At 71.2% G+C, this 114029-nt stretch carries 100 protein-coding genes (2 of these 100 running past the window's edge); 50 read left to right on the top strand and 50 right to left on the bottom strand.

Going from position 1 to position 114029, the window contains the following annotated elements; all coding sequences use genetic code 11:
* The 4 genes from IH26_RS0115805 to IH26_RS0115815 form a co-directional block, all read right to left on the bottom strand.
* Positions 1-32 carry the 5' end (the start) of a hypothetical protein gene (locus IH26_RS0115805; RefSeq protein ID WP_169789756.1) on the bottom strand. 451 nt of this gene lie to the left of the window's left edge, so 32 of the gene's 483 nt are visible here — the first part of the coding sequence; its start codon is at positions 30-32; its stop codon lies beyond the left edge, outside the window.
* Positions 8-427, bottom strand: coding sequence for a hypothetical protein (locus IH26_RS61285; protein ID WP_169789757.1), 420 nt, complete (start codon positions 425-427; stop codon positions 8-10). The genes IH26_RS0115805 and IH26_RS61285 overlap by 25 nt, the downstream gene beginning before the upstream one ends.
* 274 nt (positions 428-701) lie before the next feature.
* Positions 702-1067 carry a VOC family protein gene (locus IH26_RS0115810; RefSeq protein WP_030436953.1) on the bottom strand — a complete coding sequence of 122 codons (366 nt, stop codon included), beginning with the start codon at positions 1065-1067 and terminating at the stop codon, positions 702-704.
* Positions 1068-1085: 18 nt separating this feature from the next.
* Positions 1086-1892 carry a hypothetical protein gene (locus IH26_RS0115815; protein ID WP_157437210.1) on the bottom strand — a complete coding sequence of 269 codons (807 nt, stop codon included), beginning with the start codon at positions 1890-1892 and terminating at the stop codon, positions 1086-1088.
* Positions 1893-1984: 92 nt separating this feature from the next.
* Here IH26_RS0115815 and IH26_RS62850 point away from each other — a divergent pair, with 92 nt between their 5' ends.
* From IH26_RS62850 to prfH, 3 genes are all read left to right on the top strand, one after another.
* Positions 1985-2752 carry a GNAT family N-acetyltransferase gene (locus tag IH26_RS62850; protein ID WP_245665218.1) on the top strand — a complete coding sequence of 256 codons (768 nt, stop codon included), beginning with the start codon at positions 1985-1987 and terminating at the stop codon, positions 2750-2752.
* Between the two features lie 66 nt (positions 2753-2818).
* The gene (locus tag IH26_RS0115825) at positions 2819-3883 is read left to right on the top strand and encodes an RNA ligase RtcB family protein (protein ID WP_030436956.1); all 1065 of its coding nucleotides are present in this window, start codon (positions 2819-2821) and stop codon (positions 3881-3883) included.
* Positions 3880-4497, top strand: coding sequence for a peptide chain release factor H (gene prfH, locus IH26_RS0115830; protein WP_030436957.1), 618 nt, complete (start codon positions 3880-3882; stop codon positions 4495-4497). Before IH26_RS0115825 ends, prfH begins: the two co-directional genes overlap by 4 nt.
* On the opposite strand, the gene IH26_RS0115835 is transcribed toward prfH, so the two are convergent.
* On the bottom strand, positions 4469-5257 hold the full coding sequence (locus IH26_RS0115835) for an alpha/beta fold hydrolase (protein WP_030436958.1): 789 nt from the start codon (positions 5255-5257) through the stop codon (positions 4469-4471). The genes prfH and IH26_RS0115835 overlap by 29 nt on opposite strands.
* Before the next feature lie 99 nt (positions 5258-5356).
* Here IH26_RS0115835 and IH26_RS0115840 point away from each other — a divergent pair, with 99 nt between their 5' ends.
* Positions 5357-6196 carry an NAD-dependent epimerase/dehydratase family protein gene (locus tag IH26_RS0115840; RefSeq protein WP_030436959.1) on the top strand — a complete coding sequence of 280 codons (840 nt, stop codon included), beginning with the start codon at positions 5357-5359 and terminating at the stop codon, positions 6194-6196.
* Between the two features lie 46 nt (positions 6197-6242).
* Here the strand turns inward: IH26_RS0115840 and IH26_RS53580 are convergent, their stop codons facing one another.
* The gene (locus tag IH26_RS53580; RefSeq protein ID WP_245665219.1) at positions 6243-7046 is read right to left on the bottom strand and encodes a phosphotransferase family protein; all 804 of its coding nucleotides are present in this window, start codon (positions 7044-7046) and stop codon (positions 6243-6245) included.
* Between the two features lie 226 nt (positions 7047-7272).
* Here IH26_RS53580 and IH26_RS0115850 point away from each other — a divergent pair, with 226 nt between their 5' ends.
* The 3 genes from IH26_RS0115850 to IH26_RS0115860 all read left to right on the top strand — a co-directional run bounded on the left by IH26_RS0115850 (position 7273) and on the right by IH26_RS0115860 (position 10171).
* Positions 7273-7866: an AbfB domain-containing protein gene (locus IH26_RS0115850; RefSeq protein WP_030436960.1), complete on the top strand. Its 594-nt coding sequence runs from the start codon at positions 7273-7275 to the stop codon at positions 7864-7866.
* Between the two features lie 289 nt (positions 7867-8155).
* Complete coding sequence (locus IH26_RS0115855) at positions 8156-9181, top strand: NAD(P)/FAD-dependent oxidoreductase (protein WP_051808182.1); 1026 nt, start codon at positions 8156-8158, stop codon at positions 9179-9181.
* A 21-nt stretch (positions 9182-9202) separates the two neighbouring features.
* Entirely contained in the window at positions 9203-10171 is a 969-nt protein-coding gene (locus tag IH26_RS0115860) for an MBL fold metallo-hydrolase (protein ID WP_030436962.1), read from the top strand.
* A gap of 29 nt (positions 10172-10200) precedes the next feature.
* Here the strand turns inward: IH26_RS0115860 and IH26_RS0115865 are convergent, their stop codons facing one another.
* Both IH26_RS0115865 and IH26_RS0115870 read right to left on the bottom strand, forming a co-directional pair.
* Positions 10201-11106, bottom strand: coding sequence for a hypothetical protein (locus IH26_RS0115865; protein WP_030436963.1), 906 nt, complete (start codon positions 11104-11106; stop codon positions 10201-10203).
* Positions 11107-11327: 221 nt separating this feature from the next.
* Positions 11328-12383, bottom strand: a complete 1056-nt coding sequence (locus tag IH26_RS0115870) for a hypothetical protein (RefSeq protein WP_051808183.1) — start codon at positions 12381-12383, stop codon at positions 11328-11330.
* A 209-nt stretch (positions 12384-12592) separates the two neighbouring features.
* On the opposite strand from IH26_RS0115870, the gene IH26_RS0115875 reads away from it, so the two are divergent.
* The 6 genes from IH26_RS0115875 to manD are packed head-to-tail and all read left to right on the top strand — an operon-like array spanning position 12593 to position 18773.
* Positions 12593-13579: a LacI family DNA-binding transcriptional regulator gene (locus IH26_RS0115875; protein ID WP_030436965.1), complete on the top strand. Its 987-nt coding sequence runs from the start codon at positions 12593-12595 to the stop codon at positions 13577-13579.
* Positions 13580-13593: 14 nt separating this feature from the next.
* Complete coding sequence (locus IH26_RS0115880) at positions 13594-14793, top strand: extracellular solute-binding protein (protein ID WP_030436966.1); 1200 nt, start codon at positions 13594-13596, stop codon at positions 14791-14793.
* A complete protein-coding gene (locus tag IH26_RS0115885) occupies positions 14790-15836 on the top strand; it encodes an ABC transporter ATP-binding protein (RefSeq protein ID WP_030436967.1) in 1047 nt (348 codons plus the stop codon). The genes IH26_RS0115880 and IH26_RS0115885 overlap by 4 nt, the downstream gene beginning before the upstream one ends.
* On the top strand, positions 15833-16705 hold the full coding sequence (locus IH26_RS0115890) for an ABC transporter permease (RefSeq protein ID WP_030436968.1): 873 nt from the start codon (positions 15833-15835) through the stop codon (positions 16703-16705). Before IH26_RS0115885 ends, IH26_RS0115890 begins: the two co-directional genes overlap by 4 nt.
* Positions 16702-17571: an ABC transporter permease gene (locus tag IH26_RS0115895; RefSeq protein ID WP_030436969.1), complete on the top strand. Its 870-nt coding sequence runs from the start codon at positions 16702-16704 to the stop codon at positions 17569-17571. Before IH26_RS0115890 ends, IH26_RS0115895 begins: the two co-directional genes overlap by 4 nt.
* The gene (gene manD, locus IH26_RS0115900; protein WP_030436970.1) at positions 17568-18773 is read left to right on the top strand and encodes a D-mannonate dehydratase ManD; all 1206 of its coding nucleotides are present in this window, start codon (positions 17568-17570) and stop codon (positions 18771-18773) included. The genes IH26_RS0115895 and manD overlap by 4 nt, the downstream gene beginning before the upstream one ends.
* 49 nt (positions 18774-18822) lie before the next feature.
* On the opposite strand, the gene IH26_RS0115905 is transcribed toward manD, so the two are convergent.
* The gene (locus tag IH26_RS0115905; RefSeq protein WP_245665220.1) at positions 18823-20481 is read right to left on the bottom strand and encodes a gamma-glutamyltransferase; all 1659 of its coding nucleotides are present in this window, start codon (positions 20479-20481) and stop codon (positions 18823-18825) included.
* A 109-nt stretch (positions 20482-20590) separates the two neighbouring features.
* Between IH26_RS0115905 and IH26_RS0115915 the strand changes: the two genes are divergently transcribed.
* Positions 20591-21151: a carboxymuconolactone decarboxylase family protein gene (locus IH26_RS0115915; protein ID WP_030436972.1), complete on the top strand. Its 561-nt coding sequence runs from the start codon at positions 20591-20593 to the stop codon at positions 21149-21151.
* Between the two features lie 47 nt (positions 21152-21198).
* Here the strand turns inward: IH26_RS0115915 and IH26_RS61290 are convergent, their stop codons facing one another.
* Positions 21199-21849, bottom strand: coding sequence for a hypothetical protein (locus IH26_RS61290; RefSeq protein ID WP_169789758.1), 651 nt, complete (start codon positions 21847-21849; stop codon positions 21199-21201).
* Here IH26_RS61290 and IH26_RS0115925 point away from each other — a divergent pair, their 5' ends adjacent.
* Positions 21850-22995: a glycosyltransferase gene (locus IH26_RS0115925; RefSeq protein ID WP_030436974.1), complete on the top strand. Its 1146-nt coding sequence runs from the start codon at positions 21850-21852 to the stop codon at positions 22993-22995. It begins immediately after the preceding gene.
* Here IH26_RS0115925 and IH26_RS0115930 read toward each other — a convergent pair.
* From IH26_RS0115930 to IH26_RS0115980, 11 genes are all read right to left on the bottom strand, one after another.
* Positions 22976-24226, bottom strand: coding sequence for an SAM-dependent methyltransferase (locus IH26_RS0115930; protein ID WP_030436975.1), 1251 nt, complete (start codon positions 24224-24226; stop codon positions 22976-22978). The genes IH26_RS0115925 and IH26_RS0115930 overlap by 20 nt on opposite strands.
* A gap of 58 nt (positions 24227-24284) precedes the next feature.
* A complete protein-coding gene (locus IH26_RS0115935; protein ID WP_157437212.1) occupies positions 24285-25916 on the bottom strand; it encodes an alpha/beta fold hydrolase in 1632 nt (543 codons plus the stop codon).
* Between the two features lie 107 nt (positions 25917-26023).
* On the bottom strand, positions 26024-27526 hold the full coding sequence (locus IH26_RS0115940) for a DUF1593 domain-containing protein (protein WP_030436977.1): 1503 nt from the start codon (positions 27524-27526) through the stop codon (positions 26024-26026).
* Positions 27523-28509 (bottom strand): sugar phosphate isomerase/epimerase family protein, encoded by a 987-nt coding sequence (locus IH26_RS0115945; protein ID WP_030436978.1) that lies wholly within the window; start codon positions 28507-28509, stop codon positions 27523-27525. Before IH26_RS0115945 ends, IH26_RS0115940 begins: the two co-directional genes overlap by 4 nt.
* A 1-nt stretch (position 28510) precedes the next feature.
* Positions 28511-29872, bottom strand: coding sequence for an FGGY family carbohydrate kinase (locus IH26_RS0115950; protein WP_030436979.1), 1362 nt, complete (start codon positions 29870-29872; stop codon positions 28511-28513).
* Positions 29872-30816 carry a transketolase family protein gene (locus tag IH26_RS0115955; protein WP_030436980.1) on the bottom strand — a complete coding sequence of 315 codons (945 nt, stop codon included), beginning with the start codon at positions 30814-30816 and terminating at the stop codon, positions 29872-29874. The genes IH26_RS0115950 and IH26_RS0115955 overlap by 1 nt, the downstream gene beginning before the upstream one ends.
* Positions 30813-31694 (bottom strand): transketolase, encoded by an 882-nt coding sequence (locus IH26_RS0115960; protein ID WP_030436981.1) that lies wholly within the window; start codon positions 31692-31694, stop codon positions 30813-30815. Before IH26_RS0115960 ends, IH26_RS0115955 begins: the two co-directional genes overlap by 4 nt.
* Before the next feature lie 31 nt (positions 31695-31725).
* Positions 31726-32694: a D-ribose ABC transporter substrate-binding protein gene (locus tag IH26_RS0115965; protein WP_030436982.1), complete on the bottom strand. Its 969-nt coding sequence runs from the start codon at positions 32692-32694 to the stop codon at positions 31726-31728.
* Positions 32695-32709: 15 nt separating this feature from the next.
* On the bottom strand, positions 32710-33792 hold the full coding sequence (locus IH26_RS0115970; RefSeq protein WP_030436983.1) for an ABC transporter permease: 1083 nt from the start codon (positions 33790-33792) through the stop codon (positions 32710-32712).
* Complete coding sequence (locus tag IH26_RS0115975) at positions 33789-35318, bottom strand: sugar ABC transporter ATP-binding protein (protein ID WP_030436984.1); 1530 nt, start codon at positions 35316-35318, stop codon at positions 33789-33791. The genes IH26_RS0115970 and IH26_RS0115975 overlap by 4 nt, the downstream gene beginning before the upstream one ends.
* Positions 35315-35956, bottom strand: coding sequence for a DUF2291 family protein (locus IH26_RS0115980; RefSeq protein ID WP_051808185.1), 642 nt, complete (start codon positions 35954-35956; stop codon positions 35315-35317). The genes IH26_RS0115975 and IH26_RS0115980 overlap by 4 nt, the downstream gene beginning before the upstream one ends.
* A 314-nt stretch (positions 35957-36270) precedes the next feature.
* On the opposite strand from IH26_RS0115980, the gene IH26_RS0115985 reads away from it, so the two are divergent.
* On the top strand, positions 36271-37248 hold the full coding sequence (locus IH26_RS0115985; RefSeq protein WP_030436986.1) for a sugar-binding transcriptional regulator: 978 nt from the start codon (positions 36271-36273) through the stop codon (positions 37246-37248).
* Positions 37249-37281: 33 nt separating this feature from the next.
* On the opposite strand, the gene IH26_RS53585 is transcribed toward IH26_RS0115985, so the two are convergent.
* The 5 genes from IH26_RS53585 to IH26_RS0116010 form a co-directional block, all read right to left on the bottom strand.
* A complete protein-coding gene (locus tag IH26_RS53585) occupies positions 37282-37905 on the bottom strand; it encodes a maleylpyruvate isomerase N-terminal domain-containing protein (protein ID WP_034215293.1) in 624 nt (207 codons plus the stop codon).
* A gap of 74 nt (positions 37906-37979) precedes the next feature.
* A complete protein-coding gene (locus IH26_RS0115995; protein ID WP_030436987.1) occupies positions 37980-39704 on the bottom strand; it encodes an ABC transporter ATP-binding protein in 1725 nt (574 codons plus the stop codon).
* Positions 39701-41284: an ABC transporter ATP-binding protein gene (locus IH26_RS0116000; protein ID WP_211268660.1), complete on the bottom strand. Its 1584-nt coding sequence runs from the start codon at positions 41282-41284 to the stop codon at positions 39701-39703. Before IH26_RS0116000 ends, IH26_RS0115995 begins: the two co-directional genes overlap by 4 nt.
* 152 nt (positions 41285-41436) lie before the next feature.
* Entirely contained in the window at positions 41437-43380 is a 1944-nt protein-coding gene (locus IH26_RS0116005; RefSeq protein ID WP_030436989.1) for a glycoside hydrolase family 5 protein, read from the bottom strand.
* Positions 43381-43745: 365 nt separating this feature from the next.
* Positions 43746-45140, bottom strand: coding sequence for a cation:dicarboxylate symporter family transporter (locus IH26_RS0116010; RefSeq protein WP_030436990.1), 1395 nt, complete (start codon positions 45138-45140; stop codon positions 43746-43748).
* 195 nt (positions 45141-45335) lie between these two features.
* Here IH26_RS0116010 and IH26_RS0116015 point away from each other — a divergent pair, with 195 nt between their 5' ends.
* From IH26_RS0116015 to IH26_RS0116025, 3 genes are read left to right on the top strand one after another with little or no spacing between them, the layout of a single operon-like run.
* The gene (locus IH26_RS0116015) at positions 45336-46877 is read left to right on the top strand and encodes a sensor histidine kinase (RefSeq protein WP_245665221.1); all 1542 of its coding nucleotides are present in this window, start codon (positions 45336-45338) and stop codon (positions 46875-46877) included.
* Complete coding sequence (locus IH26_RS0116020; protein WP_030436992.1) at positions 46874-47545, top strand: response regulator; 672 nt, start codon at positions 46874-46876, stop codon at positions 47543-47545. The genes IH26_RS0116015 and IH26_RS0116020 overlap by 4 nt, the downstream gene beginning before the upstream one ends.
* Positions 47542-48933 (top strand): dihydrolipoyl dehydrogenase family protein, encoded by a 1392-nt coding sequence (locus IH26_RS0116025; protein WP_245665223.1) that lies wholly within the window; start codon positions 47542-47544, stop codon positions 48931-48933. The genes IH26_RS0116020 and IH26_RS0116025 overlap by 4 nt, the downstream gene beginning before the upstream one ends.
* Before the next feature lie 45 nt (positions 48934-48978).
* Here IH26_RS0116025 and IH26_RS0116030 read toward each other — a convergent pair whose 3' ends face one another.
* Positions 48979-51606: a glycoside hydrolase family 48 protein gene (locus IH26_RS0116030; protein ID WP_030436994.1), complete on the bottom strand. Its 2628-nt coding sequence runs from the start codon at positions 51604-51606 to the stop codon at positions 48979-48981.
* A gap of 301 nt (positions 51607-51907) precedes the next feature.
* Positions 51908-52915: a lipid II:glycine glycyltransferase FemX gene (locus tag IH26_RS0116035; protein WP_030436995.1), complete on the bottom strand. Its 1008-nt coding sequence runs from the start codon at positions 52913-52915 to the stop codon at positions 51908-51910.
* A gap of 153 nt (positions 52916-53068) precedes the next feature.
* On the opposite strand from IH26_RS0116035, the gene IH26_RS0116040 reads away from it, so the two are divergent.
* The 9 genes from IH26_RS0116040 to IH26_RS0116080 are packed head-to-tail and all read left to right on the top strand — an operon-like array spanning position 53069 to position 63689.
* On the top strand, positions 53069-53839 hold the full coding sequence (locus IH26_RS0116040; protein WP_030436996.1) for a polysaccharide deacetylase family protein: 771 nt from the start codon (positions 53069-53071) through the stop codon (positions 53837-53839).
* Complete coding sequence (locus IH26_RS0116045; RefSeq protein ID WP_030436997.1) at positions 53832-54947, top strand: DegT/DnrJ/EryC1/StrS family aminotransferase; 1116 nt, start codon at positions 53832-53834, stop codon at positions 54945-54947. The genes IH26_RS0116040 and IH26_RS0116045 overlap by 8 nt, the downstream gene beginning before the upstream one ends.
* Positions 54948-54952: 5 nt before the next feature.
* Entirely contained in the window at positions 54953-56176 is a 1224-nt protein-coding gene (locus tag IH26_RS0116050) for a glycosyltransferase family 4 protein (RefSeq protein ID WP_030436998.1), read from the top strand.
* Entirely contained in the window at positions 56163-57791 is a 1629-nt protein-coding gene (locus IH26_RS0116055) for a tyrosine-protein kinase domain-containing protein (protein ID WP_245665225.1), read from the top strand. Before IH26_RS0116050 ends, IH26_RS0116055 begins: the two co-directional genes overlap by 14 nt.
* The gene (locus tag IH26_RS0116060) at positions 57784-59043 is read left to right on the top strand and encodes a lipopolysaccharide biosynthesis protein (RefSeq protein WP_030437000.1); all 1260 of its coding nucleotides are present in this window, start codon (positions 57784-57786) and stop codon (positions 59041-59043) included. The genes IH26_RS0116055 and IH26_RS0116060 overlap by 8 nt, the downstream gene beginning before the upstream one ends.
* Positions 59040-60260 (top strand): O-antigen ligase family protein, encoded by a 1221-nt coding sequence (locus IH26_RS0116065; protein ID WP_030437001.1) that lies wholly within the window; start codon positions 59040-59042, stop codon positions 60258-60260. Before IH26_RS0116060 ends, IH26_RS0116065 begins: the two co-directional genes overlap by 4 nt.
* Positions 60257-61369, top strand: a complete 1113-nt coding sequence (locus IH26_RS0116070; RefSeq protein WP_030437002.1) for a hypothetical protein — start codon at positions 60257-60259, stop codon at positions 61367-61369. Before IH26_RS0116065 ends, IH26_RS0116070 begins: the two co-directional genes overlap by 4 nt.
* Entirely contained in the window at positions 61366-62382 is a 1017-nt protein-coding gene (locus tag IH26_RS0116075; RefSeq protein ID WP_030437003.1) for a GNAT family N-acetyltransferase, read from the top strand. Before IH26_RS0116070 ends, IH26_RS0116075 begins: the two co-directional genes overlap by 4 nt.
* Positions 62383-62393: 11 nt before the next feature.
* Positions 62394-63689 (top strand): FAD-dependent monooxygenase, encoded by a 1296-nt coding sequence (locus IH26_RS0116080; RefSeq protein WP_030437004.1) that lies wholly within the window; start codon positions 62394-62396, stop codon positions 63687-63689.
* On the opposite strand, the gene IH26_RS0116085 is transcribed toward IH26_RS0116080, so the two are convergent.
* From IH26_RS0116085 to IH26_RS0116100, 4 genes are read right to left on the bottom strand one after another with little or no spacing between them, the layout of a single operon-like run.
* On the bottom strand, positions 63615-64700 hold the full coding sequence (locus IH26_RS0116085) for a hypothetical protein (RefSeq protein ID WP_245665227.1): 1086 nt from the start codon (positions 64698-64700) through the stop codon (positions 63615-63617). The two genes, IH26_RS0116080 and IH26_RS0116085, sit on opposite strands and share 75 nt — an antisense overlap.
* Positions 64678-65322, bottom strand: a complete 645-nt coding sequence (locus IH26_RS0116090) for a sugar transferase (RefSeq protein ID WP_030437006.1) — start codon at positions 65320-65322, stop codon at positions 64678-64680. The genes IH26_RS0116085 and IH26_RS0116090 overlap by 23 nt, the downstream gene beginning before the upstream one ends.
* On the bottom strand, positions 65319-66575 hold the full coding sequence (locus IH26_RS0116095; RefSeq protein WP_030437007.1) for a nucleotide sugar dehydrogenase: 1257 nt from the start codon (positions 66573-66575) through the stop codon (positions 65319-65321). The genes IH26_RS0116090 and IH26_RS0116095 overlap by 4 nt, the downstream gene beginning before the upstream one ends.
* Positions 66576-68441, bottom strand: a complete 1866-nt coding sequence (locus tag IH26_RS0116100) for a nucleoside-diphosphate sugar epimerase/dehydratase (protein WP_051808186.1) — start codon at positions 68439-68441, stop codon at positions 66576-66578.
* A 280-nt stretch (positions 68442-68721) separates the two neighbouring features.
* Here IH26_RS0116100 and IH26_RS0116105 point away from each other — a divergent pair, with 280 nt between their 5' ends.
* From IH26_RS0116105 to IH26_RS55860, 3 genes are all read left to right on the top strand, one after another.
* A complete protein-coding gene (locus IH26_RS0116105; protein ID WP_030437009.1) occupies positions 68722-69783 on the top strand; it encodes a glycosyltransferase in 1062 nt (353 codons plus the stop codon).
* Between the two features lie 260 nt (positions 69784-70043).
* The gene (locus IH26_RS0116110; protein ID WP_030437010.1) at positions 70044-70433 is read left to right on the top strand and encodes a hypothetical protein; all 390 of its coding nucleotides are present in this window, start codon (positions 70044-70046) and stop codon (positions 70431-70433) included.
* Positions 70430-73036: a caspase, EACC1-associated type gene (locus IH26_RS55860; RefSeq protein WP_051808187.1), complete on the top strand. Its 2607-nt coding sequence runs from the start codon at positions 70430-70432 to the stop codon at positions 73034-73036. The genes IH26_RS0116110 and IH26_RS55860 overlap by 4 nt, the downstream gene beginning before the upstream one ends.
* Before the next feature lie 263 nt (positions 73037-73299).
* On the opposite strand, the gene IH26_RS0116120 is transcribed toward IH26_RS55860, so the two are convergent.
* Complete coding sequence (locus IH26_RS0116120; protein WP_030437012.1) at positions 73300-74421, bottom strand: 5-methyltetrahydropteroyltriglutamate--homocysteine S-methyltransferase; 1122 nt, start codon at positions 74419-74421, stop codon at positions 73300-73302.
* A 271-nt stretch (positions 74422-74692) separates the two neighbouring features.
* Here IH26_RS0116120 and IH26_RS0116125 point away from each other — a divergent pair, with 271 nt between their 5' ends.
* Genes IH26_RS0116125 through IH26_RS0116135 form a run of 3 tightly spaced genes read left to right on the top strand, consistent with a single transcriptional unit; the run spans position 74693 to position 76163 of the window.
* The gene (locus tag IH26_RS0116125; RefSeq protein ID WP_030437013.1) at positions 74693-75298 is read left to right on the top strand and encodes a helix-turn-helix transcriptional regulator; all 606 of its coding nucleotides are present in this window, start codon (positions 74693-74695) and stop codon (positions 75296-75298) included.
* Positions 75299-75337: 39 nt separating this feature from the next.
* The gene (locus tag IH26_RS0116130) at positions 75338-75883 is read left to right on the top strand and encodes a VanZ family protein (RefSeq protein WP_030437014.1); all 546 of its coding nucleotides are present in this window, start codon (positions 75338-75340) and stop codon (positions 75881-75883) included.
* A 43-nt stretch (positions 75884-75926) separates the two neighbouring features.
* On the top strand, positions 75927-76163 hold the full coding sequence (locus tag IH26_RS0116135) for a hypothetical protein (RefSeq protein WP_030437015.1): 237 nt from the start codon (positions 75927-75929) through the stop codon (positions 76161-76163).
* Here the strand turns inward: IH26_RS0116135 and IH26_RS53590 are convergent.
* Positions 76150-77127 (bottom strand): redoxin domain-containing protein, encoded by a 978-nt coding sequence (locus IH26_RS53590; RefSeq protein WP_051808188.1) that lies wholly within the window; start codon positions 77125-77127, stop codon positions 76150-76152. The genes IH26_RS0116135 and IH26_RS53590 overlap by 14 nt on opposite strands.
* Positions 77128-77154: 27 nt before the next feature.
* Entirely contained in the window at positions 77155-78027 is an 873-nt protein-coding gene (locus IH26_RS55865) for an EamA family transporter (protein WP_245665229.1), read from the bottom strand.
* 68 nt (positions 78028-78095) lie between these two features.
* Here IH26_RS55865 and IH26_RS0116145 point away from each other — a divergent pair, with 68 nt between their 5' ends.
* On the top strand, positions 78096-78953 hold the full coding sequence (locus tag IH26_RS0116145) for a LysR family transcriptional regulator (RefSeq protein WP_030437016.1): 858 nt from the start codon (positions 78096-78098) through the stop codon (positions 78951-78953).
* A 156-nt stretch (positions 78954-79109) separates the two neighbouring features.
* Here IH26_RS0116145 and IH26_RS0116150 read toward each other — a convergent pair whose 3' ends face one another.
* Complete coding sequence (locus IH26_RS0116150; RefSeq protein ID WP_030437017.1) at positions 79110-80423, bottom strand: aspartate aminotransferase family protein; 1314 nt, start codon at positions 80421-80423, stop codon at positions 79110-79112.
* A 171-nt stretch (positions 80424-80594) separates the two neighbouring features.
* Here IH26_RS0116150 and IH26_RS0116155 point away from each other — a divergent pair, with 171 nt between their 5' ends.
* Complete coding sequence (locus IH26_RS0116155; RefSeq protein WP_030437018.1) at positions 80595-81488, top strand: LysR family transcriptional regulator; 894 nt, start codon at positions 80595-80597, stop codon at positions 81486-81488.
* Between the two features lie 156 nt (positions 81489-81644).
* On the opposite strand, the gene IH26_RS0116160 is transcribed toward IH26_RS0116155, so the two are convergent.
* A complete protein-coding gene (locus tag IH26_RS0116160) occupies positions 81645-83012 on the bottom strand; it encodes a TrpB-like pyridoxal phosphate-dependent enzyme (protein ID WP_030437019.1) in 1368 nt (455 codons plus the stop codon).
* 38 nt (positions 83013-83050) lie between these two features.
* Positions 83051-83626 carry a phosphatase PAP2 family protein gene (locus IH26_RS0116165; protein ID WP_030437020.1) on the bottom strand — a complete coding sequence of 192 codons (576 nt, stop codon included), beginning with the start codon at positions 83624-83626 and terminating at the stop codon, positions 83051-83053.
* Positions 83627-83674: 48 nt separating this feature from the next.
* Between IH26_RS0116165 and IH26_RS0116170 the strand changes: the two genes are divergently transcribed.
* From IH26_RS0116170 to IH26_RS0116185, 4 genes are all read left to right on the top strand, one after another.
* A complete protein-coding gene (locus IH26_RS0116170) occupies positions 83675-84421 on the top strand; it encodes a maleylpyruvate isomerase family mycothiol-dependent enzyme (protein WP_030437021.1) in 747 nt (248 codons plus the stop codon).
* Between the two features lie 387 nt (positions 84422-84808).
* Positions 84809-85483, top strand: a complete 675-nt coding sequence (locus IH26_RS0116175; protein ID WP_157437213.1) for a hypothetical protein — start codon at positions 84809-84811, stop codon at positions 85481-85483.
* A 151-nt stretch (positions 85484-85634) separates the two neighbouring features.
* On the top strand, positions 85635-87182 hold the full coding sequence (locus IH26_RS0116180) for an alpha-L-arabinofuranosidase B (RefSeq protein WP_030437023.1): 1548 nt from the start codon (positions 85635-85637) through the stop codon (positions 87180-87182).
* A 159-nt stretch (positions 87183-87341) separates the two neighbouring features.
* Entirely contained in the window at positions 87342-90224 is a 2883-nt protein-coding gene (locus IH26_RS0116185) for a M36 family metallopeptidase (RefSeq protein ID WP_030437024.1), read from the top strand.
* 35 nt (positions 90225-90259) lie between these two features.
* Here the strand turns inward: IH26_RS0116185 and IH26_RS0116190 are convergent, their stop codons facing one another.
* On the bottom strand, positions 90260-90934 hold the full coding sequence (locus IH26_RS0116190; RefSeq protein ID WP_030437025.1) for an aggregation-promoting factor C-terminal-like domain-containing protein: 675 nt from the start codon (positions 90932-90934) through the stop codon (positions 90260-90262).
* Positions 90935-91086: 152 nt separating this feature from the next.
* Here IH26_RS0116190 and IH26_RS0116195 point away from each other — a divergent pair, with 152 nt between their 5' ends.
* Complete coding sequence (locus tag IH26_RS0116195) at positions 91087-91515, top strand: ABC transporter permease (RefSeq protein ID WP_169789759.1); 429 nt, start codon at positions 91087-91089, stop codon at positions 91513-91515.
* 46 nt (positions 91516-91561) lie between these two features.
* Here the strand turns inward: IH26_RS0116195 and IH26_RS0116200 are convergent, their stop codons facing one another.
* On the bottom strand, positions 91562-92146 hold the full coding sequence (locus IH26_RS0116200) for an alpha/beta fold hydrolase (protein ID WP_030437027.1): 585 nt from the start codon (positions 92144-92146) through the stop codon (positions 91562-91564).
* 110 nt (positions 92147-92256) lie between these two features.
* Between IH26_RS0116200 and IH26_RS0116205 the strand changes: the two genes are divergently transcribed.
* Entirely contained in the window at positions 92257-93261 is a 1005-nt protein-coding gene (locus IH26_RS0116205; RefSeq protein WP_051808189.1) for a glycosyltransferase family 2 protein, read from the top strand.
* A gap of 52 nt (positions 93262-93313) precedes the next feature.
* Here IH26_RS0116205 and IH26_RS0116215 read toward each other — a convergent pair whose 3' ends face one another.
* A complete protein-coding gene (locus tag IH26_RS0116215) occupies positions 93314-94300 on the bottom strand; it encodes a uroporphyrinogen decarboxylase/cobalamine-independent methonine synthase family protein (protein ID WP_030437029.1) in 987 nt (328 codons plus the stop codon).
* Between the two features lie 217 nt (positions 94301-94517).
* Here IH26_RS0116215 and IH26_RS0116220 point away from each other — a divergent pair, with 217 nt between their 5' ends.
* Both IH26_RS0116220 and IH26_RS0116225 read left to right on the top strand, forming a co-directional pair.
* Positions 94518-95525 (top strand): glycosyltransferase family 2 protein, encoded by a 1008-nt coding sequence (locus tag IH26_RS0116220; protein WP_342668276.1) that lies wholly within the window; start codon positions 94518-94520, stop codon positions 95523-95525.
* Between the two features lie 104 nt (positions 95526-95629).
* Positions 95630-96721, top strand: coding sequence for a hypothetical protein (locus IH26_RS0116225; protein ID WP_030437031.1), 1092 nt, complete (start codon positions 95630-95632; stop codon positions 96719-96721).
* Here the strand turns inward: IH26_RS0116225 and IH26_RS0116230 are convergent.
* Positions 96648-97406, bottom strand: a complete 759-nt coding sequence (locus IH26_RS0116230) for a copper homeostasis protein CutC (protein WP_063763696.1) — start codon at positions 97404-97406, stop codon at positions 96648-96650. The genes IH26_RS0116225 and IH26_RS0116230 overlap by 74 nt on opposite strands.
* Before the next feature lie 114 nt (positions 97407-97520).
* Between IH26_RS0116230 and IH26_RS0116235 the strand changes: the two genes are divergently transcribed.
* Positions 97521-98384, top strand: coding sequence for an oxygenase MpaB family protein (locus IH26_RS0116235; protein WP_030437033.1), 864 nt, complete (start codon positions 97521-97523; stop codon positions 98382-98384).
* Here IH26_RS0116235 and IH26_RS0116240 read toward each other — a convergent pair.
* The 8 genes from IH26_RS0116240 to rfbB all read right to left on the bottom strand — a co-directional run bounded on the left by IH26_RS0116240 (position 98339) and on the right by rfbB (position 109047).
* Positions 98339-100165 carry an AMP-dependent synthetase/ligase gene (locus IH26_RS0116240; protein ID WP_034215301.1) on the bottom strand — a complete coding sequence of 609 codons (1827 nt, stop codon included), beginning with the start codon at positions 100163-100165 and terminating at the stop codon, positions 98339-98341. The two genes, IH26_RS0116235 and IH26_RS0116240, sit on opposite strands and share 46 nt — an antisense overlap.
* Complete coding sequence (locus IH26_RS0116245) at positions 100144-100953, bottom strand: oxygenase MpaB family protein (RefSeq protein ID WP_030437035.1); 810 nt, start codon at positions 100951-100953, stop codon at positions 100144-100146. Before IH26_RS0116245 ends, IH26_RS0116240 begins: the two co-directional genes overlap by 22 nt.
* Positions 100954-101390: 437 nt before the next feature.
* On the bottom strand, positions 101391-103571 hold the full coding sequence (locus IH26_RS0116250) for an elongation factor G (RefSeq protein WP_030437036.1): 2181 nt from the start codon (positions 103569-103571) through the stop codon (positions 101391-101393).
* Between the two features lie 253 nt (positions 103572-103824).
* Positions 103825-105399: a DHA2 family efflux MFS transporter permease subunit gene (locus tag IH26_RS0116255; protein ID WP_030437037.1), complete on the bottom strand. Its 1575-nt coding sequence runs from the start codon at positions 105397-105399 to the stop codon at positions 103825-103827.
* 127 nt (positions 105400-105526) lie between these two features.
* The gene (locus tag IH26_RS0116260) at positions 105527-105811 is read right to left on the bottom strand and encodes a hypothetical protein (protein WP_245665233.1); all 285 of its coding nucleotides are present in this window, start codon (positions 105809-105811) and stop codon (positions 105527-105529) included.
* A gap of 140 nt (positions 105812-105951) precedes the next feature.
* Positions 105952-106851 carry a dTDP-4-dehydrorhamnose reductase gene (gene rfbD / locus IH26_RS0116265; protein ID WP_051808191.1) on the bottom strand — a complete coding sequence of 300 codons (900 nt, stop codon included), beginning with the start codon at positions 106849-106851 and terminating at the stop codon, positions 105952-105954.
* Positions 106848-107708: an RNA-guided endonuclease InsQ/TnpB family protein gene (locus tag IH26_RS0116270; protein WP_030437040.1), complete on the bottom strand. Its 861-nt coding sequence runs from the start codon at positions 107706-107708 to the stop codon at positions 106848-106850. Before IH26_RS0116270 ends, rfbD begins: the two co-directional genes overlap by 4 nt.
* 361 nt (positions 107709-108069) lie before the next feature.
* On the bottom strand, positions 108070-109047 hold the full coding sequence (gene rfbB, locus IH26_RS0116280) for a dTDP-glucose 4,6-dehydratase (protein WP_030437041.1): 978 nt from the start codon (positions 109045-109047) through the stop codon (positions 108070-108072).
* Positions 109048-109093: 46 nt separating this feature from the next.
* Between rfbB and rfbA the strand changes: the two genes are divergently transcribed.
* The 5 genes from rfbA to IH26_RS0116305 form a co-directional block, all read left to right on the top strand.
* Positions 109094-109978: a glucose-1-phosphate thymidylyltransferase RfbA gene (gene rfbA, locus IH26_RS0116285; protein ID WP_030437042.1), complete on the top strand. Its 885-nt coding sequence runs from the start codon at positions 109094-109096 to the stop codon at positions 109976-109978.
* Entirely contained in the window at positions 109975-110574 is a 600-nt protein-coding gene (locus IH26_RS0116290; protein ID WP_030437043.1) for a dTDP-4-dehydrorhamnose 3,5-epimerase family protein, read from the top strand. Before rfbA ends, IH26_RS0116290 begins: the two co-directional genes overlap by 4 nt.
* Before the next feature lie 356 nt (positions 110575-110930).
* Positions 110931-112436 (top strand): sugar transferase, encoded by a 1506-nt coding sequence (locus IH26_RS0116295; RefSeq protein ID WP_030437044.1) that lies wholly within the window; start codon positions 110931-110933, stop codon positions 112434-112436.
* Between the two features lie 82 nt (positions 112437-112518).
* Positions 112519-113559: an NAD-dependent epimerase/dehydratase family protein gene (locus tag IH26_RS0116300; RefSeq protein ID WP_030437045.1), complete on the top strand. Its 1041-nt coding sequence runs from the start codon at positions 112519-112521 to the stop codon at positions 113557-113559.
* Positions 113556-114029 carry the beginning of a hypothetical protein gene (locus IH26_RS0116305; protein WP_245665235.1) on the top strand. 555 nt of this gene lie beyond the right edge of the window, so the window shows 474 of its 1029 coding nt (coding positions 1-474); the start codon lies at positions 113556-113558; the stop codon falls past the right edge of the window. Before IH26_RS0116300 ends, IH26_RS0116305 begins: the two co-directional genes overlap by 4 nt.

Genomic DNA, 114029 nt, shown 5'->3' on the forward strand with positions numbered 1-114029 from the left:
GGAATGTTCACGGCGTGGTAGTCGAGCCGCACCTGATCGCGTTCGAAACGGCCCGGATAGCCGTCACCTTCCGGCCAGAGGACCACCTGGTGGATGCGGTGGGTGGCGCGCCGGTACCGGGTTGCCAGGGACGCCCAGTAGGACACCATGCGTTCCTGGAAGTCTTCGGTGCGTTGACCTGGACCTCGATCTGGTAGACGTCGGTCGGGCTGCCGTCGTCGTGCCGGATCGCGAAGGCCGTGTCGCATTGCCGGCTGCGTTGCCGCGGCTGCTCGGTCGGCTCCGCGGTGACCACGTCACCGTCACGCAGGGTGGCGCCGCACAACACCTGCAGGGCGTCGCGGGGATGAGCATTCAACAGCGCCTTGAAAATGCCGTCGAAATCACGGGGCGGCGCCGGGCGGGCAGAGGCGACGTGGCCGCTCATGGCTGGGGACTCCTTCGGTGCTTGGCGGGAGGCACGAAGGACAGTGTCTATTGTCTAACGCCTACTGGTCAATAGACAACTTGATGCGGCGATCGGCGCACCGGGGCGCCGGCCCCGCGCCCGGCCGTCGCGGGCCCGGGGCAAAGGCCAACGGCGGCCGGGAGGGTTCCCACGCGGGACAGCCCGGCGGCCGCGCGCGGAGGGTGACCAGCGACGGCGCTGGGCGCCGCATCGGGGACTTGGGTCCGCCGTACGAAAGGGTGGTTCCTGGAAGTCAGTCGAGGCAGAACTCGTTGCCCTCGATGTCCTGCATCACCAGGCAGGACTCGTTCTCCTCGTCGGCGGTGAGCAGGTACAGCCGGGTGGCGCCGAGGGGGATCAGGCGGGCGCACTCGGCCTCCAGCGCGGCCAGCCGCTCCTCGCCGACCAGGCCGGTGCCGACCCGCACGTCGAGGTGCACCCGGTTCTTGACGACCTTGCCCTCGGGGACCCGCTGGAAGTACAGCCGGGGGCCCACGCCGTTCGGGTCGGCGCAGACCGTGCCCTCATGGACGTAGCCCAGCACCTCGCTCCAGAAGCGCGCGACCTTTTCCGGGTCCGCGCAGTCGAAGGTGACCTGGACCTGCCTTACCGTCGCCATCGGGACACCATACGGGGCTCAGCAGACGGTGGTGTACTGGGCGGTGACGGCGGTGCCGTCGTCGGAGGCGGCGACGATGACCGAGACGGCGCCCGCGCGGTAGACGACCCGGTTGGACTCGCCGGCGGTGAACCGGTGGGCGCCGGCGGGGACGATCCCGGTGAGCCGGCCGGCCAGGCCCGCGCTGTCGACCGGCTCGCTGACCGCGCCCACCGTGTCGACCTGGCCGCCGGCCGCGCAGCTGACCCGCTGGTCGGTGAGCGTCGCGGGCCGGGTGCCGAGGCGGCCGAGCAGGCCGGTCAGCGCCGTGGTGGCGGCCGTCGCGCCGGCCGGCGGGCTGGGCGCGGCGGCCCGGCCGAGGCTGCACGCGCTCCTCGCGACCACGGCCAGCCAGCCGGGGCTCACCCGGCTCACCGAGACCGTCACGCCATCGCCGAGGGCGCCCCGCAGCGTGCGCACGCCGGCGATCGAGGGGCCGAGGCCGGCGGCGTAGCGGGCCGGCAGCCGCTGGGCGATCGCGGCGATCAGCTCGTCCTCGCCGCCGGTGTCGGTGTAGAGGTCGGCCCGGGCGCTGAACAGTCCGCCCCGATGCAATCCCAGCCGGCACCGCGCCGACTCGACCACCGGGCTGACCGCCACCGCGGCGCCGTCGCCGGCGGCGACCACGACGTCGGCCACCGCCGCGTTCAGGTCGGCGACCACCTGGCCCACATGCGGCCGGCGGTCGGTGTCCCACCGCCACCACCCGGCGACCGCGCCGCCCAGCACGCCGATCGCCACGACCACCGTCCCCGCGGCGATCAGCCGCCTCGCCCCCAGCTTCACGACCTCATTGTGCCCGGGCGGGGTTGCCATCGGCGGCGGCGGTTTGACAATGTCGGGGGCACCTCGCCGAGACGTCAGGGGGTATCCCGCCGATGACCACCCGAGACCTCGCCCGGCGGACGGCCACCGACCTGTCCGCCCTGCTCGCCGCCGACAGCCGGGCCGGCTTCGCCTGGCAGCAGCGGATGTGGCAGATCGCCGTCTGCCTCTCCGCCGACGCGTCCGACGACGAGGCGCTGCGGGCGGCCCGCGCGCGCTTCCAGGGTCTGTATGCTCCCGGCCGCGACTTCGCCGACTTCCACCTGTGGCGCCCCGACCCGGGCGAGCGCGCCGCCGCCAACGCCCGGCTCGAGTCGCTCACCGCCCGGCTGCGCGAGCTGCTGCACATGCCGCCGGTGACGTTGCGGCGCGCCCGGCACGCGGACGCCGAGCGGGTCGCGGCGATCTGGCACGCGGGCTGGCACGACGGGCATCTCGGCCACGTGCCCGAGGAGCTGGTCGCCATCCGTACGGCGGAGAACTTCCGCACCCGCGCGGCGGCCCGCCTCACGGACACGACGGTGGCCGAGGTCGGCGGCGAGGTCGGCGGCTTCGTGATGGTGGTCGGCGACGAGGTCGAGCAGGTCTTCGTGGACGCGTCGTTCCGCGGCGGCGGGGTGGCCGACGCCCTGCTGGCCGAGGCGGAACGGCTGGTCGCGGCCGGCGGGCACGAGGTGGCGTGGCTCGCGGTGGTGACCGGCAACGCGCGGGCGCGGCGCTTCTACGAGCGGTCCGGGTGGGCCGACGACGGCGAGCTCGACTACGCGGCCGACGGGGTCGCCGTGCCGTGCCGGCGGTATGTGAAGCGGCTCGGGTCGTAATTCGGTTGGCCCGCCGCCGGGCGTACGCGATGCTCTGCCTGTCGTTTTGAGAAAGAGCGTTCGCCTTTGCCTGCTTCTGTCAAGATTTTCGCGTCCCCGTCCAGCTGGATCGAGTCCGCCGCCGTCGATCAGTGCCACCAGGTCGCCGCCTTCGACGGCATGCTGCACGTCGCCGGCATGCCCGACCTGCATCCCGGCAAGGGCGCCCCGATCGGCGCCGCGATGAGCTCCACAGTGCTCTATCCGTTCCTGGTCGGTTCCGACATCGGCTGCGGCATCGCGGTCTTCCCGATCCGGGTCAAACGGCCGGTGCCCGAGAAGCTCGCGGCCCGCTTCCCCGACCTCGACGAGCCGGTCTCGCCCTCGACGGACCCGCCGCTCGGTTACACCGACAGCTTCGGCACGGTCGGCCGCGGCAACCACTTCGTCGAGCTGGCCCGGGTCGACACCGTGCTCGACGCCTTTCACAGCGAGCGCCTCGGGCTGGCCAAGGGCGACCTCGTGCTGATCGTCCACAGCGGATCGCGCGGGCTCGGCGAGCGCATCCTGCGCGACCATACCGAGCTGCACGGCGCGGGCCCGGCCCCCGATCCCGCGCGCTACCTCGAAAACCATGATTCGGCCGTACGGTGGGGATCGTTGAACAGGCGCATGCTGGCCGTCCGCGTTTCTCGTGCCCTCGGGGCCGAGCTCGGTGAGCCGCTGGTCGACGAGTGTCACAACCTGGTGACCGTCGCCGACGGGGTCTATCTGCACCGCAAGGGCGCGGCTCGGGGCGACGGGCGGGACGTGCTGATCGCCGGCACCCGCGGCACCGCCTCCTACCTGGTGGCCGCGCACGCGGGGGCCGAGGCGAACTTCTCGGTGGCGCACGGCGCGGGCCGCAAGATGTCCCGGGCGGACGCGCTGCGCCGGGGCAAGGCGAAGCACACGGTCGAGGAGCTGCGCCGTACGCCGGTGGGCTCGCTGGTGGTCTGCGGCGATCGGCAGCTGCTGTTCGAGGAGGCGCCGACGGCGTACAAGCGGATCGAGCAGGTGATCGGCGACCTGACCGCGCACGAGCTGGCCACCCCGATCGTCACCACGCTGCCCCTGGTCACCTACAAGACCGCCGCCGTGGGTCGCCGATGACCACCCATCTGCTGCTCTCCGCCGGGCGTGGGCCGGCCGAGTGCTCGTGGGCGGTGGCCCGGCTGGTCGGGCGGCTCGAGAAGGACGCCGCCCGGCACGGTGTCGCGGTCGCCCGGGTCGACGCGGTCGACGGCGAGCGGGCGGGCACGTTCCGCTCGGTGCTGCTGCGGATCGGCGACGACGCCTTCGCCGCCGCCTGGACCGGGACGCTGTGCTGGCAGGCGCCCAGCCCGTACCGGCGCGGCCACGGGCGCAAGAACTGGTACGTGACCGCCCGGCCGTGCTCGCTCGACGCGCCGGCCACCCCGTTCGCCGAGTCCGATGTGGAGGTCGTGGCGGTGCGCACCGGCGGGCCGGGCGGTCAGCACCGCAACAAGGCCAGCACGGCGGCGCGGGCCACCCACCGGCCGTCCGGACTCGTGGTGGTGGCCGACACCGAGCGGCAGTTCTCGCTCAACCGTTCCCTCGCCCTGCGCCGGCTGCGCGAGCTGCTGGCCGCCGGTGACGCGGCGTCGGCCCGTGCCCTGGCCGACGCCCGCTGGCAGATCCACGACGACCTGGTCCGCGGCGACCCGGTCCGGACCTTCACTTCTCGGCCAGGAAGTCCAACGTGACGGCGGCCAGCAGCGGCGACGTGCCCATGCTGTAGTGGGTCACGCCGGGCAGGATCGCCAGCGCGTGCCCGCCCGCGGGCCGCCCCTCGGCCATCCAGCCGCCGTCCCGCAGACCGCCGTCGAGCAGCTTGAACACCTCGACGAAGTGGCTCGGCGGCCACATGTCGGCGTCGCCCGCGACGATCATCGTGGGCACGGTGAGGGCGCGGACCTCCTCGGTGAAGTCGAAGTCCACCGCCATCGACCGGCCGATCTTGTCGAGCAGCCGCGGGAAGTCCTCCGGGCGCGGCGCGACCCGCTGGTACAGCTCGTACATCGGGGTCTGCTTCATGAACTCGAGCGCGGCGGCGTTGACCTGGCCCTGCTGCTCGAGGATCTCCGGGTAGGTGGCGTCGCGCCGGATGCCGGCGGAGACCGAGACGAGCCGGCCGACCTTCTCCGGGTGCTGGAAGGCCAGCTGCATGCCGACGCCGCCGCCGAGCGAGTAGCCGACCACGTCCGGCCGGTCGAGACCGAGGTGGTCGATCAGCGCGGCGATGTCGCCGGCCATCAGGCGTACGTCGAGGGGACGGTCGATGTCGGCGGTGCGGCCGTGCCCCTGCAGATCGGGCAGGATCACCTGGCGCTCGGCGGCCAGAGCGGTCAGATTCGGTCCGAACATCTCCCCGTTGCCCAGGCCGCCGTGCAGCAGCACCAGCGGGCGGCCGGTGCCGTGGATCTCGTAGTAGAGGTTGATGCCGTTGACGTCCGCGTGGCTCATGGTCGCTCCTCACTCGATTCTTGCCGATACAGACCGGGCCGCGGCACCGAATTCATCGCTAGGCTCGGCACTGGGAGATGTTTTCGTTTTGGGGGAATCATGCGGATCGCGGTCACCGGTGGGACCGGGAAGCTCGGCCGGGCGGTGGTCGCGTCGCTGCGCGCGGCCGGCGACGAGGTGGTCAACCTGGACGCCGCGGCGGTCCGGCCGGACATCCGGATCGACCTGACCGACTACGGCCAGACGATCGAGGCGCTGACCGCGATCGACGACCGGTACGACCACATCGACGCGGTGGTGCACCTCGCCGCGATCCCGGCGCCGGGCATCACCGGCAACGCGGCCACCTTCCAGAACAACATCGTCGCCACGTACAACGTCTTCGCGGCCGCCAAGGCAGCGGGCATCACGAACGTGGTGTGGGCGTCGAGCGAGACGCTGCTGGGCATCCCGTTCGACACGCCGCCGCCGTACATCCCGCTCGACGAGGAGTACCCGGCCCGGCCCGAGTCCCGGTACGCGCTCGCCAAGCATCTCGAGGAGACGATGGCGGCGCAGTTCTGCCGGTGGAATCCGGAGCTCAAGATGATCGGGCTGCGCTTCTCGAACGTGATGGACCCCGAGGACTACCTGGAGTTCCCGTCGTTCGACGACGATCCCGCGCTGCGCAAGTGGAACCTGTGGGGCTACATCGACGCGCGGGACGGGGCGCAGGCGGTGCGCCGGGCGCTCGACTACCGGGCCACCGGGGTGGAGATCTTCATCATCGCGAACGCGGACACGGTGATGAGCCGGTCGTCGGCGAGCCTGGCGGCGGCCGTCTACCCGGGCGTCGAGGTGCGCAAGGAGCTGGGCGAGCGCGAGACGCTGCTCTCCATCGACAAGGCGCGGCGGCTGCTCGGCTACGAGCCGCGGCACAGCTGGCGCGATCACGTCTGAGCGGCCAGCGACAACGCCTCGGTGAGGTTGTGCTCGGCGATCGCGCTCATGAACGCCCGGTCGGGAAATCGCCGTCGAGCAGGCGCAGCGGGCCGGCGGTCAGCGAGAGGCGCTGGGCGAGCAGGTAGAAGGCCAGGCGCGCCTCGTCGAGGCCGGTGGTGGTCACCCGGTGGTATTCGTCGCGCAGCCGGATACGCAGGAAGACGTGTTCCCACTCGACGTCGAAGTACATGAGGTTCTCGATGTCGATCAGGACCGGATTGCGGTCGCGATCGATCAGGACGTGGTCCATGCCCAGCTCGCCGTGGATCAGGGAGTACTCCGCTCGCGGGCGCACGGCGTCGGCCAGGTCGTGGAGGCGGCGGTCGAGGCGATCACGGGCGGCGGCGATCCGGGGGTCCCGGGCGGCGGCCTCGGCCAGGCAGCGCTCGGCGAGGTCGAGGACCGTCCGCTCGCAGGTCGGCCGGCGGGCGGTGCCGCCGGCCTCGACCAGGGCGACCTTGCCAAAGGCGGGGGCCCGGTGCCGGCGCATCCGGTCCAGGTCGGCGGCCAGGCGCTCCATGGTGGGGGTCGCCGCGGCGGGGTCGCGCTCGAGGAGGCTCTCCAGGTTCCCGCCGGGGAAGTCCTCGAGGACGATCAGGTCGGCCGGGAGGTGGGTGTGGCCGCGGTCGCGCAGGTAGACCTCCGGCACGCGCAGGCCGAGGCGGTCGAGGCGGTGCCGGGCGGCCTCGTACGGGTCGAGGCCGGCGCTGGACGAGAACGGGTCGCGATCGTCGTCCTCCGCGGCGTCCGGCCAGTAGTTCTCGCCGGCGGCCCAGAGATACGCGATCGCGGTGGCGCCGTCGTCCATGGTCAGGCGGTAGACGCCCGTGCGGCTGCCGCCCGCCAGCCGGGCGACCCGATTCCAGGGCGCGGTGGCGGCCGAGCGCGGCCCGCGCCACGCCGGCCAGGTCGTCCCGGGCCACGGGTCGGGGTGCCATGCGGCGTGACTCTACCCACCCGTACCGGGAAAGGTTTTGACCTTCTTGCATGTCTTCATAGGCTTTCGTAGCATCGGGCGCGTCGAATGGGGCTGCATGGCTTTGGTCGGATCGATCCTGCGGGGCGTACGCGCGCATCCGATCGCGATCGCTCTCACCGCGGGGACGCTGGCGCTGGGGATCGGGCTGTGCGTGGCCGGGTGGACGGCGTCCAACCCGCGCGATCCGGTGCTGGCCGGGCGGCCCGCGCCGTACCGATCGATCGGGCCGCAGCGCATGTTCGGGCCGGTGTCGCTGGAGTCGGCGGATGTGACCGGGAGTTTCGTCGGCGCCGCGGGCGACGTCGGCGCGCTGATCGCGGTGGGGCCGAACAGTTCCGTCGAGGATCGCCGGGCGGCGACCTTCGTCGTCGTGTCCGGGCTCGCCGATCCGGCCTGCTTCTCGTTCCGGGCCGCGGACGGACGGTATCTGCGGCGCTCGGCGGAGCGGCTGCGACTGAGCAACGCCGACCGGAGCGATCGGTTCCGATCGGATGCGACCCTGTGCGCCCGGCGCGGCGCGGTTCCGCAGTCGATCGCGCTGGAGCTCTTCGGCCGGCCGGGATCGTTCGTGCGGCACGACGGCGATCTGATCCGGGTGGGCGCGCTCGACGCCAGCGGCGCGTTCATGGTCCGGCAGCCGCTCGCCTGACCTTGTTCTGCGCCGCTGCTGTTCGACACGCTGTTGCAGGCGAAGTCGGCGTACTGGGTGGGATGGTCGACCCGGCGAACGGCACTGCCTGCAGCGTCGTCTGAGTTCTCTCGCGCGGCGAGTATCTCGCTCAGGAAGATACTCACCGCGCGAGATACTCACCGCGCGAGATACTCACCGCGCGAGATACTCGCCCCGCGAGATACTCGCCCCGCGAGATACTCGCCCCGCGAGATACTCGCCCCGCGAGATACTCGCCCCGCGAGATACTGGCCTGATCGGGGCCGGGATGGCCGGCGTTTCGATCGCGTACGAGCTCTCCGACGCGGGCTCGGTCGTGGTGCTGGAGCAGGAGAGCCGCCCCGCGTACCACACCACCGGCCGGTCGGCGGCCATGTTCCTGGAGAGCTACGGCACCCCCGAGGTGCGGCGGCTGACCACCGAGTCACGGGCGGACTTCGACGCCGCCGGCGAGCTGCTCAAGCCGCGCCCGATCGTCTGGGTCGCCCCACCCGACCAGATTGCCGAACTGGAGGCCATGGCGGCAGCCCAGCCCACCCTCGAGCCCGCGCCACGGCCGGAGGAGTTCTGCCCGGTTCTGCGCGCGGGCTGGTGCGCCGCGGCGCTGCTCGAGCCGGGCGCCCAGGAGATCGACGTGATGGGCCTGCACCAGCACTATCTCGGCGGTGCGCGGCGACGCGGGGCCCGGATCGTGCTCGACGCCGCGGTCCGGTCCGGCCGGCCGAGGAACGGCCGCTGGCTGCTCGACACCGCGGCCGGCCCGGTCGAGGCGGCGATCGTGGTGAACGCGGCCGGGGCGTGGGCGGATCGGATCGCTTCCGCGCTCGGGGCGGAACCGATCGGCATGCGACCGATGCGGCGGACCGCGGCGGTGGTGCGCGCGTCCGGGGTCGATCGGAACTGGCCGATCGTGGGCGATGTCGGCGAGACGTTCTACTTCCGGCCCGAGGGGGTCGGCGTGCTCGTGTCGCCGGCCGACGAGACGCCGAGCGAGCCGTGCGACGCCCGCCCCGAGGACGTCGACGTGGCGCGCGCGATCGAACGGGTCAACGAGGCGACCGTTCTCGGCCTGCGCTCGGTGCAGACGGCGTGGGCGGGATTGCGCACGTTCGCTCCCGACCGGCAGCCGGTGGCCGGGGCCGATCCGGCCGCGCCGGGCCTGTTCTGGGTGGCCGGGCAGGGCGGTTACGGCATCCAGATCGCGCCCGCGCTGGCCCGGCTCGCCGCGGGCGCGGTGACCGGAAAAGGCTCCCCGGTGCCCGCCGCGCTGTCGGTGGCGCGTTTCCGGTCCTGAAGCGGGCGTACGCTCACGAACGTGCAGCAGATCAGCCTCGCGCCGGTCGACGGCGTGCACATCACGACCCTGATGGACAACTCGTCGGACGCGCTCCTGCCCGACGAGGGCCTCGTCCGCCGCTGGGGACTTGCCGGCTCGGCGAGCCCGCTCGCGGTGCTGCCGGCCGAGCTCGCCGAGGAGAAGCAGTCCTTCGACTTCCTCCGCGCCGAGCACGGGTTCTCGGCCATGGTGGAGGTCGGCGGCCGCCGCATCCTGTTCGACACCGGCATCTCGGCCGAGGGCGTGGTGAGCAATCTCGATCGGCTGGCGATCCGGCCGGAGACGTTCGAGACGATCGTGTTCAGCCACGGGCACTTCGACCACGTGATGGGGCTCAACGGGCTCGCCGCCCGGCTCGGCCCCACCCGTCTGCCGGTCTTCCTGCATCCCGACTTCTGGCTGCGGCGCCGGCTCGTGCTGCCGGACCGCACGCTCGACTTCCCGACGCCGAGCCGGTCGGCGATCGAGGGCGCCGGCTTCACCGTGGTCGAGGAGCGACAGCCGTCGTTCCTGCTCGACGACGCGATCCTGGTGACCGGCGAGGTCGACCGCACCACGCCGTTCGAGACCGGCATGCCGCCCGGTCACCAGGCGTTCCGCGACGGCGCCTGGGAGCCCGACCGGGCCGTGCACGACGACCAGGCGATCGTCCTGAACGTTCGCGATCGGGGCCTGGTCATCCTGACCGGTTGCGGGCATTCCGGGATCATCAACATCATCCGGTACGCCAAGCGGCTCACCGGCGTCGACCGGCTCTACGCGGTGCTCGGCGGCCTCCACCTGCAGTACGGCCAGATCGTCACCGACACGGTCGCCGCCATGGTCGAGGAGGCGCCGTCCGTGCTGGTCCCGGCGCACTGCACCTCGTGGAAGGCGCAGCAGGCTCTCGCGGCGGCCCTGCCCGACGCGTTCCGCCCGAACGGGGTCGGCAGCCGCTTCGAGCTGTGACGGCGCCCAGCCGATCACCACAAAACCGATCAGATGTGATCGGCGACCACCGAGCCCAGCGCGGCGGGGGCGCTCACGTCGTACCGCAGCTTGGCGGTTTGCCAACCGGTGGCCGTGAGCGTCGTGCGGAGCTTGACCTGCCGGTGGGTCCTGCCGTCGACGACGGCGCTCTGCGCTCCCCCGTCGAGCCGCAACCGGACCGGCACGACGCCGACGGTCGACACCTTGAGCGCTCGCTGCGGAGCGGAGACGGTCACCTTCCCGGTCGCCCGCGGGCGCGGCAGGGTCAGCTCGGTACGGGCCGACGCGCCGGTCAACTCGATCGCGGCCAGACCGCCGGCGCGCATGTCGACCGTCTGATCGGCGGAGGCCGCGGCCAGGCGTACGGTCCAGGAAACCTTCGCGCTCAGCCGGATCTCCACGCCGGTCCTGGCGAGCGCGAGCCGCGGTCCGCGCGGCGAGTCGGTGATCCGGGGCGCCTCGCTCACGCCGATCGGCACGATGCTGTAGAGCAGACCGCCGAGGTCGGCGCTCGCGACGTGCACCGCCGTGGCCTCCCCGGTCACCTCGAAGACCAGCGCCTTCGCGGCGCCCAGCGGCGCGGTCACCGGGACGGCCAGGGCGACCGGCGCCGGCACGTCCGACGGCACCACCGCGGCCTGCGCGGTCGCGCCCCGGGAGACCGGCTGGAACGCCTCCGCCTGCCCGAGCACCACGCCGATCGTGAGCGCGACCAGCACGGCCGTGAACGCCCACAACCGCCACGGCCGGCGGGGCGTCTGCTCATAAACGATCACAGCCCGGGCGGCAATCCGCTGCGGGACCGACGGCAGGATGACTTTCAGCTTCTGCGTCGGCTCGTCGATGACCGGCGGCGGCACCACGAGGTCGGGCGGAGCCTCGGGCCCGGTACGGGAGAGGAGTCTGTCGAGCATGGTGGGCACCCCTTTCCCGGGGTGATACGGCCCACGCAACCAAAAGGATCGATGGAACCCGCAGTGTCCGCACGGCAAAACCGGATGGTCGGCCAGGGCCCGATCATCTGCCCGGTGGAGGACCGTGCACGCGGCGCGGGGTTAGCGTCGCACGACGTGATTCCCCGGGCGGCGCCGCGTCCCGGGCGTGCGGGACCAGGACGCGACGCCGCCCACCACCTTCAGTGCCGCCACCAGCGCTTTTTCTTCTTCGGCGGAGCGGGCTCCTCGTCCTCGGCGGCGGCCAGCACCGATTCGGCCGCCGACCGATCGCCGGCCGTGCAGCCGGGCGTGATCAGCATCAGCCGGGCGAGCGATTCCCCGATCGTCACCAGCCGGGGCGCGGCCATCGCCGCGTCGAGCCGGGCCCGCACCAGCGCGCGCACCTCGGCCCGCTGTTCCGGCTCCCGGTGGGCGACCGTGACCAGGGCGAACAGCGCCGCGTCGGAGACCCAGTCCTCGACCCCGAAGGCCAGGTCCATCAGCACCTCGCGCCGGGTCGACACCAGCCACGGCTCGTCCGCCGCGTGGTGCAGGATCCCGAGGCACACCCACGGCTGGAGGAGCCGGTACCAGTAGGTCGGCGTGGTGGTGGCCAGTTGCTGCCAGCGGGCCGTCTCCGGCGGCCCGGGCAGGTGCGACAGCAGCCCGAGCAGGCCGTCCAGCGGCAGCTTGCCGAGCGGCTCCGCCTGCACGTACCCGGAGAGCAGCGAGGGCCACGGTTCATTGGCGACTTCGTGCAGCACACGTACGGCGTCCGGAGCCGGCGCCGGAACGGCCGGCACGGGCGTCTCCCCGTCGTAGCGCCACACCCGGTAGCGGACGTCGCGCACCGGCGTGCGGATGTCCGGCTGCGGGAAGTCGCCGATCTCGACCTCGACCGGGCCGGCCACCCGCTGGCAGGCCACCATCGCGCTGGGCGGCTCGGCGGCGGACACGAACAGGGCGCCGAGCTGCACCTGTTCGCCCTCGGCCCGGCTGCGGCCGACCTGGTTGGCGACGTTGGCGATCGCCTCGGCCGGCATCGGCACCCAGTTGAGCCACGGCCGGGTCGCGCCGGCCATCGCGAAGATCACGTCGGTCATCCCGCACGGATGCGCGTCGTCCACGATCGCGACCAGGTCGGCGACGTCGCCCTCGGCCCGGAACCGGGCAGCGCGGCGCGCCGCGTCGCGGTGCGGGAACTTGGGATCGTCGGCCAACCGGCTCAGGTCGGCGTCAACATCGTCCGAGAACACGCCGCGGAGCGTAGCCCAACGCGCTCCCGGCGAGGGGTCATCCGTGCGGCCGACTTCATCCGCTGGCGCACCCGGATGCTTCAAGATCGCCAACGTTTTCATCGAAAATCATCCACCTTGGTAAGGAAAATTAAAAGATCATGCTCGATGCCTTGACATCGGTCCGAAATGGATTTCAAACTGACCGGGAACTCCGGCGAGGGGGCGGCATGGCGGTGACCATCAAGGACGTGGCCCGGGCGGCGGGCGTCTCGGCGTCCACTGTCACCCGCGCGCTCACCATGCCGGAGCTGGTTCATCCGGAGACCCGCGATCGCGTCCGCCGGGCCGCGGCGACCCTCGGCTACCATCCCAACCGCGCCGCGCGCGGCCTGATCACCGGCCGCACCGGCAACATCGGCCTGCTCGTCCCCGACCTCGGCAACCCGTTCTTCCCGAGCGTCGTCAAGGGCGTGCAGGCCCGCGCGCACGAGGCCGACTACGCGGTCTTCCTCGCCGACACCGACGAGGACGAGGCCGCCGAGGCCGGCCTGGTGCGACGACTGTCGAAACAGGTCGACGGCATCGTGCTCTGCTCCCCCCGGATGCCCGACGAGGAACTGCGCACGCTGGTCGCCGACACCCCGGTCGTGCTGGTCAACCGGCGCATCGCCCGGGTGCCGTCGGTGACCGCCGAGTTCCCCGACGCGATGCGCCAAGCGGTCAGCCACCTGACCGCTCTGGGGCACCGCCGGATCGCGTACGTGGCCGGTCCGCGCTCCGCCTGGGCGAACCGGGAACGGGTCCGCGCGCTGCGCCTGGTCGCCGGCGAGATGAGCGTCGACCTGGTCGAGATCGGCAACGTGCTGCCGATGTTCGAGGGCGGCGTGGCCGCGGCCGATCAGGTGCTCGCCGCCCGGGTGACCGCCGTGATCGGGTTCAACGACCTGATCGCGCTCGGCCTGCTCAACCGTTTCACCGCCCGCGGTGTGGCCGTCCCGGCCGACATCAGCGTGCTCGGTTTCGACGACATCGCCCTAGCGGCGATGGTCAACCCCTCCCTCACCACCGTCGCCCTGCCCAAGGAGCAGTCCGGCCGGGCCGGCGTGGATCTGCTCCTGCAACTCCTTGCCGAGCCGGACCGCCAGACCGCGGCCCGGCGGGAACTGCCCACCCAGCTGATGGTGCGCGGCTCCACCGGTCCCGCCAACGCATGAAGGGATACTCCCAAATGTCCCGCAAAATCGCGATAGCTCTAGCCGCCGTCCTGGCGATCGCCGCGTGCGGTGCCCCGGACAAACCCGGCGGCTCCGCCAAGACCGACGGCCCGGTCCCCGACAAGCCGAGCAAAGCGGTCACCCTGAACATCCTCGACGTGGCCGGCGACCTCCAGCTGACCCAGGGCATGATCGACGAGTTCGTGTCCAAGAACAAGGATCAGATCGCCAAGGTCACCTACTCCAAGGCCACCGCCCCCGAGCTGGTCGGCAAGGTCAAGGCCCAGCAGAACGCCGGGCGCGTCGACATCGACCTGGTGCTCACCGGCGTCGACGGGCTCGCCGCCGGCATCGACCAGAGCCTGTGGGTGCCGGTGCTGCCCACGTACGCGAACCGGGTCCCCGGCATGAACGACTACCTGCCCGGCGCCGCGGCGATGCAGAAGCTGGCCGGCAACTTCGGCGTGACCGTCACCTACTACCCGTCCGGCCCGCTGATCGAGTACCTGCCGGCCAAGGTGCCGAACCCGCCGAAAACCGCCGAAGACCTTTTGGCGTACGCCAAGGCCAACCCGGGCGCGGTGCAATACGCGCGGCCGGCCAACTCGGGTCCCGGGCGTACCTTCCTGATGGGCCTGCCCTATCTGCTGGGCGACTCGAACCCGAAGGACCCGGTCAACGGCTGGAGCAAGACCTGGGCCTATCTGACCGAGCTGAACAAATATGTGACGCTCTATCCGTCGTCCACCAGCGAGACGATGAAGAACCTCGCGAACGGCTCGGCGAAAATCATCGCGAGCACGACCGGCTGGGACATCAACCCGCGCGTGCTCGGCACCGTGCCGAAGGAGGCCGCGGTCGGCACCCTGAAGGGCTTCCACTGGGTCACCGACGCGCATTACGCGGTCATCCCCAAGGGCGTCGACGTCGACAAGCAGGCCGCGATCCTGAACCTGCTCAAGGACATGCTCACCCCGCAACAACAGGCCAAGGCGTACGACAAGGGCTACTTCTACCCCGGCCCCGCGGTGAAGGACGTGACCCTTTCGATGGCCCCGCAGGAGAGCCAGCAGGCCATCGGCGAATACGGCCGTCCCGAGTACGACCAGCTCATCGCCGGCAACCCGCTCGAGGTCCCGCTGGACGCGAAGGCCCTGGTCACCGCGTTCGACACGTGGGACCGTCAGATCGGCGGCGCGAAGGTGAAGAAGTGACAACGTTCGAAAAGCTGCGCCTGGACGGTGTGACTCGTCGCTTCGGCGGCAAGGACGCGCTGTCCGGGCTCAGCCTGGAGATCCGCAAGGGCGAGTTCATCGCCCTGCTCGGCCCGTCCGGCTGCGGTAAATCGACCGCGCTGAATTGCCTCGCCGGCCTGCTGCCGCTCTCCGAGGGCAGCATCTGGCAGGACGACAAACGCCTCGACACCCTGCCGCCGGAGCGCCGCGGCTTCGGCATGGTGTTCCAGAGCTACGCCCTGTTCCCGCACCTTTCGGTGCGCAAGAACGTCGCGTTCGGACTGCAGATGCGGCGATTGCCGCGGACCGAGGTCCGGCGCCGCACCGACGAGGCGATCCGGCTCGTACGCCTGGAGGAGCACGCCACCAAGCTGCCCGGCCAATTGTCCGGCGGTCAGCAACAGCGGGTCGCCATCGCCCGCGCGGTGGTCCTCGAACCGTCACTGGTCCTGATGGACGAGCCATTGTCCAACCTGGATGCCAAACTGCGGCTGGAGATGCGTACCGAGATCCGCCGGCTGCATCAGTCGCTCGGCCTCACCACGGTCTACGTCACGCACGACCAGGAGGAGGCGCTGTCGATGGCCGACCGGCTGGTCGTGCTGCGTGACGGCCGGGTCCAGCAGGTCGGCGCCCCCGAGGAGCTGCACACGAGGCCGGCGAACCGGCACGTCGCCGACTTCATGGGCTACCGCAACCTGCTGCCGATGCGGGTCGTCTCGGCGTCCCCGGCGTTCGTGGAGGTCGAGGGCGGGGGCATGACGCTGCGTGGCACCGCGATCGGCGAGCTCACGGCCGGTGACGAGGCGATGGCCGGGGTCCGCCCGGAGGACCTGCGGCTGGGCGAGGGCGGGGTGCCGGCCACCGTCGAGGTGGTCGAGTACCAGGGGCGCGAACTCGCCGTCGAGGCCCGCACCGAGCAGGGCACGATGCTGCACCTGCGTGCGGCCGAGCGGCCGTCGCCCGGCGACAAGATCTCGGTGGTCGCCGACCCGGCCCGAGTGCTGGTGTTCCCGCTGTGACCGCGCTCCGTCACCGCCTGGCCGAACGCGGCGTGGACCGGCAGTTACTGCTGCTGGTCCCCGGGTTGCTCTGCGTGCTGACCCTGTTCGTCTACCCCTTCGCGTACGGGGTGGGCCTCTCCTTCCAGCCGACGCACGGTGGCGTGCTCGGCGCGTACAAGGACTTCTTCACCGACGCCTATCAACGAGACACGATTGGGACGACGCTGCAGCTGTCGTTGCCGGCGGCCTTCCTCAATGTGGCGGCGTCGGTGCCGATCGCCTACCGGATGCGCGGCCGCTTCCGCGGGAAACGGCTCCTCACCACCCTGCTGGTCGTCCCGATCACGCTGGGCACGGTGCTGACCGCCGAGGGCCTGCTCAATTTCCTCGGCCCCACCGGCTGGCTCAACCGGACGCTGATGTCGGCCGGGATCATCGACGCGCCGGTGCGCCTGACCAACAATTACTGGGGCGTGTTCTTCTCCCTGGTGATCACCGGGTTCCCGTTCGCGTTCCTGCTGATCCTGTCCTATCTCTCCGGCATCGACCCGACCCTGGAACGGGCGGCGGCGACCCTCGGCGCGGGCTGGTGGCCGCGCTTCCACCGGATCACCCTGCCGCTGCTCGCGCCCGGCCTGGCCACCACGTTCTGCCTCACCTTCGTGCTGGCGTTCAGCGTTTTCCCGTCCGCCATTCTGGTCGGCGATCCGGCCGGGACCACCCGGGTCATCTCCATCGCGGCCTATCACGCCGCCTACGAGTCCTACGACTATCCGCTCGCCAGCGCCATCGCGGTGGTGATGGGCGTGGTCGAGCTCGCGGTGGTGGCCGCCGTGCTCGGCGTGCGGTCGCTGTTCTACACCGGATCCACGGGAGGTAAGGGATGACCGCGATCGCCGTTCCCGCCCAGGAGACCCGCCGCCGTTTCCGGATCGCCGCGTCGCCGGGCGCGTGGCTGGTGTGGGGCTCGGTGACGTTCTTCTTCCTCATGCTGGCCGGCATCATCGGCTCGGTCGTGGTCAGTTCCTTCGGCCGGCGCTGGTTCGACACCTGGCTGCCGGAAAGCTGGACCACCCAGTGGTACGGGCAGGCCTGGCACGAATTCACGCTGCTCGACGTGCTGATCGTGACGGTCGAGGTGTCGCTGCTGGTGGTGGGCATCTCGGTGCTGGTCGGGGTGCCCGCGTCCTACGTGCTGGCGCGGCGCACCTTTCCCGGCCGGCGGGTGGTTTACCTGCTGTTCCTGCTGCCGATCCTGATGCCGCCGATCACGTACGGCATTCCGCTCGCGACGGTCCTCTACAAATACGGGCTGGCCGGGCACATGGCGGGCGTGGTGCTGGCCAACCTGGTGCCGTCCATCCCGTTCGTGATCCTGACGATGACGCCGTTCATCGAGCAGGTCGACCCGGCGATCGAGCGGGCGGCCCGGATGTGCGGCGCCCGGACGTGGCAGGTGTTCCTGCGGATTCTCGCGCCGCTGCTGGTGCCGGGCATTCTGGCGGCGTCGATCCTGGTGCTGGTGCGCACGGTCGGCATGTTCGAGCTGACCTTCCTCACCGCCGGGCCCGAGTCGCAGACGCTGGTGGTGGCGCTCTACTACACGATGTCGGCGGCCGGGATCCGGGCTCAGCAGTCGGTGGACGCGATGGCGGTCATCTATACCTCGATGATGCTGGTGCTGCTCGTCATCGCGTTGCGGTTCGTCAATCCGACGCAGTTGGTGGCGCGGGTCAAGGAGGAGCCGCAATGAACATCGTCGCGGCCCGGGTGATCGTCTGCTCGCCGGGCCGCAATTTCGTCACGCTCAAGATCGAGACCTCCGACGGTCTGACCGGGGTCGGGGACGCCACGCTGAACGGGCGGGAACTCGCCGTCGCCGCGTACCTCGATGAGCATGTTGTTCCGCTTCTGATCGGGCGGGATCCGGCGCGGATCGAGGACACCTGGCAATACCTCTACAAGGGGGCCTATTGGCGGCGGGGACCGGTCACGATGACGGCCATCGCGGCGGTCGATACGGCGTTGTGGGACATCAAGGGGAAGGTGGCCGGGCTTCCCGTTTACCAACTTCTGGGTGGGCGGTCGCGCTCCGGCGTCTCCGTGTACGGTCATGCGAACGGTGCCACCATCGACGAATTGCTATCGTCCGTCGCCTCTTTCGTGTCCCGCGGCTACACCGCCGTCCGCGTCCAGGCGGCTATTCCGGACATTTCCGAAATTTATGGTGTGTCGACGGCGACGGTCTACGAGCCGGCCTCGGCCGCTCTGCCGACGGAGGCGGTATGGTCCACGCCGCACTATTTGGCGCACCTACCGGCGGTCTTCGAGCGGGTCCGCGCCGAGTTCGGCCCCACCCTGCGGCTGCTGCACGACGCGCATCACCGGCTCACCCCGATCGAGGCGGCGCGGCTCGGCAAGGCGCTCGAGCCGTACGCGCTGACCTGGCTGGAGGACCCGGTGCCGGCCGAACTGCAGGACGGCTACCGGCTGATCCGGCAGCACACGACCACTCCCCTGGCGGTCGGCGAGGTCTTCAACTCGATCTGGGACTGCGAGCGGCTGATCCGTTCACAACTCATCGACTACGTCCGGGCCACGGTCGTGCACGCCGGCGGCATCACCCACCTGCGCCGGATCTTCGACCTCGCGGCGCTGCATCAGGTGCGAACAGGCTCGCACGGCGCGACCGATCTGTCGCCGGTCTGCATGTCCGCTGCGCTGCATCTCGACCTGGCGATCCCCAACTTCGGCCTGCAGGAATACATGCCGCACGCCCCGGAGACCGACGAGGTGTTCCCGCACGGCTACCGCTACGCGGACGGCTACCTGCACCCGTCGGAGGAGCCCGGGCTGGGCGTCGACATCGACGAAGCGCTCGCCGCGAAATACCCTTACCGCCCGGCCTCTTTGCCGGTGAACCGTCTGACGGACGGCACCCTGCACGACTGGTGACCCCGCTCCGCGACGGTCACGGCATGCCGCGACCGCGGCATTCAGCGCTCTACTCCCCCAGCACCGCACCCAGGCCGTCGGCGCGGGGGTCGCTCGCGGCGGCGAGTTGTCCGTGGCGGAGGCGGCTGACCTGAAGGTGGCCGGCGTCGTCGTCGAGCGCGTCGACGCCGGGCTCGGTGATCAGCTCGGCGCCCTCGAAGTACCAGCGCGGCCGGGTCAGCAGGCCGACCAGGTCGGCGGAGTCGAGCGCCTCGCTCGCGACCTGGGCCAGGATCCACGGCTGGTTGCGACCGCCCTGGCAGCCGAGCGCGAGCACGGCGGCGGCGGACAGCGCCATCGTCGGGCAGAGCGTGTGCGGCGGGCGGCTGCCCGGGGCGATCCGTCCCGGGTGATCCGGCTCGAGGCGGAACGACGCCCCGCGATTGTGCAGCACGAGACCGGTTCCCGGGTCGAGCAGACCCGATCCGAAACTCTCAAAAACGCTCTGGATCAGCGTGACCGCGTTCCCGTCGTCGTCCACCGCCGTGACCGCCACGGTGTCGCCGGTCGGTTTTGGCTCTTCCGGGAGCGAATCCGATCGTTCGGGATCGGGCGTGAGCATTGCGGCCAGCTCGATCGGGCCGGTGCGCGGGTCGCCGAGCAGCGCGTCGCGGGCCTGCCGGGCGCGCTGGGAGGCGGCCAGCAGATCGTCGGCGCCGACGACCGCCAGGAACGTCGGCCCCTGCACCGGCGGCGGCGCGGCATGCCAGGTGACGTCGCCGATCGTCCGGGTGAGCGGCGCGACCACCTCGGCCCGGTGGGCGGCCAGGTCGGCGGCCACCAGCGGGCTGCCCAGCTTGCGGAGGCCCTCGGCGAGTCGCCGGCCCAGCTCGCCCTCGTAGAAGGACCGCCAGTCGGCTCCGATCGCGGTGAGCGTTTCGGCGAGCACCGGCTGGACGAGACGGCCGTCGCCGCGCATCAGGAGAGCGGAAAGGCCCGGATCCGACCGAATCGCGCCGATCCGATAGGCGATCGCCCGCCGCAGCCCGGGGCTGAACGGAACCCCCTCGGCCGCGAGCCGGACCGCCGGCGCGAGCAGTTCGCTCAAAGTCAGTCGCGCACCGAACCCGGCGATCGCCGCCCAGCCGGCCACCACCCCGGGCACCGTGATCGTTTGCGGCCCGTCGAACGGCATCCGATCGCCGGCCGCCCGCAGCCCCGCGCCATCCACCGCCGCCGCGGCGGCCCCGATCGACAGCACCGCCCGCGGCATCCCGGCCACCTCCGGAGGCCAACCTCGCGCGCCCCAATCCGCCTCCGGGGCGCCCGGCACCCCGCCCGCCTTCGGTGCTCCCGCCGCCCCGCCCGCCTCCGAGCCTCGCGACACCCTGCCCGCCGCGCCTCGCGGTACCCCGCCCGCCGCGCCTCGCCATACCCCGCGCGCCGCGCCTCGTGGTGCCCCGCCCGCCTCCGGGGCTGGCGACGCCTCGGCCGCCCCCGAGGCCCAAGCTGGCGGCATCCCGGCCGCCGGGGGCGAAAGCGGCCCGCCGGCGCTGCCCACGCGGACGATCGCGACCAGATCACCCCCGGCCGAGCACTGATGCGGGTAGGCGACGGCGAGCGCCCCGGCCGCGGCAAGCGCCGCGTCGAAGGCGTTGCCGCCGCGGGCGACCACCTCCCGCGCGGCCTCGACCGCGGCCGGATGGGGTGCGGCAACCGCGACAGCCATCGTTCCTCCCGGGTGATCGGCGACTGAGTCGATCCTAGGGACGCCGTCCCGTTCCGGTCAGCGCGACGATGGGGTTTTCGAGTGCTCGCCGGACACCTATCCTGCTGCGATGGCGCACATCGACCTCGGCGTTGACGAGCAGGCGTTCCCGGGGATCCAGGGGCTGCTGCAATACCGGCCGGAGACGGGGCGGCCGCTGATGATGCTGGCCGAGGTGCTGCTGCGGGGGCCGAGCACGCTGTCGCCCGGGGAGCGGGAACTGATCGCCGCCTATGTTTCCGAGCTGAACGAATGTGCGTACTGCGCGGCATCACACGCGGCGTTCGCGGCGGCTCAGCTCCCGCAGGGCGTGCGGCTCGTGGACGAGGTACGGGCCGATCTGGAGACCGCGCCGATCACTTCCAAACTTCGGTCGCTGCTGCGGATCGCGGCCGCCGTGCGCGAGGACGGCCGCAGCGTGACCGCCTGGCTGGTGGCCGACGCGCACGCCGAGGGGGCCACCGACCGGGAGATTCATGACACGGTGCTGATCGCGGCGGCGTTCAGCATGTTCAACCGGTACGTGGACGGGCTGGCCACGCTCACCCCGGATGCGCCGGAGGCCTATCTGCACGGCGTGCATCGGATCGTGCGCGACGGCTACCTGGCGCCCCGGAACCCGCCGCCGTAGTCGGCCGGCGCCCCGCACCCGGCAGACCACGATCACGGCCGCCGTAGTCAGTCGGCGCCGCGCACCCGGCGGACCACGATCACCGCGGCCGCGAGCAGGGCGACCGGCACGGCGGCCAGGACCCCGATCAGGCCCGCTCCGGTCGGTGTCGTGCCGGCGTCGGAGGCCAGCAGGGCGGCGAAGGCGAGACCGCAAACGATCGCCGCACCGATCGCGGTCACGGCCCGGCGCGGCCGGTGCGGAGCGAGGATGACCCGGTTCAGCGCGAGCGCGAGCAGCGCGGCCAGGCCGGCGCAGAACGCGGTGACGAACGCCGCGTGATACCAACCGGCCGCGGTGAACCGGTGCGCGCGGGGCAGCGTCCAGTTGGTGCGCGGATGGTCGGCGGTCAGCCACAGGGCCTGCGAGGTCGCGCCGGCCGCCCCGGCGAGCACGGCCGAGGTGACCGCGAAGGCGCGATCGGCGCGGGCCGGCGGCAGGGCGCGGACCGCGTACGTCAGCAGGCCGGTCATCGCCGGAAGCGCGAGCGAATCGCCCCAGGTGACGCTGGCGAAGGCGAACGGCCCGGGCAGGCCGGGCACGCGGCGGCCGAACGTCCAGAAGAGACAGAGCGCGAGGAAATTCGCCGCGAGCACCAGCAGAGCGGCCGCGACCGGTACCGTCGAGGCACCAGGTCGAGGTGCGGGGGACGCGGCCACGTGGTCAGGATCGCACATTTCTCGGACGCCGCCGCGGACGGCGTGAACGGCATCGCCGCGTCGATCCGGCTGCTCACGTCGGAGATGGCGGCTCGCGGTCACTCGAGTCTGGTGGTGAGCACCGGGCGCGGCGACATCCGGGTGCCGGCGCTGCCGACCGGGATGGGTGACTTCCGGTTCTCGCTCTTCCCGCTGGTGATGCGCCGGAAGGTGCGCGACTGGCGGCCCGATGTGGCACACGTGCACACGCCGGGACCGCTCGGCGCGGCCGGGCTGACGGTCGCCCGCGAGCTGGGCATCCCGGCGGTCTACACGTACCACACCGACGTGCACGGCTATTCGGCGTTCTACTACTACCCCACGCTGGTCATCCGGGCCGGCACCGCGATCTACGCCCGCTCCCTGCCGCGCGGCCCCAAGGTCAAGGGCCTCGGCAGGTACGCGGCGGTGGCGGCCGCCAATGTGCGCGTCTTCGAGGCCGCCCGGGTCATCATCCTGCCCACCGCGACGGCCATGCGGCACTGCCGGACGGCGGCGCACTACGCGCACAAGACGCGGGTCATCGCCACGCCGCCGCCGCATCGGACGACCGTTTCCGATCGGCGGGACCCCACCGTTCTCTTTGTCGGCCGGGTCTCCGCGGAGAAGGGCATCCCGCTGCTGCTGGACGCGTTCGCCCGGCTCCGGCGGGAGCGGCCGGACGCTCGGCTGGTGCTGGCCGGGCCGGTCTCCCGGCGGCTCGGCCTGCCTCGGCGGCTCGCCCGCGCGGGCCTGACCGAAGACACGGCGGTGACCGGCGCGCTGCACGGCGACGAGGTGCTCGCGGTCTATCGCCACGCCGGCGTGTTCGCCTTTCCGTCCACCACCGACACCCAGGGCATCGTGCTGCACGAGGCGGCCCTGGCCGGGCTCCCGATCGTGCTGGTCGACCGGGAACTGGCGGCCGCGCACCCGCTCGGCGGGGCCGCCCGGCTGGCCGAGCCCACCCCGGAGTCGCTCGCCGCCGCCTTGCGGGCCGCGCTCGAGAACGATCCGGGCGACGCCGTCGAGCGGGCGCGGCGGATCGCGTACGCGGAAACGCCCTCGCTCTTCGCGGATCGGACGATGGACGCCTACCGCGACGCGCTCACGACCGATCGAGAATGAGCTGATGGACGTCGATCTCGCCGGAGACGAACCCCGCCTCGCAGTACGCCAGGTAGTACTCCCAGGTGCGCACGAAGATGTCGTCGAAGCCGAGCGATCGAACCCGATCGGCATTGGCCAGGAAGTTCCCCCGCCACGCCCGTAGCGTCTTCGCATAGCTCCAGCCGAACGCGCGCTTCTCGGCCAGCCGCAGCGAGGTGCCCGCGGCCAGCTGCCGCTCCACCTCCTCGGTCGACAGCAGCACGCCGCCGGGGAAGATGTATTTCTGCACCCACGTGTACGTGTCGGCGAACTCCAGCCGGTCGTCGGGCAGCGTGATCGCCTGGATGCCGGCCCGGCCGCCCGGCGCGAGCAGCCGATCGATCGCGCCGAAGTAGTCGGGCCAGTACTTGCGACCGACCGCCTCGATCATCTCGACGCTGACCACCACGTCGTAGCCCCGCTCGTCGGCGAGGTGCCGGTAGTCCCGCAGCTCGATGGTCACCCGGTCGGCGACACCCGCCTCGGCCACCCGCCGCTGGGCCAGCTGCTGCTGCTCGGTCGAGATGGTGATGGTGTGCACCTGGGCGCCGCGCCGGGCGGCCCGGATGGAGAGCTCGCCCCAGCCGGTGCCGATCTCCAGGACCCGGGTGCCGTCGCCGACGCCGGTCAGGTCGAGCAGCCGATCGATCTTCCGGCGCTGGGCGGCGGCGAGGTCCTCGTCCTCCGGCCCGGCGAACAGGCCCGACGAGTACGTCATCGTCTCGTCCAGGAAGAGCGCGAACATCTCGTTCGACAGGTCGTAGTGGCGCTGGATGTTGCGGCGGGCGCCGTCGACCGTGTTCTCCTCCTCGGCCGGCGATCGCGCGCCGTGCAGCGGCTGCAGCCAGGGCACGTGGCGCAGCTTGGCCAGCTTGCGGTAGCCGCCGAGCGAGCCGCTCATCGCCGCCGCGGCCGCGGTGAGCAGGCCGGTCAGGTCGTCGGCGTACCAGTCGCCGGCCTGGTAGGCCTCGCCGAGCCCGATCAGCCCGGTGGTGCCGATCCGGCGGTAGAACGCTTCGGGCCGGCGCAGCCGCAGCACCGGCGGGCCGGGGGGTTGCGGCGCGTCGCCGGTGACGACCCGGACCGGGATCCGGCCGGCGACGAACTTCAGCAGCGCCCTGGCGGCGGTCGCGCGCAGCGGGGCGCGGGGTACGCGCTCCACATCGGGCCAGCTGGTCGCGGGAGTGGTGGGGACGCCGGTCTCCGTCATAAGCAGCAGCCTCGGCGATCCACACCGCCCCCGCAAGAGCTCATCAGATAGTGATCATCTAACCGCAACCAGTACGGGCCGGCGTCCCGGCCAGGCGGTCCCGGCTCCACCGCATCAGGTCGGGCAGCAGCGGCGAGTCGCCGGCGAAGATGCCGACGTGGTCGCGGCCCGGATAGGTGCGGTAGTCGACCCGGGTGCCGGTCGCGCACAACTGCCGGACGTACGCGTCCTGCACGGTCGCCGGCACCGTGGTGTCGGCGGCGCCCTGACCGATCAGCACCGGCACGCCGATCGGGTGGGCCGGCACGTTCTGCCGCAGCCGGTCGCCGAAGGCGCCGGTGTCCGGCCCGGCCGACCAGATCGACCGGCCGCCCAGCAGCACCGACAGGCCGGAGAGGTACACCTTCGGATCGTCCAGGCAACGGCCGGCCAGCTCCCGGACCGGCGCCCGCGCGCCGGCCCGCACGTACGCGTCGAAGTGCACGTCGGGATAGATCTCGCTGTATGCCTGGATCAGGTACGCCGCGTAGATCCCGTCGCCCCACAGCCGGGCCAGCTGCGGCAGGCCGCTGCCGGGGGCGAGCGCGGCCACCCCGGCCAGCCGGGCCGCCGGTGCGTAGGACGGCGCGATGATCCCGCTCCACAGGGCCGCGTTCCCGCCCTGCGAATGCCCCCACACCAGGGCCGGGCCGCCGAGGGTGAGCCCGCCGACCCGGCCGGCCGCCGGCACCGCGTCGAGCAGCGAGCGGGCCGCGCCGATCCCGCTCAGGAACGGGTGCGGGCCGCTCGTGCCCAGCCCGGGGTAGTCGGGGGCGATCACCACCCAGCCGGCAGCGAGGACCGCCGCCACGTCCGGGATCGAGTCGACGCCGACCGGGTCGGACCCGAGCGACGGCGCGCAGCCGGGGACGATGCCGGTCGCGCCGTGCGCCCAGACGACCACCGGGCGCGGCCCGGCCGGCGCCGCGCTCGCCGCGACGACGACCGCGCTGGCCACGGTCGCGCTGCCATTCTCCCGCGTGGTCGTGTAGAGGATCCGCCAGGCGTGCGCGCCGGCCGGGACGTTCCGGGCCAGCGGTTCGCTGCGCAGGAGCGTGCCGTGGCCGGCCGGCGGATCCTTCGGGGCGGCGTAGAAGGCGCCCGGATGCGGGTCGATCCATTGCACGGCCAGGCCGGCGGCGAGCAGCACGGCGATGACCGCGGCGGCTCCCGCCCGCCACCAGCCCCGGGCCGCCACGAGCAGGCCGGCCACGGTGAGGAAGGCACCCGTGGCGTACCCGGTGGTCGACGGCCGGAACACGCCGACGAGGGCGACCACGACGCCGATCGCCGTCAGCAGCCAGGCCTGCGCGGGTGCGGCGGCGCCGCGTCGCCGGCCGAGCGCGGCCGCGACGTGGGTGGCCGGCGGGCCCACGATCAGGACGCCGGCGACCACCATGGCCACCTCGCGCATCGTCACGTCGGGCCGGGTGACCAGGACGGCGCCGGCCGCGGCGACGGCGACCGCGACCAGGCCGCCCCACGGCAGCGCGGTCAGCGCGAGCAGCGCCAGCCCGGCCGGCTGCAACACCGCCAGGGCCGCGGCCGAGGTCCAGTCGCCCAGCAGCACCACGGCCCCGGCCGCCGCGGCGAGCAGGCCGAACACGACCGCCGGCCACCGGCGCCCCCCGACCGGCGATAGCCAATTCACGCCCGCAGTCTGTCACGGCCGGCTGACGGAGCGTGCCGCCCGTTCAGGCGGTCCCGGCTCCGTTCGAGCCGCGCGGAATGGCCGAGTTCCCGGTTCCGGCGGTCGGCTCAGAACACTCGGATGAACACCCGGTCGTATCGGGTCAGCGGGAAGCTGCCGTCGTCCGTGCCCTCCAGGATCGCCGAGATGGTCTGGCCCGGTCGTGCGTCGGCGGGCACCGTGACCGTGCCGTGCGGATCGATCACCACCGCTCCCGGATAGGTGCCCTCCTCGCGGTACTGCCACCACTTGGTGGTCACCCGATCGCGATCGGGATCGGCGACCCGCGCGGAAAGGCGCACGGTCGACCCCGGTCGCGCGCGAACGACCGGACCCGACGCGATCCGGACCGAGGGCGCGTGGTTGCCCTCCGCGTAGTGCGGCGTGAGCGTCCACTGGATCCGGGCCGCGAAGTCGTTCTGCGCGGCCGCCGCCCAGCGCAGCGTCGTGTAGTTCGCGACCTCCGCGCCGGTCGGGTCCTTCTCGGTGGCGGCCGGCTTCCACAGGTTGGGCGAGGTGCTCACCTGGGTGACCCGGCCGCCCCAGCCGCCGAGCGAGAGCGACCGGATTCCGGTGTCCAGCAACGGGTTGAAGGCGACGTTGTCCCCCTCGGAGAGGAAGTCGTACGGGCCGAGCGGCGGGCACCAGCCGGTCTTCGCCGCGACCGGGTCACCGAAGATGTCCAGCGGATCCCCCGGCATCGACTGCCCGTCCAGCCACGAGCGGTACAGCGACCCGTACGGCCCGGTCTGGATGTTCCGCCTGATCCACGCGCCGCTGAAGTAGACCTGGTCGGCCGGCCGCCCGCGGATGTTGCCGGTATTGCCGAAATTGCAGTTGTAGCCCCAGGTCGCGTAGCCGGCCGACAGCTCCTCGACGCGGATCTGTGGCCAGTTCGGCGCGATGTAGTTCGCGTACGTCTCGTCCTGGAACCCGCTGGCCAGGATGACCGCCTTGGCCGAGACCGCCTGCTGGATCCGGTGCCACTGCGGCGTACCGGAATAGCGCTCTTCGATCGATTTGAACGCCCGGGCGATCGTGTTGGTCCCGCCCCACGCCTGCAAGTAGAGCGGCCGCGGGTCACGGTCGAGCAGAAGCGATCGGATCAGATCGGATCCGGGCGTGTCCTGCGCCATCTCGCCCTCGAAGACGATGTTGCCGGTCCGCACCTTCGAGAGCAGCCGGGCCGGCGTCGGATAGTCCGCGTCGTGCCGCTTCAAGTTCGGATAGACCTTCGCGTACGCCGGGAGCACCTTGTCCTGGATCGTTCGCGTGCCGGTCCAGCGCCACGAGGTTTGCGGCGTGGTGTACTCGCGCCCGGGCAGGAAGAACTTCGTCCCCTGGCCGTCGCCGGCCCAGTGGAAGCGGCTGCTGGTGTAGACGATCCCCTGGGTGTCGACATCGTCGGTGTAGAGCAGGTACCGGATCAGCGACGCGAGGTCGTCCTGCTCCATGTCGATGGTGACGACGGTCCGCGGTTTCGCCGTGGGGTAGGAGTGCGCGGACGCCGGCGCCGCCGAGGCCGCCAGCAAAGCGCCCGTCGCGAGCAGAGCCGTCGCGAGACGCCTCATTCCGGCGCCTCCCCGAAGAGCGCGGCCTGCACCAGCCGCTGGGCGGCCATCGCGTCCTGCCGCTCCTGCGCCTCGGCCAGCGCCGCCGTGTCGAGCCGGTCGAGCGCCCGGTGAATCCTTTTGAGCGTGGTGATGGCCGTGTTCGCGGCGTCGACCGAGTCCTCGCGGAACGGGAACTGGTCGAGCTGCCACACGCCCTCCCAGTTGTTCTTCCGCAGCGTGTGGAAGAACTCGAAGATCTCGGTGAGGTGCACGGTGCCGACCACCAGGTCGTCGTCCCAGCCGCGCAGGTTGTCGTTCACATCCATGCCGTAGAGCCGGCCGTGATCGATGATGAGCTGCGCGGCGTCGGCCGGCGACTCGCCACCGTAGAGGCTGTGCCCGAAGTCGAGCAGGATGCCGACGTTGTCCAAGCCGATCTGCTCGATGCCCAGAAGGGTGCGCGCGGCCGAGTCCCAGGTCATCTTCACCCGCGGCTCGCGCGGCTTGTACTCGATCGCGAAGCGCAGGTCGGGGTGCGCGCCGGCCAGTTCCCGCATGCCGTCCACGGCCAGCTTCCACAGCGTGCGGTGGTCGACCTGGAACGGATAGTCCCAGCCGTCCTGACCGGGCCAGATCTTCACATAGTCGGCCCCGAGGTCGCGCACGATCCCGGCCGCCTCGTGCATAAGATCAAGAGCAGCCTTGCGTACGCCCGGGTCCGGGTTGGTGAAACTCCCCCGGCTGAACCTGCGCAGATAGATCTCCGGCGTGATCCCGATCGCCTTGAGACCCTGCTCGGCGAGCGCGTCCTTGACCTCGCCGAGTCCCACGCCGGGGGTGAACGGGTAGTTGAGGTCGACCACGGACAGGTCGTCGACCCGGCCGGCCAGAGCGATCGCGTCGAGCGTGGTTCGGGCCGGGCCGTAGCCGTCGGAGGCGTAGCGGTCGACGTAGGTGGCGAAGTGCCAGAGGCCGGCGCCGAAGACGGGGTACTCGGACATGTCAGCTCCCTTCCAAGGGGGTGCGGGCCCGGCGCACCGCGTCCCGCCAGGCGAGGCGGGCGGCCGGGTCGCGGGGACCGGGTTCGAAGTCGTCGTAGTCGAGGGACCAGTCGGTGAGCCCGCCGGCCAGGAACGCGGCGCCGAGTGCGGAGAGGTTGGCCGCCCGGGCCCGGCGCACGGGCACGCCGGCCAGGTCGGCCTGGATCCGCATGAGCAGGTCGTTGGCGCTGGCCCCGCCGTCGGCCAGGATCCGATCGGCGCCGCCCATCGCGTCGATGACGTCGGTGACCTGATGGGCGATCGATTCGAGCGCGGCGCGGGCCAGTTGCGGCGCCTTGGTGCCCAGCGTGAGCCCGCTGATCAGACCGACCGCGGTGTCGTCCCACCAGGGCGCCGCCAGCCCGCCGAACGCCGGGACGAGATGAACACCATCGCTGGACGCGTTCAAAGCCATTTGTCCGACCTGTTCGGCTGACAAGCCCAGCAGATCGGCCAGCCAAGCGACGGTGGAGCCGGACGATCGGATGTTGCCTTCGGCGGCGAGCCGATCGTTCCAGGCAACCGTGAGACACACCGCGTCGCCGTCGACGGAGCCGAGCCGCATGACCGACGATCCGGTTCCGTAGGTGACCTTGACCCCCGGCACGCCATGCGCATACAACGCCGCGTGCGAGTCGCCGAGCACCGCGGTGATGGGCAATCCGGCGAGCACTCCCCCGCGTTCCGAAATCACCCCGAGGGCGCCGGCCGAGGGTGTGATCACCGGCAGCGCCGAGGAGGGAATCCCGAAGATATCGAGCAGCTCCGGGCTCCACGTACCCGCCCGCACATCGAGAAGCTGCGTGCGGGACGCGTTGCCCACCTCGATCTGATGGCTCCCGGTAAGCGCATACATCAGCCAGGAGTCGACCGTACCGACCACCGCGCCGGGCGACCGGTCGAGCAGCCACCGCAGCTTGGCCGCGCTGAACATCGGGTCGAGCGGCAGCCCGCTGATCTTCCGGATCCGGCCCGCGAAACCCCGCAACGAGTCGCAGTACGCCCGGGTGCGCTGGTCCTGCCAGCCGAGCACGGGACCGGCCGGGCGCCCGGTGGCCCGATCCCAGACCACCGCCGACTCGCGCTGGGTGCTGAGCCCGACCGCCGTGACGGCGCCCCGATCAAAACCGTTCATGCACGAGGCGGCCGCGGCGAGCACGCTGGCCAGGATCTCGTCGGCGTCCTGCTCGACCCAGCCCGGCCGCGGATAGCGGATCGGCACCGGCGCGCTCGCCTCGCGCACGATCGCTCCGGACCGGTCGACCAGCACGCACTTGGTCGAACTGGTCCCCTGATCGATCGCGAGAACGAAGTGGCCGGTCATCAGCGCGCCAGTTCCACGGCGGCGGCGCGGATGTCGGCGGCGGTCAGCTTGAAGTGCTCGAGCAGGAACGCCGTGCTGCCGGTCGGCGCGAACTCGCGGTGCACGCCGAGCATCCGCATCGGCACCGGGCTGGGTTCGGTGACCACCACCGCGGCGACCGCGGCACCCAGCCCGCCGGTGGTCGTCGCCTCCTCGGCGGTCACGATCGCTCTCGTCTCCCGCATGGCCGCTCGGATCGCCTCCTCGTCGAGCGGCGCGATCGTCGACATGTTCAGCACCCGCACCGACACGCCCCGATCGGCGGCCTCGGCGGCGGCCTCCAGGGCGCGGGAGACCATCGTTCCGGTGGCCACCACGGTCACGTCGTCGCCGTCGCGCAGCCGGGTCGCCGTGCCGAACGTGAACGGACGCGATCCGGTGACGGCCGGCACCTTGAAGCGGGCCACCCGCAGGAAGACCGGGGTGGCCGCGGCTGCTGCCCACCGTACGGCCGCCTTGGTCTCCTGGGGGTCCGCCGGAACGACGATGCCCAGCCCCGCGATCGCCCGCAGCCAGGACAGGTCCTCGATCGAGTGGTGGGTCGGGCCGAGTTCGCCGTAGGCCATGCCCGGGCTCATCCCGCACAGGACGACCGGCGATTGGGAGTACGCGACGTCCGCCTTGATCTGCTCCAGCGCGCGCCCGGTCAGGAACGGCGACGCGCCGCAGACGAACGGGATGTAGCCGCTGAGCGCCAGCCCCGCGCCGACCCCGACCATGTCCTGCTCGGCGATCCCGACATTGATCATGCGGGTCGGGAACTCCTTGGCGAACTGGACGAGATTGCTGGAGCCGACCGAGTCGTTGCAGACCGCCACGATCCGCTCGTCCTCGTGCGCTAGTTCGATCAGTTGCTCGGCAAAGGCGACCCGGCAGTCAAAGAGCTCATCGACGGGCGCGCTCACCGGGCCAGCTCCACGATCGCGCTGTCGATCTGCGCGGGAGACGGCACCTTGTGGTGCCATTCGACGCGATCCTCCATGAAGGAGACGCCCCTTCCCTTGGTCGTATGGGCAATGACGCAGGTCGGACGCTCGCTCCGGGGCGCCGTGAACGCGTCCAGGAGGGCAAGATGATCATGCCCGTCCACCACGTGCACGTCCCAGCCGAACGCGCGGAACTTGTCGTCGAGCGGGTCGAGCGCGTTGGTCTCCTCGGTCCGCGCGCCCTGCTGGAGCCGGTTGCGGTCGACCACCGCGGTGAGGTTGGCCAGGCGGCGGTGCCCGGCCGTCATCGCGGCCTCCCAGTTGCTGCCCTCCTGCAGCTCACCGTCCCCGAGCACCACGTAGACGTGCCGGGCCGAGCCGGCCAGCCGCCCGGCCACCGCCATGCCGACCGAGACCGGCAGGCCGTGGCCGAGCGGGCCGGTGTTCGTCTCCACGCCCGGCACCTTGACCCGGTTCGGGTGGCCGTTGAGCGCCGACAGCGGGGCGGCGAAGGTGTCCAGTTCCGCGGGCGCGAAGAATCCACAGGCGGCGAGCGTCGTGTAGAGGGCGCCGGCGGTGTGACCCTTGCTGAGCACGAACCGATCGCGATCGGTCCAGTCCGGCTTCTCCGGGTCGATCCGCAGCACGCCGAAGAAGAGCGTGGTGAGGATGTCGAGGACGGACAGGTCGCCGCCCACGTGACCCAGTCCGGCCCGGCCGATCATCCGCAGATCGGTGGCGCGGGACCGGTCGGCCCGCTCCCGCAGCAACTCGCGTCGTCGCTCGGGCGCGGCGTCGGCTATCTCCTGCCGGAGTCGGCGCCAGGCGGCGGCACTACGGGGGTCGGCGACCAGCATGGGGTGTCCCTCTCTGAGTTCGGAATCTGTTTCAGGAACCGGTGACCGAGAAGTTCGTGACCGACTTCGCGTTGTCCGGGTTCACCAGCACGCAGTCGACCGACTGCTTCTCCGGCTGGTCGGCCTTGCCGTTCTTGAGGTACGCGTCGGCCTGGTCGACGGCCATCTCGGAGATCTTGCTGGCCGGCTGGAGCACGGTCGCCTTGATGCCGTTCTTGAGGATCGACGAGACCACGTCCGGGCTGCCGTCGAAGCCGACCACGATGATGTTCTTCTTGGCGGCCTGCACCGCGGCGAACGCGCCGAGCGCCATGGTGTCGTTGCCGGCGATGATGCCCTTGATGGCCGGGTGCGCCTGCAGGATCGTCTGGGTCTTCTGCAGCGCCTCGGTCTGGTCCCAGTTCGCGCTCTGCTGAGCCACCATCTTGAGGTCCGGGTACTGGTCGAGCACGCCGTGGTAACCCTGCGAGCGGACGCCCGCGTTGGTGTCCGTCGGCTTGCCGGTGAGCTCGGCGTACTCGCCCTTGTTGCCCATCAGCTTGGCGAACTCGGTGCCGCCGAGGCCGGCGCCCTGGGCGTTGTTGGAGACGATCTGGGCGACCGCGACGCCGGTCTTGTTGATCTCCCGGTCGACCAGGAAGGTTGGAATCTTGGCGTCCTTGGCACGCTGGATCGCGGCCACTGAGGCGTCCGCCCCGGCGTTGTCCAGGACGATCGCGGCGGCCTTGCGGGAGATCGCGGTGTCGATCTCCTGGCTCTGCTTGGTCGGGTCGTCGTCGTGGCTGAGCACCAGGGTCTGGTAGCCGAGCTTCTTGGCCTCGGCGGAGGCGGCGTCCTGCTCGGCCTTGAAGAAGACGTTGTCCGGCGACGGCGTGATGATCACGATGAGCTGGGACGCAGGAGCACTTCCCGCTGACTTGTCTGATTTGTCGCTGGAGCCGCACGCGGCGAGCGCGAGGAGGGACGCAGTGCCGACCGCCAGGAAGATTTTTCGATACATGAGCGAGTTGTCCCTTCAGCTGGTGCGTTTGGTGAGGGAGGACTGGAGGCGCTGCTGGGCCTGCTCGGTGATGACCGCGAAGACGATGACGGCGCCCTTGACCACGGACTGCCAGAAGGTGGAGACCCCCACCAGGACCAGGCCGTCGCTGAGGAAGCCGATGACGAAGGCGCCCATCACGGTGCCGATGACGGTCCCGCGGCCGCCGCTGAGCGCGGTGCCGCCGAGGACCGCCGCGGCGATCGCGTTCAGCTCGTAGGTGGTGGCGGTGTCCGGGTACGCCGCGCCCAGCTCCGAGGTGAGCAGCAGGCCGGCCAGGGCGGCGCAGGCCCCGGAGATGACGTACACGGCGATCTTGATGCGGTTGACCCGGATGCCGGCCAGGATCGCGGCCCGCTCGTTGCCGCCGACCGCGAAGATCCGCCGCCCGAACGGGGTCTTCGTGGTCACGACGATCGCGGCGGCCGCGACCACGATCATGATCCAGACCGCCACCGGGATGCCCAGCAGGCTGTCCACCCCGATGAAGTGAAATCCCTCGTTGCCGCGCGCCGGCGTACCGGAGAGATCGGGGTAGGTGCCGCCGTTGCTGTGCAGCTGGGCCAGGCCGCGCGCGACATAGAGCATGCCCAGCGTGGCGATGAACGGTGCCACCTTGAACCGGGTGATCACCAGGCCGTTGACGGCGCCGACCAGCGCGCCCACCGCGATCCCGATCAGGATGACCACGGCCGCCGAGAAGAAGACCGTGCCGCCCGGCACGTTCAGCCCCTTGAACAGCAGCCCGCCGGCGACCATGCCGGCCAGCCCGGCGATCGATCCGACCGACAGATCGATCCCGCCGGTGAGGATGACGAACGTGACGCCGATCGCGAGGATCGCGTTGATGGCCACGTGCTTGGTCATCAGGATCAGGTTGCTCTGCGTCAGGTACTCCGACGAGATCGCGCTGAAGAAGACCACAAGCAGCACGAGTACGACGAGAGTCCGCCCCCGCAGCAGCAGGAGCGCCGCCTTGGCCGGCGCGGGGTGGCGGGCCGGGCCCGGCGGCGGAGCGGCCGCACCGGTCGCGGGCGCGTCGACGTGCGTTTCGGTCATGCGGAGGCCTCCAGGACGCTCTCGGACGCGGAGGCGGTGACCAGCGCCTCTTCGGTGACGGTCTCGGCGGTGAACTCGGCGGTGATCCGGCCGCGGGCCATCACCAGCACCCGGTCGGCCATCGCGATCACCTCGGCCAGTTCGCTCGAGATGAACAGCACTCCGCAGCCGCGCGCCGCGAACTCGGCCATCAGCGCGGCGATCTGCGCCTTGGCGCCCACGTCGATGCCCCGGGTCGGCTCGTCGAGCAGCAGCACCACCGGCTCGGTCAGCAGAGCCCGGGCGAGCACGACCTTCTGCTGGTTGCCGCCGGAGAGCGCGGTCACCGCCGCCGACAGGCCCGGGATCCGGATGGCCAGATCAAGGACCTTTTCCGAGGCCGTACGCTGCTCGGCACCGCCGGAGAGAAGCCCGCCCCGGGTCAGGCGGGCCACGGTGGCGAGCAGGATGTTGTCGCGGACGGACATGGTCGGCACCAGGCCGTCGCGCTGCCGGTCCTCGGGGACCAGCGCCAGGCCGGCCGCCATCCGGGCCTGGACGGTGCCCTCGGTCTCCGGCCTCCCCTTGACGGTCACCGTGCCGGTAACCGCTTTCCGGGAACCCATCAGGCACTCGACCAGTTCGGTGCGGCCGGCGCCCATCAGGCCGTAGACGCCGACCACCTCGCCGGCCCGCACGGTGAGCGAGACGTCGTGCACCGGCACGGCGCCGGGCACGCTCAGATCCCGTACGTCCAAAAGGATTTCGCCGGTTTTCGAGCTGTTGCGGACGTAGAGCGAATCGGGATCGCGGCCGACCATCTGGCGCACGATCCAGCCGGTGTCGGTGCGGCTCATCGACTCGTGCGCGACCAGATCGCCGTCGCGGAAAACGGTTACCCAGTCGCCGATCCGGCGGAACTCGTCGAGCTTGTGCGAGATGTAGATGACGGTGACGTCCTGCTCGCGCAGGTCGGCCATCACGTCGAACAGGACGTCGACCTCGTGGCTGGAGAGCGCCGAGGTGGGCTCGTCCATGATGAGGACGCGGACCTCCTCGAGGAGCGCCCGGCCGATCTCGACCAGTTGCTGCTGGCCGATCGGGAGGTCGCCGACGATCGCATTCGGATCGAGTTGGTCCTGGCCGAGCCGTTTCAGCACCTCGTGGGCCCGGCGACGCTGCGCGCGCCGGTCCACGAAGCGCCGGCCGCGGCGCAGTTCCCGGCCGGCGAACATGTTCTCGGCGATCGACAGGTTGGGGAAGAGGCTCAGCTCCTGATGGATGATCCCGATGCCGCGGGCCTGGGCGTCGCGCGGGCTCGCCAGCACCACCGCCTCGCCGTCGAGGAGGATCTCACCACCGGTCGGCTGCTCGGCGCCGGAGAGAATCTTCATGAGCGTGGACTTGCCGGCGCCGTTCTCGCCGACCAGGACATTGACCTTTCCGCGGTACGCCGTGAAGGTCACCTCCTTGAGCGCCCGCACGCCGCCGTAGTTCTTGCTGATGCCGCGCGCCTCGAGCAGTCCCTCCGGAGGTCCGGCGCTCATGACAGGCTCAACTCGGTCGGGACGACGACCATGGTGCCGGGGCTGAGCGACGAGAACGCGCCGTAGAAGGCGACCTTCTTCCCCTTCGCGGCCCGCACGTCGACCTTGGCGATCACATCCGTCTTCACCTTGGCGTTGATCTGATTGGCCACGCCGGCGTAGTCGATCTGATTGGTGAAGTCGCCGAACGCGATGAATCCGACCGCGTCCCGGATCGCGGTGCCGGCGATGACCGGGCCGGTCGCGATGGTGACCTTCGTGTCGCCCACGATCACCGTCATCGGGCCGGTGGGCACCGACGTGTCGATCGCCGTGACCGTTCCCGATCCCTTGACCAGATACGCGTACGGGCTGCCGGTGCCGGACTGATGGCCGTACCGCTTGCCGGCCGCCGCGGGATCGTTCGCGATCGCTTCGGCCACCGTCGCGATGTCGACCGCCTTGTCGTGCACGGTCGGCACGATCCGCGCCGACCAGTTCTCCGCGACGTACGACCTCGGGTCGGCGCCGCCGCCCGCCTTGGCCACGGCGGCCTGGCCGTCCTTCTCGTAGACATAGACGCCCGGCACTTTCGAGCAGCCGGCCGTGAGCGCCGCCACGAGGGCGAGGACGGCGGTCCGGCGAACGGGAATGCGCATGCTGAATATCCATTCACTGGCGACTGGCCATGCACCTACTGTGTACGCTCGATGTCACGCTTGTCAACGGGGTGCGCCCGGGACTGTCGGCATCCGAAAGGGCGGCCGCGAGCTGTACCACGACGCACAGCCCGGAAGCGCCTCGCGGGCTTGCGTTGCAGCAAGCTCGCTGTGCTCGGCGGGGCGGCGGTTTGTGCGGTTGGGGAGCCGTCGTCGCGTACGGGAAAATTGCTGGAACCGAATCCCCTGGCCGCGGCATACCGGGGTGAATGGATATTCTTCCTAGTCGCACGCGACGCACGGGAGGATCACGGGTGGACGGCTACACCGCGGAGATCGCAACTGATCAGATCCGGCTGCTCACGAAGGTCGCGCGGATGTACCACGAGCGCGGGATGCGGCAGCCGCAGATCGCGCAGCAGCTGCACATCTCCCAGCCGCGCGTGTCGCGGCTGCTCAAGCGGGCGGTCGAGCTCGGCATCGTGCGCACCACGGTGATCGCGCCGCGCGGCGTGTATGCGGAGCTCGAGGAGCAGATCGAGCAGGCGTACGGGCTGACCGAGGTGATCGTCGCGGACACCGACGACCACGCCGACGAGGCGCAGGTGATCCGGGCACTCGGTGCGGCGGCGGCGGTCTATCTGGAGACCACGCTGATGGGCGCCGAGCGGATCGGGGTGTCGTCGTGGAGCTCGACGATCCTGGCCACGGTCGAGGCGATGCACCCGCGGCCGACGCCGGTCGCCGAGCAGGTGGTGCAGATGATCGGCGGGGTCGGCAACGTGACCGCGCAGACCCAGGCGACCCGGATCACCGGCCGGCTGGCCGCGCTGACCGGCGCGCAGGCGGTGTACCTGCAGGCGCCCGGCCTGCTCGCGTCCGGCGACATGCGGCAGATGTTCATTTCCGATCCGAACATCGAGCCGGTCCTGCGCGCCTGTGACGACCTGACGATGGCGCTGGTCGGGATCGGCAGCATCGAGCCGTCGCCGCTGCTGCGCGAGAGCGGCAACGCGGTGGCCGAAAATGAGCTGCCGGCGCTGCGCGCGGCCGGAGCGGTCGGGGATGTGTGCATCCGGTTCTTCGACTCGGACGGGCGGCACATCGATTCGGAGCTGGACGACCGGGTGCTCGGCATCGCGGCGGACACTTTGCGATCGATTCCGCGGCGGGTGGCGGTGGCCGGGGGCGCGCGGAAGAGCACGGCGATCCGGGCCGCTCTCCGGGGCGGCTGGGTGAACGTGCTGATCACCGACCTGCAGGTGGCCCGCGGGTTGATGGACCGGAGTTGACCGGCCGGCGATCGGTCGTTGATTTCGCGAGCGTCAGGACAGCACGGGGAACAGATCGGTGGAGGCGCGGCCGGTCGACGCCTCGATGAAGTCGATCGGGGGCGCGATGCGGGCGAGCACCTCGGCGGTGTGATCGAGCCCGCTCGCCGGGACCTCCGGGGTCTGGCCGAGGGCGTGCTGCACGTCGAGCAGGTGGATGGTCGCCTCGAGGATGCCGATGCTGACCGCCTCGGCGAGCGGCAGGACCGCGCGGCCGAAGTAGTCGACGGTGACCTCGCCGAGGCCGCGAGCGGTCGCGATCGCATTCGGCCCGGTCGTGGCGAACTGGTCGACGAGTTGCTCGATCGTGTACTTCCGCGCGTCGTCGCGACCATTGTCGGCGACTCGATCGCGCGTCGTGTTGGCGATCCCGTCCGGCACGTTGAACTCGGCGAGCAGCGCCGCGGCGGTGTCGTGGGTCGGCGCGGCGTCGGTGACCCGGCCGACGAGGATGGAGAAGCCGAACGGCCAGCCGGCCGAGTGCGCCCAGAGGGCCCGCAGGTCCCAGCCGTCGAGCCGGGTGGGCCGGCCCCAGTCGGCGTCGGTCAGATCCTTCCCGGTCGCGGCCCAGACCGACCAGAGCGCGTCCAGGGTGGTGAGGCGGTCATCGATGGACATTGCTCGACCTTAGCCACCCGGCCGGGCCGCGGGGAGGGGAACTGACCAGCCCGTTCCCGCCGATCCGCGGCGGCCTAGTCCACGAGCGAGTCGGAGGCGTGCCAGGAACGCCACAGCGCGGCGTATTCGCCGTTCGCGGCCACCAGCTCGTCGTGGCTGCCCAGCTCGGTGATCCGGCCGTCGCGCATCACCGCGACCGCGTCGGCGTCGTGCGCGGTCTGCAGCCGGTGGGCGATCGCGATGACCGTCCGCTCGTGCAGGACCGCGGCGAGGGCCCGTTCCGCCGTGCGCGCCGCGGTCGGGTCGAGCAGCGCGGTCGCCTCGTCGAGGATGACCGTGTGCGGGTCGGCCAGCACCACCCGGGCCAGCGCCAGTTGCTGCGCCTGCGCCCCGTCGAGCGGGTGTTCGCCCAGGTCGCGGTCGAGATCGTCGGCCCAGTCGGCGCCGACCGTAGCAAGCGCTTGGCGCAGCTGCTCGTCCGGCGCGGCGAGCATCAGGTTGTCCCGCAACGACTCGCGGAACACGTGGTGCTCCTGGGTGACCAGCACGACCTGGCGGCGCAACTCATCCGGCGGCAGATCGGCGATCGGCACCCCGCCCACCGTGACGGCGCCGGCGGTGGGCCGGTCGACGCCCGCGATCAGCCGGCCGAGGGTGGACTTGCCGGCGCCGGACAGGCCGACGATCGCGAGCCGCTCCCCCGGACGCACGGTCAGCGCGACGTCGTGCAACACATCACGACCGATTTCGTACGCGTACCGCACGCCCACGACCTCGATCCGATCGTCCTGTGGCTTCGCGGTCGCCACCGGCGGCGGAACGGGAACGGCGGCCAGCCCCTCGACGCGAGCGAAGGAGGCGCTGCTCGACTGCAATTGCTCGATCCAGATCAGCAGCGTGTCCAGCGGTCCGACCAGCTGCCGGAGGTAGAGCACGGCCGCGCCGACCGTGCCGAGGGTGACCTGTCCGTCGAGGTAGAGCAGGCCGCCGAGCAGCAGCACGAGCACGGCCGGCACCGCGTACGAGGTCTCCACCAGCGGAAAGAACACCGAGCGCAGGGCGAGGGTGGCCATCCGGGTGCGACGGGTCTCCTCGATCGCCGCGTGCCCGGCGTCGAGCCGGCGCCGCCGCAGGTCGAACGCCTCGACCGTGCGGGCGCCCTCGGTGGTGGCGGCCAGTTCGTCGGCGAGCCGGGAGTTCGCCGCGCCCTCGGCCAGATACGCGTCCCGGGCCCGGCGCAGGTACCAGCGGGTGACGAACCAGATGCCGGAGAGGCCGAGCACGCCGACGCCGCCGAGCAGCGGGTTGACCAGCAGCACCGCGCCGATGATGAAGAGCATCTGGACGATGCCGACGAGCAGGTTGGGCAGGATGTCGCGCAGCGTGGTGGCGACCGCGTCGATGTCGGTGGTGCCGCGCGCGGCCAGGTCGCCGGCCGGGACGCGTTCGATCACGGCGGCCGGCAGAGCGAGCGCCCGGCGCAGGTAGCCCTCGCGGATCCGCGCGGCGGTGCGCTCGCCGAAGCGGTACGCGATCGCCAGCGCGAAGCGGGACAGCACCATCTGGGCGATCGCGCAGGCGAGCACGCCGAGGGCGAGCCGGTTGACCCGGTCGTCGCCGCCGCCCGAGGTGACCGCGTCGATGACCCGGCCGAGCAGGAACGGTCCGCCGAGGGCGGCCAGCGCGGCCAGGGCGTTCAGCGTGACCATGGCGGCGACCGACGGGCGATCGGCGGCGAGCAGGCGCAGCGCGGCCCGCCCGACGGCCCGCTGATCGGCGACCGGCAGGGCGCCGCTCACGAGTCCTCCCCGAACACCCGGGTGACGAGCGACCGGTAGCCCGGCTCGGCGGCGAGCAGCTCGCGGTGCGTGCCGGTGGCGGCGACCCGGCCGTCGACCAGGTAATGCACCACGTCGGCCCGGTCCAGCAGCACCGGCGAGGTGGTGGCCACGACCGTGCCGCGGCCGGCCCGCGCCGCGCTGAGCCGCTCGGCGATCGCCGCCTCGGTGTGCGCGTCGACAGCCGAGGTCGGCTCGACGGTCAGCAACATCTCCGGGTCGGCGTAGACGGCACGGGCCAGCCGGACCCGTTGCCGCTGGCCGCCGGAGAGGTTGCGGCCGCCCCACTCGACCTCCCGATCGAGTTCGGTCGCGACGTCGTGGGCCACCGCGGTGGCGATCGCCGATCGCACTCGATCGTCGTCGGGGTCGTGCTTGCCGGCCACCACGTCGCGCAACGCGCCGGCGAACAGGTCGGCGTCCTGATCGGCGACCAGGATCCGATCGCGCACGGCCGGCTGGGCGAACTCCTCGAGCGGTCGGCCGCCCCAGGTGGCCCGGGTCGGACCGTATCGGCCCAGGCGGTCGACGATGGCGGCGGCGTCCTGCGGGCTGCTGCCGGCCAGGGCGGTGAGCCGGCCCGGCTCGGCGACGACACCCGAGTCGGGATCGATCAGCGCGGCCGGGACCTCGGCGGCCGGCGCCCCGGACGGGTCGTCCTCGGGAAGGCGAAGAAAATCGGTCACCCGCCGGGCGGCGACCAGGCCGTGGGTCACGTCGAAACCGCAGAAGATGAGCACATTCACCGGGATGACCAGCATCGCGGTGTATCCGTAGACCGCGATCAGTTGACCGACGGTGATCTCGCCGGACGCCGCGAGCCGCGCGGCCAGCCAGATGACCACGGCGAGGAACACCACGGGCAGCCCGTCGCCGAGCGCGCCGATCCAGCTCGACGGCCCACCCACCCGGTAGCCCTGGTCGCGCAGGGCCGCGGACTGCCGCTCGTACCGCTGCAAATGGGTTTGTTTCCCGCCGAGGCCGTTGAGGATGCGCAGCCCGCCCAGCGTGTCGACGAGGCGGCCGTTCAACGCGCCCTGCCGCGATCGGTAGCGGGACCCGGCGCGCTGGGTGCGGCGCAGCAGCGGCGCGACGATCAGCGCGAGCACGGGCACGCCGATCAGCACGACCACGGCGAGCTTCGGCGAAGTGCGATCGAGCAGGATCGCGACGATCGAACAGGCCAGCACGGCTGCCACGCCTATGCCGCCGACGTTCATCGCCCGGCCGATCGTCCACACGTCGGAGATACCGATCGTGACCACTTCGCCGGAGGTGACCCGCCTCGGCAACGCCGCGCCGAGCCGGGTCGCGTGCGTCATCACCAGATCGGCGGTACGCAGCGCGGCCGCCAGGCGCAGCTTGGTCATGCTGCGGTGCCGCATGATGCCCAGGCCCGCGCTCGCGATGCCGGTGACCAGAACCGCCGCCGACCAGAACAGCAGCGCCTCGACCCGGTGCGGGTGCAGGCCGCGATCGATCGCCTGCGAGATGAGGTACGGCGTGAACGCGAGGCTCAGAAACCAGAGCGATCCGAACATGGCGCCGAGCCCGACCCGTCCCTTGTGCTCCCGCGCCAGCCACCACAGAAAACTTGCCGGTCCCCGTGTCATCACCCAGTAATCCTGTCAAATCCCCCAAGCGAGTTTCGAAGCTCTTCCGGTGACCTAGATCGCCTTCGCCGCGGCTCGGGCTAGGTGCGGCAGTACAGGGCGTCCGGGGTGCGGGAGCTGCCGATCCGGCCGGTGTAGGCGATGCCGGCCGCGTACTCGCCCGGTGCGCACTGGCCCTTGTAGTTGCCGGTGGCGAAGTCGCCGCCGGGGTTGCCGGACGGCCGGTTGTCGCCGCGGTCGAACCACACCGTCCGGCCCGCGCCACTTCCGATCGCGGTGGCCGGGACCGCGCAGATCACGCTCGACATCGCGGCGCCGCGCACGGCGTAGCCGGCCAGGTAGTCGCCGGCCGGGCACTGCAGCTTGCGGTAGCCGGAGGCCCAGTCGGCGGTCACGAAGCGCTCGTCGGTGACCACCTGGTAGCCGGTCACCGTCGCGGTCACATCGGTGCACAGGCCGCGGTTGCCGGTGTGCGCGATCCCGGCGATGCGCTCACCGTCCGGGCAGGCGGCCTTGCGGGCGCCGGTGTCCCAGTCGGGCCGGTCGCGGAGCGTCGACGACTGGACGAAGTCGCCGTGATCGGGGCTGAGCATCTGCCACCGCCGTACCGGATCGATCACACCGGTGCGGCCGTCGCTGGCGATCAGCCGATTCCAGATGTCGGTGCGCCACGCGTCGCCGGTCGAGCGCTGACCGTTCCGATCCCAGAACAGCAGCGCCCAGTTGTTGCTGGCGCGCGTCTCCGACCAGCCCACCACCGGCCAGTACGCGAAATCGGCGTCGGCCCGGATCAGATAGTCGACGAAGTTGGAGAACCATTCGCGCTGTTTCGATCCGGCCGGGGAGCTGCCGTCCACGCCGAACTCGCTGATCCACAGCGGCGCGGTGAAGTGCTGCCCGGACTCGGCGGAGACGAAGAACGCCTCCTGGTAGAGCACGTTGTACAGATCATCCCGGCTGAGGTCGCGGTAGCGCGGGTCGCTGGTCTCGCCGATCCCGGTCGCGCCGCTGTGGTTCGGTCCGGTGTAGTCGTAGAAGTGGGCGGAATAGACCAGCTTCCCGGATTCCACCAAAGTGTGCGAAAGCGATCGCGCCGGGGTCAGCGTGGGCCGCCCGTGCGCGAAGCCGTCGACCGGGATCCCGGTCCAGTTGATCCCCTCGACGATGATCAGCAGGTTCGGGTTGGCCTCGCGCAGGATCCGGTCGCCGAGGTGCTGCGACGCCGCGAACCAGTCGTGCTCGTCGCCGCTTCCCCAGTTCGGGTCGTCCCACACGTCCCGGCGCACCTCGTTGTACAGGTCCGCGCCGACCACCAGCGGGTTGTCCCGGTAGCGGCGGACCATGGCCAGCCAGTTCTCCTCCCACTGGCCGGTGCTCTGGCTGGCGTTCCACCGCTCATTTCCGTCCACGCCGCAGCACCAGCGGGTCGTGTTGGTGTGGTTGTTCAGGATCACGGCGAGCCCCGCGCCGGTCAGTGCGGCGACTACCTCGTCGTACACCTGAAGTGGGGTCTTGCCGTTGAATTGGGGGTTGGCGGCGGCGCCGGTGACCGGTTTGGGGTCGGTGATCATCTCGTCGGAGAACGGCAGGCGCACGCTGTTGAGGCCGATCTCGCGGAAGCTCGACACGATCTGATCGATCGGGGCCCGATCGAGTCCGAGCGGGATGCGCCCCGAGTTCTCGCCGGCGTGGTGGTTGGCGTCGTCGTCGACGTCGCCCGAGCCGTTCCAGGTGCCGCTCGCGCCATGCCAGTTGCCGGACTTGAGCTTGAAGCGCACGCCGGTCGCGTCGACGATGTAGCGGCCACGAGTGCTCAACGGCGGCACGAAGCCGGCTTCACCGGTCGCGATCGCTCGCAACGCACCGGTCGCGGTCGTTCCCACGGCAGTCGCTCCGGCGCCGCCGGCCGTGTTCCGCGCGGCGAGGCCGACCCTCGGTGGCGGCGCGGCCTCGGCAAAGACCGGCACGCTCAGCGGGCCGGCAAGGACAAGCAGCAGGGGTACGAGGGACGCGCGCACGGCCATGATTCATCGACCTCCGCGCATATCTTGGCGTGCGGGCGGCGGAATTACCAGGATTGTTTACCGATGCGGCCGCGAGATCGGGCCGGCCGGACCGTTCACCAGGCCGGCCGGCCCCGTTCGCCAGGCAGCCCGGCCGCAACCAGGCACGGAAGCGACCGGACCACGTTCAGCGTCTCGCTCGGCGAGTATCTCGCCCAGCAAGTATCTTGCTCAGCTAGTATCTTGCTCAGCTAGTATCTTGCTCAGCTAGTATCTAGCTTGGCTAGTATCTTGCTCAGCTAGTATCTCGGCGGGCTAGTATCTCGCCGAGCGAGACAGTGGCGGCGGCAGCCGGGCGACGGGGGCCTGCCGCCGCGAGCAGGGGCCTATTCGGGTTTGACCGCTGCTCCGGAGTGGGCTTCCCGTCGCGCCGCCGGCTCGGACTGCGCGCCGGCGCCCGGGTCCTCTTGGTCGTCGTCGAGCATGGTGGACTCGTCGAAGGGCAGCTCCCCGGCCAGAACCAGTCCGGCCCGCTCGCGATCGATCTCCCCCGTCCAGGTGCCGATCAGCACCGTCGCCACCGCGTTGCCCGCGAAGTTGGTCAGGGCCCGCGCCTCCGACATGAACCGGTCGATGCCGACGATCAGCCCGACCCCGTCGACCAACTCCGGCCGGTGGCTCTGCAACCCGCCCGCCAGCGTCGCCAGCCCCGCGCCGGTCACCCCGGCCGCACCCTTGGACGCAATGATCATGAAGAGCAGCAGGGAGACCTGCTGGCCGATCGACAGCGGCTCGCCCATCGCCTCGGCGATGAACAGCGACGCCATCGTCAGGTAGATGGCCGTCCCGTCGAGGTTGAACGAGTAGCCGGTCGGCACCGTGATGCCGACGACCGGCTTGCTCACCCCGAGGTGCTCCATCTTGGCGATCAGCCGCGGGAACGCCGTCTCCGACGAGGACGTGGACAGGATCAGCAGGAATTCCCGGGCCAGGTACCGCAGCAGCAGGAGGATGTTGACCCGGGCGAAGGTCCACAGGATCGCGCCGAGCACCCCGAAGACGAAGATCGCGCAGGTCACGTAGAAGCCGAGCATGATCTGGGCCAGGCTCTTGAGCGCGTCCACCCCGGTGGCGCCGACCACGGCGGCCATCGCGCCGAACGCGCCGACCGGGGCCAGCCACATGATCATGGCGAGGATCTTGAAGACCAGGCGCTGGGTGACCTCGATCGCGCGCAGCACCGGCTCGCCGCGCCGGCCGAGCGCCTGCACGGCGAAGCCGACCAGCAGCGCCACCAGCAGCGCCTGCAGCACGTCGCCCGCGGTCAGCGCCGAGAACAGCGTCTTCGGAATGATCCCGAGCAGGTAGTCGGCGGTGCCCTCCTTGCCGGCGGTGCCGACCGCTTTCTGCCCGGCCGCGGCGACCGTGTCGTTCAGGTGCAGGCCCGATCCGGGGTGAATGATGTTGCCGACGATCAGACCGATCGCGAGCGCTACGGTCGACATGACCAGGAAATAACCGAGAGCCAGGCCGCCGACCCGGCCGACCTTGGCGGCCTGCCGAATCGATCCGACTCCGAGCACGATCGTGCAGAAGATGACCGGAGCGATCATCATCTGGATGAGTTGGACGAATCCGGACCCGATCGGCTTGAGCTGCACGCCGACGTGGGGGAAGAGCAGGCCGACCGCGATGCCGGCCAGCACGGCGACGATAACCGCCAGATAGAGGTAGTGGGTGCGGTCCCGCCGGACCCGCGGGGAGGGCGTCTGGGTCTCCATGACGCAGAATGTGTCCTACGTCTCACCGGGAGGGCACCATTGCGTTCATTTTGGTCGCTGACCGGAAACACTTGGCGCACCGGAAACACGGGGAGCACCGGAAACACGGGGAGCACCGGAAACAGGGAGAGCGCCGGTAACAGGTGGAGAACCGGAAACAGCTGGAGCATCGCCCGGCAACTGTTCGTCCTGCAGGTGCTGGTCGTCACGCTCCTGGTCGCCATCGGCACGGCCGGAGCCGTCCTGCTCGCGCACGCCGACGCCGAGGACGCCGCGATCGATCAGGTCAAGGGCATCGCCACCGCGGTCGCCCTCTCCCCCACGGTCGTCGCCGCGGTCCAAGGACCAGATCCGACCAAAATCCTTCAGCCGTACGCCGAATCGGTCCGCCGCACCACGCACACGACCTTCGTGGTCGTGATGGCGACCGATCGCACCCGATACACGCATCCGACCGTGTCGTTGATCGGCCAGCCCTTCGTCGGCAGGATCGACACCGCCCTGCGCGGTGGCATCGTCGTCGAGACCCACAGGGGCTCGCTGGGTGAGTCGGTACGAACGGTCGTTCCGGTACGCGACCAGTCCGGCAAGGTGATCGCCCTGGTCTCGGTCGGCATCATCACCGCCGCCATCAACCAGAAACTGCTCAGCCGGACCCCCGCCGTCCTGCTCGCGACCGCCCTCGGCCTGCTGCTGGCCGCGGCCGGCTCCGGGCTGCTCAGCCGACGGCTGCGGCGGCAGACGCACGGCCTGGGCCCGGCCGAGATGACCAGGATGTACGAGTACCACGACGCCGTCCTGCACTCGGTCCGCGAGGGCCTGGTCGTGGTCGACCGCGCCGGCCGGGTGACCCTGGTCAACGACGAGGCCCGCCGCCTGCTCGACCTGCCCGACGACGCGCCGGCGACCACCCTCGAACTCCCCCGCGAGGTCGCCGCCCTGCTCGCCACCAGCACGACGCCCGCGGCGGCTCCCGGAAACGATCGCGCCGACGACCAGCCCGTCCTGGTGGGTGACCGCGTCCTGGTCGCCAACCAGCGCGAGATCCGCTCCCAGGGCCAGGCCATCGGTTCCGTGCTGACCCTGCGCGACCACACCGAACTGCGCGCGCTCACCGGCGAGCTCGATTCGGTCCGCGGCCTGACCGAGGCGCTGCGGGCCCAGGCCCACGAGGCCGCCAACCGCCTGCACACCGTCGTCACCATGGTCGAGCTGGGCCGCAAGGACGAGGCGCTCCGGCTGGCCACCGCCGAGCTCGCCGTCGCTCAGCAGCTCACCGACCAGGTGATGGGTGCCCTCGACGAGCCGGCCCTGGCCGCCCTGCTGCTCGGGAAGTCGGCGCAGGCCGCGGAGCGCGGCGTCCAGCTGATCGTGGATGATGCGTCCCGGCTCGACGGCGAGCGGCTGCCCAGCCGTGATCTGCTGACCGTGGTCGGCAACCTGGTGGACAACGCGCTCGAGGCGGTGGCCGGCACCGACCCGCCGCGGACCGTGACCGTGCTGGTGGTCGAGGAGGACGGCGAGGTGCTGGTGCAGGTCAGCGACAACGGCCCGGGCATGCCGGAGCACGACGTCGCCGCGGCGTTCCAGCGCGGCTGGTCGACGAAGGAGAACGGCCGCGGGGTCGGCCTGTCGCTGGTGCGCCAGGTGGCCGAGCGGCACGGCGGCACGTACGCGGTGACCGGGCGGACGGGCGGCGGGGCCGTCGTCACGATCCGGATTCCGGTGCGCGCATGACCGCCGTCCGGGTGCTGGTGGTCGAGGACGATCGGCTGATCGCGGAGGCGCATGCCGCGTACACGGGAAAGGTTGATGGTTTTGACGTCGTGGCGGTGGCGCACACCGCTCAGCAAGCGATGGCCACCCTCCGGTCGACTCCGGTCGACCTGATCCTGCTCGATCTGAACCTGCCGGACATGAACGGACTCGAGCTGACCCGATCGCTGCGGGCCGCCGGGATCGGCACCGACGTTCTGGTGGTCACCTCGGCGCGCGACCTCGCCGTGGTGCGATCGGCGGTATCGCTCGGGGTCACCCACTACCTGCTCAAACCATTCACGTTCGCGACGTTCCGCGAAAAACTGCTCGGATACGCTCGCTACCGCAGCCAACTCCAGGGCGCCGAGCCGGTGGCCGCACAGCACGAGATCGATCGGGCGTTCGCGGCGTTGCGCGGCGGCTCGCTGCCGAAGGGGCTCGATCAGTCCACGCTCGATCTCGTCCTCGGCGTGTTGCGAGCGAACGAGACCGGCTTGTCGGCGGCCGAGGTCGCCGCTCGGATGGGCGCGTCCCGGGTGACCGCTCGCCGCTACCTCGAACACCTCGCCGAGACCGGCCGGGTCGCGCGCAGCCCGAGATACGGCGGCCCGGGCCGCCCCGAGGTCGAATACCGCCGCCTCCGATGAGTCGAGCACGGTCCTATGGCAAGTTGGACACCAACAACCGCGAGGCGAAGGGGACCCCGACCATGCCCGACTACGACGTGATCGTGCTGGGCGGCGGCGCCCCCGGCGAGCACTGTGTCGGCGACCTCGTCGACGGCGGCCTGCGGGTCGCGGTCGTCGAGCAGCGCCTGGTGGGCGGCGAGTGCTCGTATTTCGCCTGCATCCCCTCCAAGACCCTGCTGCGACCGGGCGAGGCCGTGCACGAGGCCCGGGAGGCCGCCGCGACCGCCGAGGTCGACGTCCAGGCCGCCCTCGCCTGGCGCGACTTCATGGTGTCCGACTACAACGACGCCGGCGCGGCCCGCTGGCTGACCGACAACAACGTCGATCTGATCCGCGGCCACGGGCGGCTGGCCGGCCCGGGCGCGGTCGAGGTCGACGGCGCGCGCTACACGGCCCGGCACGTCGTGCTGGCCACCGGCTCCGACCCCGCGATCCCGCCGGTCCCGGGCCTGGCCGAACTGGACGGCGTGTGGACCAATCGCGAGGCCACCGCGATGAAGGAGGTGCCGCGGCGGCTGCTGGTGCTCGGCGGCGGCCCGGTCGGGGTGGAGCTGGCCCAGGCGGTGCGCCGCTTCGGCGGCGAGGTGGTGCTGGTGCAGACCGGCGCCCACCTGCTCCCCCGCGAGCCGGCCGCGCTCGGCGACGCCCTGGCCGAGGTGCTGCGCCGGGACGGCATCGAGATCATTCTTGACGTACGGGCGACCGCCGCCCGCCAGGACGGCGAGGATTACGTGCTAGTCCTCGACGACGGCCGGGAGCTGCGCGGCGACCGCCTGCTGGTGGCCACCGGCCGCAGGATCCGGGTGGACGACCTCGGCCTGGAGACGGTCGGCGTCACCGGCGGCCCGCGGGGCATCCCGACGGACGCCCGGCTGCGCGCCGCCGAGAACCTCTGGGTGATCGGCGACGCCACGGGGCAGTTCCTGCTCACCCACGTCGGCAAGTACCAGGGCGAGGTGGTCGCGTCGAACATCCTCGGCGAGGTGCGCGAGGCCAACTACGACGCCGTTCCGCGGGTGGTCTACACCGATCCGCAGGCCGCCGCGGTGGGCGCGACCGAGGCGCCGTACGTCGGCACCGCCCCGCTCAACCAGATCGCCAAGACCGAGACGTACACCCGCGAGTACGCCTCGTCGAACGGCTTCCTCACCCTGCTCAGCGACGGCGAGGTGCTGACCGGGGCGTACGCGTTCGGGCCGGAGGCCGGCGAATGGCTGCAGCAGGCGACCGTGGCGATCCGCGCGCGCGTGCCGCTCGACGTGCTGCGCGACACCATCCAGCCGTTCCCGACGTTCTCCGAGATCTTCGTGAACGCCCTCAAGGCGCTGCGATCCGAGATCAAATAGGTGAAGGGTGGGGCCCGCCCGGTGGGCCCCACCCCCGTCCGAGCGTCAGCTACCGGTGACGGTGACCGTCGGCGCGGTGTTGCTGCCGCTGTAGGTGCCCTGGAAGCCGAACGACACCGACGCGCCGGCCGGGATCGAGGCGTTCCAGCTCACCGGCGTGGCCGAGGCCGAGGCGCCGGACTGGGTCACCGTGGCGTTCCAGGCGTTGGTGATCTTCTGGCTGCCGCCGTACGTCCAGGTGGCCGTCCAGGTCTTCACCGCGGCGGTGCCGTTGTTCTTGACCGTGACCGTGGCGACGAACCCGCTGCCCCAGTCCGAGTCGATGTGGTACGTAGCGGCCAGCGTGCCGGTCCCGCCGCCGCCCGCCTGCGTGGTCGCGCTGACCGCGGCCGACGCCGCCGACTGGTTGTTGGCCGCGTCCCGGGCCTTCACCGTGTACGAGTACGCCGTGCTGGCCGTCAGCCCCGTGTCGGTGTAGGTCGTCGTGGTCGACGTGCCGACCTGGGTGCCGCCGCGGAAGATCAGGTACCCGGTGACCGCCGTGTCGTCGGTGGACGCCGTCCAGGACAGGCTCACCGTGCTCGAGGTCGTGCCGCTGACGGTCAGGCCGGTCGGCGTGCTCGGCGGGGTGGTGTCGCCGGTGCCCGTGCCGCCGGTGCCGAACAGCTCCGAGTACACCGCGAAGGCCATCGCGATGTCGGCCTGCGCCCAGAACCGGTGGTACGTGAAGGACGGCGCCGCGCCGCCGTTCAGGTACGCCTGCACCTTGGCGTAGTCGGGGTCGCTCTGGTAGAACGACCGGATCGAGATGAACGTCGAGCTGGAGTTGATCGTGTCGCCGTTCGGCATCTTGCCGGTCCAGCCGGAGGGCACGTAGACCGCGTCGTCGAACCGGTTGTAGTCGGTGCGGGTCTCGGCGATCGCGATGCCCTTGCTGTCGGCGTGCGCCGAGAGGGCGTCCAGCAGGTTCTTGCCCAGCGTCTGCGCGGCCGTGTTGCTCGCCGCCTTCGCGTAGTAGAGCAGGGCCTTGACCAGGCCGCCGGCCACGCCGACGTCGGTGCCCGACTCGGCCACCGTGACGTGCAGGCTCGCGTTGGCGCCCGGGCTCGACGGGTTCCAGGTGTCCGGCTGGCCCGTCCAGCTCAGCGTGGACGGGATCGAGAAGGTGCCGCCGGTGCCGACCGTGACATGCGCCGAGACCCAGCTGACCCACTTGTCGAGGATCGGCTTGATCTTGGCGTCCTTGGTCAGGTAGTAGTACTCGGCCCAGCGCTCCATGCCCCAGACCTGCATGCCGAACCAGTTGTTCGAGGGCGGGTCGTGGTAGACCGGCTCCCAGTCGTACGCCATGCCGTAGAAGGTCGGCGTGCCCGCGGGCGGGGTGCCGTACTGGCCGTCCCAGCTGTTCGTGCAGCCGCCGGCGATGCCGCCGTCCGGGGACTGCAGCCACTGCAGGAACTCGATCTGCCGGGAGAGGCTGGTCGCCCAGTCCGACTTGCCGGTCGAGCTCTTCGGCGCGATCGCCGACTCGGTGGACAGCGCGTACGCGGCCACCGGGTTCTGGTAGCCGTGGTGCGCCGAACCGTCGCCGATACGCCAGGCCCAGCCGCCGCCCGGCTCCGCGCCGCCCCACGCGTAGTACCAGCCGAGCAGGTAGTGCTGCGAGTTGCGGCCGCTGCCGGCGGCACAGGTGGAGGCGCCGACGCAGTTGCCGATCTTCTTGAAGTACTTGTCGAACATCGCGTACCGCAGGTAGTCGCCCATCTTGGCGGCCTTCGCGACGGACGCGGAGATGGCGCTCGCGTTGCCCTGCGCCGAGGCCCACCGGTACGCCCAGTAGGCGGCCTGCACGGCGCGCGCGTCGGCGTCCGGCGCGTTGGTGTACTTCCACTGCTTCGAGTACGACGAGTCCTTGACGAACAGGTCGAGGTAACCGTTCGTGCCGCCGTACTTCATCAGGTCGGTGCACGGCTGCGGGATGGTCTCCCAGACCGACTCCTGCGAGCCGCGCTGGTAGCTGTTGATGTAGCACGGGCCGGGCGCGCTCGGGCCGTTCTCGGCGCCGGTGCCGGCCGTGTTGCCGTAGCCGTAGACGTTGTCCACGTCGATCAGCCAGTGCATGCCGTAGATGTCGGAGGTCCCGTACGCCGAGGACAGCTCGCCGGCGATCGGGTCGGCACCCACCGCCACCGAGGTGTCGATCGGGCTCGGGTACTTCGACGGGTCCGGCCACTCCGGGATGTACGACGCCGGAGCGCTGGCCTTGTACGACGAGTTGGTCGGCTGGTCGGTCGAGGTGGGGATGATGTACTTCTCGGCGGCCGCCCACGCGTTGTTGAACGGTGCCCAGTCCCCGGTCACCCGGCCGTAGGTCGCCTCGAGCCACATCCAGTAGCTGAACGCCTCCGAGGTCGACTCGTGGCCGTGGTCGGGGGCCTCGACCATGAGCTTCTCGACCGAGTGGTAGGGCACTCCCGCCGAGCTGAAGTAGCCGCTCGCGGACGCCTTGATCTTGTTGTACTGATCCAGGAACTTCTGCCCGTACTCGTCGACGGCGGCGGCCGCGGCGGAGGTGGATCCCGTCGCGGCCTCGGCAATCCGCGGGGTGACAGTTGCAGCGACGATCGCACCGCCCACGGCGGTCACGAAGCCTCTGCGGGACAACGGAGCCATGCAGTCCTCCTAGCGAGGGGGAGCAGCCACCCACGGCGGCGACGGCAACGGGGTCACCACGGGCGGCGTGAGGAACCAGGTCCGAAACATCTCGGTAATATCGAGGTGCATCGTTACATGGGAGCGCTCCCAAGAACAAGGCCAAACCCAGATCAACTTCCAGGCGAACGTACGAGGCTCAGCCCGGCCCCCGCCTGCCCGGGCGATCTCGCTGCCGTCCCGGCCCCGTGCCGCCCGCATCCGGGCTCAGCTGCAACTCAGGCGGGCCCATCCAGGCGAAACACCGGCTGCCTCCCGCCGCTCAAGAAGCGCGGGTCAGGCGGGCTACCGCCCGCTGCCGCAGCGCGAAGGCCTCCTTCGCGGCGTCGCGCAGCCGGGCGACCAGCGGCGAGCGCGAGCGGCGGGCCCACGGGACCGGAACTTCCGTCGTGCCGTATTTCTGTTTGTACGAATTGCCGCCGACGAAGTCGAACTCCGTTACGCCGCGTCCGCGGGCCCATCGCAATGCGTGCCAGATCAATGCCTCATTGGGGCGCAGGTGCTGGTCGGGCCGATAACTCGCGCCGCCCCAGAAATACATGGTGCGGTGGTACCAGGGCAGCACCGCCGTGGCGATGCACCGGCCGCCGGGCTCGCGGGCGCGGAGCAGCAGCAAGTGGCCGGCCGGTTCGAGGTGGCGGATCAGCGCGCGGACCCGGTCGATCGAATAGGTGGGCACGAGATTCTGTTTGGCGAAAACGTCGCGCAATTGATCGTAGAAATCTGCGGCGAACGACGGGTCGCCGTGCACCTCCTCAATGACGACGCCGGATTTTCCCGCCTTACGGATGTTCCGGCGGCAGGCCGGCGCCATCGCCCCGAACAACTGGTCCTCGGTCGGCTCGAGGGAGATCACCGCGGTCGGCGCGGCGTCCCACCGGAAGCCGAGGCCCGCCAGGTCGGCCGCCACGAACGACCGGTCGCGGATCTCCACGTGCGCGCAGCCGAGCGTGCCGAACGCGTACGGCAGCAGGGCCTCGAGCGCCGCCCGCCGGGACACCCCCGGCCGCAGGTTGAAGCCCTGGTACGACGTGGTCCAGCCGGCCATCGGGCTGCCCAGGATCCGCAAGCCGAACCGTTTGGTGACCAGCCCGGTGAAGTGGCCGACCACCTCCTCGCCGTCGTGCACGGTGGCCAGCACGGGCGTCGCGCCCTGCGCCTCGGCGACGAACGCCAGCCACTGCGGAGTATGGAAGATCAGCCGGTCGGCGAAGGAGGAGCGGTCGCGCCACAGCGCCGCGGACGGTGGGGCCGGTCGTAACGCCAGCATGTGATCCCCTGGGAGAAAATGGTCCGACAGCCGGATGATGCGCCACCGTAAACCAATTAAGCAAGGGTGTCATAAGTGATGTGAAAATCCCTCACATTCAATATGACAATTGCTACTGACGATGCCCGGCATTCATTTGTCAAGGTGAGTGACATGCGGTCGCCCACCCCGATCCAACGACGCCTGAACGAGCTCGGGCTGCGCAGCCGGCTGCGCCGGAGCCCCCGGCTGCAGGGCCGCATCCTCGCCGCGGCCGGGGCCCGGAAGCGCCTGCCGGCCGCGACCGGGCTGTTCTTCCCCTTCTACCACGACGTGCCGCCGGAGTTCGCCGCCGGCCTGCGCCGTCACCTGCGCGCCTTCGGCGAGCTGGGCCCGCTGGTCTCCTGGGACGCGGCGATCGAGGTGCTGACCGGCCGCCGCCCGCTGACCGGGCCGACGTTCTGCCTCTCCTTCGACGACGGCGACCCGACCTGGCGGGACGTGGTCGTGCCGGTCCTGGCCGAGCTGGGCGTGCCGGCCACCTTCTTCGTCACCACCGGGCTGATCGGCCGGCCCGGCAACCTCGGCTGGGACGACGTGCGCGACCTGCTCGCCGCCGGGCACGGGGTCGGCTCGCACTCGATCACCCATCCCCGGCTCGCCGACTGTGACGACGAGACCGCCCGCCGCGAGATCGCCGACTCGAAGCACGAGCTGGAGGACGAGCTTGGCGTCGCGGTCCGGGACTTCGCCGCGCCGTACGGGAACCCGGTGGTCGATCTTCGAGACCGGCACGTGCGAGCGGCTCGGGCGGCCGGGTACCGCAGCTTCGCCACCACGCTCCGGCCGGCCATGCGGACCGGCGACTCTCCGATGTGGATCCACCGGCAGGGGCTGCACCCCGCCTGGCCGCTCTGGGCAGTAAGGACCCGGGTTCATGACTGACACGCGGATCTTCCTCTCCCCGCCCGACGTCAGCGAGGTCGAGCGCAAGCTGCTGCTGGAGGCGTTCGACTCGAACTGGGTCGCGCCGGTCGGCCCCGATCTGGACGCGTTCGAGGCGCAAGTGGCCGAGCTGGTCGGCGTGCGGCACGCGGTGGCCCTGGCCAGCGGCACCGCCGCACTGCACCTGGCGCTGGTCGCGGCCGGCGTGCGGCGCGGCGACACCGTGCTGGTCCCGTCGTTCACCTTCGCCGCCACCGCGAACGCGGTGATGTATCTCGGCGCCCGCCCGGTCTTCCTCGACTCGACCGCGGCGAGCTGGAACGTCGACCCCGACCTGGTCGCCCAGGAGCTGCGCGCCCGGGCGAGCGCCGGCCGGCTGCCGCGCGCGGTCGTGGCGGTCGACATGTACGGCCAGTGCGCCGACTACGAGCCGCTGCTGGACGCCTGCGATCGCTACGGCGTGGCCCTGATCGAGGACGCGGCCGAGGCGCTCGGCGCGTCCTACCGCGGGCGGGCGGCCGGCTCGTTCGGGCTCGCCGGCGTGCTCTCCTTCAACGGCAACAAGATCATCACCACCGGCGGGGGCGGCATGCTGCTCACCGACGACGGCCGGGTGGCCACCCAGGCCCGGCACCTGGCCACCCAGGCGCGCGAGCCGGTCCCGCACTACGAGCACCGCACGGTCGGCTACAACTACCGGCTCAGCAACCTCCTCGCCGCGGTCGGCCGCGGCCAGGTCCAGCGCCTTTCCGAAATGATCGCGGCCCGGAAGGAGACCGCCGGCTTCTATCGGGCCGCGCTCGGCGATCTGCCCGGCCTCACCTTCATGCCGATCGCCGACTACGGCTTGCCGAACTGGTGGCTCACCTGCCTCCTGGTGGACTCCCAGAAAACCCGCGACCAGCTGCTGGCCCGCCTCGCCCGGCACAACATCGAGGCCCGGCCGGCCTGGAAACCGATGCACCTGCAGCCGGTCTTCCGGGACTGCGTGATGCGCGGCGGCGAGGTCAGCGCCGACCTGTTCCGCCGCGGCCTGTGCCTGCCCAGCGGCTCGGCGCTCACCGAGCACGACCGGGAGCGCGTGGTCAGCGCGCTGCGGGAGGGGTGACGAGCGTGCGCATCGTCTACATCCACCAGTACTACTGCAATCCCGGGATGACCGGCGGGATCCGCTCGTACGAGCAGGCCCGCCGGCTCGTCGCCCGGGGACACCGGGTCGACGTCATCACGACCGACATCGACGGCGGCGGGCGGCGGGTCACGCGGGACGAGGGCGTCACCGTTCACTGGTATCCCATCCCGTACTCGAATCACATGTCCTATGCCCGCCGGCTGCGCGCCTTCGCGGAGTTCATGGTGCTCGCGGCGGCGAAGGCCGCCCGCTTGAAGGCCGATCTGGTCTTCGCCACCAGCACTCCCCTGACCGTCGCGGTGCCCGGCGTGCTCGCCGCGAAGCTGCGCCGGGTGCCGTTCGTCTTCGAGGTGCGCGACCTCTGGCCCGAGGTACCGATCGAAATGGGCGCGCTGCGCAATCCGATCGCCCGCCGGCTCGCTTGCGGCCTCGCCAACTTCGCCTACCGCAACGCCGCCGAGGTCGTCGCGCTCTCGCCGGGCATGGCCGCGGGCGTGACCGCCCGAAGGCCACCGACCAGAACCACGATGATTCCCAATGCCGCGGACATCGAGCTGTTTTCGGCCGTACGACCGGCAGCCGTGCGCGCCTTCCGCGCGGAGCACCGGTGGCTGGGCGATCGGCCGCTGATCGTCTACACCGGCGCGCTGGGCGCGGTGAACGGCGTGGAGTACCTGGTGCGGGCCGCCCGCCGGATGCGCGAGCTCGACCCCGGCCTGCAGGTGCTCATCGTCGGGCACGGCCGGGAGTGGGAGTCCACGAAGGACCTGGCCGCATCGCACGGGCTGCTCGACACGACCGTGCACATGTGGGAGAAGGTGCCGAAGGCCGACCTGCCGGTGATCCTGGCCGCGAGCACGATGTCGAGCAGTTTCGTCCGGCCGATCCGCGCGCTGTGGGACAACTCGGCGAACAAGTTCTTCGACGCGCTCGCGGCGTCCCGGCCGATCGCCATCAACTACGGCGGCTGGCAGGCCGACCTGCTGAGCGAGTCGGGCGCCGGGCTGGTGCTCGACCCGGCCGACGCGGAGGAGGCGGGCAAGCTGCTCGCCGACCGGCTGCGGGACGACGACTGGTTGCGCCGGGCCCGGGACGCCGCGCACCGGCTCGCCGTCGAGCGGTTCTCCCGCGACCTGCTCTTCGACCAGTTCGAGACCGTGCTGACCAGGGCGTACGCCGGAGGGAAGAGCGTTGGAGCTGCGTGAGTACGTCCGGGCGTGCCGCCGCCGCTGGGCCTGGCTGGTGGTGCCGGTGCTGATCGCCGCCGGTCTCGCGGCCGGGCTGGCGCTGTCCACGCCGCCGGCCTACCGGTCGTCGATGGTCCTGTTCATCACCACCGACGCCACCGATCCGGACTCGAAGGCGAGCCGGCTCAATTCGTACATCGCACTGCTCACCGGCCCGCGGGTGGCCAGCACCGTGGTCGAGCGGGTCGGCCCGCCGCTGACCGAGGACCAGGTCCGCGCAAGCCTGACGGCCCAGGTGCAGGACGGCACCGATCTGCTCGTGGTGAGCGCCACCGACCCGTCGGCGGTCCGCAGCCGGCAGATGGTCACCGCCGCCACCACCGCGCTGATCACCCTGGCCAAGCAGCTCGACCCGCCGCCCACCGGCGGCGGCACCAACGCGACCAACGGCCCCACGCCGTCGGTCACCATCGCGCAGGACCCGGTCACCGCCCGCGAGCCGGACAACCTGGTCCGCAACACCGCCTTCGCCGGGGTGCTCGGCCTGCTGATCGGCGCGATCGCGGTCGCCGTGCGGGAGGCCACCCGGCGGACCGTGGCCGAGGAGGACGACCTGCGCCGGCTCGGCCTCGGCACGGTCGGGGTCATCTCGCTGGGCCGCTCGTCCGGCCTGCCCGGCGAGGCCCTCGCCGAGGGCTTCCGCCGGCTGCGCAGCCTGCTGCCGGCGATCGGGGACGGCCCCCGCGGCGCCTCGCTGCTGCTGGCCGGCAGTCATCCCCGGGAGGGCACCACCGCGGTGGCCTGCGGGCTGGCGATCGCGATGGCCGAGACCGGCGCCCGGGTGGTGCTGGTCGACGCGAACCTGCGCACCCCCGGCGTCGGCCGCTACCTGGCGATGGACCCCGGGCCGGGCCTCGCCGACGTGCTGGCCGGGCACGCGTCGGTGCGCTCGGTGCTGCGCGACTCGCTGGACGGCCGGCTCACCGTGCTGCCGTGCGGGCAGAACCCGGCCGACCCGGGCGAGCTGCTGGCCTCACCGCGGCTCGGGGCGGCGATGCGGGCGCTCGCCGAGACCTTCGACGTGGTGCTGGTCGACGCGCCGCCGCTGCAGGGAGTCGCGGACAGCGTGGTGCTGAGCAAGGTGACCGACGAGGCGCTGCTGGTGGTGCGGGCCAACCACACCCGGGTGGCCGACGTGGCGCGGTCGCTGGACCTGCTCGAGCGGGTCGGCGCCCGGCCGGTCGGCGCGGTGCTCAACGCGCTGCCGCGCAAGCTGCCGACCGGCGCGGTGTGGCACCGCGAGCGCGCGGCGATGCCGGGTTCGGCGGGGCTGGGGCTGGTGACCGGCGAGGACTCGGTCAACGAGACCCAGGTGATCCTGCCGGACACCGGGCCGGTCCGCGGGCAGGCCCGGGTCGTCCGCACCACGATCGGGCACCGGCCGCGCGGCCGGGCCAGCGTGGTGGTCAACCTGGAGCCGACCGGCGAGCCGGAACCGCCGAACCTGCCGGTGCAGCGAGGCGCCGCCGAGGCGGCCCTGGACGTGGACGTGGCCCAGGACGAGGAGGTCTGGGAGGACGACCCCTCGACCGACGAGGCGCTGGCCGACGCGAAGCCGCGGTCCGATGACTGAGCTGCGGGTCGCCGACCCGCTCGCCCGGCTCGGTGATCGGCTGCGCGACCCGTACGTCCAGCTGGTCGCCTCGCAGCTGCTGATCGGGGCGGTCGCGCTGGCCGCCAACGTGATGATGGTCCGGGCGCTGACCCCGGCCCACCGCGGCGAGGTCGCGCTGATGCTGCAGGTGGTCTACCTGGCGACGCAGGCGCTGCTGCTGGGCACCGAGCGCAGCTTCGTGGCGGCCTACCCCGACGTGCCGCCGGCGGCCGCGGTCCGGGCCTACGCGCGGCTGCTCGTCGTCCCCTGTGGACTCGGGGTGGCGGTGGCCGCGGCGTACGCGATGCTCGCCCCGCCCAGGCTCACGCCGGGACCGGTCGTGATCGCTCTGCTCACCGGCTATGCGCTGGTCGAGGCGGTCAGCCTGGCCGGCCGCGCGGTCACCATCGCGATCGGCCGGGTGCACGACTTCCTCGCCTCGAGGGTGATCGAGTCGATCCTGCTGCTGGCCGTGATGGCCGTGCTGTTCCTGGCCCGGGTCGACTCGCCGGAGCTGTGGCTGCTCGCGTACATCCTGGCCTGTCTCGTCCCGACCGTCGGCTACCTGGCGTTCTGGCTACGACTGCCCGGCGGGACGATCGAAAATGACCAGAACCGGTTGGTACGCCGGCAGGGGGCCGCGCTGTTCCCGGCGGCCATCTCCAACATGGCGATGCTGCGCTCCGACCGGCTGGCGCTGCCGGTGCTCGCCTCGACCACCGCGCTCGGCCTCTACACCAGCGTGGCCACCATGACGGAGCTGTTGGCGTGGCCGCTGCGGGCGTACGCGGACTCCCGGCTGGGCCGCTGGCGGACCGCGCACCAGAAGGGCGAGCTGCGCACCCGCCCGGTCGTGACCGCCGCGATCCTGTACGTCGTCCTGGTCGGCCCGGTCATGGCGGCCGGCATGTACCTGCTGATCGTCCCGGTCTTCGGCCACGCCTACGCGCCCGCCAAGGCGGTCGTGCTGCCGCTGGTCGCCGCCGCCGGCCTGTACGCGATCTCCCGGATCAGCCTCGGCCTGCTCGTCGCCAAGGGCCACGGCACGCTCGTCTCGGCCGCCGAGATCGCCGGCTTCGCGGTCAGCTTCGCCGCCTACCTGCTGCTCATCCCCCGGCACGGCATCCTCGGCGCGGCCTGGGGCTCGCTGTTCGGCTACGGCGCCGGCCTGGTCTTCGCGCTGGCCGTCGGCGCGCTCGCCCGCGACCGGATCCGGGTGGGTGCGACATGAGCGACCGCAAGTGGTGGCACCTGCCGCCGGTGTTCTTCGCCCCGGCGTTCATCCTCATGCTGATCGCGATCGGCGGCCGGTTCACCCTGGACCGGGCCGGCTTCCCCGATCTGGCCTGGGTGGACCTGCGGGTGGTCGGGCTGGCCGCCGGGCTGGCCGTGCTGATCGCCGACATCGCGCGCCGCCCGCGCCGGGAGCGGTCGGGTTACCGCCGCGAGGGCTGGCTGGTCGCCACCGTGCTGTTCTTCGTCTACCAGATCGCCTCCGGGCTGTGGGCGCCGCCGGCCGCCCGGGTCGGGCCGCAGACCGTCGACCTGGTGCTGATGGCCGCGCTGACCGTCGCCCTCTACCTGTACGCGATCGGCGACCCGGCGATCGTCGTGCACTACACGTTCTGGCTGTTCTACCTGGCCGGGATCGTCTTCGCGCTGGCCGCCATCTTCATCGACGGCCCCGGCGAGCAGGGCCGGTACTCGGCGTTCGGCGGCGGCCCCAACGTCTTCGTCCGCATCCAGATCCTCGGCATCATCAGCGCGGTCGCGCTGTTCCTGCACCACCGGCGCAAGTGGCTGCTGGCGGCCGTGCCGCTGTTCGTGCTGGCGGCGGTGCTCTCCGGGTCGCGGGCGGGCCTGCTGGCCGGCGGGGCGATCGGCCTGGCCGCGCTGTTCAAGCAGCGCCACCGGCTCAAGGCGGGCGCGGTCGTCACCACCTGCCTCGGGCTGGTCGTGGCCGGGGTGGTCGCCTGGCAGTTCGCGCCGCCCGCGTTCACCAGCCTGTTCGAGGAGCGGTTCGTCCAGCAGACGGTGCAGCAGCACTACCTCTCCGACCGGACCAGCATCTGGCAGCAGGCGGTCAGGCTGGCCGTCGAGCACCCGTTCGCCGGCGCCGGGCTGGACGGCTTCTACGGCACGATCGGCATCAACCAGGGCGTCGAGTACCCGCACAACTACCTGCTCGGCGTCGCGGCCGAGGGCGGCCTGATCGGCATCGCGCTGCTCGGCGCGGCAATCGCGCTCTGGGCCGGAACGATCCGCGGCGGCGGATTCCGGCCGCGCGAGACCGGCCTGTCCGTGGCCGCGGCGGTGTTCGTGGCGCTCAGCAGCCTGTTCTCCGGCGACTACTACGACGCCCGCCTCGCCTGGCTGTTCGCCGCGATCGCCGCCGCCGCGGCCGTGGTGCCAGCGGCCGTTCCCGATCGGGAGCCGGTGCCGCTATGACGACCCGGCGAACGGTGTTGACGCTTGGTGCGGCCTCGCTGCTCGCCGCGTGCGGGCGCGACGACGAGGTCCCCGCGATGATGAAACCCTTGCCGGCGCCGTCGGTCGCGCCGCCGCCGGTCGCCAAGCTGCGCTCGGTGGCGGACTGGACGAGCGTCTTCATGCAGAGCTGGGACTACCAGTTGCAGAGCAGCCTGCCGCTGTCCCGTTCGGCCGACAGCTGGGACCACTACGACCTGTCCTACTCGGTCGACTCGTGCGTGGCGATGTTCCGGGCCACCGGCGACGGCCGCTACCTCGACCGGGCGCTGGGGTTCGTGGAGAACGTGGCGGCCGCCGCCGCGCCCTCGGCCTCGCTGCGGCACAGCAGCTTCCACGACAAGTACCTCGGCTGGGCGTCGTCGAAGAACGGCGAGGACGGCGACGAGGTGCCGCTCTACGAGAGCTACTTCTGGCGGTACGGCACGGCCCTGCTGGTCGCGATGCGCGACGCGAAGGCGCAGAACGATCGCTACCGGAGCCTGCTCGACTTCGCCGAGGTGCAGGTCTTCGAGAAGTGGTACTCGCGCGGCCCGAAGGACACCGTCTACCGCGACGTGACCCACCTGTCCGCGCACTGGGCGCTGATCGCGCTCAACCTCGCGCAGATCACCACCGACGCCGGTCGCAAGGCCCGCTACCTGGAGGTGGCCGGGAACTTCGACCAGCGGATGCACGGGCAGTTGCGGCGCAATCCGGTCGAGCCGACAGCCTACTTCTGGGACGACAACTGGGGCTCGGCAAAGCGGCCGGGGCAGGACGTCAGCCACGGCAACGGCGTGATGGCGTACGTGCTGGAGGCCCGCTCGCGCGGCACCGCCTGGACCCGCGCCGACATGATGGGCTTCTCGTGTCTGCTCACCGAGGTGATCTGGCCCGGGGGAACCACGTATCGGGGCTATGTGGACGGTAGCGGCTCGGACAACGGCTGGTTCTCGGACGGGTTCGTGAAGGTCGGGCGGTACGACGCGGCGGCACAGATGCGCCTCGACTCGCACCGGGTGGTCAACGATCAGTTCGCCGGGAACATGGCGCTCAACGCCAAGGTCCTGCGCAAGGAGGGAAAATGACCGGATCGCTGCTCGGACCGGACGCGCCGGAGTGGGCGGACGCGCTGCCTCGGCTCAGGCACGACATGTACCACGAGCCGGCCTACGTGGTGCTCGATGCGGCCCTGTACGGCGGTTCGCCGGCCGCCTTCCACTACGAGGAGGACGGACACGTCCTGCTCGTGCCGCTGATCGTGCGTCAGATTCCGGATATTTCTGAAAAGGACGCGCTTTCCCCGTACGGGTATCCGGCGCCCGTGAGCGACACCGACGATGCCGCCTTCTGGAGTCGAGCGTGCGCGTCGATGATCTCCACGCTCGCCCCCGCGGGGATTGTTTCGGTATTTGTCCGAATGCACCCGCTGCTGCCGGCCTCACTCGACGCCCTCGGCGAGCACGGCTGCCTGGTGCGGCACGGGGAAACCGTCTCGATGGACCTGACGATCAGCCTCGACGAGATGTGGAGCCAGACCCGATCGGACCACCGCAACCACGTCAACCGGGCCCGCCGGGCCGGCACCAAGGTGGTCTTCGACGACTGGGACCGGCTGGCCGAGTGGGTCGCCGTCTACCACGACAACATGCGCCGGGTGGGGGCCACCGACTACTACTTCTTCACGTACGAGCATCTGGCCGCCCTGCACGAGGCGGTCGGCGACCGGATGCACCTCGCCGTGGCGCTCGAGGGCGACGAGGTGGTCGGCGGCAACACGTTCTTCGAGCACGACGGCATCGCCACCGGCTACGTCTCGTCCACCCGCCGGGCCAAGGGCCGGTACGCCGACGAGATGCTGTACGACGAGGTGCGCCGCTTCTGCAAGGCGCGCGGGGACACGGTGTTCCACCTGGGCGGGGGCAAGGGCGGCAGCAACGACTCGCTGTTCTTCTACAAGTCCGGCTTCTCCCCCGGCCGGCACGCCTTCCACACCTGGCGACTGGTGACCGATCCCGTCGCGTACCGCACATTGGTCTCGGAACGCCGCCCGCAGGCGGACCCCGACGACCTCACCGCAACCTTCCCGTCCTACCGATAGGAGCCTCCCCCATGCGCATCACCTGCGTCGGCGGCGGTCCCGCCGGCCTCTACTTCGCGATCCTGGCGCGCAAGGCCGGGCACGAGGTCACCGTGCTGGAGCGCAACCCGGCCGGCGTCACCTACGGGTGGGGTGTGGTGTTCTGGGACGACCTGCTCGACGACCTGTTCCGGCACGACCCGGTCAGCGCCCGCCGGATCTGGGACGCCGCCTACAAGTGGGACGAATACGAGGTGCGGGCCGCCGGCAAGGCGGTCAACCACCTGGCCGGGTACGGGTTCAGCCTGGGCCGGCACCGGCTGCTCGACATCCTGTCGGCGCGCGCGGCCGAGCTGGGCGTGGAGCTGCGCTACCGATCGGAGGTGAGCGATCTGCCGGGGGCCGATCTGGTGGTCGCCTGCGACGGCGCCGGCAGCCGGATCCGCGAGGAGAACGCCGCGCACTTCGGGGCCGAGACCGCGTACGGTCGCAACCGCTACATCTGGCTCGGCACGCCCAAGGTGTTCCGCACGTTCACGTTCGGCTTCGAGAAGACCGAGGCCGGCTGGATCTGGTTCCACGCCTACCCGTTCACCGAGGAGGCGAGCACCTTCATTGTCGAGTGCACGCCGGAGACCTGGGCCGGGCTGGGCTTCGACGAGCTGACCGGCCGGGACGGCTGCGATCGGCTGGCCGGCATCTTCGCCGCCCACCTGGACGGCGAGCCGCTGATCGACCAGCGGGCGGAGAGCGGCGGCACCGGCTGGCTGAGCTTCCGCCGGGTCACCAACCGGCGCTGGGACCTCGGCACCACGGTGCTGATGGGCGACGCCGCGCACACCACCCACTTCGCGATCGGTTCCGGCACCAAGCTGGCCATGCAGGACGCGATGGCCCTCGCCGAAGCGATCACGACCCCGACGGGGTCCGGGTTCTCCGCGCCGTCCGGAGGACCAGGCGCCGGTGGCGGCACAGCCGATGACCTGCCCGCGGCACTCGAACGCTACGAGCACACCCGCAAGGCGGCGCTGGCGCCCCTGCAGCAGGCGGCGCTGGCGAGCAGCGAGTGGTTCGAGCGGATGAACGAGTACGGCGACCTGCCCAGCAAGCAGTTCTCCTACGCGCTCTCCAACCGCCGCGGCGAGTACCCGCTGTGGCGCTACCTGCTGCACGTCTCGACGCAGAGCGGCCCGCCGCGGGCGGTGCTGCGCTGGGCGCTGACCCTGCGCCGCTGGAGCCGCGCCCGGCGCCGCTCAGGCGATGCCGGCGCCGACGGTTTCGGGGGCGGCGAGCAGCACCGCCGCGACCCGGCGCACGTCGGCGGGTGAGCAGCGGTGGTCGACGGGGACGGTGAGCATCCGCGCGGCGAGATCGGCCGCCTCGTCGTCCCCGCTCCACACGCCGCCACGGTCCTGCCGCCAGTGCACCGGCGCGTAGATCCGGTGCGCCGCGAGATGACGTACCAGGTCGTCCCGTCGTTGCTGATCGGCGCAGATCAGTTGCGCGCGAAACGGACCGGCCGTGACCGGCACCTCGGCGGCCAGCGCGCGAGCGTTCTCGATCCCCCGCTGCCGTAGCCCGGCCGCGTCCAGCAGCGGCAGCACGGCGGCGGTGAACGCGCTGACCGGGCCGGCGTTGCCGAGCAGGGTGTGCTCGCCGCGTTGCTGCAGCCCGCGGAAGTCGTCCTTGGCGACCGGGCGGCCGTCGAGCCAGGCGGACTTGAGCAGCATGCCGGCCAGCTTGAGGTGAGCGCCCTCGCTCTCCGCGCCGGCCGGCCGCGGCAGCTCCGCGCCCCGCGGCGACCACAACAGGCCGCCGTCGGGGACCGGCAACGTCTTGCGGAGCGAGGCGACGGCGAACGCCGCCCGGGAGTTCCGCGCCCACCCGCTCAGCGGATCGTGTGAGTGGTCCTCGATGACGGTGACCGCCGGGTGGGCCGCCATCCAGTCGTTCCACGGCTCGCCGCGGTCCCGCCCGAACAGGTTCTGGGCGAGCACGAGGTCGCCCGGGCCCGCGCGCAGCGTCTCCCATCGCGGGCCGCCCCGGTCCGGCAGATGCCGGTACCAGGCGATCGGTATCTCGGCGGAGAGCGCCTCGGCGACCCCCATGCAGAAGTACGACGGGACGTGCAGCCGGCCGCGCGGGCGAAGGTGCCGCAGCAGGGCGGTGAGCGCGCCGCAGCCGGTGGCGAACAATTGGCTGACGGGGGGCAGCCAGTCGTCGCCACCGGCAGTCAACGCGGCCGGATCCCAGTGGAACTCCGAACCGATCTCACGCGGCCCGATCTCACGCGGCCCGATCTCACGCGGCCCGATCTCACGCGGCAGGGCGTACGTCATGTGCCTGTCGCCTTTGGATGTTGAGCTCGTCGACGTGCACCGGCGGCTCGCCGCGCTGCAGCGACGTCGCGGTCCGCCACAGGATGCGCAGGTCGAGCGCGGGCGACCAGTGGTCGACGTACCACCGGTCGAGCACGAACCGCTGGGCCCAGTCGATGTCCTCGCGGCCGTTCACCTGCGCCCAGCCGGTGATGCCCGGCCGCACCTCGAGCCGCCGCCGGTCCTCGGCGGTGTAGTTGGCCACCTGCGGCAGCACGTCCGGCCGGGGACCGACCAGGTTCATCTTCCCGGTCAGCACGTTCAGCAACTGCGGCAGCTCGTCGAGGCTGGTGCGGCGCAGGAACCGGCCGCAGCGGGTGATCCGGGGATCGTTCTCGAGCAGTCCGAACGGGTCACCGAGCCCGATCTCCTCGGCCATCTTCACCGAGTCGTGCACCATCGACCGGAACTTGTACATCCGGAACGGGACACCGTCCCGGCCGGCCCGATCCTGAACGAACAGCACGCCCTTGCCGTCGGCGATCCGGATCCACGCGGCGATCACGAGGAACGCCGGCGACAGCAGGATCAGGGCGAGGGCGGCGACTACCCGGTTGGCAACGTCCCAAACTGTTCTGGTCACAGCGACTCCACGGTCGGTCCGGTCAGGCGGCGGCGGGTGTCCAGCACGTATCCGGCGTGCCGGGTCACCAGGTCGAGGTCGAAGGCGTCGTGGTCGGCGAGCAGCAGCACCGCGTCGGCGGCGGCCACCTGCTCGGCGTCCAGCGGCACCAGCGTCACCCGGGGGTCGACGTGCGCGTCCTCGACCACGTGCGGGTCGGCGGCGCGCACGTCGGCGCCCATCTCCAGCAGCAGTGCGGCGATCCGGCGGGCCGGCGACTCCCGGGCGTCGCCGGTGTTCCGCTTGTACGCGAGGCCGAGCAGCAGGACGGTCGAGCCGTTGACCGCCTTCCGCCGCCGGTTGAGGGCGGCGACCAGCCGGCGTACCACGTAATCGGGCATGTGGTTGTTGATGTCGTTGGCCAGCTCGACGAAGCGGAAGCTCTGGCCGAGCGCCCGCTGCACCCGCCAGGACAGGTAGGACGGGTCGATCGGCAGGCAGTGGCCGCCGACGCCCGGGCCGGGGACGAACTTGTGGTAGCCGAACGGTTTGCTGGCGGCGGCGTCGATCGCCTCCCAGACGTCGATGCCGAGGTCGTGCGCGTAGACGGCGAGCTCGTTGACCAGGGCGATGTTGACGTGCCGGAAGGTGTTCTCGAGCAGCTTCGCCAGCTCGGCCACCCGGGTGTCGCTCACCGGTACGGTCGCGTCCACGATCGATGCGTAGAATGCCCGAATTTTCTCCAACGAAGCGGGATTTATACCGCTCACGACCTTGGGTGTGCTGACCAGTGTCCACTCCCGGTTCCCCGGGTCGATCCGCTCGGGGCTGTAGCCGAGGTGGAAATCCTCGCCGGCGACCAGGCCCGAGCCCTCCTCGAGAATCGGGGCGACCAGGTCGACAGTGGTGCCGGGATAGGTGGTCGATTCCAGCGCCACGGTCGCGCCGGGCCGCAGATAGCGCGCCAGCGTGCGAGCCGCCTCGGAAATGTACGATAAATCGGGCATGCCCTCGCGGAGCGGCGTCGGCACCGAGATGACCGCCACGTCGAAGCCGGCACAGGCACGCGGGTCGGACGCGGGGTGGAACGTTCCAGCATCCAGGATCTCCCGCACGGTTCCGGAGGCGACGTCGTCCACATAGGATTCGCCGCCGGCGAGCCGCTTGACCCGCTCCTCGTCGACGTCGAAACCGACCACGTCGTGTCCGACCTGGGCCGCCCGGACCGCGAGCGGCAGCCCCACGTACCCCTGCCCGACCACCACGACTCGCATTCAGTGCCTCCCGTTCCGATGGGCCACGGTCAGCGCCGGGCTCTCCGCCAGCCACCGCAGCACCGCGATCAGGTCCTTGCGCGCGGCGGTGGGATCGAGCAGCGATAGCACCGCGCCGTCCAGGGGTGGCACCGGCACCTGCGACAGCAGCGGGTGATGCGGCCGCCGGTCCTCCTCCCCCGGCCCGAGCAGCACCTCGCGCAGCTTCTCGCCGGGCCGCAGCCCGGTGTAGACGACCTGGATGTGCCGGTCGGCGGTCTCGGCCAGCCGCCGGGCCACGTCGGCGATCCGCACCGGCTCGCCCATGTCCAGCACCAGCACCTCGCCCGCGCTGTCCAGCGCGCCGGCCTGCACGACCAGCCGGACCGCCTCCTGCACGGTCATGAAGTACCGGGACACCTCGGGGTCGGTCACCGTGATCGGCCCGCCGGAGGCCACCTGCGCCTCGAACGCGGTGAGCACCGACCCGCGGCTGCCCAGCACGTTGCCGAACCGCACGCTGCAGTAGGTGCCGGGCGACGCCTCGTCGGCGGCCGCGGTGAGCCGCTCGGTGATGCGCTTGGAGTAGCCGAGCACGCTGCACGGGTCGGCGGCCTTGTCGGTGGAGATGTTCACGAACCGCTCGACGCCGTGCCGGAGCGCGGTCTGCAACATCTGGTACGTGCCGAGGATGTTCGTCTTGAGCGCCTCGGACGGGTGCATCTCCAGCAGCGGCAGGTGCTTGAGCGCGGCCGCGTGGAACACCACCTGCGGCCGATGCTCGCGGAACACCTCGTCCAGGCGCTGCTGGTCGCGGATGTCGGCGACGACCAGGTTGCGGTCGTCGAGCAGGCCGCGCCCGTCCAGCGACAGCTGCACCGCGTGCAGGCCGGATTCGTCCCGGTCCAGCAGCACCAGCCGGGCCGGGCGGAACTGGTTGACCTGGCGGCACAGTTCCGAGCCGATCGACCCGCCGGCGCCGGTGACCAGCACCCGCTTGCCCGCCAGGTACCCGGCGATCGCCGCCAGGTCGATGCCGATCTCGCGGCGGCCGAGCAGGTCGGCGTGGCTGACCGGGCGGATATCCTCGATGCGCACGGTGCGGCCGAACAGCTCGACCACCGGGGGCACGACCTTGACGTCGACGTTCATCTCCCCGGCGAGGGTGCTCAGCTCGCGGACCAGCTCGGCGCTCGCGCTCGGGATCGCGATGAGCACGGCGTCGGCCCGGTACCGGCGGATCACCTCGGGCAGCGCCTTGCGGTCGCCGGTGACCGGCACGCCCATGATGCGCAGGCTGCGTTTCCGCGGGTCGTCGTCGAGCAGGGCGACCGGGACGTACGGGCTGGACGGCGTGCGCAGCATCGACCGGACGACCTGGGCCGCCCCCTCGCCCGCGCCCATCACCACGACCCGGCTGCCCTGCTCCGGCGACGGGCGCAGGCGGGAATCCTGCAGCAGGCGCGCGGTGTAGCGCACTCCGGCCTGAAGCACCAATGCGATCAGGCCGGAGGCGATGATGGCCGAGCGCGGCACCAGCCGGCCCAGCAGCGTGTCGAGCAGGAACACCGCGGGCGTGGTGAGCGCGGCGGTCTTGGCGAGCGCCGCGATCTCCTCGAAGCAGCCGTACGACCACCGTCCGGTGTAGAGCCCGAACCGCATGCCGGCCAGGCTCTGCACGACGGCGGCGACCGCGGCCAGTTCCATCAGCCCGCCGCAGTCGACGTACCCCACGTCGCCGTCGTGCCGCAGCAGCGTCGCGATGAGCATGGCGACCGCGAGGGCCAGCCCGTCGGCGCCGGCTCGCGCGGCCCGTCCGGGAAGGGCAGTCCGCCACAGCGAACTGCCCGGCCGCCATTCACCAGGCGCGGCCCTCCGTAACTCCATCGGGTGCCCCCTGCCCGCCGTAAAATGCTTCTCCATTCCCTTTTCGGAGAGTGCCAGCAGGGCACGGGACAGCCACAGTAGCAATTGTCACGACCAATGTGAGGATCATTCATGTTCGCCGCGGACGTGCTGCTACCAGGACTTTTAGGCGCTCCAAGGTGGCCGTTTGGCCGAATAAGGAACGTGAAGGTTCTTTCATGTTACTTATGACATTTGCATCTACCATTGCGCGCCGCCGCTTGACAGCGTCGATTCCGGGGTGTCGGAAAATGGAGTCGGCATGAGAGTGCTGCATGTCATCAGCGCGCTGGCCGAGGGCGGACCCGAGCATCAGCTCCGCCTGCTGGTGCGCCGCCTGCCGCACGAGAGCGAGGTGGTCACGCTCTCCCGCCCGGGCGCGGTCGGGGACGCGCTGCGGGCCGGCGGCACCACCGTGCACGAGCTCGGCGACGTGCGGGACTTCGCCACGGTCGTACGCCTGCGCCGGCTGATCCGCCGCGGCCACTTCGACCTCGTGCACACCCACGTCCACCGGGCGTGCGTGCCCGGCCGGTTCGCCGCCCGGCTGGCCGGCGTGCCCCGGGTGGTCGCCACCGAGCACGACCCGACCGGCGAGGCGGGCCGCTTCTACCGGGCCGGCGAGCGGCTCGCCCGGGTCACCATCGCGGCCACCGCGTCGGTCGCCGACCGGCTGCGCGGCTGGGGCGTGCCGGACAACCGGATCGCGGTGATCCCCAAGGCGGTCGCCGCCGACGAGTTCACCTTCGACCCCGCCATCCGCGCCGCGGTCCGCGCCCGGCTCGGCATCCCGCCCGGCGCCGCGGTGGTCGGCGGCGTCGGGCGACTCGAACCCGGCGAACGCTTCGACCGGCTGATCCGTGCCGTCGGCGAGGTGCCCGGGGCGACGCTGCTGCTGGTCGGCGACGGGCCGGCCCGGGACGCGCTGGAGCGGCTGGCCGACATCGAGGGCATCGCCGACCGGGTGGTGTTCGCGGGGGCGGTGGCGCACGCCCGGGAGATGCTCTGCGCGATGGACGTCTTCGCGTCACCGAGCGAGCGCACGTACGGGCTGGTCGTGCTGGAGGCGCTGGCGGCCGGGCTGCCCGCGCTCTACGCCCGGTGCGAGCCGCTCGACGCCCCGGCCGCCCGGGTCGAGGGGGTCAAGCGGCTCACCCCGCACGACCGCGAGTCTCTGCCTCGGGCCCTGCGCGTCGAGTTGCTCTGCTGCGCGGAACGCGGCTTTCGCCGGTTGCCGCCTCGTACGGCCGGCACCCGCTACGATGCCGATCATCTGGCCGACGAGGTCGACCGCGTCTACGAACAGGCCGGCCGCCGTCTCTGACCCGGTCGATCCCGTCTACTGGCCGGCTACGGCTGTGACTTCAAGGGAGATACGGCCCTGCCCGCGGCATGCCGACGGCATGGGTGGGAGCCGAGCCGGAATCGATCGCCATAACGGTGATACCGCGTCGGGCGAACAGCCCAAGGGAGCGCTCGTCCGTTCCGGCACGCGACGGTGACCTCCTTGCCACCCTGTGAGTGGTACGGCACGATGACCGCGTGGACGGTGATTTCCTGGTGAATGTCGTTTCGGATTCTCCGGTGTCCGATGAGGAACTGGCCGAAGCGACGCGAGATCTGCGCGACGACCTCAATGACCTGCGCGGCGTCGAGGCCGGCGAGGTGGCCGGCCCGCCCGCCGAGGGCACCCGCGATCCCGGCACCATCCTGCTCGGCGTCCTCGGCGTGAGCCTGTTCGGCGTCCCGACCGCGTTGCGCGCCAAGGCCGACTTCGATCGCCTGGCCAAGCGCCTCGACGAGGTCCTCCGGCGCTACCAGGAGCGGCACAAGGGCAAGAAGATCACCATCGACCTGCCGGACGGCACCAAGCTCGACTCGGAGAACCTGTCCGAGGAGGGCCTGGCCAAGGTGCTGCGCAATCTTCCGCAACGGTCCGGCGCCGCGGTGCAGGAGCGGAAGAGCGGCAATTGAAACTCGCGCTGCTGATCGGCGTCGGCGCGTACCAGAATGATCGATTGCCGAACCTGGACTCACCCACCAGTGACGTCAAGGAATGGGCGAAGATTCTGGCGAGTCCGGAACTCGGCGCGTTCGATCGGGTCCTGCTCTCGCAGGACGACGATTCGCAAACCCTGCAGGACAAGATCTACGACTTCCTGACCGCGGCGAAGCCCGACGATTTCCTGCTGCTCTACTATTCCGGCCACGGCCGGCTGCACGAGGGCCGCCGCCTCTATCTCACCGCGACCTCGACCGATCCCGATCGCCTGCCGCCCACCTCGGTGCCGAGCGACGAGCTGCGACACTGGATCGACGAGTGCCGGGCCGGCGAGCTGGTGCTGATCCTCGACTGCTGCCACGCCGGCGCGTTCGCCGACCTCAAGCAGCGCGGTGACCGCAGCCGGATCGTGCTGGTCTCGGCCGGCGCGACCGAGCTGGCCCACGAGGGCGACGGCTACAAGCAGCACGCGCTGCCGTCCGCGTTCAGCGGCCCGTTCCTGGAGGGGCTGCGCACCGGCGCGGCCGACAGCGACAACAACGGCATCATCAGCGTCCGCGAGGCCTTCGAATACGCGGCCGTCCGGATGGTCGACCGGGAACGCCCGCAGACCCCGCAGATGCGCGCCGCCGGGGTGGGTGACCTCATCATGAGCAACGCGCCGCGGCGGCCCGAGATGATCCCGCGCGACGTCATGCTGCTGACCCGCAGCGCGCTGGCCTCGGCCCGGGCCCTCGCGGTGGACGAACTGGGCGCCTGGCTGCAGCGCGAGCAGCGCACCCGGGCTCAGCTGGCCGCGGTGATCGAGACGCTCGAGGACCTCGGCCGCGACGAGGACGAACGGGTCTCCGCCCAGGCCCGAGCGGTGCTCAGCGGCCGGGTGCGGGCGGCCCGCGAGCAGCTCGCCGTCGACGCACCGGTGGAGGCGCCGGCCGATCGGGGCGCGCTCGACTGGCTGGCCGGCAGCACGTTCTACGAGCTCGAGGTGCGCTCGTTCGTCGACTCCGACGGCGACGGCCACGGCGATCTGCAGGGCGTCACCGAGAAGCTCGACTACTTGCAGCGGCTCGGCGTGGACTGCCTGCTGCTCACCCCGATCATGTCGTCGCCCTCGGTCAGCGGCGGGCGGGACATCGCCAACTTCACCAGCATCGACACCGGGCTCGGGCAGCCGTCGCAGCTGCTCCAGCTGATCGGCCTGGCCCACCGCCGCGGGATGCGCATCATCCTCGATCTGGTGCTCAACCACACCAGCGACCAGCACGACTGGTTCCAGCGGTCGCGGCGGGAGCCGGACGGCCCGTACGGCAATTTCTATGTCTGGAGTGCCTCCGGCGAGGGCTTCGCCGAGGCGGCGCAACCGCTGGGCAGCAACGAGGGCGGCTGGACCCACGATCCCGTACGCGGGCAGTATTTCTGGCACCGCTACAGCCCGCACGAGCCCGACCTCAACTACGACGTGCCCGAGGTGGGCGCCGCGATGCGCGAGGTCATGGAGTTCTGGCTGGAGCAGGGGGTCGACGGCCTGCGGCTGCTCACGGTGCCCTATCTGTTCGAGCGCACCGGCACCGAGAGCAAGGGCCTGTCCGAGACCCACACGTACCTGTCCGGCCTCCGGGAGTGGATGGACACCCGCTATCCCGGCCGGGTGCTGATCGCGTGGAGCGACGCGTGGCCGGAGGACGCCGACTCCTACTTCGGCACCGACGACGCGCCCGAATGCCACCTGGTCATGTACGCGTCGCTGATGCCGAGCCTGCTGCTGGCGATGCGGCGGCAGGCCCACCGGCCGGTGTCCGGCGTGCTCTCCCGGATGCGCGCGGTCAGCGGCGGCCGGCACTGGGCGGTCTTCCTGCGCAACGGCGACGAGATGCCGCTAGGGCTGCTGCCGCCGGCCGAACGGGAGGAGCTGCTGCGCGAGCACGCGCCGCTGGCCCGGATGCGGACCGAGGCGGGCATCCGGCGACGGATGGCGACCCTGCTCGACAACGATCGCGGCGAGCTGGAGCTGGCGTACGCGCTGCTGATGTCGATGCCCGGCGTGCCGATCCTCTACTACGGCGACGAGATCGGCATGGGGGAGAACCTGTCGCTGCCGGGCAACCTGGCGGTCAAGACGCCGATGCAGTGGGCGCCCGACCGCAACGGCGGCTTCTCGATGGCCCAGCCGGAAAACCTGCCGGCCCCGCTGATCCACGAGTCGGCGTTCGGCTACATGGCGGTCAACGTGGAAAATCAGCTGCGCGCGCGGTCGTCGCTGCTGCACGCGGTCACCCGGCTGCTCGACGCGCGGCGCGGCTTCGCGGCCTTCGCCAGCCCCGAGTTCCGCATCGTCCGCTCGACCAACCCGGCGGTGCTGGCGTTCCTCCGCGGCGAGGGCGGCGAGCAGGCGCTGTGCCTGTTCAACTTCGCCGCGACCACCCAGACCACCACGCTGTCCCTGCCGAGCTTCGGCGGTACGATCCCCCGCGAACTGACCGGCGGCGCCGAGTTCCCGCGCATCGCCGACTCGGGCGACTACGACGTCGGCCTGGTCGGCCACGGCTTCTTCTGGTTCGCCGTCTCGACACCCTGACCCGGGCGTCCGGGATCATGCCTGATCGAGCCGCCGCAGGACGGCCATCGGCGACCCGATCTTCCGTCGATGTGCTCACCCGCCGAACCCGAGGTCCCTTGGTTGACACCGGGTGGATCAGCTCGTCTTGGGCCGGGCCCGCCCGGCGGCCGGGGTCGGAGCCGGTGTTGCAGCCCGCGGCCCTGGCACACCGGGGACTTGGCTGACTCGTACGGTCAAAGGCGCGGAACGGAAACGCTCAGAGCTTGGACCGCCTACCCCGCCTATCCCCAGACTTCTTCGGCGGTTTCGACGATCAGGCGGAGTTTGGCGACCTCCTCGTCGTAGGTGAGGACGTTGCCCTCGACCGTCGAGGAGAAGCCGCACTGGCCGGAGAGGCAGAGTTGTTCGAGGGGTATGTACTTGGTGGCCTCGTCGATACGGCGCTTCAGGGTGTCCTTCGACTCCAGCGTGCCGCGCTTGGTGGTCACCAGGCCGAGCACGACCATCTTGCCCGGCGGCACGAAGCGGAGCGGGGCGAAGCCGCCCGAGCGTTCGTCGTCGTACTCCAGGAAGAAGCCGTCGACCGCCAGCTCGCTGAACAGGGCCTCGGCCACGAAGTCGTAGCCGCCCTCGGCCGCCCACGACGAGCGGAAGTTGCCGCGGCACATGTGGGTGGTCACGGCGAGCTCGGCGGGACGGTCGGCGATCGCCGCGTTGATCTGCTTGATGTAGCGCAGGTGCTGGTGTTCGGCGTCATCGCCGCGCTGGTTGAGCAGGGCGCGCTGGGCGGGGTCGTTCAGGTAGGCCAGGCTGGTGTCGTCGAGCTGCAGGTAGCGGCAGCCGAGCGCGGCGATCCGGCGGACCTGTTCGGCGTACGCGGCGCTCAGATCCGACCAGAACTGCTCATGGTCGGGGTAGACGGCCGGGTCGATCGCGGCCATCCCACCGCGGTAGTGCACCATGCTCGGCGACGGGATGGTCAGTTTCGCGGTGACGCCGTCGCCGACGATCCCGTTCAGGAACGTGAAGTCGTCGCCGAAGATGGTCTCGTTCAGCCGGACCGGGCCGTCGATCGCGAGCGCGGCCGACTCGAAGTCGAGCTCGCCGGCCGCGTTGCGGAAGTGCACCTGGATCTTCTCGCTGGTCGGGTGGATGCCGCCGAGCCGGTAGATGAAATCCATGTGCCAGGACGTACGGCGGAACTCGCCGTCGGTGGCCGAGCGCAGGCCGACCTCGCGCTGCATGCGGACGACGTCGCGGATCGCGTCGTCCTCGACCGCGCGCAGCTCGTCGGCGTCGATCTTGCCGTCGGCGCGCTGCTGCCGGGCGTCGAGCAGGCGCCGCGGTCGCAGGAGGCTGCCGACGTGGTCGGCGCGGAACGGCGGCGTGTCGCGAAGCGTCATCGCAATAACCCCCAAGCGGGAAGAGCCTGCCCGGGAGCATACGCCCGCTTGGTGAATGTTTCAGATAGTCGTTCACGGAGTCTCGCGGTCATTTCGGCTGGCCGCGGCGAAGATCCGCTACATCCGCCTCGGTCGATCGGCTATCTCTTCGTGTGTCGCGTGACACAGGGCGTTACGTTGAAGCCGTGAGCAAGTCCGCCAATCCTTTCGGCCGGCAGCTCCGAAATGAACGCGCAGCGGTAGAGAGGGTTCGCTAGGACGAGGTGGTGTCATGATCCGGGTTCTGGTGGTGCGGGACGAGGGATATTTCGGGGTCCCGGTGCGCGCGCTGATCGAGTCCAAGCCCGACATGCACTTCGTCGCGACGCTGCCGCTGGACGCCGGCCTCGTCGAGCGGTCGGTGCAGCTGTGGCCCACGGTGATCGTCTTCGACACCGAGTACATGGTGAGCCAGCTGCTGCCGTTCGCCACCGACCTGCACGCCGCGATCCCGTCCTGCGCGATGCTCGTGCTCTCCGATCCGGCCAAGCGCGGCATGCTCCCGCCCCGGCGCCGGGCGGCCGGGCTCAACTTCCTGGTGAAGGGCGCGTCCGAGACGCTGCTGGCCGACTCGGTACGCCGGCTGGCCAACGGCGAGCGGGTGGTGTCGCCGATGCTGCAGGCCGCGTCGCTCAACGCCGATCGCGCGCTGAGCACGCGGGAGCTGGAGGTTCTCGGACTCGCGGCGGAGGGCGAGTCGGTCAAGGACATCGCCAGCCGGCTGTACCTGTCGGGCGGCACGGTCCGCAACTACCTATCGGCGATCATCTCGAAGACCGGGGCGCGCAACCGGCTGGACGCGATCCGGATCGCTCGTAAGGATGGCTGGCTGCACTGACCGCACGCCGCTCGCCGGGCCGACGTACCGTGGGTCGGGATGCGAAGCTTCGTCGTTCCGGGGCCGCCGATCCTGCTGCCGCTCGGTGTGCTGCTCATGGTCGTCGCCTGGGTGACGCTGCGGCCGCGGAGCCCGGTGCGCCTGGCGGCGGCGTGGCTGGCCGCCTGGTACGCGGTGGCCGTGGTGGGCGCGACCCTGCTGCCGCTGCACGTGTCCTGGGGCGCCGAACCGCAGTACTTCCGGATCAATCCGATCCCGTTCACTCACGTACGGCCGAGCGATTCGGTTTTGAACGTCGCGATGACGTTGCCGTTCGCGGCGATCCTGTACGTGCTGTTCGGGATTCGCACCAAAATGCGCGTGCTCCGGCTCGGCCTGCTGCTCAGCGCGTCCATCGAGATCACGCAATGTGTGCTGATCCTGACCGTGCACGACAATCGATGGGCCGAGGCGAACGACATCGTCGCGAATGTGCTCGGCGTCTATCTCGGCTATCTGGCCTTTCACCGGCTGCTGCGCCTGGGCGCCGTGCGCCGGCTGGTCGAGGCGGCCTCGGCGCCGCGCCCGGTGCCCGAGCCAGGGTGATACCCGGGTGCGACCCGGGCCCGGCGTGGGCCAGGCTGGGTGCATGACCGACGTGAGCGGGAAAGTGGCGGAGTTGGCCGCGCTGTTGAAGGACACGGCGGAGCACCACGGCTCGTTCGAGGCCGTGGCGCCGCCGCACGACTGGTGGGACTGGTACGCCGCGTACATGGTGGCCCGGCAGAACGGCGAAGCCGAGCCGGAGGCGGTCGCGTCCGCCGGCAAGTACATGGCCGAGGTGAAGGGCGTCGTAGTGCCGCCGGAGGGAATCAGCCGAAGGTGAAGCTGTAAGTCTCCGCGCCCGGGTCGAGGAAGGTGATCTCGGCGGTGCGGTCGGCGATCGGGCCGGGCTGGCGGATCAGCTGGTAGAGCCGGCGGTCGCCGATCTCGCCGTGCCCGTCGGGGCCGACGTCCTCGCCGGCCGCCTCACCGGGTTCCAGGCCGTCGAGCAGCAGCCGGAAGCGGGCCGGGCCGGGGGCGCCCATCACCAGGTTGAGGTCGCGGGCGTGGAAACGGTTCAGGATCCGGCCGCCGGCCGCGTTCGCCGTGGTCGCCTGCTCCCCGATCGTCCAGTCGCCGGCCAGCGCCCACTCGTTGAGGGCCAGCCGGTCGGGGGCGTCGTAGCTGTGCGGCTTACCGGGGAAGAATCCCGACGGCGAGGCGAAGCGCTCGGAGCGCTCGTAACCGGTGTAGTTCTCCGGCGAGCGCAGGGTGGCCCAGTCGGCGGCGACCTCGACCGGTCGCGGTTCGACCGACACGACCGTGCGATCGGAGTCGTTCAAAAGACGCTGGACCGCCATTTCCGTACGGGCGTACTCGCCCTCGCCGAAGTGGTGGTACCTGATCCGGCCCTCGCCGTCGGCCAGGTAGAGCGCGGGCCAGTAGTGGTTGTCGAACGCCTGCCAGACCGCGTAGTCGTTGTCGAGCGCGACCGGATAGCCGACCCGGTCGCCGGTCGCCTCGCGGCGGACGTTGGCGAGGTCGTGCTCGAAGCCGAACTCCGGGGTGTGCACGCCGACCACGACCAGGCCCTGGCCGGCGTACTTCGCGGCCCAGGCGCGCACGTAGGGCAGCTGGCGGAGCCAGTTCACGCAGGTGTACGTCCAGAAGTTGACCAGCACCACCCGCCCGCGCAGGTCATCGCCGGTCAGCGGCGGCGAGTTGAGCCAGCCGGTCGCGCCCTCGAAGCCGGGCAGGTCGCCCTCGACCGGCAGTCCGGCCGCGGATCCGTGCAGCCAATGTGGCATCTCTTCCCCCTGTCTCGGATGATGCGTTCACGATGGCAGGGCGGGGGCCGGCGGCGCACCCGTGACGTGCCCTGGTTCCGCCCGGGAGCGTGCGATGGTGACCGCAAGCGCGTTGGCCGTCACCACCAGGCCCATGCCGATCCATCGGTGCGCGGCGGGGATCTGGCCGAGCAGGGCGACGCCGGCCAGCGTGGCGAGCACCGGGTGGCAGCTCATGAAGACGCCGAACAGCCGGGCCGGGACGAAGCGGAGCACGATCAGGTCGGCGGCGTAGGGGACGGCCGAGCTCAGCAGGCCCGCGGTCACGGCGTACCCGATGCCCCCGGTTTTGATGACGACCAGGATCGGGAGGTAGAGCAGGACGCAGCAAGTGGTCGCGACCGCGGGGGCCTGCAAGCCGGGGAGGCGGGCGCCGGCCAGGCGATTGAGCAGGATGTACGCCGCCCAGCAGGCCGCCGCGAGCAGTCCGAGGCCGACGCCGAGGTGGTCGCTCGACGAGCCGGGCAGGACCAGGACATAGACGCCGATCGCGGCGATGGCGGCGCAGAGCAGATCCGATCGGGTACGGGAGCCGGCCAGCGCGACGGCGAGCGGGCCGAGGAACTCCAGGGTGACGGCGAGGCCGAGGCCGACGCGGTCGATCGCGGTGTAGAGGCTGAGGTTCATCGTCGCGAAGACCAGCGCGAGCAGCAGGGTCGGCCACCATTGCGCCCAGGTGAAGCGGCGGATGTCGGGACGGGCGGCGGGCAGCAGCACGACGGCGGCGACCACCTGCCGGACGGCGACCACCCCGGCCGGCCCGATCAGCGGGAAGGCATGCGCGCCGATCGCGGCGCCGACCTGGTTGCTGGCGGCGCTCGCGAGCATGGTCACGACGCCGGCGGCGGTCTTGGCATTCACCGGCTCAGCGTGAGCGTTTCCGATCGGCGAGAGAAATGAGCGAGGCGTCGCACCTATACGCTTGGCGCATGAATGTGCAGCTGCGTCAGCTGGCGGCGCTGGTCGCGGTGGCCGACGCCGGCACGTTCACCGAGGCGGCGACCGAGCTGGGCCTGTCCCAGGCGGCGGTGTCGCGCGCGATCGCCGGACTGGAGGCCGTGTTGGGCGCGCGGCTGCTGCAGCGCACCACCCGGCAGGTGGCGCTGACCGCGACCGGGGCCCGGGTGCTGCCGGCCGCCCGGCGCGTGCTCGAGGAGGTGACCCATCTCGAGCGGACGGTGGCGAGACAAGATCAAGAGCTGCGGATCGGGTACGCCTGGGCGGCGCTCGGCAAGCACACCCGGCGTCTGCAGCGCGCGTGGCAGTCGGCGCACCCGGGCGTCCCGCTGGTCTTCGTGCAGTCGGGCACGGCGACCGCCGGCCTCGCCGAGGGCGTCGCCGACGTGGCGGTGCTGCGCCGGCCGCTCGACGACGACCGCTTCGAGACGACGCCGATCGGTTCGGAGGCGCGCTACGCGGCGGTCGCGACCGACAACGCGCTCGCCCGGCGGCGGTCGGTGCGGATGGCCGAACTCGCTCGCTACACGGTCGCCCTGGACAGCCGGACCGGAACGACCACGCCCGGGTTGTGGCCGCCGGGCGGCGCGCCGGCGTCGACCCGCGAGTCGCACGGGGTGGACGAGTGGCTGACTCTGATCGCGGCCGGTCAGGCGGTCGGCGTCACCTCGGAGGCGACCGCCAACCAGAACCCGCGGCCGGGCGTCGCCTATCGCGCGGTCCGGGACGCGCCACCGATCGAGGTACGGCTCGCCTGGTGGCGCGACGACCCGCCGCCGCGGCTGGCCGAGCTGATCGCGCTCGCGCGCTCGCTCATTTCCGGGCGCTGACCCCGCCGCCGCACGGCCGCCGGGCGGATCGCGATGGCGCACTCGCTCATTTCCGGTCGCCGAGCGGGGCGCCCGACCCGCCGATCGAATCCGATCGCGTTCGATTCCCGATCGCCTTTGCTCGGTTTCGGTCGGGCCGCCCCGACAGAGCCGCCGTCAAAGCCCCATCTTGCCGGTGACGTCGGCGATCGCCTCGTCCAGGATCGCCACGCCCAGGTCCAGCTCCTCCGTCGACGAGGTCAGCGCGGGCGCGATCCGGAACACGCCGCCCATCGCCGGCAGTTGGACGACGTTCATGTGCAGGCCCAGTTCCAGGCAGCGTTGCGTGACCGCGGCGCCCAGTTCGTTCGCGGGCTCCTTGGTGTGGCGGTCGAGCACCAGCTCCAGACCGACCAGCAGGCCGCGCCCCCGCACGTCGCCGATCACCCGGTGCTGCTGACCAAGACCGAGCAAACCCGTTCGGAGGTACGCACCGAGCTCCGCGGCCCGCCGATCGAGTTCGTTCTTTTCCAGCACGTCCAGGACGGTGTTCCCGACCGCCGCGACGAGCGGATCGGACACGTGCGTGGTGAAGAACAGGAATCCGCGTTCGTGCGCGACCCGCTCGATCTCGGCACTGGTCACCACCGCGGCGAGCGGCAGCCCGGCGCCGAGCGTCTTGGAGAGCGTGAGGATGTCCGGCACCACGCCGTCGCGCTCGAACGCGTACCAGTCCCCGGTGCGGCACAGCCCGGTCTGCGCCTCGTCCAGGATCAGCAGGCCGCCGCGCTCGTGGCATTTGTCGCGCAGCGCGGCCAGGTAGCCCGGCGGCAGGTCGAGCACGCCGCCCGAGCTGAGGATCGGCTCGACGATGACGGCGGCGAGGCTACCCACCGACTGCGCGTCGAACAGCTCGAACGAGTAGTCCAGCTGCCGCCGCCAGTCGAGCCCGCCGTCGGCGTCGGTGAAGTCGGGCCGGTACGCGTTCGGGGTGGGGATGGCGAAGTTGCCGGGCGCGGCCGGGCCGTACCCCTTGCGCCCGGAGGAGTAGGTGGCACTCGCCGCCGCCTGGGTCATGCCGTGCCAGGAGCGCGCGAACGAGACGATCTCGTGCCGCCCGGTGACCAGCTTCGCCATCCGGATCGCGGCCTCGTTCGACTCGGCGCCGGTGGTCAGCAGCAGCACCTTCTCGAGCGGCTCGGGCAGGGTCCCGGCGAGGCGGCGGGCGAGCTCGACGACCGGCCGGCTGAGCATGCCGCTGAACAGGTGGTCGAGCGTGCCAACCTGGCGCTGCACGGTCGCCACCACGTCGGGGTGCGAGTGCCCGAGGATGGCGCTCATCTGCCCGGACGTGAAGTCGAGCAGCTTCCGGCCGTCGGCCGTGTAGACGAAGCTGCCCTCGGCCCGCTCGATGATCTCAGGCACGAAGCGGCCGGCGCCGGAGTAGCGGACGAGATGACGCTCGGCATCGGACCAGAACGAATCAGTCATGCCCTCGACGCTAGAAACTGCCCGAGCGTCACGTCCATCTCACCTTTCCGCCGCTGCTGTTAAGCGGAAGCGCACAGATATCACTCGCTGAACTAGTTACTCGCCCCGCGAGATACTCGCCCCGCGAGATACTCACCCCGCGAGATACTCGCTCGGCGAGACAATCGGGTTATGACGCTCAATCCTTGGCGGTTGCGCCTGCTCGCCGACCTCGCCACCTACGGCACCGTGCGAGCGGTCGCGCAGCGCGGCAATCTCAGCCCGTCGGCGGTCTCCCAGCAGCTCGCCACGCTGGAGCGGGAGACGCACACCACGCTGCTCGAGCGCACCGGCCGGCGGGTGCGGCTGACCGCGGCCGGGGTGCTGCTGGCCGGCCGGGCCCGGGAGATCCTCGCCGCCATGGAGGCCGCCGAGGCCGAGTTGCGGGGGCTGGCCGACGAGCCGGCCGGGACGGTCACGCTGGCCGCGTTCCAGAGCGCCGTGCACGCGCTGGCCGAGCCCGCGGTGGCCCGGCTCGCCGAGCGGCATCCGGACGTCACCGTGGTGCTGCTCGAGCTCGAACCGCACGACAGCATGCCCGCGCTGCGCCGCGGGGACGTGGACGTCATCATCACCACGACCGACTTCGTCGGGGCCGAGCTCGACCCGGCGATCGACCTGGTGCCGATCGCCGCGGACGAGATCGTGCTGGTTCTGCCGGACGGCCATCCACTGACCGCGCAGGAGGTGGTCGGCCTCGAGGCGTGCGCGGCGCAACGGTGGACCTTCGACGTGACCGGGTCGTACATGTCCGAGCTGGCGACCCGGCTCTGCCGCGAGGCCGGATTCGAGCCGTCGGTGATCTGCCGGTTCAACAACTACATGATCGCGTTGCAGCACGTGGAGAAGTCCCGGTCGATCGCGCTGCTGCCCAGCCTCGCGATCGATCCGCGCTACCGGGTGGCGACGCGGCCGCTGGACCCACCGGTCACCCGGCGGATCACCGCGGCCGTGCGCCGCCCGGCCACCCCACGCCCGGAGGTGACCGCCGTCCTCACCGCACTCCGATCTGCCGCGCCCCAGTAAGCAGAGCAGCGCGTAATGGTGCGCAGAGCGGGGCGTCATGGTGCGCAGAGCGGGGCGTCATGGTGCGCAGGGGGCGTCATGGTGCGCAGAGCGGGCGGCACGGTGCGCAGAGCGGCGCGGCACGGTGCGCAGAGCATTAGGAGCACGCCGGAGCCCTCAGGCCGGCACGGCGGGCAAGTTGGCGAGCGCCGCCGACACCGCCTCCCCGGACAGCTCGTGGTCGACCATGTCCCCGGCCAGGAAACGACCATAAGCGGCCAGATCCAGGTGCCCGTGCCCGCACAGCGCGGTCAGGATCACCTTCTCCTCCCCGCTCTCCTTGCAGCGCAACGCCTCCTCGATGCAAGCCGCGAGCGCGTGCGTAGGCTCCGGCGCCGGAATGATGCCCTCCGCGCGCGCGAACCGGACGCCCGCCTCGAAGCACTCCTTCTGCGTCTTCGCGACCGCCTCGATCAGGCCGAGCTCGTAGATGTGCGAGAGCAGCGGCGACATCCCGTGATACCGCAGGCCACCGGCGTGGATCGGGTCGGGGATGAACTCGTGCCCAAGCGTGTGCATCTTCATCAGCGGGGTCATGCCGGCGGTGTCCCCGAAGTCGTACGCGTAGATGCCCTTGGTCAGCGAGGGACAGGAAGCGGGCTCGACGGCGCGGATCGTGGGCGCCATCCGGCCGGCCAGCTTCTCGCGCAGGAACGGGAACGCGAGGCCGCCGAAGTTGGAGCCGCCACCGGTGCAGCCGACGATCACGTCGGGCGTGGCTCCGGCCTTGGCGAGTTGCAGGAGCGCCTCCTCGCCGATGATCGTTTGATGCAGGAGTACGTGGTTGAGCACGCTCCCGAGCGCATAGTTGGTGTCCGCGTTCTGCGCCGCGACCTCGACCGCCTCGCTGATCGCGATGCCGAGCGAACCCGGCGAGTCCGGATCGGTTTCGAGCACCTGACGGCCGGCCGCGGTCAGCGTGGACGGGGACGGGTGGATGGTCGCGCCGAACGTCTCGATCATGATTTTCCGGTACGGCTTCTGGTCGTACGAGGCGCGGACCTGCCAGATCTCGCACTCGAGGCCGAACTGGGCGCTGGCAAAGGCCAGCGCGGTTCCCCACTGCCCGGCGCCGGTCTCGGTGGTCAGCCGGCGGACGCCCGCGGCCGCGTTGTAGAACGCCTGCGGGACGGCGGTGTTCGGCTTGTGCGAGCCGGCCGGCGAGACCCCCTCGTACTTGTAATAGATCTTCGCGGGGGTGCCGAGCGCCTTCTCCAGCCGCCGGGCCCGGTAGAGCGGCGACGGCCGCCAGAGCCGGTAGACGTCGAGCACCTCCTCGGGGATGTCGACGTAGCGCTCGGCGGTGACCTCCTGCTCGATCAGCGCCATCGGGAAGAGCGGGGCGAGATCGTCCGGCCCGACCGGCTGCAGGGTGCCGGGGTGCAGGACGGGCGGTGGTGGGCTGGGCAGGTCCGGCACGATGTTGTACCAGCGCCGCGGCATCTCCGATTCGGTCAGCAGGATCTTGGTGGCGTCGTCGCTCATCCCCCGATCATCGTCGCTCGCGGTCCCGCTGGGGAGTGTCACCGCAGCAGGCCGAACACCACTCCCCCGATCGCGGCACCGATCGCCGCGCCGACGATCACCTGGGCCACCGTGTGGTCGCGCAGCCGCACCCGCGACCAGCCGACGGCAGCGACCACGACCACGGTGACCAGCAGCGCGGGGCCGTAGATGAGCACCAGGACCACCGCCGAGGCGGCCGCCACGCCGGCGTGGATGCTCGACTTCCAGAAATGGTTGATCGCGGTGGCCACCGCGCCCCCGGCGAACGACGCCACGATCAGCGCGACCAGTTCGCGGGGCGCGTGGGTGGCCAGCAGCAGCGCCAAACCGATCAGGACCGATCCCAGGCCGAAGAGCAGCGGGCCGGTCCGTTGCGCGCGCTCACCGATGTGCCGATCGCTCAGCCGGCCCCGGCGCACCCCGCGCAGGATCATCGCGTACGGGATGACCGCGCAGAACAGGCTCGCCAGGAGCCCCCACCCGAGGCCCTTCACCGGCGATCCGGCGGCGTGCAGGCCGACGATGAGCGGCAGCACGGCGGCCAGCACGGCCGGGGCGAACACCTCGGTGAGAACCCGCGCGACCTTGTCCATGATCGGTGACGCTATCCGAGCCCCGCGGCCCTGGCGCACGATGGTGGGATGACCCCACCCGATGTCATCGAGGACCTCGCGGCCGAGCAAGACCACGTCGAGGCCCTGCTCAGCAAGCTCTCCCCCGCCGACTGGCTGACCCCGTCGGCGGCCGCCGGCTGGACGATCGCCGATGTCGTGCTGCATCTCGCCCAGACCGAGGAGGGCGTCGCCGCGACGCTCGGCGCCGGCCCGCCGACCGTCCGGTGGGGCGACTACGGCTCGACCGTGGACGAGGCGATGGCGGCGATGGTCCGCAGCCAGCGCGCCGAGCCGGCCGAGGTCTTCGAGCGCTGGCGGGCCGCCCGTCGCGCCTCGGTCGCCGCCCTGCGCGCCGCCGATCCGCAACGGCCGGTGCAGTGGGTCGCCGCGCCGCTCAAGCCGCCCGCGCTGGCCACCACCCGGCTGGCCGAGCACTGGGCGCACGCCGCGCTGGACATCGCGCCGCCGCTCGGCCTCGACTATCCGGACACCGCCCGGCTCCGCCACGTCGCCTGGCTCGCGCACCGTACGCTCCCCTATGCCTTCCGGGTCGCCGGTCATCCCGTGGTCGAGGTGTTCTGCGACCTGACCGCGCCGGACGGCTCGGCGTGGCGGTTCGGCGATCCCGCCGCAGAGAACGTCATCTCCGGCTCCGCCGGCGCCTTCTGCCGGGTGGGTGCGCAACGTCTCGCGCCCTCCGCCTCCGGGTTGCAAACCAAGGGTGCGTACGGCGAGGTAGCGCTGAATGTCCTGCGGAACTACGCCTCCACGTAATTTGCCGGTTTACTGCCTTCTCGCACTCACGGTCACGCCCTCACCCTGCGTACCGATCACCATAGCGTCACCGGCGTCCTACAGGCTGCCAGCCGGACGGCGGTGACCTGCGTTTTCGCCAAGATCCGAAAGCGGCTTTCCGGATCACCCGAGGACACCCCGAAAATTGCCGACCAGCAGGGCAGATACAGATCACTTAAGGATTACTAAAGGAACCGCGGCGCCCGGCTATTCGCTATTGACCCCGGGACCATCATGTGGGGCGTGGCGATCGAATCAAACGACTTCACGGTTCCCAAGCATAGACGCAGGGCGAATCCGCGGCTTTATCACGAGGGCGGCTCGTCGACAAGTGCGCACCCGCGCACCGTTGAATACCAAGAAGAAGTGTTGGACGTCGGGCGCGGCGAGGCAATTCAGGGACTGACCCACGACGTGCTCATTCGCCGTTCGCTCGAGGTCTCGCCGAACGGCTTCATCACCATCATCAGCATCATCCAGGGGGTGGCCCTCGCGCTGCTCGCCCAGAACACGTTCGAGAAGCCGTCCGTGCTGGTCGTCGCGCAGAGCGTGGCGCTGATGATGGTGTTCGTGGTGGTTTTCTACTTCTACCTGACGATGAGCGTGATGCTGCGCTGGGCGCCGAGTTTCCTGGACAGCTTCCTGCCATTCGCGATCGCCGGCCTGGAGATTCCGCCGGCGTTCTTTCTGGGCAACGCGGCCGGGTGGAGCACGTGGCTCGCCGCGCTCTGGTTCGTGATCGTGGCCGGCCTGTGGACGACGGCGAAATGGTCGCCGCCCTCGCATTTCGGCCGGACCCGGCTCGCGCACACCCGATGGCACCAGCTGCAGCGCGAGTTGCAACTGAGCACTGGCTGCGGCGGCTTCGCGGCGGCGCTGTGTGCTCTTTACGCCGCCTTCGCACCCGGCCACCGGCTCGCCTTCGGATTGTTCAGCACGCTCACCGTGCTGGTCACGGTCGGCGTCGTGGTGTGGCGGATCGAGATCCGGTCCGCGCAGATCCACTCGCTCTACGGGGTCAATCGGCCACCGTTCAACTAGCGGCTCAGAAGGCATTGCGCTCCGTGGCGGTGCGGCCTACGTTAACGTTCACATCCACGTCCTTCACTGCTTTGCCGGCGACGCTCCCCGGCGTACGGGAAAGGAGGTTCTGGCCTTTCTGCCCTGTCCTTTCGCCACGGAAGAGGTCACCATGGCACATTCCCGCCCGCGCAGAGGGCTGCTCGCGGTCGCCGCCACCGGCGCCCTGGTAGCGAGCCTGTTCGCCGGCGCCGGCAGCGCACAGGCGGCCACCACCGGCCCGTGCGACATCTACGCCTCCGGCGGCACGCCCTGCGTCGCCGCCCACAGCACCACCCGGGCCCTGTACGGCAGCTACACCGGCTCGCTCTACCAGGTCCGGCGCGCCTCGGACAACGCCACGGCGAACATCGCGCCGCTCAGCGCCGGCGGCGTGGCCAATGCGGCCGCCCAGGACTCCTTCTGCTCCGGCACGTCCTGCGTCATCACGATCATTTATGACCAGTCCGGCCGGGGCAACAACCTCACCCAGGCCCCGCCCGGTGGTTTCAACGGGCCGGCCGCCGGCGGCTACGACAACCTCGCGAACGCCACCGCCGCGCCGGTCACGGTGGGCGGCCACAAGGCGTACGGCGTCTTCGTCGCGCCCGGCACCGGCTACCGCAACAACCACACCAGCGGGATCGCCACCGGCGACGCCGCCGAGGGCATGTACGCCATCCTCGACGGCACCCACTACAACGGCGGCTGCTGCTTCGACTACGGCAACGCCGAGACCAGCAGCACGGACACCGGCAACGGGCACATGGAAGCCATCTACTTCGGCAACATCAAGGTCTGGGGCTACGGCACCGGCAACGGCCCGTGGATCATGGCCGACCTGGAGAACGGCCTGTTCTCGGGCGTGAACGCCGGCTACAACGCGAACGACCCGTCGATCGGCAACCGGTTCGTCACGGCGGTCATCAAGGGCCAGCCCGGCCACTGGTCGATCCGCGGCGGCAACGCTCAATCCGGCTCACTGTCCACGTTCTACAGCGGCGCGCGGCCGAACGTCTCCGGCTACAACCCGATGCACAAGGAAGGCGCCATCATCCTGGGCATCGGCGGGGACAACAGCAACGGCTCGGCCGGCACCTTCTACGAGGGCGTCATGACCAGCGGCTACCCGAGCGACGCGACCGAGAACTCGGTGCAGGCGAACATCACCGCCGCCGCGTACGCGACCGGCGGCGGCACCAGCACCGGCCCCACGGTCGGCTCGACCATCTCGCTGCGGGCCACCACCGCCTGCTGCACGACCCGCTACATCAGCCACTCCGGGGCGACCGTCTCCACCCAGGTGGTCAGCTCGTCCAGCTCGTCGGCGGCCAAGTCGCAGGCGTCCTGGATCGTCCGGTCGGGCCTGGCCAACGGCTCCTGCGTCTCGTTCGAGTCGAGGGACACCGCGGGCAGCTACCTGCGGCACCAGAACTTCCAGCTCTACCTGCAAGCCAACGACGGCAGCTCGCTGTTCGCCAACGACGCGACGTTCTGCCCGCAGGCCGGGATGAACGGCCAGGGCAACTCGTTCATGTCGAACAACTATTCGACCCGATACATCCGGCACTACAGCAACAACGTCTACATCGCCAGCAACGGCGGCTCCAACGCGTTCGACTCGTCGAACCTGTGGGCCGACGACGTGAGCTGGGTCGTCACGGCCCCCTGGACGCCCTAGCTCGCCTCCCGGCCGCCCGGGCCGGTCATGGGCCCGGGCGGCCCCCTTAAGATCGATGTTTCGACAACTTTCTATTCTGGATGTTCGGCCCATGCCGGGCGACCACCTCGTGCGATCCGATCCAGGAGACCGGTAAAACCGTTCGACCTAGGAGGGACCGTGCGCACACCATCCCGTGCGTTACCGGCAGCCGCCACTCTGCTTCTCGCCACCACGCTCGTCCTGGCCGCGCCGGCCGTCGCCCAGGCCGCGCCAAGCCCCTCGCCCGGCGACGACGGCCGGCACCAGACCGTCGACAACCGACACGGGCTGATCGCGCCGACCGCTCGGCAACGCGCGCTCGCGATCGCCGCCGGCGCGACCGCCCGGTGGAACACCTTCGGCACGCCGTCCGCGCTCACCCCGGCCGCGAAACCGCTCGCAACCGGTCTGTCCGCGGACCCGATCGCTGCCGCCCGCGCGTACGTCGACGCGAACCGGGACCTGCTCGGCCTGACCGAGCGCGGCGCGGCGGCGCTCGACCTGCTCACCTCCGCGCCGCTCGGGGCCGGCGCGGCGGTGCTCTTCCGGCAGCACTTCGGTGACCTGCCGGCCGGGCACGACGGGCTGCTCGCGCTCGGCGTCCGCGCTGGACAGGTCTGGTATGTGAGCTCGTCGCTCGCCCGGGACGCCGAGACCCCCGCGCCGGCCACGGTGCCGGTGGCCGACGCGCAGCGCCGGGCCGCCGCGGACGCGGGCCTGGCGGACCCGACCGTGCTGGCGAGCCGCCTGGTCGCGGTGCCCACCGCCGATCGGGGCGCCCGGGCCGCCTACCAGGTGACGCTCGGAGCGGGCTTGAGCGGCGCCGATCCGGTCGCGTACACGACCTATGTGGACGCTCGCGACGGCGGCGTGCTGCTGCGCGAGAACATCGTCGATGCGGACTCCGACGGCGGCGAGTGGTCGGCGTTCCCGCTGTCGCCGCCGACCGACTACTCGTCCCGCGACACCCGCCAGACCTGGTGCTCCGAGCCGTCGCGCGGGTGCGACTACGTGAGCGGGACGGCGTGGGATGTCTTGACCGGTTCTTCGACCCACACCACGGCGGGCAACAACGCGATCGCGGTGCAGAACTGGAACTCGAACGATCCGTTCACGGTCGGGACCGAAACCGCCACGCCGCGGCCGGACCGGGACTACGACTACCGGTGGGCCAACCAGTGGCAGCGGGCGCAGTGCTCGCCGGCCGTCTTCGACACCGCGCAGCGCAACGACATCGACGCGGCCCGGACCAACCTGTTCGCCCTGCACAACCGGATGCACGACTGGGCGTACCAGCTGGGCTTCACCGAGAAGACCTGGAACATGCAGGACGACAACCTCGGTCGCGGCGGGCTCGGTGCCGACCGGGAGCAGGGCAACGCGCAGGCCGGTGGGATCAGCGGCGGGCCGCCGGACTTCGCGGCCCGGGACAACGCCAACCAGATCACGCCGCCGGACGGGCAGGCGCCGATCACCAACATGTACCTGTGGCAGCCGATCGCGGGCACGTTCTACGCGCCCTGCGTGGACGGCGACTACGACATGTCGGTGGTCGGGCACGAGTACACGCACGCCATCACCAACCGGATGATCGCCGGGCCGGACGCGGGGCTCAGCTCGCCGCAGGGCATGAGCGAGAGCTGGTCGGACCAGATGGCGATGGAGTACCTCAACGAGAACGGGTACGCGCCGCGCGGCCTCGGGGCGTACACGATCGGGCAGTACGTCACCGGGGACCCGATCGCCGGGATCCGGAACTACAACATGAGCGCGAGCCCGCTCAACTACAGCGCGATCGACTACGACTTCGTCGGGCTGCAGGTGCACGCCTCCGGCGAGGTGTGGACGGCGACGAACTTCGACATCCGGGCCGCGATGATCAAGCGGTACGGGGCGGGCACGCCGGCGCTGCAGAAGGCGTGCGCGGCGGGCCGGGTCGCGGTGACCTCCTGCCCGGGCAACCGGCGCTGGGCGCAACTGGTGTTCGACTCGTTCCTGCTGCTGGCCAACAGCGCGAACAGCATGGTGGACGCCCGGGACGCGCTGCTCGGCGCCGACCTGGTCCGGTTCGGCGGGGCGAACCAGGCGCTGCTGTGGAACGCGTTCGCGAAGCGCGGGCTGGGCGAGGGCGCGGTCAGCAACGGGGCCGCCGACGTGAACCCGACGCCGAGCTTCAGCTCGCGGTACGCCGCGCCGGCGGTGATCGCCTTCCGGCCGGTGGACGAGCGCGGCCGGGCGGTGCCGAATGCGAAGCTGTTCGTCGGCGACTACCAGGCGCGGGCGGTGCCGGTGGCGGACACCGACCCGGCCACCGCGCTCCCGGACACCGTGCGGCTGGTTCCCGGGACCTACACGTTCATCACCCAGGCTCCCGGGTACGGCGCGGCGCGGGTCCGCGCGACCTCGTTCCACGCCGGGCCGGCCACGCTGCCGGTGCGCATGCCGGTCAACCTGGCCTCCGGCAGCGGCGGCGCGACGGTGACCGGGGACGGGGTCAACCTGGCCCGGCTGGTGGACGACGACGAGGCGACGAACTGGGCGTCGCTGGGCAGCGCGGTGGCCGGCAAGCAGGTCACGGTCGACCTGGCCGGCGGGGCGCAGAGGATCCGGCGGGTGCAGGTGAGCGCCATGCTGCGGCCGCCGATCCCGGCCGACCCGGACGGCGCCACGCAGAGCCGCTACTCGGCGCTGCGGCAGTTCCGGGTGCTGGCGTGCACCGCCTCGGCGGCGGTGACCTGCGCGGACGCCGCCGATTTCCGGCCGGTCTACACCAGCCGGGCGGACGCGTTCCCCTCGGTGGCACCTCGCCCCCGCGCGCCGGAACTGATCGTGCGGTCGTTCCCGATCCCGCCGACCACGGCCACGCATCTGCGGTTCGAGGTGCTGGCCAACCAGTGCACGGGCGGCCCGGACTACGCGGGTGAACTGGACGCCGATCCGCGGGCCGGCACCGACTGCGGCACGGCCAGCCCGCAGGCGCTGAACGTGCGGGTCGCCGAGTTCCAGGCCTTCGGCAGCTGATCGATCCGGGGCGGGCCACCGGGCCCGCCCCGGCATCAGTACGAGTGGTTCGCTTCCCAGTGCGTCCACGCGCCGCACGGCGTCTGGTACTTGCCCCGGATGTACCCGAGGCCCCACTTGATCTGGGTGGCCGGGTTCGTCCTCCAGTCGGATCCGACCGAGGCCATCTTGTTGCCCGGGAAGGCCTGCGGGATCCCGTACGCCCCGTTCGGGTTTTCGGCCTTGTGGTTCCAGCCGCTCTCCTTGTTCCACATGTTGTTCAGGCACGGGAACTGGTCGATGCCGTAGCCGGCCGCCAGCATCAGCGCGCAGCCGGTGGCCCGGTTGCCGCCGAACTCCTTGCACGACGTCGGAATCGGCCCGTTGTACGGGACCGTGCCGCCGGACGCCTTCGCCTTGTCCGCGGCCTTCTTCGCCTTCGCGGCCTGGGCCAGGTCATGGGCCTTGCCGGCCACGTTCGTCGCCTCGGCCGACGCCTTCTCGGCGGCCTCCGACTCGGCCTCGCGCTGCCACGCGCGGGCGGCCACGTGCTCGTTCTGCCGGGCCTTCAGCAGCTGCATCTCGTCGGTCTGGACCTGGAAGGAGAGATCGACCGGGCCGCTCGGCCGAGCCGGGCGGCCCTCGCCGAGGTAGAGGCCACCGGCGGCGCCGGCCACCAGCAGGACGACCGACGCGACGCGCGCGCCGATCCGGCTCCACTGCCGATCCACGATCTTCCCTTCGCCGGGGGCCGAAGGCGGCGCCGGGGCGCGCCGCACCGCGCATAGTAACGGGCGCCGGAAGTAGCTGAAGCATCCCTCACCGGCGGCCCTCGCGCGGGCTCGCCGAGGGCGACTTTTCGTAACCCTTGGGTTGCACCCACGTGACACGCGTACCAGGCCGCATCGTGGCGTCGGCCCTGGGCATCACCCTGAGACTCTTCGCCCTCGGCCTGCTGCTGGCGACGGTCCTGGGCGTGGCCCTCGGCGCGGCGCTCGGCTCCTCCCGCTCGCTGAGCCGCGCCCTGAACCCGCTCTTCGAGTTCATCCGCGCCACTCCCGCCGCGGCGATCGTCCCCGCCGCCCTGGTCCTCTTCCAAGCGAACACCAAAACCGAAATCGGAATCATTGCGTACGGGACGGTCTGGCCGATCCTCCTCAACACGGCCGCGGCTCGTGCCTCGTTACCCGTCCTCCGCCTGGAGATGGCCGACTGCCTGCGGTTGAGCCCCGGCGACCGGCTCCGCAAGGTGGTCCTGCCGAGCCTGCTGCCCGAGATCGTCATCGGCGTCCGGATCGCCGTCCCGGTCTGATCGTCACGCTGCTGGTCGACTTCCTGGTCGCCACCGGCGGCATGGGCTACCTGCTGGTCCAGTACCAGCAGAGCGTCATGTTCCACCGCGCGCGGGTCGCGAACTGCTCGGGCCGCAGGTGCGGCGGCGGCCCGATGGCCTCCAGCTGCCGGATCGCCCGGCGGTGGCGCCGCGCACGGGCGGTGGTGAGCGCGAACCGGTAGGCGTTCTCCTCGATGGCCGGCCCGTCGATGTCCATGCCGACCGTGACCAGGGCCGATACCAGGTCGGGCCGGCGCGCCGCGGCGTACGCCGAGATCGTCGCGCCCATCGAGAACCCGGCCACGACCGGGGGCCGGCCGAAGCGGTCGGCCAGGATCGTGAGCAGCCGCACGGTGTCGTCGACCATCGCCTCGATGCTCAGCGCGGCCGCCGACCGCAGGGACCGCCCGCACCCGCGCTGATCCCAGTAGACGACGGTGAAGTCGTCCTCGAGCGCCAGCCGCCGGAAGGCCGGCACCTCGTTGAGCATCGGCAGGCCGGGGCCCATCTGCACCAGCAGCAGCGGCGGGTTGCCCGCCCTCGCGGCCCGGATGCGGATCCACTGCGTGCTGTCGCCCAGGTCGACGGACTCCCGCCGGTCGAGTTCCATGGCGCCACGCTCCCGCCGTTTCGGCCACCTCGATGACGTTAGACCCGGGGTTCGGCTACTCTTCCGGCCGGTGTTCCGGCCGGTCTTCCGGCCGCCTGGAGGAGGTAGGGATGAACGTGTCGTCGCTGGACCTCTCCGTGGTGACGCCGATGTACAACGAGCGCGAGGCGGTCGACCACTTCGTCGCCCGGCTGCGGCCCGTCCTCGACCGGCTCGGCCTGGCGTACGAGGTCGTGGCCGTCGACGACGGCAGCCGCGACGCGACCGTGGCGCGCCTGCTCGAGCTGCGGGCCGGCTGGCCGCAGCTGCGGGTCGTCGCGCTGCGCCGCAACGTCGGGCACCAGGCCGCGCTCGCCGCCGGGCTGCGCTCGGCCCGCGGCGACTACGTGGTCAGCATCGACGCCGACCTGCAGGACCCGCCGGAGACGATCGGCGACATGCTCGCCGTCGCCCGGGAGAAGGCCGTCGACGTCGTGTACGGGGTGCGCCACGACCGCAGCTCGGACACGATCTTCAAGCGGCGTACGGCCGGCGTCTACTACTGGACGATGCGGCGCCTGGTCGGCCCCTGGGTGAGCGACCAGGCCGGCGACTTCCGGCTGATGAGCCGCGCGGTGGTCGACGTGCTCAACGACCTGCCCGAGCAGCGGCCGGTCTACCGCCTGATGGTGCCCTCGCTCGGCTTCTCCAGCGCCGAGGTCAGCTACGTGCGGGCCGAGCGGGTCGCCGGCGAGACCAAGTACCCGCTCAGCAAGATGATCAAGCTGACCCTGGACAGCGTGACCAGTTTCTCGGCGACGCCGCTGCGGATCGCCACCTGGCTGGGGCTGCTCAGCTTCCTGCTCTGCCTGGGCCTGATGGTCAGCGCGCTGGTGGCCTGGGGCCTGGGCGCGGTGGTGCCGGGCTGGACGTCGCTGTACGTCGCGGTGCTGCTGCTCGGCGGCGTCCAGCTGATCTGCCTGGGGCTGCTCGGGGAGTACATCGGGCGGATCTACGCCGCCGTCCAGAATCGGCCGCCCTTCCTCGTCGCGATGGACACCGAAGCCGCGATGGACACCGAGGTCGCGATGGACACCGACGACGCCGAGCCTCAGATTTCGTTGCCCCAGAAGTAGCGGCACACCATCTCGACCCGCTGCAGCTTGACCTTCTGCTCGTCGGCGGTCATCAGCGGCGCGCCGGCCGAGGGGGCGAAACCGGCGTTCGGGGCGAACGCCACGTCGACGCTGCGGCGGTCCGCGATCTCGTCGGCGATCGCCAGCAGGTCGTCCATCGGCTCGGGGGCGGGCACCGAGACGTCGACGATGCCGAAGCTGACCGCGATGCCGGCCGGGATGTCGTCGAACGGCAGCCGCCGGGCCGGGCCGGCCGGGAAGTCGACGCACAGCCGGTGGAACGGGTCCCGCCGACGAGCCGGTCGAGCGCGCCGGGGTCGTACCCGCTCTCCGTCGTCGCGAACGGCCCGTGGTCGGTGAGATCCAGGCCGACCCGGAAGTCCGGCGGCGCGCCGAGCCCGGTGACCGCGGATCGGTCGGCCGCGATGACCGCCTCGAGCACCGCGCCGGCCTCGGCCACCCGGGCCCGGCCGTCGGCCGTGAGCAGCGGGACGAGCAGCGGGTTGCCGAGGGTCACGTACGCCACCCCCTGCGCGGCCAGCGCCGCGATCTCGGCCCGCAGGATCGCGGCCAGTTCCTCGCCCACCGGCTCGACCGTGCCCGGGCCGGCGGACGGGTCGCTCAGCAGCGCCAGGTAACCGGGCGAGGGCAGCGTGCCGAAGACCGGGCGATCGACCGTACGCAGCAGCGGCTCCTCCTCGTGCTCGGCCAGCCGCCCCTCGGCCGCCAGCGGGCCGCGGACCGCCCGGCGGCGGGCTGGGGCGATCCCCACCAGGTCGGCGATCGGGTGCTCCGGGGCGGCGTCCTCGAAGCCGTCGACGTGGTCGTGGACGACCGACTCGAAGTGCTCCCGCCGGAACTGCCCGTCGCCGACCGCGGAGAGGGTCAGGCGCCGCTGCTCGTGGGCGGTGGCGACGGCCGCGTCCCGCTCGGCCGCCGCGCTCGACACGGCGTTGCCGGACGCCCGGGCGGACCGGAGCTCGGCCGGACGGACCAGGCTGCCGTGCTGGTCGATGTGGTACTGGAAGTCGTCGGCCACGGACCTCTCCTCCGGCGCTGGGGCGGTGAATCTCGCCGAGGCTATGACAATCGCCGGAGGGCAGGTACGCCGTCGCGCGCATCCCATGGTGAAACACGCGAAGTTCTCTTTCGGGCCATCGCAGGGTAGGGTCGGCCCCCGATTCTCTGGCCCCCGCGCGCCCGCGCCATACTTCGGAGCGCGGGGTCACCAATCAGTCGGGAGCATCGTGTCACTGGTGGCATTGTCGGTCGTAACGCCGATGTTCAACGAGCGCGAGGCGGTCGATCACTTCGTGGCCCGGCTCCGGCCGGTGCTCGACGGGCTCGCCGTGCCGTACGAGGTCGTCGCGGTCGACGACGGCAGCAGCGACGCCACAGTCGCGCGGTTGCTGCAGCTGCGGGCCGACTGGCCGCAGCTGCGGGTGGTGGCGCTGCGCCGGAACGTCGGACATCAGACGGCGCTGCGTGCGGGCCTGCGGGCCGCGCGCGGCGAGCACGTGGTGAGCATCGACGCCGACCTGCAGGACCCGCCCGAGGTGATCGGCGAGATGCTGGCCAAGGCGCGGGCCGAGCAGGTCGACGTGGTCTACGGCGTACGCAGCGACCGCAGCACCGACACGGTGTTCAAGCGCCGGACCGCCGGCGTCTACTACTGGATGATGAAGCGGCTGGTCGGGCCGTGGGTCAGCGACCAGGCCGGCGACTTCCGGCTGATGAGCCGCGCGGTGGTCGACGTGCTCAACGACCTGCCCGAGCCCCGCCCGGTGTACCGGCTGGTGGTGCCGTCGCTCGGCTTCTCCAGCGCCGAGGTCGGCTACGTCCGCGAGGACCGGGTCGCCGGCAAGACCAAGTACCCGCTCAGCAAGATGATCAAGCTGACCTTCGACAGCATCACCGGGTTCTCCGCCGCGCCGCTGAAGATCGCGACCTGGGTCGGGCTGCTCAGCTTCGTGCTGTGCCTGGTGCTGATCATCACGGCGCTGGGCGCCTGGAGCGTCGGGACGACCGTGCCGGGCTGGACGTCGCTGTACATCGCCGTCCTGCTGCTCGGCGGCATCCAGCTGATCTGCGTCGGCATGCTCGGCGAGTACATCGGCCGCATCTACGCCGCGACCCAGGGCCGGCCGGCTTTCCTCGTCTCCTTCGACACCGACCAGCAGGAGCCGGCCGGGTTCGCGGTCGCCGACCCCTTGCCCGACGACCCGGCCGACCGGCTCCAGCGGGAGCACGAGACCATCTCCTGACCCCGCGCGCTCATCCACGGCGGATGAAAGCGCGGCCGCATCCTTGTGCCCGCCGGCATTGACCTGGGACTATCCGGAAATCCCAGGGGCCGGAGGGCCGGGTCATGAGCACAGAGGCGACGCTGGTCTTCCTGACCGTGGTGGGCGCGCGGTTCGTGGTGCCGCTGTTCATCCCGCGCTACCCGCTGCCGGCGATCGTCACGGCGCTGGTCCTCGACGGCATCGACCAGTCGGTGTTCCAGTGGTTCGGCTACGATCCGCCCGGCTACCAGGGCTACGACAAGGCGATGGACATGTTCTACCTGTCCGTCGCCTACCTGTCGGTGCTGCGCAACTGGACCAGCCGGCCGGCCTTCCAGGTCGCCCGTTTCCTGTTCTTCTACCGGCTGGCCGGCGTGGTGCTCTTCGAGCTGCTCCACAACCGGGTCCTGCTCCTGATCTTCCCGAACACCTTCGAATACTTCTTCATCGCGTACGAGATAGTCCGCCTGAGATGGAACCCGGCCCGGGTGAGCATGCGTCGCTGGGTGATCACCGCCGGGTGCATCTGGGTCTTCGTCAAGCTGCCGCAGGAGTGGTGGATCCACGTCGCGCAGCTGGACTTCACGGACACGGTGGCCGCCCACCCGGTGCTGATCCCGATCCTGGCGGTGCTGGCGGTCGGGGCCGCGCTGTGGATCTGGCTGTGGTTGTGGCCGCGGCTGCCGGAGCCCGCGTGGAAGCTGCACGTGGCGGCCGATCCGCTGCCGGTCGAGATGGACACGGCGGCGGAACGGGACCAGTGGGTCTCCCGGCACTGGCGGGTCTGGTCGGCCGCGACGCTGGAGAAGGTGGTGCTCATCGGGCTGCTCTGCGTGATCTACGGCCAGGTGCTGCCCGGCCGGCGGTCGAGCGACCTGGAGCTGTTCCTGGGCATCGCGGCGTTCGTCGTGGCCAACGCGGCGATCAGCCTCGCGGTGGCCCGGCGGGCCGGGAGCGTGGAGTCGGCGGCGGCGGCGTTCGGGCTGCGGGCGGTGGTCAACGTCGGGTTGGTGGTGGGGGCGAGCTGGCTGCTCAACCAGTTCGGCGGCGATCTGAACCTGGCGGTGGCGCTGTTCTTCGCGCTGCTGCTCAGCCTGCTGATCACGCTGGACGACCGGTTCCGGCCGGTCGGTCAGCTGCGGCTCGAGTCGGCCTTGGTCGCATCGCGGCCATGATCTGGGCGGCCTGGCGTTCGTCGGTGGTCTCGCGTCCGTGCTCGCCGGCCGGGGCGGAGCTGCCCAGGGCGATGCCGACCGGGTCGCTGACGGTGCGTTTCGCCGAGGCGTGGATCGCGTCCACGCCGGTGCGGAGGATCGCGTCGACCAGTCCGGGGTGGACTCCCCCGCCCGCCATGATCTCGATCCGGCCGGCGGCGGCGCGGACCGCGCTCGCCAGCCGGGGCAGGTCGGTCGCCGAGGCGAGGATGCGCCACACGCCGAGCCGGATCAGGGTCTCGATCTCCCGATCGGGGTCGGTGAGCGTGTCGAAGGCGCGGTGAAAGGTCACCGGCAACTCACCGGCGGCCTCGACGACCCGCTCGATGAGGTTGGTGTCCACCCGGCCCGCCCGAACCCCACCGACCACCACCCCGGCGACGCCCAGCCCGACTTTCCGGATATCTCGGGTTATCAACCGCACTTCGTCGGGGTCATAGGCGAAGCCGCCGGGGCGCGGCCGGATCAGCACGTGCACCGGCGGGATACCGGGCGTCTCCAGGGCCGTCTCGATCAGGCCCCACGACGGGGTGAGACCGCCGAGCGCGAGCGCCGCGCACAGCTCGATCCGGTCGACGCCTAGCCGCGCGGCCACCTGAAGGCCGTGCGGATCCTGGACCGCGAGCTCGAAATCCACCATGCCCATGATCGGATCCTATCGACTGCGATAAATTTGGGAGCGCTCCCCGCCCGTACTGGAAGGAAAGTTTAATAAAACGCCTGTCATCGCGGCGGGCTCCGAAGGCACGATGATGGGCTCATGTTCGGCCGACACCGCAATGTGGACCGCATCGCCGCCCTGGACCCGGACCGGGACCACCTGGAGATCTACCAGATCTCGGCCGGGCTGGAGTTCCCCTGGGACTACACCCGGGCGCTGGAGTTCGCGCTGTTCCGCACCTATTGCGTGCCGACGATCTCCCGGCTGCTGGCCGCGACCGGCGAGTTCGAGAAGCGCCCGCAGCAGCGCTACGACGACACCGCGCTGCTGATGGCCGAGATCGCCGCGCACGGCTACGACTCCCCACGCGGGCGTGAGGCGCTGCGCGTGGTGAACCGCGCCCACGGCCGCTACGCCATCGCCAACCAGGACATGCTCTACGTGCTGTCCACGTTCGTCTACGACCCGATCGCGTGGCTGGCCCGGTACGGCTGGCGGCCGCTGCACGAGCACGAGCGCCTGGCCGCGTTCCACTACTACCGCGCGGTCGGCGCCCGGATGGGCATCCGCGACATCCCCACCGAGTACGACACGTTCGCCGCCTTCAAGCGTAACTACGAGGCCGAGCACTTCGTCTACTCGGACACCAACCGCCGGGTGGGCGAGTACACGGTCGGCCTGTTCGCCGCCTGGTTCCCGGGCTTCCTGCGGCCCGCGGTGCGGCTGGGCGTCCGGGGCATGCTCGACGAGCCGATGCTGCGCGCCTTCGGCTTCGACCCGGCCCCGGCCTGGGTCGGCAGGATGGCGTCGGCCGGCCTGCAGGCCCGGGCCGCGGTCGTACGCCTGCTCCCGCCCCGGCGCCGCTCGGTCCTGGGCGTCGCCAAGCGCAATCGCACCTACCCCGGTTATCCGACCGGCTACCGCCCGTCCGACCTGGGCGCGCCGGCCCCGGCCCCGGAATAGAGGCGGTCGATGGTGTCCGCGTAGCGCTCCTGCACGACCCGCCGGCGCAGCTTCAGGGTGGGCGTCAACTCGCCGCTCACCGGCGACCACACCGTGGGCAGCACCCGGAAGGCCTTGACCTGCTCGGGGCGGGCCAGCTGGGCGTTGGCCGCCGCCACGGCCGCGCCGATCTCCGCCAGCACGGCCGGGTCCGCCGCCAGCGCATCGACCGGGACATCGGCGAGGCCCCGGGCGCGGGCGGTTTCCTCGTCGAGGACGATCAAAGCGACCACGTACGGGCGCCGGTCGCCGATCGCGACCGCCTGGGCGATCAGCGGGTGGGCGCGGAGCAGGTTCTCGATCTGGGCCGGCGCGATGTTCTTGCCGGCCGAGGTGATGATCAGTTCCTTCTTGCGGTCGGTGATCGTGAGGAACCCGTCGTCGTCGAGCGCACCCACGTCGCCGGTCGCGAGCCAGCCCTCGTCGTCCACGACCGGGGCCACCCCGCCGTCCGGGCGCAGATAACCGGCGCAGACCAGCGGGCCGCGTACGAAGATCTCGCCGTCCTCGCCCAGCTTCAGCTCCATGCCCGGGTTGACCCGGCCCACCGTCCCCGTACGGAAATCGTCCGGGGTGTTGAGCGTCGCCGTGCCGGTCGTCTCGGTCATCCCCCAGACCTCCAGGACGTCGACCCCGATGCCGGCCAGATAGCGCAGCACCTCGACCGGGATCGGCGCGGCGCCGCTGCCCGCCCACAGCATGTTGTCCAGCCCGCGCCGGGCCCGCAGCGGCCGCAGCACCAGCTCGTCGACCGCCCGGAGCCGGGCGGCCAGTTCCTCGGGAACCTCCCGTTTGGCGGCGCGCAACTCGTGGACGCGCCGGGCGAGCGCGCTCGCGTTCTCCACCGCCGTGCGCACCGGCGGGTCGGCCGCGGCGAGCTGGGCCTGCAGGCCGGCGACCATCTTCTCCCAGATGCGCGGCACCCCGAAGAACGAGACCGGCCGCACCGCGACCAGCCCGGCGAGCAACTGGGCCGGGTCGGGGCAGATCGTCACGTGCCCGGCCCGGTAGATCGGGTTGTAGATGCCCAGCATCCGCTCGGCGATGTGGGCGAGCGGCAGGTACGCCAGCGAGGGCGTGTGGTCGGGGGTGGGTACGGTCGCCTCGAGCGCGACCGCCTGGTAGATCACGTTCCGGTGGGTGAGCACGACGCCCTTGGGGTCGCCGGTGGTGCCCGAGGTGTAGAGCAGGGTCACCGGCTGGCTCGGGACAACTTTGCGCCAGGTCGCCTCGAACACGGACGGGTCGGCGCGGTGCAGCTCGGCCCCGCGCGCCGCGGCCTCCTGCAGCGAACCGCCCACGACCAGCACCCGCGGCGGCTCGGCCAGCGAGTCCAGGATCGGCTTCCACCGGGCGAGCGCCTCCGGCGACTCCAGGACCAGGAGCTTGGCGGCGCTGTGCTCGGCAAGGTAGCGCAGCTGGCCGGGGGCGAGCGTCGCGTACAGGCTGGACGGCACCGCGCCGAGGTGCGTCGCGGCGAGGTCGGCGATCCAGTGCTCGGGCCGGCCGGACATCAAGATCAGCATCCGGTCGCCGGCGGTCAGCCCGAGCTCGGACAGCCCGCGGGCCAGCCCGGCGATCCGGTCGTGCAGCTCGCGCCAGGTGTAGGTGACGTCGCTGCCGAGCATGCTCAGCGCCGGCCGGTCGGCGAATTCCGTGGCGTTGCGGTGCAGCAGGGCCGGGATGGTCAGCCCCCGCACTTTGTCGGCGCACCGCTCTGCTAAGTCGGTCGCGGGCTCCATGGCGTCCTCCTCATCCGTCGGCGGAGATCGTTGAGGTAGTGGTCCTTCGCCGCCTCGCGCACCCGGTCCGGCAGGCGCGGATACACCACGGACGTCGCGGCCAGGCCGGCGTCGAGCAGCCGTTCCCGCCGCGGCGACCAGGAGAAGCGGTAACCGGCCCGGATCGGCTCGGGCAGCAGGCCGATCGTCACGAACCGGTGGCCTGGCAGGCCCGGCCGCAGCCCTACCGGGAACTTCCGCGGCCGCATGAGGGCGTCGGCGATGGCTCGCGCTTCGGCGCTCACCGCCAGCGAGGAGATCATTTCTTGCCAGTACGTCGTGAAGGCCGCCCGATCCGCCGGCCACGCGGACTCCGGACAGCCGATCGCCGTGGCCAGCACGGCGTACTGCCGGAAGCAGGCATCCGCCTCGGCCTCCGAGAGCGGCCCCACCACCCGCCGGTAGAGCACCATGGCGGTGTCGTACAGCGTGGCATTGACCCAGACCTGCAGCTCGGGGTCGTCGGCGAAGTAGCCGGGCCCGGTCACCCGGCGGTGCATCGCGGCGACGGCCCGGCTGACCGTCCGCGCCTCGTCGCGGGTGCCGAAGAGCACCCCGTAGAAGTAGCTCATCGTGCCACGCAGGCGGTCGAGCGGCCGGTCGGCGAAGTCGCTGTGCTCGTACACCCCGCGGGCGACGCCGGGATGCGCGATCTGCAGCAACGTCGCCCGCCCGGCCCCGGCGAGCAGCAGCCCCTCGCGAGCCACCCGCCGGATGACCGCGGCGTCGTCGAAGAGACCGTCTACCATTCCGGCAACGTAAACGACGAATAGCTCCGAGTGAAGGCCCGCACGTGCCCCGCTCGGCCGGACACCTTTGCCGGGCTCACCCGAACTCTTCAAGATCGACGCCTTCAGCTCGATCTAGCAAGAGCGCTGTCCGGAGCGAGCAATAACTCATCATCCTTGCGCCGGCGACCGCGCCGGCGACCGCGCCGGCGACCGACATGACGGGAATGCCCGGCAGGCCGAGCCGTGATGTCGTCCGCGGTCCACCAGTTGGGAGAGGATCCCCGCAATCCGGGACAGCCGCGAACGTCCACACCGGCACCGTGAACGACGGCGTGCGTGACCCCTACGGCGACTCGCTCGGCGAGATACTCGCTCGGCGAGATACTCGCTCGGCGAGATACTCGCTCGGCGAGGAAGCGGGCCTCGACCCCGCCGGGTCGAGGCCCGCTTCGCCGTCAGGCGGCCGGGCGGTAGCCGGCCGGGCGGGTGGTGAACGTGCCGCGGCCGTGGGTCTGGCTGCGCAGCCGCGTGGTGTAGCCGAACAGCGCGGCCAGCGGGACCGTCGCGGTGACCGAGTCGCCGGTTGTGTCGGTTATCTGGCCGCGGTGGGCGGCCAGGTCGCCGAGCACGCTGCCGAGGGTGTCGGACGGCGCGGAGACCGTCACGTCGGCGACCGGTTCGAGCAGCACCATCTCGCAGGCCTCCAGTGCCTTACGCAGGCCGAGCTTGCCGGCCGTGCGGAAGGCGAGTTCCGAGGAGTCCTTCGGGTGGGTGCCGCCGTCGGTCAGCGTCACGTGCACGCCGACCACCGGGTGACCGCCGAGCGGGCCCGCTTCGAGAGCCTCCCGGCAGCCGGCCTCGACCGCCCGGACGAACTCGGCCGGCACCCGCCCACCGGTCACCGTCGACGAGAAGCCCGCGTCGCCGGCCGACGCCAAGCCCACCGCGTTGCCAGCCGCCGACGACGAGGGTGCACCGCCGGCCGACGACGACAAGCCCGCCGCCGGGCCGGCCACCGACGACGAGGGTGCGCTGCCGGCCGCCGATGAGAAGCCCGCCGCCTTGCCGGCCACCGACGACGAGGCCGCCGGCGGGTCGGCTGGGAACGCCGACGCCGACGCCGGTGCCGGTGTCGGAAGGGCGGGGCGGACGTCGAGGACGATGTCGGCGAACTGGCCGGCCCCGCCGTCCTGCTTGGCGTGGCGGTAACGGAAACCGGTGACGCCGCGGGCGACCGTCTCCCGGTGCGCCACCTGCGGGCGGCCCACGGTCACCTCCAGGCCGGCGTCCTGGCGGAGCTTCGTCACGGCCACCTCCAGGTGCAGTTCGCCCTGGCCGGCCAGCAGGGTCTGGCCGGTTTCGGCGTCCACGCGTACGGACAAGGACGGATCCTGTTCGACCAGCGTGACCAGCGCGGTCGCCAGGCGCGGGGCGTCGGCGCGGGTGCGCGCCTCCACCGCGACCGACACCAGCGGCACGGCGATGCGTGGCCGTTCGAGCAGAACGGGGTATTCGCGGGTGCACAGGGTCGTGCCGGGACGGGCCGCCTTCACGCCGGCGACCGCGACGATGTCACCGGCCACCGCCTGGGCGACGCCGGTGTGCCGGTCGGCCTGCACCCGCAGGATGCGGGCGACCCGCTCGGGGCGTTGCGCGAGCGCGTCCCACACGAGGTCCCCCTTTCGTAGCGTGCCGTCGTAGATCCGCAGGTACGTGAGCCGCCCGGTGCGCGCGGAGTGCACCTTGAACACCAGCGCGGCCAGGTGCCCGGCGGGGTCGCCGGCCGGCGCCGGCAGGTAGTCGACCACCGCGTCGAGCAACGGTTCGACGCCGATCTGGCGGTAGGCCGAGCCGCACAGCACGACCACCGCCGCCCCGGCGAGGGTGAGGTCGCGCAGGGCCCGGCGCAGGGTCGCATCCGACATATCGTCTATTTCCGCTAGGGCACCGACATGCCGCTCGGCAACCGCCTCCTCAAGCCGCCGCCGCGCCGCGAGGATCGCCGCGCCCGTTTTGTCGGCCGCAGGAGTATTGCCGTCGACGGTGGCACCGCCGAGCGACCCACGATCGAGCGGCTCCTCCTCAAGGATGCCGTCGGCCCAGGTCAGGCGACGCATCCCGACCAGGTCGACGACGCCGGCCAGCGACCCCTCGCGCCCGACCGGCACCTGGACCACCAACGGCTCCGCCCCCAGCCGGGCCCGAATGTCCGACACCACCAGGTCGAGATCCGCGCCGAGCCGGTCGAGCTTGTTGACGAAGACGATCCGCGGGACCCGGTACCGGTCGGCGACCCGCCACACCGCCTCGGTCTGCGGCTCCACCCCGGCCACGCCGTCGAACACCACCACCGCGCCGTCCAGCACCCGCAGCGAGCGCTCGACCTCGTCCGCGAAGTCGACGTGCCCGGGAGTGTCGATCAGGTTGAGCCGGTGGCCGGCCCAGTCGCAGCTGACCGCGGCCGCGAAGATGGTGATGCCGCGGTCGCGTTCCTGCGGGTCGAAGTCGGTGACCGTGGTGCCGTCGTGCACCTCGCCGCGCTTGTAGGTGGCGCCGGTGGTGAACAGCATGCGTTCGGTCAGGGTGGTCTTGCCGGCATCCACGTGCGCGAGGATGCCCAGGTTGCGTACACGCATGATTCTCGGTCTTTCGAAAGGCTTGGACGACGGACGGCGCCCAGCCCGACCGGCCCGGCAAGCGAGCGGTCAGGCGCGTCCAGCCCCGGTGGCGCGCCCGGGACTGGGCACGCCGGAGACGAGAATCAGCTCGAAACGCGAAACGGGGGTGGGGGCAACGGCGCTGTTACGCATCGCTGGCCCCCTCCCCCCGTGTTCGCGTCAATGCAGGAAGGGTACGAAGATCACCCGCGAGGGGCGACCGAATTTCCGGTCAGTGCATCATCACCGGGGCCTCGGCACCCTCGCCGGCCGCGGTCACCTCGGCCGCTTCCTTCTTCCTCGGGAGGAAGGCGATCGGGATGAACGTGCAGAGCACCAGGAAGAAGCCGACCGTGAAGGTGTGGGCGAAGCTGTCGGCCACGAACTTCAGGCCGTGCTCGATCACCGGCAGGAGCTGCGGCGGCGTCTGGGCGCCCTGCTGGTGGGCGATGGCCAGGCCGGCCTCGGTGACCGGCGCGCCCGTCTTCGGGTTCGTCACCCCGGGGACCGCCGCCGAGCCGTTGAGCTGGCTGGTCAGGATCACCGACATGGTCGCGGTACCGATCGAGCCGCCGATCTGCTGCAGGATGTTGACCAGGGTGGAGCCGCGGGCCACGTCGTGATGGTCGAGCGTGCGCAGCGCCGAGGTCATGATCGGCATCATCGTGCCGCCCATGCCGAGGCCCATCACGAACAGCGAGCCGCACAGCAACACGTACGACGTGTCGACGCCCACCTGGGTGAACGTGAAGAAGCCGAGCGCGATCAGCGCCATCGCGAACGGCACCGTGCGCCCGACCGGGATGCGGTCGGCCAGCGTGCCGGCGATCGGCATGGTGACCATCGCGCCGATGCCCTGCGGGGCCATCAGCAGGCCGGCGTGCAGCGTCGACTCACCGCGCACCTGCAGGAAGTAGCTCGGGAACAGCAGGCCGGCGCCCATGAACGCGATGATGAAGACGAACAGCGCGATCGTCGAGACGGTCAGCCGCTTGTTCTTGAACAGCCGCAGGTCGAGCAGCGGGTGCCGGGGCCGGAACGAGTAGAGCACGAACGTGACCATCATGATCGCGCCGACCAGCATGGTCACCCACACCTTCGGCGCGGTGATCGTGCCCTCCTGCGGCAGCGACGAGACACCGAACAGGAACAGCGCCAGGCCGGGCGAGAGCAGCAGCATGCCGACGAAGTCGAACGACTCGGACGGGGCCGGGCTGTCCTTGGGGAGCGCGAAGAACGCGTACACCAGGGCGACCGCGCCGATCGGCACGTTGATCAGGAAGATCCAGTGCCAGCTGGCCGCCTCGATCAGCCAGCCGCCGAGGATGGGGCCGCCGATCGGGCCGAGCAGCATCGGGATGCCGAGGACGGCCATCAGGCGGCCGATCCGCTTCGGGCCGGCGGCCCGGGTCATGATCGTCATACCGAGCGGCATCAGCATGCCGCCGCCGAGGCCCTGCAGCACGCGGTAGCCGACCAGCTGCTCGATCGAGGAGGCGGTGGCGCAGAGCGTGGAGCCGAGCGTGAACAGCACCAGGGCCAGCATGTAGAGCCGCTTGGTGCCGAACCGGTCGGCCGCCCAGCCGCTGAGCGGGATCACCGTGGCCAGCGCGAGCGTGTAGCCGGTGAGCGTCCAGGCGACCTGGGCGTACGTGGCGTTGAACTCGGTCTGGAAGGTCGGCAGCGCGACGCTCACGACCGTGATGTCGAGGATCGACATCACCGCACCGAGCACCACCACGCCGGCGATCTTGAATACTGCGGCGTCGAGTTTCTCGGGCGGCGCCGCCGCCGCTTGATCAGTCACAGGGGACTCCAGAGATCGCAATCACTGTACGTATCCCCTGGATACTGCCATCGATGGAGTTCGCGAGGCATCCCGTTTTCCGGCAGGGTGATGGCTGTCACTCAGCGGGTTCTCAGCGGGAAACCCGTCAAGCCGCGACGAGCTCCCGGTCCGGTTCGGGACGGGTTGCACCGGGAGCCATCAGAGAGGCCACGCTGAGGGCCCAGCGCATGCGCGGGGCGGCTGTCTCCGGGTAGTCACCGTAGGCTGCGGCCATCATGGCCACGCAACCGCGGGTACCCCCGCACGCGTGGACGGAAGCGGCGATCACGGCGGTGACGGTTGCGGCGGCGGGGTGGGAGCCGGTCGGCAGGTCGCTGGCGAAGAGGGCGGCGGCCCGGGCGGCGAGAAGCTGGCTGCGCATTTCGATCATCTCCGATGTCGTGTGCGGTTGTTGCCCTCAGAGTGCGCCTGGCCCGCCACTGATCGCCTCCGGGATTCCCCTGGACCCGGCGATCGCTTTCCCTTGCGGGCCTTACCTGAGAAACGTGCGAACACCGGAAACGGTTCTCTTCATCCCCGTAAGGAGGGCATCGCCTCGGTCAGCATCGGACGCCAATCCGACAGCGGCTCGACCCCCGTGCCCGCCCAGCGGCCATGACCCAGCACGCTGTACGCCGGCCGCCGCGCCGGTCGCACGAACCTGTCGCTGGTGGTCGGGCGGATCCGCGCCGGGTCGAGGCCGGCCTCCTCGAACGCCGCCCGGGCCAGGCCGAACCAGGTGGTCGAGCCGGCCGCGGTGCCGTGGTAGGCGCCCGGCTCGGCGCGCCCCTCGGACGCCGCCCGCCCCAGCGCCACCAGCTGCCGGGCCAGGGCCAGCGACCAGGTCGGCGAGCCCCGCTGGTCGTCCACCACGTCGAGGGTGTCGCGATCGGCGGCCAGCCGCAGCATGGTCCGCACGAAGTTGGGCCCGTGCTCGCCGTACAGCCAGGCGGTGCGCACCACGTAGCCGCCGGCGGCCAGCACCGCCCTCTCCCCCACGGCCTTTCCCCGGCCGTACGCGTTGAGCGGCGCGTGCGGGGTGTCCTCGGCGATCGGCGCGGTGGCCGTCCCGTCGAAGACGTAGTCGGTGGAGACGCTGATCAGCCGCTTGCCGGCCGCGTCGGCGAGGACGCGGACCGCTTCGCCGTTCACCGCCGTGGCAGCCTCCTCGGCCGCCTCCGCCCCGTCGACGTCGGTCCACGCGGCGGCGTTCAACACAAGATCAACACCTTCCACCGCATCTCGTACGGCGGAAGCGTCGGTGATGTCGAGCTCGTTGCGGGTGGCCGCGAGCACCTCCGGCTCGCCCGCCTCGGCCAGGGCCACGACCAGGTCGCGGCCGAGCATCCCGCCGGCGCCGGTGACCAGCCAGCGCTTGGCTCCCTCCACACGCCTGAGGGCGCTGGACTCCCGTGGTTGATCGCTGTTCATGCGGCCACCTCCACAGGCGGTTGGCGCTTCCTGGACCGCCCGATGGCGAGGTCTCCACGCCCGGTAACCGCCAGCCCGGCGGCCAGGATGTTCTTCGCGGCATTAACGTCAGCGTGATCGGCGTGCCCGCAGGCGACGCATCGGAAGACCGCTTGGTTCTCACGGTTTTTCCGAGCGATGTGCCCACAGTCATGGCAGCGGGTCAGGCGCTGCTGCAACCGCTTGGCCCTGCGCACCTCACCCGCAGTGGCAAACTCGCGGTCGATCAGACCGCCCTCGGAGGTTGCCACAGCAGCTACGGCGCCGCGGTCCACGCCGATTGGCGGCAGTTTGTCGGGCGCGGCGGGGGCTACGCCGTCGTCGACGCAGAACGACACATACCAGCGGCCACCGTCACGTAGCACGGTCGCGTTGCGCAGGACTCCGCCTGACGGGCGAGTCCAACGCAGCCGAACCCAGCCCAGCTTGGGCAGTTTCACCTGCCCCCAACGGCGGGTCAGCCGCACCATCTCCATCTGCTTCGGGTCAGGGAACCGGGACGCCGGCCGGGTCTTGGTCTTCGGGCGCCAGCGTACCTTTCCGGTGCCGTGGGTCTCGCACGCCCTATCCAGATCCCGCAGAGTCTGCTGCAGAATGTGCGACGGTGCCTCAGCTGGCCACGCCGAGTACGGGTCCTTCTTCGCCTCGGCCAACTGCCGGCCCTGCTCGACGTAGCCGATGGACCCGCCACGCCGGCGATACTCACGCCGCTGCTCCGGCCCCGCGTTCCAGACCGCCCGACAGGCATTGCCGAACTGTTCGGCCTGATCCTGCTGTCTGGAGGTCAACCTAAGTAGGTAACGACGTCCAGTCAGCATCTCAATAATCCTTCAACTGCTCGCCGCACCCAGCACCCGAGCCAGCGGCGCGCGCTGTGGCACCCGCGGCCAGCAGAGTGACGTGATCCGGCAGGATCCCCATGGCCGCGAACACCGCCCCCTCGTTGTTGACGGCCTCCGGTCCAACTCCTTGAGCCGGACCTCGATCCTGCCGCCAAGCACGTTACGCCGGTCCATCGAGCGTCAAACGCGTGACACGCAAGCTTGAACGATGTTGCTGCCCCACCCCGTGGTCAGGTGATCAGTACACGGTCCTGGGCGATCCAGCGCCGCGAGCGGCTTGCCCCACCAGCCCCACGACCAGGTGAGACTGAGGGGTCAGCACGCTACGTCCTCTGCATCAGAGCGCCGCCCGGTCCTTGAGCGGCTCCCACCAGGCCCGGTTGGCGCGGTACCAGGCGACCGTGTCGGCCAGCCCCTGCTCCAGCGTGACCTGCGGGGCGTACCCCAGCTCGTTCTTGATCTTGGTGATGTCGAGCGAATACCGGCGGTCGTGCCCCTTGCGGTCGGCCACCGGGCGGACCATCTCCCAGCCGGCGCCGCTGGCCTCGAGCAGCCGCTCGGTCAGCTCGCGGTTGCTCAGCTCGGTGCCGCCGCCGATGTTGTAGACCTCGCCGGAGCGGCCCTTCTCCAGCGCCAGCTGGATGCCCCGGCAGTGGTCGGAGACGTGCAGCCAGTCGCGGATGTTGCCGCCGTCGCCGTAGAGCGGCACCTGCTTGCCGTCCATCAGGTTGGTGACGAACAGCGGGATGACCTTCTCCGGGAATTGGTGCGGGCCGTAGTTGTTCGAGCAGCGGGTGACCACCACGTCCATGCCGTGCGTGCGGTGGGCGGCCAGGGCCATCAGGTCGGAGGAGGCCTTCGAGGCGGCGTACGGCGAGTTCGGCACGAGCGGCCACTCCTCGGTCCAGGAGCCCTCCTCGATCGAGCCGTAGACCTCGTCGGTCGAGACGTGCAGGAACCGGCCGACCCCGGCGGCCCGGGCCTCGTCCAGCAGCGTCTGGGTACCCAGCACGTTGGTGGTGACGAACGGCAGCGCCCCGGTGATCGAGCGGTCGACGTGCGATTCCGCCGCGAAATGGACGATCGCGTCGTGCCCGGGAAGCAGCTCCCGGAGCAGCCGCGAATCCGTAATGTCCCCCCGGACAAACCTCAGTCGGGAATCTGTCATCGGAAGGTTCTCCCGATTACCGGAGTACGACAGCAGGTCCAGAACGGTCACCGTGGCACCGGCCGCGCCGGCGAATTCGTCCTGCAAGAGGGCCCGCACGTAGGCCGAACCGATGAAACCGGCACCCCCGGTCACGAAAATCTGCACGGCTGGCGAGTGTACCGGTATCCGAGCCGTTGTTTAGTCTCCTTCGGTGCGCGGAATCCTTCTGGCCGGTGGAACCGGCTCCCGGCTGTGGCCGATCACGATGGCCATGTCGAAACAGTTGATGCCGATTTTCGACAAGCCGATGATTTACTACCCCCTCACCACTCTGGTATCGGCCGGTATCCGAGAGATCCTCGTGATCACCACCCCCGAGGACCAGCCGCTGTTCCAGCGCCTGCTCGGCGACGGCAGCCGGATGGGGCTGTCCCTCACGTACGCCATCCAGGCGAAGCCGGACGGCATCGCGCAGGCGTTCCGGATCGGCGCGGAGTTCATCGGCGACCAGCCGGTGGCGCTGGTGCTGGGCGACAACATCTTCCACGGGGTGGGCCTGGGCCGGCAGCTGGCCCGCTTCGCCCGGCCGGCCGGCGGGCGGGTCTTCGCCTATCCGGTGGCCGACCCGGAGCGCTACGGCGTGGTGGAGTTCGACGAGACCGGCAAGGTGCTGTCGATCGAGGAGAAACCCGAGAAGCCCAAGTCCACGTACGTCGTACCCGGCCTGTACTTCTACGACGCGGACGTGGTGCGGATCGTGGAGACGCTGCGGCCCAGCGCGCGCGGCGAGCTGGAGATCACCGCGGTCAACGAGGCCTACCTGCGGGAGGGCCGGCTCGAGGTGACCGTTCTCGACCGGGGCACGGTCTGGCTGGACACCGGCACGTTCCAGTCGATGGTCCAGGCGTCCGAGTACGTCCGGGTCATCGAGGAGCGGCAGGGCCTCAAGATCGGCTGTGTCGAGGAGGCGGCCTGGCGGCTCGGCTTCATCGGCGACGAAGAGCTGCGGGAACTGGCCACGCCGCTGCTCAAGAGCGGGTACGGTGACTACCTGATGGGACTGCTCGACGCCGGTCGGTACGGTGGCGCGCTGTGAAGATCAGACCGTTGACCATCGAGGGCGCGTACGAGATCACGCCGGTCCAGCACGGCGACGCCCGCGGCAGCTTCCTCGAGTGGTATCGCTTCGACGAGCTGGCCGAGTTCGTCGGCCATCCGCTCGACCTGGCCCAGGCCAACCTCTCCACCTCGGCGCGTGACGTCGTCCGCGGCATCCACTTCGCCGACGTCCCGCCCGGCCAGGCCAAGTACGTCACCTGCGTGAGCGGCTCGATACTCGACGTGATCGTGGACATCCGGGTCGGCTCGCCCACGTTCGGCGCGTGGGAGGCGGTGCCGCTCGACGACCGGGAGCGGCGCGCCGTCTACCTCGCCGAGGGACTGGGCCACGGGTTCTGCGCGCTGACCGAGGGCGCCACCGTGACGTACCTCTGCTCGAGCGTGTACCGCCCCGGGCACGAGCACGGCATCGACCCGCTCGACCCGGAGCTCGGCATCGTCTGGCCGGCCACGACGCCGCTGCTGTCCACGAAGGACGCCGCCGCCCCCTCGCTCGCCGAGGCGAAGGCGACCGGACTGCTCCCGGAATACGAGGCCTGCAACAAGTATGTCGCAGAGCGTAGTCGGATTTAATACATTCCGGCGTCCTCTTCGGACGATTGACCAGCACCCCGGATGAGGAGTATGGGTTACTGGTTCATCCCGCAATTCCGCGATAGTTGAATCCGATATATGCAGATGGCCCGGTACGCCCGATTTGCCCACGCTGCACCGCGTTTGGAAATGGCATCATCCGATTCGCCATTCCTCTCGCACGGAAAGGTGTAGCGACAGGACCACCGGAGTCATCAGGCTCTCCGATGAAGTCCGGGGGTGGACTGCCCGCCGGCTGATTTCTCACCCAGATAGTCTCGTCCTCCGGTGGCTACCCCGGAAGGCGCGGACCCAAACGGACCGTGGTTGACCGCCATCAATGACGGAGGACAGGCGTGCAGACGATCGACCCGGGTTCGGCCGTCGAGATCACCGAGGATGGACCCCGCTTCACAGCGGTTCGCCCGGCCGAGTTCCGGGCGCCCGCGACCCGCGCCGACTGGCGCGGGCGGTATGCGAAGACGCTGTACCTGATCGACTACCTGGTGGGCCTCGTCGCGGCCTCCTCCGCCCTGCTCCTCCGCTTCGGCTCGTACGGCGCGCAGCTGTTCCTCTGGAACTACCTGCTGCTGACGCTGCTGTTCCCGCTGGCCTGGATGGCGGTTCTCGCGATCAACCGGGCCTACGAGGCGCGGCACCTGTTCGTCGGCACCGACGAGTACGCGCGGGTGGTCCGCGCCGGCTTCGGCCTCACCGCCACGCTCGCCATCTTCTCGTTCGCCCTCGACCTGCGCCTGGCCCGCGGCTACGTGCTCATCGCGCTGCCGATGGCCACCGCGCTCGCGGTCGGCGCCCGGTTCCTGTTCCGCCAGCTGCTGCACCGCTCCTGGGCCACCGGCCAGCGGCTGCACCGGGTCATCCTGGTCGGGCACGCCCGCGCGGTCGCCGACATGAACCGCCGGCTGCACCGGGAGAGCCACCACGGCCTCGGCATCGTCGGCGCGTGCGTGCCCGCCACCCAGACCACCGAGGCGCTGCCCGGCCTGCCCGAGGTGTACGGCGACTTCGAGAACGTCGCCCTCGCGGTCAGCCTGGCCGGCGCCGACACGGTCGTCGTCCTCTCCTGCCCGGAGATCGACGGCCCGGCGCTGCGCCGCCTCGCCTGGCAGCTGGAGCGCGACGAGATCGACCTGATCGTGGCCAGCACGCTGGTCGACGTGGCCGGCGACCGCACCACGATCCGCCCGGTGGACGGCCTGCCGATGCTGCACGTCGAGCACCCGCGGCTCAAGGGGAGCTCCCGGGTGGTGAAGGAGGCCTTCGACCGGGTCGGCGCGCTGATGCTGCTGACCTTCAGCCTGCCGGCTCTGGTGGTGCTGGCGGTCCTGGTGAAGTTCGGGCCGGGCGGCCAGGGCCCGGTGATCTTCAAGCAGGAGCGGGTCGGCAAGGACGGCCGCCCCTTCGTGCTGTACAAGTTCCGCACGATGGTGGTGAACGCCGAGGCGAAACTGCAGGAGCTGCGCAACCTGAACGACAGCGACGGCGAGCTGTTCAAGATGCGCAACGACCCGCGGATCACCCCGGTCGGCCGCTGGCTGCGCCGGCTCTCGCTGGACGAGCTGCCCCAGCTGATGAACGTGCTGAAGGGCGACATGTCGCTGGTCGGGCCGCGGCCGCCGCTCGCCCGCGAGGTGGCCGGCTACCCGGAGGACATGCGCCGGCGGCTGGTGGTCAAGCCCGGCCTCACCGGCCTGTGGCAGGTTTCCGGCCGTTCCGACCTTTCCTGGGACGAGTCGATCCGGCTCGACCTAACGTACGTGGAGAACTGGTCCCTGGTCATGGACCTGGCGATCCTCGCCCGCACGGTCAGTGCGGTCGTCCGCAGCTCAGGCGCCTACTGACCGAAAGCCCTAGTGCAGTTGGGGTCAAACACTGCATAACATCCGTGCGCCTGTCCCGGCGCCCGAACCTTGGAGTTTTTGGATGCGAGTTCTCGTCACCGGCCACGAGGGTTACCTCGGCAGCGTGCTGGTGCCCCGGCTGGCCGAGGCAGGTCACGAGGTGGTCGGCCTCGACACCGGCCTGTTCGCGGACGGCACCATCGGGCCGGTGCCCGCGGACGTGCCGGCGCTGCGGGTCGACCTGCGTGACATCACCAAGGACCACCTGGCCGAGGTCGCGCCGGACGCGGTCATGCACCTCGCGGCGCTCTGCAACGACCCGCTGGGCGACCTGGACCCCGACCTGACGTACGACGTGAACCACCGCTCCACGATCCGGCTGGCCAAGGCGGCCAAGGAGGCCGGCGTCGAGCGCTTCCTGTTCTCCTCCTCGTGCAGCCTGTACGGGGCCGGTGCGGACGACTCGCCGCTGGACGAGAACGCGGGCTTCGCGCCGCTCACCCCGTACGGCGAATCGAAGATCCTCTCGGAGCAGGACCTGCTCCCGCTGGCCGACGACGACTTCTCGCCGATCTTCCTGCGCAACGCCACGGCCTACGGCTTCTCCCCGCGCCTGCGCGGCGACCTGGTGGTCAACGACCTGGTCGGGCACGCCCTGCTGGCCGGCAACATCGGCCTGCGCAGCAACGGCATGGCCTGGCGCCCGCTGGTGCACGCGGACGACATCGCCTCGGCGTTCATCGCGCTGCTCGAGGCCCCGCGGGACGTGGTGCACGCGCGGGCCTACAACGTCGGCAGCTCGGACGAGAACTACCTGATCCGCGACGTGGCGAACCTGGTGCAGGAGGTCGTCGGCGGCGAGGTCACCTTCGCCGAGGGGGCCGGCGCCGACGCCCGCAACTACCGGGTCACCTGCGACCGGATCGCGGCCGAGGTGCCCGAGTTCAAACCGCAGTGGACCGTACGCAAGGGCATCGAGCAGCTGGTCGAGAACTACAAGAAGTACGACCTGCAGCTGAGCGACCTGTTCGGCGAGCGGCACCAGCGGCTCAAGAAGATCAACGCGCTGCACGCGGCCGGCAAGATCGGCTCGGACCTGCGCTGGACGGAGTCCGCCCGATGACCGCTCCCGCGATGACGCGGCTCGACCTGAAGGTCGGGGACATCGTCGAGGTCCGCAGCGAGGCCGAGATCCTGGCCACGCTCGACGAGAACGGCGCGCTCGGCGCGCTGCCGTTCATGCCGGAGATGCTGCAGTACGTCGGCAAGCGGCTCACCGTCGGCAAGTCCGCGCACAAGGCCTGCGACACGCTCGAACGCACCGGCATCCGCAAGATGGAGAACGCCGTGCACCTGGACGGCGTGCGCTGCGACGGCGGCGGCCACGACGGCTGCGAGGCCGCCTGCATGATCTACTGGAAGCACGCCTGGCTCAAGAAGGTCGACTCCCCCGGCGCGAAGCCGGACGTGGTCGCCCACAACGAGCCGAAACTCCCCCAGCTCCTGCAGATCTCGGCCCGCCGCCCGGACGGCGAGGACGGCTCGCCGCGGTGGCGCTGCCAGGCCACCGAGATGCGCCGGGCCACCCCGGAG

Origin of the sequence: Actinoplanes subtropicus (assembly GCF_000721705.1) — a bacterium.
Taxonomy (GTDB): Bacteria; Actinomycetota; Actinomycetes; order Mycobacteriales; family Micromonosporaceae; genus Actinoplanes; species Actinoplanes subtropicus.

What these genes read in the sequence shown, in the direction of transcription:
- IH26_RS61285 (WP_169789757.1), bottom strand. Translation starts at nt 427, where the DNA reads ATGAGCGGCCACGTCGCCTCTGCCCGCCCGGCGCCGCCCCGTGATTTC.
- IH26_RS0115810 (WP_030436953.1), bottom strand. Translation starts at nt 1,067, where the DNA reads ATGGCGACGGTAAGGCAGGTCCAGGTCACCTTCGACTGCGCGGACCCG.
- IH26_RS62850 (WP_245665218.1), top strand. Translation starts at nt 1,985, where the DNA reads ATGACCACCCGAGACCTCGCCCGGCGGACGGCCACCGACCTGTCCGCC.
- prfH (WP_030436957.1), top strand. Translation starts at nt 3,880, where the DNA reads ATGACCACCCATCTGCTGCTCTCCGCCGGGCGTGGGCCGGCCGAGTGC.
- IH26_RS0115835 (WP_030436958.1), bottom strand. Translation starts at nt 5,257, where the DNA reads ATGAGCCACGCGGACGTCAACGGCATCAACCTCTACTACGAGATCCAC.
- IH26_RS0115840 (WP_030436959.1), top strand. Translation starts at nt 5,357, where the DNA reads ATGCGGATCGCGGTCACCGGTGGGACCGGGAAGCTCGGCCGGGCGGTG.
- IH26_RS53580 (WP_245665219.1), bottom strand. Translation starts at nt 7,046, where the DNA reads ATGGACGACGGCGCCACCGCGATCGCGTATCTCTGGGCCGCCGGCGAG.
- IH26_RS0115850 (WP_030436960.1), top strand. Translation starts at nt 7,273, where the DNA reads ATGGCTTTGGTCGGATCGATCCTGCGGGGCGTACGCGCGCATCCGATC.
- IH26_RS0115855 (WP_051808182.1), top strand. Translation starts at nt 8,156, where the DNA reads ATGGCCGGCGTTTCGATCGCGTACGAGCTCTCCGACGCGGGCTCGGTC.
- IH26_RS0115865 (WP_030436963.1), bottom strand. Translation starts at nt 11,106, where the DNA reads ATGCTCGACAGACTCCTCTCCCGTACCGGGCCCGAGGCTCCGCCCGAC.
- IH26_RS0115875 (WP_030436965.1), top strand. Translation starts at nt 12,593, where the DNA reads ATGGCGGTGACCATCAAGGACGTGGCCCGGGCGGCGGGCGTCTCGGCG.
- IH26_RS0115880 (WP_030436966.1), top strand. Translation starts at nt 13,594, where the DNA reads ATGTCCCGCAAAATCGCGATAGCTCTAGCCGCCGTCCTGGCGATCGCC.
- IH26_RS0115895 (WP_030436969.1), top strand. Translation starts at nt 16,702, where the DNA reads ATGACCGCGATCGCCGTTCCCGCCCAGGAGACCCGCCGCCGTTTCCGG.
- manD (WP_030436970.1), top strand. Translation starts at nt 17,568, where the DNA reads ATGAACATCGTCGCGGCCCGGGTGATCGTCTGCTCGCCGGGCCGCAAT.
- IH26_RS0115905 (WP_245665220.1), bottom strand. Translation starts at nt 20,481, where the DNA reads ATGGCTGTCGCGGTTGCCGCACCCCATCCGGCCGCGGTCGAGGCCGCG.
- IH26_RS0115915 (WP_030436972.1), top strand. Translation starts at nt 20,591, where the DNA reads ATGGCGCACATCGACCTCGGCGTTGACGAGCAGGCGTTCCCGGGGATC.
- IH26_RS0115930 (WP_030436975.1), bottom strand. Translation starts at nt 24,226, where the DNA reads ATGACGGAGACCGGCGTCCCCACCACTCCCGCGACCAGCTGGCCCGAT.
- IH26_RS0115940 (WP_030436977.1), bottom strand. Translation starts at nt 27,526, where the DNA reads ATGAGGCGTCTCGCGACGGCTCTGCTCGCGACGGGCGCTTTGCTGGCG.
- IH26_RS0115945 (WP_030436978.1), bottom strand. Translation starts at nt 28,509, where the DNA reads ATGTCCGAGTACCCCGTCTTCGGCGCCGGCCTCTGGCACTTCGCCACC.
- IH26_RS0115950 (WP_030436979.1), bottom strand. Translation starts at nt 29,872, where the DNA reads ATGACCGGCCACTTCGTTCTCGCGATCGATCAGGGGACCAGTTCGACC.
- IH26_RS0115960 (WP_030436981.1), bottom strand. Translation starts at nt 31,694, where the DNA reads ATGCTGGTCGCCGACCCCCGTAGTGCCGCCGCCTGGCGCCGACTCCGG.
- IH26_RS0115965 (WP_030436982.1), bottom strand. Translation starts at nt 32,694, where the DNA reads ATGTATCGAAAAATCTTCCTGGCGGTCGGCACTGCGTCCCTCCTCGCG.
- IH26_RS0115970 (WP_030436983.1), bottom strand. Translation starts at nt 33,792, where the DNA reads ATGACCGAAACGCACGTCGACGCGCCCGCGACCGGTGCGGCCGCTCCG.
- IH26_RS0115975 (WP_030436984.1), bottom strand. Translation starts at nt 35,318, where the DNA reads ATGAGCGCCGGACCTCCGGAGGGACTGCTCGAGGCGCGCGGCATCAGC.
- IH26_RS0115980 (WP_051808185.1), bottom strand. Translation starts at nt 35,956, where the DNA reads ATGCGCATTCCCGTTCGCCGGACCGCCGTCCTCGCCCTCGTGGCGGCG.
- IH26_RS53585 (WP_034215293.1), bottom strand. Translation starts at nt 37,905, where the DNA reads ATGTCCATCGATGACCGCCTCACCACCCTGGACGCGCTCTGGTCGGTC.
- IH26_RS0116000 (WP_211268660.1), bottom strand. Translation starts at nt 41,284, where the DNA reads ATGTTCGGATCGCTCTGGTTTCTGAGCCTCGCGTTCACGCCGTACCTC.
- IH26_RS0116005 (WP_030436989.1), bottom strand. Translation starts at nt 43,380, where the DNA reads ATGGCCGTGCGCGCGTCCCTCGTACCCCTGCTGCTTGTCCTTGCCGGC.
- IH26_RS0116010 (WP_030436990.1), bottom strand. Translation starts at nt 45,140, where the DNA reads ATGGAGACCCAGACGCCCTCCCCGCGGGTCCGGCGGGACCGCACCCAC.
- IH26_RS0116020 (WP_030436992.1), top strand. Translation starts at nt 46,874, where the DNA reads ATGACCGCCGTCCGGGTGCTGGTGGTCGAGGACGATCGGCTGATCGCG.
- IH26_RS0116025 (WP_245665223.1), top strand. Translation starts at nt 47,542, where the DNA reads ATGAGTCGAGCACGGTCCTATGGCAAGTTGGACACCAACAACCGCGAG.
- IH26_RS0116030 (WP_030436994.1), bottom strand. Translation starts at nt 51,606, where the DNA reads ATGGCTCCGTTGTCCCGCAGAGGCTTCGTGACCGCCGTGGGCGGTGCG.
- IH26_RS0116035 (WP_030436995.1), bottom strand. Translation starts at nt 52,915, where the DNA reads ATGCTGGCGTTACGACCGGCCCCACCGTCCGCGGCGCTGTGGCGCGAC.
- IH26_RS0116040 (WP_030436996.1), top strand. Translation starts at nt 53,069, where the DNA reads ATGCGGTCGCCCACCCCGATCCAACGACGCCTGAACGAGCTCGGGCTG.
- IH26_RS0116045 (WP_030436997.1), top strand. Translation starts at nt 53,832, where the DNA reads ATGACTGACACGCGGATCTTCCTCTCCCCGCCCGACGTCAGCGAGGTC.
- IH26_RS0116060 (WP_030437000.1), top strand. Translation starts at nt 57,784, where the DNA reads ATGACTGAGCTGCGGGTCGCCGACCCGCTCGCCCGGCTCGGTGATCGG.
- IH26_RS0116065 (WP_030437001.1), top strand. Translation starts at nt 59,040, where the DNA reads ATGAGCGACCGCAAGTGGTGGCACCTGCCGCCGGTGTTCTTCGCCCCG.
- IH26_RS0116070 (WP_030437002.1), top strand. Translation starts at nt 60,257, where the DNA reads ATGACGACCCGGCGAACGGTGTTGACGCTTGGTGCGGCCTCGCTGCTC.
- IH26_RS0116075 (WP_030437003.1), top strand. Translation starts at nt 61,366, where the DNA reads ATGACCGGATCGCTGCTCGGACCGGACGCGCCGGAGTGGGCGGACGCG.
- IH26_RS0116080 (WP_030437004.1), top strand. Translation starts at nt 62,394, where the DNA reads ATGCGCATCACCTGCGTCGGCGGCGGTCCCGCCGGCCTCTACTTCGCG.
- IH26_RS0116085 (WP_245665227.1), bottom strand. Translation starts at nt 64,700, where the DNA reads ATGACGTACGCCCTGCCGCGTGAGATCGGGCCGCGTGAGATCGGGCCG.
- IH26_RS0116095 (WP_030437007.1), bottom strand. Translation starts at nt 66,575, where the DNA reads ATGCGAGTCGTGGTGGTCGGGCAGGGGTACGTGGGGCTGCCGCTCGCG.
- IH26_RS0116100 (WP_051808186.1), bottom strand. Translation starts at nt 68,441, where the DNA reads ATGGAGTTACGGAGGGCCGCGCCTGGTGAATGGCGGCCGGGCAGTTCG.
- IH26_RS0116105 (WP_030437009.1), top strand. Translation starts at nt 68,722, where the DNA reads ATGAGAGTGCTGCATGTCATCAGCGCGCTGGCCGAGGGCGGACCCGAG.
- IH26_RS0116120 (WP_030437012.1), bottom strand. Translation starts at nt 74,421, where the DNA reads ATGACGCTTCGCGACACGCCGCCGTTCCGCGCCGACCACGTCGGCAGC.
- IH26_RS0116125 (WP_030437013.1), top strand. Translation starts at nt 74,693, where the DNA reads ATGATCCGGGTTCTGGTGGTGCGGGACGAGGGATATTTCGGGGTCCCG.
- IH26_RS0116130 (WP_030437014.1), top strand. Translation starts at nt 75,338, where the DNA reads ATGCGAAGCTTCGTCGTTCCGGGGCCGCCGATCCTGCTGCCGCTCGGT.
- IH26_RS0116135 (WP_030437015.1), top strand. Translation starts at nt 75,927, where the DNA reads ATGACCGACGTGAGCGGGAAAGTGGCGGAGTTGGCCGCGCTGTTGAAG.
- IH26_RS53590 (WP_051808188.1), bottom strand. Translation starts at nt 77,127, where the DNA reads ATGCCACATTGGCTGCACGGATCCGCGGCCGGACTGCCGGTCGAGGGC.
- IH26_RS0116145 (WP_030437016.1), top strand. Translation starts at nt 78,096, where the DNA reads ATGAATGTGCAGCTGCGTCAGCTGGCGGCGCTGGTCGCGGTGGCCGAC.
- IH26_RS0116150 (WP_030437017.1), bottom strand. Translation starts at nt 80,423, where the DNA reads ATGACTGATTCGTTCTGGTCCGATGCCGAGCGTCATCTCGTCCGCTAC.
- IH26_RS0116155 (WP_030437018.1), top strand. Translation starts at nt 80,595, where the DNA reads ATGACGCTCAATCCTTGGCGGTTGCGCCTGCTCGCCGACCTCGCCACC.
- IH26_RS0116160 (WP_030437019.1), bottom strand. Translation starts at nt 83,012, where the DNA reads ATGAGCGACGACGCCACCAAGATCCTGCTGACCGAATCGGAGATGCCG.
- IH26_RS0116165 (WP_030437020.1), bottom strand. Translation starts at nt 83,626, where the DNA reads ATGGACAAGGTCGCGCGGGTTCTCACCGAGGTGTTCGCCCCGGCCGTG.
- IH26_RS0116170 (WP_030437021.1), top strand. Translation starts at nt 83,675, where the DNA reads ATGACCCCACCCGATGTCATCGAGGACCTCGCGGCCGAGCAAGACCAC.
- IH26_RS0116180 (WP_030437023.1), top strand. Translation starts at nt 85,635, where the DNA reads ATGGCACATTCCCGCCCGCGCAGAGGGCTGCTCGCGGTCGCCGCCACC.
- IH26_RS0116200 (WP_030437027.1), bottom strand. Translation starts at nt 92,146, where the DNA reads ATGGAACTCGACCGGCGGGAGTCCGTCGACCTGGGCGACAGCACGCAG.
- IH26_RS0116205 (WP_051808189.1), top strand. Translation starts at nt 92,257, where the DNA reads ATGAACGTGTCGTCGCTGGACCTCTCCGTGGTGACGCCGATGTACAAC.
- IH26_RS0116225 (WP_030437031.1), top strand. Translation starts at nt 95,630, where the DNA reads ATGAGCACAGAGGCGACGCTGGTCTTCCTGACCGTGGTGGGCGCGCGG.
- IH26_RS0116230 (WP_063763696.1), bottom strand. Translation starts at nt 97,406, where the DNA reads ATGGGCATGGTGGATTTCGAGCTCGCGGTCCAGGATCCGCACGGCCTT.
- IH26_RS0116235 (WP_030437033.1), top strand. Translation starts at nt 97,521, where the DNA reads ATGTTCGGCCGACACCGCAATGTGGACCGCATCGCCGCCCTGGACCCG.
- IH26_RS0116240 (WP_034215301.1), bottom strand. Translation starts at nt 100,165, where the DNA reads ATGGAGCCCGCGACCGACTTAGCAGAGCGGTGCGCCGACAAAGTGCGG.
- IH26_RS0116245 (WP_030437035.1), bottom strand. Translation starts at nt 100,953, where the DNA reads ATGGTAGACGGTCTCTTCGACGACGCCGCGGTCATCCGGCGGGTGGCT.
- IH26_RS0116250 (WP_030437036.1), bottom strand. Translation starts at nt 103,571, where the DNA reads ATGCGTGTACGCAACCTGGGCATCCTCGCGCACGTGGATGCCGGCAAG.
- IH26_RS0116260 (WP_245665233.1), bottom strand. Translation starts at nt 105,811, where the DNA reads ATGATCGAAATGCGCAGCCAGCTTCTCGCCGCCCGGGCCGCCGCCCTC.
- rfbD (WP_051808191.1), bottom strand. Translation starts at nt 106,851, where the DNA reads ATGAACAGCGATCAACCACGGGAGTCCAGCGCCCTCAGGCGTGTGGAG.
- IH26_RS0116270 (WP_030437040.1), bottom strand. Translation starts at nt 107,708, where the DNA reads ATGCTGACTGGACGTCGTTACCTACTTAGGTTGACCTCCAGACAGCAG.
- IH26_RS0116300 (WP_030437045.1), top strand. Translation starts at nt 112,519, where the DNA reads ATGCGAGTTCTCGTCACCGGCCACGAGGGTTACCTCGGCAGCGTGCTG.